An 83,946-nucleotide genomic window follows, 5' to 3' on the forward strand; every position below is an offset into this window, starting at 1 on the left:
GAAGGACCGGGGTCACGGAAGGGCCGGGGTCAGACCGAGTTCCGAGTTACTACGCTGTATAGTAACTCGGAACTCGGTCTGACCCCGCGTGGAGGGAACGGACCGCAAGACTTAATCGATGTCCGTGGGCCGTTGGGTGTCGAAGCGGCGGATGCCCAGATTGTGCAACCTACTGCGGCTGATCAGAATGTCCCCGTGTGGCCCACCTGTCCCCGTGTGGCCCATGTGATCAGAATGTCCCCGTGTGGCCCATCTGAGCCATGCCGAGGTGCGTCGATGGGAGAAAGGGTCATCCCCACTGCGGGCTATCAGAATGTCCCCGTGCCGCCCCTCGTACGGCCCTCGCCGGCCTTCACCGGCCGCGTGGCGTCTCCGTCAGCGCCTCGAGGATCGCCCGGCGTGCGGACGCTTGCTGCTCCTCTCGACTGATGGTCGCGGTGCCGTCGAAGAGCTGATGACCGTAGTGGCCGAACTGGGAGTGATTCCCCCCTTCGATCTCGATCCAGCGGGTGTGCGCCGGCAGGAGCCGTTTGTTGGCGAGCGTCTTCTCCGGCGGCGCGACGCCGTCGTTCGATGCGTAGACCTTGGTCACGGGAATGGCCAGTGATGACAGGTCGTCTTCCTTCGGATGTGTGGTGCCGAGCAGCACCATCGCCGCGAAGGCGGCCGGCTCGGACCGGACCGCCCGGCAAGCCAGGGCCCCACCCAGCGAATGGCCCGAGACGACCCAATGGTCAATCTCGCGGTGGGCGGCGATCAGCCCGCGGGCACGATCCACGGCGACCTGCTTGTCCGCCTCGCGGAAGGCGAACCGATAGGGAAGCCTGACAATGAAGACCGGATACCCGGCCTCGGCGATCGGGCGTAGCATCGGAGCGTAGGCCTGGGCGGTGACGCCGGAGCCGCACACGAAGATCAGGCCTGCCTTCGAGCTTGGTGCCGCCGGCACGAACTCCAACGTCTCGCCCCGGTCGGCGACGACGACCGCGGCATCGCTCCTCAGCATGCGCTCCGGGACCCCGCGAGTCCGGACAGAATTGGCGAGCCAGGTTGTGGAGACGACGGCCCAGAGCAGGAAGCCTCGTCGGATCCAGCGGCGGACGCTTCGCTTCCTGGCCCTGGGCTGATTCGCATCGGAGGTTTCCGGCTCCGTTTTCATCTCGATGGCTCGGCGACAGCATCACGAAACACCGACAGGCCCGACCGGGTCAAAGGCCGGGTTCCGTCGGGGTCATCAAGGTGAGTCGGGGTCAGTCGCCCCCCCGGCGTTCCCGCGTGGCTCGCCGGCGGTTGAACCTGCGCCGACAGACGGTCGGGATGGTCCCGGTCGTGCGGAGGACTGGGTAAACTCGAGGCATCCCCGAATCGAACCGCGGATCAGTTGCTGGACCCACGAGGGATGGTGACATCCGGGACCATCGATGAGTCTACCAGGATCCGTCACCCAAGTCCTCAAGATCGCCGCCGGGGCCGGGTCACCCCGCGAGCCCGCACATCCGCCGGTCGAGCCCTTCCTTGGAGCTCTCCTGGAAGATCGAGCAGGCCGAGAAGGCGGAATCCGCCTTCCTGGAAAGGGTTGCGGCGAAGTAAACCGGCTGGATAGACGATCCCCGCGAGTGAGCCGGGCCATCCTCGCGGAGCTGGGCCGGGGAAAGACCGCCATTGCGTTTTCGGTTCCGGGACGCGGGACGGACGAAGGACGCAGCTCGCAAGGGCCGCCTCAACGTGACTCATGACGAGTTCTTCTGCGTCCGCGAGGCCATGCCGCGAATCCGGACTTCTGGACACGGCTCGGCCTGCGCCGCGACGACGACACGCCGAAGCCGGCGTTCGATGCCTATCGCCGCCTGGTCGCGGAGCTGGGAGCGTAGCCTTCCGCACTTCGTGAGGGCCGCGGCGGCCGTGCTCTCCCGCGGCCCTCGCGAGCCGTGCCGGCCGGCCGGCCGGCGCCGGGCCCGGATCGCCTGCCATGAGGGTAGGAAAAACCTGATGCGGCGTTCGCGCATCTTGTCGGGACATTCTAGCTTTCTGCCAGTTCACGTGACGAGGACATTCCGCGCGCCGTTGGCCGCGGGCCGCCGTCGCGGAGGCGAGGTCACCTCGACGTCCCTGGGGGGACCGTCCTGGCTCAGGAGGCTCGACAACGATGGCTTGGGACACTCGCATGGGAGACGTCAGGGGGACGAGGCCGGGGCGTAGGGGATGGCGGGCGTCCGCAGCCCGGGCTCGGGCGCGGGACAGGGGCCGCCGGTTCCTCCTGGAGTCGCTGGAAGACCGCGCCGTCCCGGCGGTCCTGCCCGTCAGCAGCGGGGTCGCGGCGGACCTGATCGCCGCGATCAACACCGCCAACACCAACGGCGACCCGTCGAACACGATCAACCTGACCGGCACGTACACCCTGACGAGCGTGGACAACTACTGGTTCGGCCCGACGGGCCTGCCGGCGATCACCAGCAACCTGAGCATCGTCGGCAACTCGACGACGCCGACGACGATCCAGCGGAGCACGGACGTCAGCACGCCGAACTTCCGGCTCTTCTACGTCGCCGGCGGGCAGAGCGGGGTGGCCTACGGGACGCTGGCGCTCGCCAACCTGACGCTGGCGGGGGGCGTGGCCAAGGGGGGCAACGCGGGCTCGGGCGGCGGCGGCATGGGGGCCGGCGGCGCGATCTTCAACATGGGCACGGTGGCGCTCAACGGGGTCACCATCACGAATAGCCTGGCGTTCGGCGGCAGCAGCGGGTACACCAGCGGGTCCGGCGGCGGCGGCATCGGCTCGGACAACGACGGGGACAACGGCGGCGGGTTCGGCGGGCCGGCGCCCGGCGCGGTCGGCGGCAGCGGCTGGTCCGGGATGGGCGAGACGGGGGGCGGCGGCGGATTCAACGCCTCGGATAGCGCGGTCTCCAACAGCTACCAGGGCGGCAACGGTGCAGGCAGCGGCAACCTCGGCGGCGCCGCGGGCCAGGGCGGGACCTACGGCGACGGCGGCGGCGGCACGTCGTATCCGATGGATGGGGCGTACGGCGGCGACTTCGGGGAGGGCGGCCAGGGGTCCGGCGGCGACGCCGGCGGCGGCGGCGTGGGCGGCGGCGGCGGCGGCGGCGGCAACGGCGGCGGCGGCGGGTTCGGCGGCGGCGGCGGCGGCAACCCGACCTACGGCGGCGGGGGCCCCGGCGGCGAGGGCGGCTTCGGCGGCGGCGGCGGCGCCAGCAACCCCAGTAGCGGTGGGCTCCCGGGAGGCTGGGGGGCCGGCGCCAGCGGCAGCGAGGCCCTCGGCCATGGCGGCGGCGGCGGCGGCGCGGGCCTGGGCGGGGCGATCTTCAACTTCACCGGCAACCTCTCGATCGTCAATTCGACGATCGCCTCCAACCAGGCCGTCGGCGGCAACGCGACCTGGGCGGCTCAGCCCGGCGGTGCCTTCGGCGGCGGAGTCTTCAACCTCAACGGCGCCGTCACCCTGGTCAATGCGACCTTCGCCGGCAACACCGCGACCTCCGGCTTCCACTACGGCTCAGGCACCGGCCAGACCGCGGTGCTGGCGGACGGCCTCGACGTCTACAACCTCGCCTTCGGCCGGGAGTGGCGCGAGGGTGCCGAGTTCACGAAGGGCGGCCCTGTCACCGCGACCATCCGGTTGGCCAACTCGCTGCTGGCGAGCAGCGGGGAGGGCATCTCCGCGCTCGCCACGGGGGCGGACACCTCGCCCCACAGCACCGGGAGCGGCGGCTCGAACGCCGCGGTCGTCAACGCGGCCATCTACAACATCATGACGGCGTCCAACGTGGTACGCGGCGTCACCGGGATGATCACGACGGGCTTCGTGGACACCACCACCGTCCCGCCCCTCGACCCGGCCGGCCTGGCGAGCAACGGCGGGCCCACCCAGACGATCGCCCTGGAGTCCCAGCTCAACACGAGCCTCGCGCCGGGGACATCCCTCTTCGGCCTCGTCGTCCCCGATGTGGACCAGCGCGGGATCTCCAGGCCGGAGTCCACGGACCTGGGGGCCTTCCAGATCGTCTCGGCCCCCACCGCGACCCTCGACTCCACCTTCGACATCAACGCCGCGACGGGCTCCTCGAGCACCACCACGGTCGTCGTCACGTACACCGACCATTCCGGCAGCGGCATCGACACCTCGACCTTCGGCACCGGCAACATCACGGTCAGCAACGGGGCCACCGTCACCGGCTACTCCGCCGTCGGCAACGTGGTGACCTACACGATCACGGCCCCCGCTTCGGACTGGGCGAGCAGCACGCAGGGGACCTACACCGTCGCCCTGGTGGCCGGCAGCGTGATGGACAATGACGGCAACGGGATAGACGGGGTCGCGGACTTCGGCTCGTTCCAGGTCGACACGGTCGCCCCGACCGCCACGCTGACGTCAGCACCCACGGTGAACGCTTCGGATGCCTCGTCCAGCACGACCACCGTCACGATCACCTACTCGGACGCGACCTCGGGCATCGACACGTCCACCTTCGGCATCGGCAACATCACCGTCAGCGACGGCGCCACGGTGACGGGCTACTCGGCGGTCGGCAACGTGGTGACGTACACGATCACGGCACCTTCCTCCGACTGGGCGAGCAGCACGCAGGGCAGCTACACCATCGCGATCGTGGCCGGGTCGGTGAAGGACAACGCCGGCAACGGGATCACCGGGGATGCCAGCTTCGGTTCCTTCCTCGTCGACACGGTCGCCCCGACCGCCACGCTCGACTCGGCGCCGACGGTCAACGCGTCCTCGACCATCCTCAATACCACGACGGTCTCCGTCACGTACTCGGACGCGACCTCAGGCATCGATACTTCGACCTTTGGCATCGGCAACATCACGGTCGGCAACGGAGCGACGGTCACCGGCTACTCGGCGGTCGGTAACGTGGTGACCTACACCATCACGGCGCCCTCCGCGAACTGGGGCAGCAGCACGCAGGGCAGCTACACCATCGCGCTGGTCGCCGGCAGCGTGAAGGACCAGGCGGGCAACGGGATCACCGGGGATGCCAGCTTCGGGTCGTTCCTGGTGGACACGGTGCTCCCGTCGGCATCACTGACCTCGGCCCCTACGGTCAACGCGGCCGACGCCTCTGCCAGCACGACGACCGTCACCGTCACCTACTCCGACGCGACCTCCGGCATCGACACCTCGACGTTCGGCATCGGCAACATCACGGTGAGCGACGGGGCCACCGTCACCGGCTACTCCGCCGTCGGCAACGTCGTGACCTACACCATCACGGCGCCCGCCTCCGACTGGGCCGGCAGCACCCAGGGGACGTACACCGTCGCCCTGGTCGCCGGCTCGGTGAAGGACAATGCCGGCAACGGCATCGCCGGCGACGCCGATTTCGGCTCCTTCCTCGTGGACACCGTCGCACCCGCGGCGTCGCTCACCTCGGCGCCGACGGTCGACGCCTCGGCCGCCTCCGCCAGCACGACGACCGTCACCGTCACCTACTCCGACGCGACCTCCGGCATCGACACCTCGACGTTCGGCATCGGCAACATCACGGTGAGCGACGGGGCCACCGTCACCGGATATTCGGCGGTCGGCAGCACCGTGACGTACACGATCACGGCGCCTTCCTTGAACTGGGCGAGCAGCACGCAGGGCACGTACACCGTCGCGATCGTGGCCGGCTCGGTGAAGGACAACGCCGGCAACGGCATCGCCGGCGACGCCAGCTTCGGCTCCTTCCTCGTCGACACGGTCGCCCCGGCCGCCACGCTCGACTCGGCGCAGACGGTCAACGCCTCCGAGGGCTCGGCCAGCACGACGACCGTGACGATCACCTACTCGGATGCGACCTCGGGCATCGACACGTCCACCTTCAGCATCGGCAACATCACCGTTGGCAACGGGGCCACGGTCACCGGCTACTCGGCCGTCGGCAACGTGGTGACCTACACCATCACGGCGCCCTCCTCCGACTGGGCCAGCAGCACCCAGGGCTCCTACACGATCGCGATCGTCGCCGGCAGCGTGAAGGACAACGCCGGCAACGGCATCGCCGGCGATGCCAGCTTCGGCTCGTTCCTGGTCGACACCGTCGCCCCGGCCGCCACGCTCACCTCGGCGCCGACGGTCAACGCGGCCGACGCCTCCGCGAGCACCACGACGGTCTCCATCACCTACTCCGACGCGACCTCCGGCATCGACACCTCGACCTTCGGCACCGGCAACATCACGGTGAGCGACGGGGCGACCGTCACCGGCTACTCCGCGGTCGGCAACGCCGTGACGTACACGATCACGGCGCCTTCCTTGAACTGGGCCGGCAGCACCCAGGGGACTTACACCGTCGCCCTGGTCGCCGGCTCGGTGAAGGACAACGCCGGCAACGGCATCGCCGGCGACGCCAGCTTCGGCTCCTTCCTCGTCGACACGGTCGCCCCGACCGCCACGCTTGGCTCGGCACCGACCGTCAACGCGACGGCCGGCCTGGCCGGTACGACGACCGTGACGATTACCTATTCGGATGCGACCTCGGGCATCGACACCTCGACCTTCGGCCTGGGGAACATTACCGTCAGCAACGGGGCCACCGTCACCGGTTACTCCGCGATCGGCAACGCCGTGACGTACACGATCACGGCGCCTTCCTCGAACTGGGCCAGCAGCACGCAAGGGACGTACACCGTCGCGATCGTGGCCGGCTCGGTGAAGGACCTGGCGGGCAACGCCATCGCCGGCAACGCCGATCTCGGCTCGTTCCTCGTGGACACGGTCTTCCCCTCGGCGACGCTCACCTCGGCACCGGCCGTCAACGCCGCGAATGCCTCGGCCAGGACGACCACCGTCTCCATGACCTACTCGGATACGATCTCCGGCGTCGACACCTCGACGTTCGGCATCGGCAACATCACCGTCGACAACGGGGCGACGGTCACCGGCTACTCCGCGGTCGGCAACACCGTGACTTACACGATCACGGCGCCTTCCTCGAACTGGGGGAGCAGCACGCAGGGGACCTACATGATCGCCCTGGTCGCCGGCTCGGTGAAGGACATGGCGGGCAACGGGCTACCCGGCGACGCCCACTTCGCCTCGTTCCTGGTGGACACGGCCCTCCCCACGGCGACGCTCATCTCGGCGCCGACCGTCAACGCCGACACGATGCCGGTCAACACGACGACCGTCACCGTCACCTACTCCGACGCGACCTCCGGCATCGACACCTCGACCTTCGGCATCGGCAACATCACGGTGAGCGACGGCGCCACGGTGACCGGCTACTCGGCCGTCGGCAACGTGGTGACCTACACCATCACGGCGCCCGCCTCCGACTGGGCCAGCAGCACGCAGGGGACGTACACCGTCGCCCTGGTCGGCGGCTCGGTGAAGGACTACGCCGGCAACGGCATCGCCGGCGTGCCGAATTTCGGCGCGTTCCTCGTCGACACGGTCCTGCCCACCGCGACGGTCACGTCCGCCCCGCCGGTGTACGCCGCGGGCGCCTCGGGCAACACGACCACGGTGACGATCACCTACGCGGATTCGGTCTCCGGCGTCGACACCTCGACGTTCGGCACGGGTAACATCCGGGTCGGCAACATGGCCACGGTCACCGGCTACTCGGCCAGCGGGAATACCGTGACCTACACGATCACGGCACCCGCCTCGGACTGGGCGAGCAGCCCTCAGGGGACGTATTCCTTCTCGGTGATCGGCGGCTCGGTGAAGGACAACGCCGGCAACCTGATCGCGGGCGTGCCGCTCATCGGCTCCTTCACGGTGGACGTCTCCGTCCGCACCGGGACGACGACGACGCTGCTCGTCGAGCCCTCGTCGCCCTCGTTCGGCCAATCGGTCACGCTCAACGCGGCGATCGCCGGGGGCTCGCAGGCCCTCGAGCCCGGCGGTTCGGTCATCTTCTACGACGGCACGACGGCCCTGGCGACGGTCGTCGTGGGGCCCGACGGGACCGCCTCGTACGTGCTCTCCGACGGGCTGGGCGTCGGCACGCACTCGATCACGGCGAGCTACGGCGGCGATTCCCTCTTCGCCCCGTCCGCCTCCCCGGCCGTCTCCCTGACGGTCGCGCGGTCGTCGGCGAGCACCGGCGCGGTGACGTCGTCGGCCTCGCAGGTCTACTACGGCCAGTCGGTGATCCTGACGGCCACCTTCCAGGCCCCGTCGGACGGCACCACGCCGATGACCGGGACGGTGACCTTCTACGACGGCTCCACCTTCCTGGGCACGGCGCCGGTCACGACGCCGCTGGCCGGCGAGGTGGTGTCGGGTGCCACGGCCACCGGCCAGGCGAGCCTGGCGGCGACGCTGAGCGCCGGCGACCACGTCATCACGGCGGTGTACTCGGGCGACGCCAACTACGCGCCGGCCTCGTCGATGTCGACCACCAGCGTCGTGGTCGCCCCGGCGACGACGGCCTCGTCGCTGGCCGTCAACGTCTCGGGCAACTCCGCCACCCTGCTGGCGCAGGTCGTCGCGACCTCGCCGGGGACGCCGACCCTGACCGGGACGGTGCTCTTCTACGACAACGGGACGCTCGTCGGTTCCGCCCCCCTGGTGGACGGGACGGCCTCCCTGACCGTGGCCAACCTCGCCCCGGGGGCGCACCACTTCACGGCGGCCTTCCCCGGCGGCCAGAACGCGACGACGAGCGGCTCGACGGCGGTCGTCGCGGTGGTCTCCGGCGGCAATGTCGTCGGAGTGGCCCGCTACGGGTATCACTGGCGGCCGACGACGCTGGTCCTCACCCTCTCCGGCGACGTGGCCCCGGACGTCGCCTCGAACCCAGCCCGCTACATCCTGACCGGCCCGACCTTCGGCCGACGGCAGGGCAGGCGGATCGCCGTCGCCGCGGCGACCTACGACAGCCAGGCTCATACCGTCACCCTGAGCTTCCACCGGCGGCTCTTGCTGCACCGGACCTACATGCTCTCCGTCCCGGACATCGGCTATACCAGGAGCATCACCAGCAAGCTCCTGGCGGGCCAGAACCCGAAGCCGGCCCACGCCCGCTCCCGCTGATCGGGGCTGCCGTCACGGACGAGCCGATCTCTCCTGGCCGCGGCGCTCATCGCCGCGGCCTTTCGCACTTCGAAACGGGACCTCCGCCTCTCTCGCTTTCCCAGGGCCCGCCGACCTCGCCGACTGCGTTCCTTGCCCGTCTTCCGTCGTCCCCGCGAACGGACCTCCATTGTCCTGGAGCGGGGTGAATGGCCGTGGAATCGGGGCGACTTCGTCCGGATCGAATCATCACGGACGTCAAACGTGTCCTAGGGTTTGGCTGGATCCATGGAGGCAGGTGGGTCGGCGACGCGTCCGGCCGCCTGACGATGAGGCGGATCGTCAGTCGCGACATCGATGGGCATCCAGGAGGAACGGGACGATGGCAGGCGGCATGCGCCCTCGGGATGGGGCGTCGGGCCGGCGAGTGGCTCGCGGTCGGGCACGCCGGTTCTATCTCGAATCGCTCGAGGATCGCACGGCGCCGGCGGTGTGGAACATCGCCAGCGGCGTCGCCGCGGACCTGATCGCCGCCATCAACGACGCCAACACCAACGGGGACGCCAGCAACACGATCAACCTGGCGGGGACCTACACGCTGGCCGTCGCGGACCACGACGGGTTCGGCCCGACGGGGCTGCCGGCGATCACGAGCAACCTGGCGATCATCGGCTCCTCGACGGCGCCCGCGGCGATCGTCCGGAGCGCGGCCGCCGGGACGCCGGGGTTCCGTCTGCTCGAGGTCGGCGGCGGCTACCTGGGCGACTCGTACGGGACGCTCACGCTCCGCAACCTGACCCTGGCCAACGGCGTGGCCCAGGGCGAAGGCTCCGGGACGGGGGGCGGCGGCCTCGGCGCGGGGGGCGCGATCTTCAACATGGGCTCCCTGACGCTCGACGGCGCGACGATCACCGGCAACCGCGCCATCGGCGGATCGGGATCGGGCGCGACGGGAGGCAACTCGGGAGGCAGCTTGAGCGCGACCGGCTCCGAGTCGCTGGCGAGCTTCGGCGTCGGGGGCGATGGCAACGGCGGCGACGGCATGGGCGGGGCCCTCTTCAACTTCACGGGCAGCCTGACGGTGATCAACTCGACGATCGCCGGCAATGAGGCCCGCGGCGGATCCGCGGGCGCGGGGGGCTCGGCCGGAGAGGGGCACGGCGGGGGCATTTTGAACCTCAACGGCTCCGTGATCCTGGTCAACGCGACCCTCGGCGAGAACGACGCCGATACCGACGGGCTGGATCTCTCGAGCCTGGCCTACGGCCGCGAGTGGCGCACCGGCGACGGCCTCACTCCGGGCGGCCCCGTCACCGCGGCCGTCTCGATGGCCGGCAGCCTGCTGGCCAGCTCCGGGGCGGGCCGGTCGGCGCTCGTCTCGCGGGTCGACGGCTCGTCGTGGAGCACGGGGGCCGGCGGCGACGACGCGGCCACCATCGACGCGGCGATGGTCGGCGGCTCGACGCCGTCCAGCGCGGTCCGCGGCGTCTCGGGCTCGTTCGCCAGCGGCTCGGTGGAGACGGCCTCGATCCCGATCCTGGATCCCGCCGGCCTCGCGAGCCATGGCGGGCCGACGCAGACCATCGCCGTGACCGGATCGCGACTCGCCGGGATCGCGCCGGGCACGGCCGTCTTCGGGCTGAGCGTGCCGGCCATCGACCAGAGGGGGGCGACGCGTCCGGCCGCGGGGGGAGACGCCGGCGCCTTCCAGGTCACCGCGCCGCCGACCGCGGCCCTGACCTCGGCCCCGCCGGCCAACGCCGCCATGAGCGCGGCGAGCACGACGGTCGTCGTCGTCACCTATGCGGATCAGTCCGGCCTGGGGCTCGATCCGTCCACGTTCGGCATCGGCAACATCGCCGTGACCAACGGGGCGACCGTGACGGGCTTCTCGGTCGCGGGGACGACCGTGACCTACACGATCGCGGCGCCGACGGCCGGCGGCATCACCTGGGGCGATGCGCCGCAGGGGGCGTACGACGTCTCGATCGTGGCCGGCTCGGTGAGGGACCTGGCGGGCGGCTCGATCGCGGCGGGCGTGCTCGGCTCGTTCCTCGTCGACGTGGTCCCACCCACCGCGACGCTCAACAGCGCGCCGACCCTCAACGGCTCGTCCGGCGGGCTGAACACCGAGACCCTGATGGTGATCTTCACGGACCGGGGCGCCGGCATCGACCCGTCCAGCCTGGGGACGGGGAACCTGACCGTCAGCAACGGCGCGACGGTCACCGGCGTGTCGGCGAGCGGCGGCAACGTCTACTACATCGTCACCGCGCCGGCCTCGACGTGGGCGAGCAGCCCGCAGGGGCGCTATTACGTCTCGCTCGCGGCCGGCTCGGTGAAGGACCTGGCGGGGAACCCGATCGTCGGCGTCTCGTCCTTCGGGACGTTCATGGTGGACACGGTCGCGCCCACCGCGACGCTCACGGCCGCCCCCGCCGTCAACGCCGCGACGTCCGGGAAGACCACGACGGTCACGGTCACCTATTCCGACGCCGCGTCCGGCGTCTCGCCTCCCACGTTCAGCAAGTCCAATATCACGGTGAACAACGGCGCCACGGTGACGGGCTTCTCGCCCGCGGGCAACGTCGTCACCTACACCATCACGGCCCCCGCGTCGACCTGGGGCGCCAGCCCGCAGGGACCCTACATCATCTCCCTGGCGACGACGGTGAAGGACTTCGCCGGCAACGCCATCGCGGCCGTCGCCAGCCTGGGCTCCTTCACGGTGGATACGATCGCCCCCACCGCGACGCTCGCCTCCGCCCCGGCCGTCAACGCGGCGACCGCGGGCAAGACCACGACCGTGGCCGTCACGTACGACGGCGGCGGCTCCGGCCTGAGCGCGGGCAGCCTGGGCACGGGCAACATCACGGTCGGCAACGGCGCCACGGTCACCGGCTTCAGCGTCTCCGGCAACACGGTGACCTACACGGTCACGGCCCCGATGGCGACCTGGGCGGACAGTCCGCAGGGAGGGTACACGATCGCGGTCGTTGCGGCCGGCGTGAAGGACGGCGCGGGTAACCCGATTGCGGCCGTCGCCAGCCTGGGCACGTTCCTCGTGGACACGACCCCGCCCACGGCCGCGCTCTCGTCCGCGCCGACGATCAACGCCGCCGATGCCGGCCTCGCGACGACCACCGTGGCCGTCACGTATGACGGAGGGGCCTCGGGCCTGGACGCGACGACCTTCGGCGTCGGGAACGTCGCGATCGGCAACGGCGCGACCGTGACGGCGTATTCCGTGGCGGGCAGCGTGGTGACCTACACGGTCAACGCGCCCGCCGCCTCGTGGGCGGCCAGTCCGCAGGGTGATTACTCCGTCACGCTGGTCGCCGGCAGTGTCAAGGACGGCGCGGGCAATCCGATCGCCGGCCCGCTCCTCCTCGGCTCGTTCCAGGTCGCCTCCGCGACCGTCACGGCGAGCCTCGTCGCCGCGCCGACGGTCAATTCCGCCTCGGCCGCGGAGTCGACCACGACCGTGACGATCGCCTACGGGGGCGGGTCGTCGGGCCTTGACCCGGCCAGCCTGGGCACGGGCAACCTCAGCGTGAGCCGAGGCGCGACGGTCGCGGGATTCTCGGCATCGGGCGACGTGGTGACCTACACCATCGCCGCGCCGGGATCTACCTGGAGCAACTCGCCGCAGGGCTCGTACGCGATCTCGATCGTCGCCGGGAGCGTGAAGGCCATCGACGGCTCCGCGATCCCGGGGAACCCGAGCTTCGCATCCTTCCTGGTCGACACCGTCGCGCCCGCCGCCAGCCTCAGCTCGCTCCCGGCCGTGAACGCCACCGGGGCCGCCGACGGGACCACGACCCTCTCCGTCACCTACGCCGACGAGACCTCGGGCATCGACGCGGCGACATTCGGCATCGGCAACATCACGGTCAGCCGCGGCGCCACGGTGACCGGCTATTCCGCGTCGGGCAACGTGGTCACCTACACCATCGCCGCACCGGCATCCTCGTGGGCCGCGAGCCCGCAGGGCTCCTACGCCATCTCGCTCGTGGCCGGCGAGGTCAAGGACCTGGCCGGGGACTCGGTCGCCGCCGCCGGCCTCGGCTCGTTCATGGTCGACACCGTCGCGCCTTCCGCTTCACTGACCGCCGCGCCGACGGTCAACGCCGCGAGCGCGGCGAGCGGCACAACCACAATCGCCGTCACATACGATGATGCGACCTCGGGGCTAGACACGGCGACATTCGGCGCCGGCAACATCACGGTCAGCCACGGCGCGACGGTGACCGGATTCTCGGCGTCGGGCAACGTGGTCACCTACACCGTCGCCGCGCCGGCGGCCTCGTGGGCCGTGAGCCCGCAGGGCTCCTACGCCATCTCCCTTGTCGCCGGCTCGGTGAAGGACCTGGCGGGGAACTCGGTCGTCGCCGCCAGCCTCGGCTCGTTCTTCATCGACACCGTCGCGCCAACCGCCAGCCTCAGCCCGTCTCCGCCCGTGAACGCCACCGGGGCCGCCCACGGGACCACGACCCTCTCCGTCACCTACGCCGACGAGACCTCGGGCCTGGACGCCTCCTCCCTCGGCCTCGGCAACATCACGGTCAGCCGCGGCGCCACGGTGACCGGGTACTCGGCGTCGGGCGACGTCGTCACCTACACCATCACCGCCCCGGGGACGAACTGGGGAGCCAGCCCGCAAGGCTCCTACGCCATCGCGCTCGTCGCCGGCTCGGTGAAGGATCTCGCGGGGAACTCGGTCGCCGCCGCCAGCCTCGGCTCGTTCCTGGTCGACACCGTCGCGCCGTCCGCTTCGCTCATCGCCGCGCCGACGGTCAACGCCACGAGCGCAGCGAGCGGTACAACGACAATCACCGTCACATACGCCGATGCGATTGCCGGACTCGATCCGGCGACGTTCGGCGTCGGCAACATCACGGTCGACCACGGCGCCACGGTGACCGGATACTCGGCATCGGGCAACGTCGTCACCTACACCATCACCGCGCCGGCGACGAACTGGGGGACCAGCCCGCAGGACTCCTACGCCATCTCCCTTGTAGCCGGCACGGTGAAGGACCTGGCGGGCAACGCGGTCGCCGCCGCCAGCCTCGGCTCGTTCCTGGTCGACACCGCCCCGCCTTCCGCTGTCCTCTCCTCGTCACTCACGGTCAACGCCACGAGCGCGGCGAGCGGCACAACCACAATCGCCGTCACCTACGATGATGCGACCTCGGGGCTAGACACGGCGACATTCGGCGTCGGCAACATCACGGTCAGCCGCGGCGCCGCGGTGACGGGATACTCCGCGTCGGGCAACGTCGTCACCTACACCGTCGCCGCACCGGCGTCCTCGTGGGCCGCGAGCGCGCAGGGCTCCTACGCCATCTCGCTCGTCGCCGGCTCGGTGAAGGACCTGGCCGGGAACTCGGTCGCCGCCGCCGGCCTCGGATCGTTCCTGGTCGACACCGTCGCGCCTTCCGCTTCACTGACCGCCGCGCCGACGGTCAACGCCGCGAGCGCGGCGAGCGGCACAACCACTATCGCCGTCACATACGCCGACGCGACCTCGGGCCTGGACGCCTCCTCCTTCGGCCTCGGCAACATCACGGTCAACCGCGGCGCCGCGGTGACGGGATACTCCGCGTCGGGCAACGTCGTCACCTACACCGTCGCCGCGCCGGCGTCCTCGTGGGCCGCGAGCCCGCAGGGCTCCTACGCCATCGCGCTCGTCGCCGGCTCGGTGAAGGACCTGGCCGGGAACTCGGTCGCCGCCGCCGGCCTCGGCTCGTTCTTCATCGACACCGTCGCGCCAACCGCCAGCCTCAGCCCGTCTCCGCCCGTGAACGCCACCGGGGCCGCCCACGGGACCACGACCGTCGCCGTCAACTACGCCGACGCGACCTCGGGCCTGGACGCCTCCTCCCTCGGCCTCGGCAACATCACGGTCAGCCGCGGCGCCACGGTGACCGGGTACTCGGCGTCGGGCGACGTCGTCACCTACACCATCACCGCCCCGGGGACGAACTGGGGAGCCAGCCCGCAAGGCTCCTACGCCATCGCGCTCGTCGCCGGCTCGGTGAAGGATCTCGCGGGCAACGCGGTCGCCGCCGCCAGCCTCGGCTCGTTCCTGGTCGACACCGCCCCGCCTTCCGCTGTCCTCTCCTCGTCACTCACGGTCAACGCCACGAGCGCGGCGAGCGGCACAACCACAATCGCCGTCACCTACGATGATGCGATTGCCGGACTCGATCCGGCGACGTTCGGCGTCGGCAACATCACGGTCAGCCGCGGCGCCACGGTGACCGGATACTCGGCGTCGGGCAACGTCGTCACCTACACCATCACCGCCCCGGGGACGAACTGGGGAGCCAGCCCGCAAGGCTCCTACGCCATCGCGCTCGTCGCCGGCTCGGTGAAGGATCTCGCGGGCAACGCGGTCGCCGCCGCCAGCCTCGGCTCGTTCCTGGTCGACACCGCCCCGCCTTCCGCTGTCCTCTCCTCGTCACTCACGGTCAACGCCACGAGCGCGGCGAGCGGCACAACCACAATCGCCGTCACCTACGATGATGCGACCTCGGGGCTAGACACGGCGACATTCGGCGTCGGCAACATCACGGTCAGCCGCGGCGCCGCGGTGACGGGATACTCCGCGTCGGGCAACGTCGTCACCTACACCGTCGCCGCGCCGGCGTCCTCGTGGGCCGCGAGCGCGCAGGGCTCCTACGCGATCTCGCTCGTCGCCGGCTCGGTGAAGGACCTGGCCGGGAACTCGGTCGCCGCCGCCGGCCTCGGATCGTTCCTGGTCGACACCGTCGCGCCGTCCGCTTCGCTCATCGCCGCGCCGACGGTCAACGCGACCGCATCAACGAACACCACGGTCGTCACGATCACCTACACGGATGCGACCTCCGGCATCGATCCCTCGAGCCTGGGGCCCGCGAACCTCGCGGTCGGGAACGGGGCGACGGTCCTGGGCTATTCGGTCGCCGGCAACGCCGTCAGTTACACGATCAGGGCCTCCTCGACGACATGGGCGAGCAGTCCGCAAGGCGCTTACGCCATCGCGCTGATCGCCGGTTCGGTGAAGGACCTGGCCGGCAACGTGATGGCCGGGGTGTCGAGTCTCGGCTCTTTCGTGGTGGATGCCATCGCGCCCGCCGCGGTGCTGGTCTCCGCCGCGGGGGTGGGGATCGAGGCGGCGGGCACGAGCACGACGAAGGTGACGGTCCGCTATGCCGATGCCACCGCGGGCGTGGACCCGACGACGTTCGGGGCGGGCAACATCGCGGTCGGCCACGGCGCCACGGTGTCGGGCTATTCGGTCTCGGGGAATGTCGTCACGTACACGATCCACGCGCCGGGGGCCTCGTGGGCCGCCGGTCCCGAGGGCTCGTACGCGATCTCGATCGTGGCCGGCTCGGTGAAGGACCTGGCTGGGAATCCGATCGCCGGCGATCCGGCCCTCGGCTCGTTCGCGGTGGACCTCACGCGGTTGTCGGCGACGACGACGCTGGCGATCGCGCCGGGAGCCGCGACGTTCGGGCAATCGGTTCGGCTCACGGCGACGGTGTCGGCCGCATCCGGCGCGTCGCGGCCCGGGGGTACGGTGGTCTTCCGCGAGGGCGCCGTGACGCTCGCCCAGGCCGCGGTCGGCCCCGACGGCACGGCCTCGGCGACGCTCGCCTCGGGACTGGGAGTCGGCAGTCATGCGATCGTCGCGAGCTACGCGGGCGATCCCCTCTTCGCCCCGGCCGACTCCGCCGCGTCGACCCTGGTGGTGGGCAAGGCGGCCGCGACGTCGAGCGCCCTGACCTCCTCGGCGACGAGCGTCTACCAGGGCCAGGGCGTGACGCTCGCGGCGACCTTCCAGGCCGGCTCCGACGGCGCCACGCCGATGACGGGCACGGTCGCCTTCTACGACGGCGCGACGTACCTCGGCACCGCGGCGATCGGCCCGACGATCTCCGGGAGCACCGCGACGGCGCGGGCCAGCTTCGCGACCGCCCCCCTGGCCGCCGGCGCGCACGCCTTCCACGCCGTCTACTCGGGCGACGCGAGCTACGCGGCCGCCTCGGCCGACGCGGCCACCGTGACGGCGAATCCGGCGACGACCTCGGTCAGCCTGACGGTCGCCACCTCCGCCCAGTCCGCGACCCTGAGCGCCTCGGTCGCGGTCACGTCGCCGGGCCAGGTCGCCCTCGCGGGCATGGTCAACTTCTACGATAACGGCTCGCTGGTCGGCTCGGCCGGCCTGTCCGGCGGATCGGCGTCGCTCATGCTCGCCAACCTCGCCGCCGGCGCGCACGCCTTCGCCGCCGCCTATGCGGGGGCCACGGGCATCGCCGGCGGGAGCTCGGCGGCCGTGGGCGCCTCGATCGTCGCGCCGACGCCGAACGTCATCTCGATCGCGATCCAATCCGTCAAGCGCAAGCCGCCCGTGGTGGTGATCACCTTCGACCGGGCCGTCGACACGGCCGTCGCGGCGACCGCGGCCCGGTACGTCGTCATCGGTCCGATCGTCGGCAAGAAGCCGGGCAAGCCGATCCGCGTCCTCGCCGCGAGCTATGCCGCGTCCTCCCACGCGGTCACCCTGACCTTCAAGGCCAAGCTCACGGCCGCGAAGTCCTACCGGCTGACGATCGCGGACATCGGGTTCACGGCCGTGTTCAAGGGGAAGGGGATCGTGGGGAGGTGAGCGACAAGGTGAACTGGAGACAACGCGAGACTGCGGGTCGACCTTTCCCATCGTCACCGACAGCCTTCAGGCCGCCGGACGCATTCTTCGTTCTCCGATGATCCGCATGTCGACTTCGGAGCCCTTCTCCCATCCGAGGTCGCGCGAACTCTGACTCTCGAGAAATACGCGGAAGTTCTTCGCAATCCGATCGTTGCCCGGGGCCAGTTCCTGGGCGGCGCGGAAAGCGGACTTGACCACCTGGGGCGGGTAGCCCAACGAGGCCTGGCTGATGGCCATCCATTCCACCAGGTTCGCTTGCAGGTCATTCGGTGCTGACAGTCGGAGGGCTCGATTACAGAAGTCATAGCAGTCGCTGAATCGATTGTCTAGCAAGGCATGATGGGCCAGGTAAAGATACGGCCACACGAGACGAGATCCACCCTGGACCGCATATTCGAAATCCCTAATGGACCTATCCGTTTCGCGCCCATAGAGCAGGACTCCGCGGGCCAAGAGGAGAGCCTCGTTGGTCGGGAATTCCTCCAGGCCACGGTCGTAATAGATACGCGCCCGATGAGTAACGCCCAGTCGCTCGTAACAGAGTCCGGTGAGCCCGAAAGCCGTCGCAAGAGGTGAGGGTTGGCGACTGTCTTCGCCTGAAATCTCCAGGCGATCGATGACCTCCTGGCAAATCGGGATCAGCGTCTCGAGGACAGGCCGGGCTTCCTGTTCCGGTTGATCGCGAGTGGATTGGAAAAGGATATCAGCGGCCTTAAGCACGACTCGAGGAAAATGACCTGCCGGGGCCGCCACTATCTGCTGCGCCCGCTCCCTCGCGGTTTCCGCGTCCGCCAGGGAGAGGAAGTGCAACGCTTGGTAGGAATAATTCGCATTGTTTGGTGCTAACTCAGCGGCATGCTGTAAGAATTCGACCGCGATACGATATTCTCCAGCTCCCCCCCAGATCGATCCTCTCACATACGAGAGCATTTCCGGACTGATGTACGCGGCGCGATCGCGAAGTAGATCCAGCGCCCGGCGAAATTCCCTTCGATCCCTGGCCTCCAGTGCAGACCTGAGGTCGTCCTTGACTTCACCCGTCTGTGGCAGGACGGGCTCGATCGACGATGCGGTGAGCGTGTAGAAGTCCGCCGAGATGGCGTTAACGCAGGTGATCTCATCGAGTGAGAGTCGACTGCCAGGCTCATCCATCCGATCGCGTAATGCCTCGCCTTCGGGCGTTTCATCCGCTTCTAGGCGGATCAACTCGTGAAGCTCGGACAGGAGCCGCACGTATTCGAGGAAATCGGGATTGTCGAAGAAGAGCTTGTCACTCATGACTCACGTCTCGTCCGGCCGCCACTGCGTCCTCGTTGCGGCCAGTGCAGCCTGGAAATCCTCAATGTGGCCCGATCGGGACGGCGCGACGTTCGCAGCGTGGATATCGTGGCTCTTGATGATAACGACGAGATCATCGTTCAAGGCACCTTCGACGAAAGCTCCGGAACCTAGCCTGTAGCAGGTAAGGGCGTTCGAACCAGTGGCGCCGGGGATCCTCGCAACGAGCCGCTTGGGTATCAGATGGCCGAGGAGATACTTCCAGTGTTCGGCCACCGACATGCCCTTGCCGTTGGTGATGACATGGCCATTGTCGTCGAGGTCGACATCTGCGTTCCGGTCGGGCGGGAGCCGAATCTCGAGTTCCTTCGAATTCGACCCGACGATGGGTAAGCCGTCCTCTGCCCGTTTCATTGGGCGATAAATCGTAGGCATACAAAAGGTTCCATCCAGCGATCCTGAGCTGGTTACCCCCAAGGGAGTCACATTCAATTCTACGGATCCAAGACTCATACGAACAGTCGGAGCCTCGGGACTCGTCTCGGCGAGCATTCGCCTGCCCCCGCAGCATTGCGGACCGCCCCGCCGGGGTTTATGATGGGTCCTGATCCGATCGTCAGCGAGTGGGCGAAGGTATGCGATCACCGGGTCGGATCGGGATGCCCCGGCTCCCCGAGCGGGCATCTCCTGAAAGAAGGCCGGAGGCCGATCGCCCTGGAAGGGCACGGCCCGGGCCGCGATAGAGCCAGGCCTTCGTGAACGATCGCACCCACTCAGGACGCGGGCCGGTCGACGGCCGCCGCATCGGCGGGGGACTCGTCGGCGACCCTTACGATCTGGACCCAAAGAGAGCCCTATCATGGCGACGAATCTTGGCGAATTGCTCGGCGCGGAGTCGGAGAGCCTCCTGAAACATGTGTGCAAGACGATCCCGAAGGAGTCGCTGCATCTCCCCGGCCCCGACTTCGTGGATCGGATCTTCCTCCAGAGCGACCGGAACCCCCGGGTGCTGGTGAACCTCCAGCGGCTCTTCGGCACGGGCCGGCTGGCCAACACCGGTTATCTGTCCATCCTCCCCGTCGACCAGGGCATCGAGCACTCCGGCGGCGCCAGCTTCGCCAAGAACCCGGCCTACTTCGACCCGGAGAACATCGTCAAGCTCGCCATCGAGGGGGGCTGCAACGCGGTGGCCAGCACCTATGGCGTGCTCGGCGCCGTCTCCCGCAAGTACGCCCCCAAGATCCCGTTCCTGGTCAAGATCAACCATAACGAGCTGCTGACCTACCCCAACCAGGCCAACCAGATCCTCTTCGGCACCATCAAGGAAGCCGCGGACATGGGCGCGGCGGCCGTCGGCGCGACCATCTACTTCGGCTCCGAGCACAGCGGCCGCCAGATCGTCGAGGTCGCCGAGGCCTTCGCCTGCGCCCACGAGCACGGGCTCGCCACCGTCCTCTGGTGCTACCTCCGCAATAATGCCTTCAAGAAGGACGGCGTGGACTACCACGTCGCCGCCGACCTCACCGGCCAGGCCAACCACCTGGGCGTCACCATCCAGGCCGACATCATCAAGCAGAAGCTGCCGGAGAACAACGGCGGCTTCAAGGCCCTGAACATGGGCGGCTCCAGCTACGGCAAGCTCGACGAGCGGATGTACACGGAGCTCTCCACCGACAACCCGATCGACCTCTGCCGCTACCAGGTCGCCAACTGCTACATGGGCCGCGCGGGCCTCATCAACTCCGGCGGCGCCAGCGGCAAGAACGACTTCGGCGAGGCCGTCAAGACCGCCGTCATCAACAAGCGGGCCGGCGGCATGGGCCTGATCTCCGGCCGCAAGGCCTTCCAGCGCCCCATGGCCGAGGGCGCCAAGCTCCTCCACGCCATCCAGGACGTCTACCTGGACAACTCCATCACCATCGCCTGAGCCTCTGTCCCACAAGCTCCACCTGCCCCCCCTTCGGCAAAGGGGGGCAGCGAAATCCCGGCTCTCCCCCCATCAGGGGGGAGTCGGAGGGAGTTCCGTGGCCACGCCGCGGGACTCCTCGACCTCGCGCCGCGACCCGTCTGAACCGGGCCGTCGCGGCGCGGGCCGGCTGCCGTCTTGCCTCTCCCCGAGCCGGTCCCCGGGCCCCCTCGTTTTTCCATCAAGCGGGGCGATCCGGTCTGCCGATAAAACTGTTGTCGGTCGGAGGACCGAACCGGTCAGGGATGACCGCGTATGCAGGCCCCGCAAACGGTCGCGCCCACGGACGGGCAGGCGGCGCGCGGGCCACGGGGCCAGGGACGGCCCTTTGCTTTCTCCTCCCGCCCGCTCAGGACGGCCGGACGCCCACACCGATCAGCACGCGCTTGCCATCGTCGAGCGTCCGTTCATAGAAGAAGAGCTGATTCACGGGCGACCGGATCTCCTTCGAGAATTCCACGACCTTGCCCCGGCTGAATTCGCACCGTAACCGGATCTTGCCCGTCTCCTCGACCGCATCCTTCAGGGTCGTGCGAGCGGTGTAATCGCGGCCGACGTCGCAGGTGATCGACTCCCCGACCTTGAGCCGCTTGCTCTCCACCTCGATCAGGCGAAAGCCGTGATCCGGCATGGCCTTGCGGAGCTGAGTTCGAACACTTCCGAGCCGCGTGTCCATCTCCTTCGTCCCGGGCGTGGCCAGGATCGCCAGCACGGTCACCTGCCTGGCCCCATCTCCGCCGGCCTGCTCCTGGGCGAGGGCGAGGGCCGTGGTCGGGATGCCCGCGAGCGGCCCCGCGGCCACGACCACGATCAGGCCGCATACGGCCGAGAGCTTTGCCAGGGCGCTGGAATTCGGGCGCGGCATCGAGGGCTCACTCCGACATGACCACCACGGACCTGGAATCTTCGATGCGATTCAGGAAGTAGAACCAGGGATCCTCGTCATTGAGCGGATCGAACGACATCATGTCGACGACCCTCGGCTCCCGGTCGTCGGTCCAGATCAGGGCGACCTGCCCCTCCTCGATCTCGATCGGCGGATCGATGGAAGGCGATACCCCATTCGTCCCGGCCGACGAGGCGATCGCCGGTGCATCACTCGTCCGCGACGCGGCTTGCCACTCATGGACGAACGCCACCAGGAGCGCCGCCGCCACCGCAAGGATCGCCGCGCCGGCCATCATCCACCGGGGCCGACGCGCGGAGGCACCGGCGGACGTCGCGGGAGCGAGCCGCAGTCGGGAAGGCCGCGTCGTTTCCGCCATCGCGGGAGCATCGAGCCGGGCGTCGATCGCGGACCAGACGCGGCCCCACGCGTCGCCATCGGGCCGATCAGGGGCCGTGGCCCCCCAGAGCCGATCGAGCTTCGCGGCCTCGTCGGCCCGGCGGGCACAGGCCGGGCAGGATGCGAGGTGTTGCGCCACCGCCGGCTGGTTGGCCGCGGGGCCGGGACTGCTCAGGGAATGGATCACGTCATGGCATCGCATCGTTTCGATCATCCTCTCCGGGCCGCCGGGCGTCCCCGGCTCGGCATCGGCATGGTTCCTCGGCATCCGGCGGATCCGGCGATCAATCCGGATCGTGTTCGTGGCTCGATCGAGGGTCGTGCAGTCGTGCTTGAAAATGACCCGGTTCGTCGAGGCCCTTCAGCTTGTCCCAGTCGAGGGACTGCTGGAGCTTGGTCCGGGCGGCGTTGATCCGGCTCATCACGGTCCCGATCGCGATCCCCTGGGTCTCGGCGATGTCCTTGTAACTCATCCCGAGCTCGGCGAACAGGATGAACGTGGTGCGGATCTTGGGGCTGAGGGCATTGAGGGCCGCGTCGAGCGCCCGCCGGAGATCTTGCCGATGCAAGCCCCGGGCCGGATCCTCGTACTCGGCCGGCTCCGGCAGCCCCGTCTTGCCGTCGCCGAGCGACAGGCCGGGCCGTCGCTTCCGCTTCCGCCCGAGGTCCAGGGCCGCATTGGCGGCGATCCTCAGGAACCAGTACCGGAACCCGCTCCTCCCGTCGAAATCCCCGAGCGCCAGGAACGCCTTGATGAACGCATCCTGGACCGCGTCCAGGGCGTCCTGCTCGTTCCCCAGCAGCCGGTACGCCACCCGATAGGCGTCCATCCGAAACCGCTGGAAGAGTTCCTCACAGGCCGAGCGATCGCGCCCCCGCGCACGCTCGACCAGGATCTCATCGGGCGTCTGCACGCTGGGAGGAGCCTCTACCATACGTTCACCTAACCCCTCAGACGACCGCTACCGGGACCTTATTCGATTCCCGGGCCGTCTTGCTTGCCGTTCACTGCATCTTCCCCCTCGTTCATTCCTTCCATCCTTACCTTCGTTTTCCAGGTTCTCTGCCCTCACTGTGCCTTCGCGGCTGGCCCTCCCCTTCGGCCATCTTGGATTCGAGCTTGACCGTTTCCTGGCCTGGATGCAGAATGCGGCCCTCAAGTCCCTGAGGCCCCCGCCGAGACGCCACCTCACGATGTCCTGAGCCTTCGGCTTGACTTGGGTGAGAACCATCCCGGAAGCAACCAACCGCGTTCAGGCCGAATGACTGTCGGCCTGCGGTGCGGGCCGCGTCCGGGAAAGCGAGCTGACGCGACGAGGCAGCTAGGGCCCCTCGAAAAGAGATCGACGGGCTCGATGCAGATGATTGGCAGAGTTCAAGGAGGATCCTTGCCGTGACGCTTCGATGTCCATCCCCCATGGCCCTGGCGGGGACGCTGTTGACGCTGAGCTGCGGCCTCCTCGCGCCGACCGTCGCGAGCGCCGACTCGGTCAACCCCAACGCATCCTCATCCACCACGGCCACCTACCGCCTGATCAGCACGACCACCCTCCCCGCGCCCGCCGCGGACATCCAGGGCCCGCAGGTCGTCGCCATGGTCCTCCCGCCCGGGAGCATCGTCCCGCCGAAGAACGCCGACGGCACCGAGGGGAGCCCCCTGACCATCCTCCCCGACTCCACCGGCTTCGACCAGAACCAGCTCGTCGTCGCCCTCAAGGACGCGACCGCGGCCGACGGCACCCCCGAGCAGCTCTTCGGCCTGGTCTTCTTCGGCAAGGGCCTGGATCCCGGCGGCGTCCTCCATTTCAGCCTGAGCATCGCCAATGCCCTGGCCAGCAATCCCCCGGTCCTCCAGTCCATGACCCCGGGGATCATCATCACCGGCGATACCAGCAACGGCAACGGCAATGGCAACGGAGGCGGCTCGGGCTCGGGCTCGGGCGGCGGCACCAGCGGCGGCGACGGCACGAACGTCCCCGAGCCGCTGTCCATGGCGCTCTGGTCCTCCGTGCTGGTCGGGATCGCCGCGAGAAGGCGGCTCCAGCCCCGCCGCTGACCGGACGGGCGGACTCACCGCCTCCCGCCGACCTCAACCCTCGCCGCGCCCGCAAAGAAAGCACGCCGGGCGCGGCGAGATCGACCCTGACCGCCCTCCGTACCGCCTCACTCACCTCAGCGTCCCCGCTCGACGTGCCAAAGAAGCGACTCCCTGTCGCGCGAACGGCACCAAATCCCCTTCCGCCGGATCACCCAAACGAGACTGCGTGGGCGATATTGAATTCCCCACCACTTCATGAAATGATCGAACGGAGTCAGATCGCCAGGTCCGTCCCCTCGAGGGTCGCCCCCTCCCGTCCTCCGAACCGGGGAAGATCACCATGAGCGAATCTCCGACGCATTTCGTCGCGGTCTGCCCCAGTTGTCTCGCCAACCTTCGGATCCGCAGCGTCTACCACGGCACCCACGTGCGGTGCAAGCAGTGCCAGTTCAAGTTCCAGGCCATCGCGGCCGGCGATGTCGACGCGCCGTCGGCGCCATGGCCGGACGAGAGCCGTGACGACTACATGGTCGTCTCCTGCCCGGCCTGCGCCACGGCGTTGGAGGTCCGCCGCGGCCATTCCGGCCGCCACGTCCGTTGCAGCCATTGCCGGGAGAAGTTCCTCGTCGAGGACGTCGCGCACACGCCCGGCTCCTGGCCGCTGGAGGCGAACGGGGGAGATCCGCTGGACCGACTCTACAGCATCCTCAGCCCCGCCGACGATCCGCCCCCGGCGTTTGCCCCGCCGCCGGAGGGTGTCCGGTCGGATGGCTCGCCGCCCCAGCCCGCGGAGGAGCTGGCGGCGCTTCAGACGGAGCGGACGGCGCTGCTCGCCGACCTCGCCCGTCGCGACGAGGACCTTGCGCGGCTCCAGTCGGATCGCGACGAGGCGGAGGCTCGTTCGAGGCGATCGGGCGAGGAGTCCGCCGGCCTCCGGGCGCGGATCCTCGAGCTCGAGACCGAGGCCCAGGGGCTGCGAGCGCTCCTGGACGAGCACGAGTCCCGGGCCGCCGAGCACGACGAGCTCGCCGCCGACCACGCGACCCTCGGGCGCGAGCTCGACGCCGCCCGACTCCAGGTCGACGAGCTGGCCGGCAAGTCCGCCCGCGCCGAGGCGGAGCTGACGGCCGCCCGCGCCGAGGCCGCGAGGATGGAGTCTCTACTTGGGGATCTGCACGCACGGCTTGAGTCCGCGGACCGGGAGCGTTCGCGGCTCGAGGCGACGGCCCGCGATCGCGACGAGGACCTGCGAGCGGCCCGCGAGCAGGCCGAGCAGTTCGCCGAGGATCTCCGAACCCACGCCGAGCAGCTCGCCGCCGCCCGCTCGGGGCGAGCACGCCTGGAGGACGAGGTCGAGACCGCGAGGTCGAACCTCGAGGCCGCGGTGAACTCGCACACCGCGGCGCTGGCCCTGGCGATGGACGAGGCGCAGGCCCGCCACGCCCGGGGGCTCGCCGCCGCGATCGCCGAGGTCCGAGCCCATCTCACCGACGAGTTCCAGGCGGCCCTCGCCGCCGAGCGGGCCGCCCTGGAATCGAAGCGCGACGAGGCCGCTCGGCTCGAGGCCCGGCTCCTCGAATCGGCCCGCGTCCGGGCCAACCTGGAGTCCGATCTCGAGGCCGCCCAGGCGGAGCTCGACGCCCTCCGCCGCCAGCTCAGCGAGCACCAGTCGACCTCGCGCTCCATGTCGTCGATGCTCGAGGGCATGGGCATTCGACTGCACTGAACAGGCCGGCTCCGACCTGGAATCGAGGCCCTACGGAGCCACTCAAAGTCGTCGAGGACCTGGCCCGACGTGACCTGCCGCCGATTCTCGGACGGGGCTCAGGCCTTCCTCGCGAGGCCGTCATCGCTCACCGCCCGCTCCCTGGCTTCCACACCCCGAACGCCGGATACGGCCTGCGGCGGGCGGAAAGTAGCCCCCAGGACTGCTCGATCACCAGGCCGGACGCCTCGCTCTTCCAGGGGAGGTCGAACGACTCGAAGGCGACGCCGTGAAAGACGCGGGCGGTGGGGCTCGACGCGGCGGGAGGCCGGGCGACGCGGCCGGGGGCGAGGTACGCGGCCCAGAAGGCCGCCTGGGTTTCGGGCGTGAAGCCTTCCCGGCCGGCGTGGGGGAAGCCGGTCTCCTTGACGATCACCGGCTTGCCGGAGCGAGCGGCGAGCGAGATGGCCTCGCCGCGGACCCAGGCCGCCGCCTCGGCCGGGCCGAGCTCCTTGCGGTCGAAGGCCGGGTGGACGTTGGGCGCCAGGAAGTCGCCGTAGGAGGTCAGCTTCCACTCGCCCTTCGCGTAGGCGCCCAGCGGCTCGCTCGTCCCGATCGGGACGGCGCCCGGCAGCGTCTTCCGCAATCGTCGGGCGGCCAGGGCCAGGTCGTCAGGCTCGTAGCGGCCGAACGTCAGGCCCTCATTACCCACGATCACGCCCAGGGCCAGGTCCTTCTCGTAGAGGCGGGCGAGCTCCGCCACGCCGTCGAGCTCGGCCGCCGACTTCGGATCCCAGATCGCCAGCAGCACGGCACGGAACTTCAGCTCGACGGCCAGGCCGACGATCCGGGGCGTGCAACCCTCGTTGTAGCCATAAAGGACAAGGCCGTCGAAGGCCGGCCGGAGCGCCTCGAGGTCCGCCCGGATCGAGCTGGTCGCCAGCTTCTTCTGATTGGCCTCCTGCCGCGGGTCGAGCTCCGAGGGCGTGTAGCCGACCATCGAGGCCGCGGGCGTGCCGCCGAGGTAGGCGTAGAGCGGAGGCTCATCGGCGGCCGTGCGCGAGGACAGGGCCACCAGGAGGATCGGCAGCACCAATGCGACTCGACAACGCATGCTCATTGCCATCCTCGTTAGAGATATTCCTGGAACAGTTCCGGCCTCGGCCGGGGGATGACGACGCGGGAGACGAGGAGGCCGCGGTCGCGGACGGGCTTGATGCCGGCCTCGACGCCGGCGCGGACGTCGGCCACGCCGCCGGTCATCATCAGGAGCCCCTTGCCGCCCAGGGCCATCGCGACGTGGATCCGGAAGATCGTGACGTTCGCCGCCTTGGCCGCGGCGTCCGCGGCGGCCAGCACGCTCGTGCCGCTGAACGTCTCGATCACCCCGAGCGCGCCGATCTCCTCCGGGCGCAGCACCACCGACTGGCCGAGCGCGGGGAAGATGGACTCGTGGGCGTTGGCGATCACCATGTGATCGATGACCGCCTCGTCCGCCTTGTTCAGCCCGGCCCGGATCGCCGCCTGGACGTCGCTGACCGAGCCGCCGACGACCACGAGGTATTTCCCGGAGCAGATCGTCCTCGCGATCAGCAGCTCCACCGAGGCCGACTTGAGCATCTCGTCCTGGGCCTCGATCCCCAGGCCGATGCACGAGAACTCCGCGGCGCCGATCGAACGATGTGCTGACATGATTTTCGCCCCCGATCCGAGCTGAGAAGGTTCACGCCCGGGCCTCGATCCAGACCACGCCGTCGCGGACCTCCGCGACGCGGCCGTCGATCGAGGCGTGCACCGGCACGCCGAGCGCGGGTCTGCCGTCGCGCATCGGCGGCCGGCCGACGACGTCGCCGCGGGCCACCGGGTCACCCGGCCCGACCGAGGGGAGGCAGGGCTCGCCGATGTGCTGCTTGAGCGGGATGCCCACCCGGCTCGCCGCCAGCGTGCCGGCGCGGAGCGGGCCGACGTTCCGGAAGCCGGCCAGGCCGAGCTTCCGGATCAGGCGGGCCATCGGGGCCTTGCGGTTCTCCAGGTGCAGCTCGGCTCGCCTCGGGTTGAACGGCGGATCCTCCCAGCGGCGCTTCTCGGCCCCGAGCCGCCGCTTGTTCTGGACGCAGACGTTCCGCGGATCCAGCTCCTCCGGGCAGGAATAGAGGCTGCAGAGGTTGCACTCGCAGCAGAACGACGTGCCGATCACGTTGGCCTCGCCGACCAGGTTGAAGCCCAGGCTCCGCATCGCCTTGTGAGGCTCGATCGGGTGGCCGAGCAGCCACCGCGGGCAGAGCTCCGTGCAGAAGCTGCACTGGTCGCACGCCGAGCGGCCGATGCGGGCGATCTGCGTCCAGTCCTGGCGGCGACGGCGGACGACCACGTGATCCTCGGGGAGGACGACGACGCCCCCGGTGGTGCGGTCGACCAGGGCGTCATGATTGTCTTCCAGGCGCCCCATCATCACGCCGCCGACCACGTAGCAGGCATCCCGGACGGTGGGCCCGCCGGCCGCGGCCACGCACTGCGCCAGGGTTACGCCGACGGGCACGCGGAGCGTCACCGGCTCGGCCACGGCGCCCGCGATCGTCAGGAACTTCTCCACGACCGGCGTCTCGGCGGACCTCGCCACGTTGAGCGCGGTCTCCACGTTCATGACCACGGCGCCGACGTGGAGCGGGATGCCCCCCGGGGGGATCACGCGGCGGAGCACGTCATACACCAGGATGAACTCGTCCCCGGCCGGGTAGGCGTCGCGGAGCGGCGCGATCCGGACGCCGCCGGGGAGCCGCGGCTCCAGGTCCTCGATCAGGTCGTGATACTTCTCCTTGATGCCGATCCAGCCGGCCGACGCCCCGACCAGCCGCATCGCGGAGCACAGCCCGGCGAGCACGCGGTCGGGATGGGCGTGGAGGACCTCCTTGTCCTTGTGGAGCAGCGGCTCGCACTCCGCGGCGTTCAGGAGGACGGAGTCCGCCCTGCCCGCGAGCTTCACGTGGGTGGGGAAGCCGGCGCCCCCCGCGCCCACGACCCCGGCCTCGGCGATGGCGGTCAGATCGATCGTGGCGGTCGGCATGACGAATCGCCCCATCCCATCGGCGACACGGCCGGCCGGGCGAAGGCACCTCGCGGGACGAGGCGGCGCACCGGCTCGACCGGATCCGAGGGCGATTCTATCGCGCATGGGCCCCCGCCGCGACGGGGCAGGGCGGTCAGGCCGGCTCCGCCGACAATCCGAGCGCCTGGCGCTTCTCGACGAGGAACCGGACGTGGTGGGCCACATGCTCGGTCTCGAGCCCGACCATCTCTTCCAGGGTCACCAGCCCGCGCTCGTTGTGCACGCCGGCCCGCGACCAGGCCTCCTCGGGGAGCGACCTCAGGATGTCCCCCATCTGCCGCCGCATCGCCTCCATCAGCGCCAGCTCCGGCTCGAGCTTGCGGTCGTGATACCGCATGGCGGCGGTGAACCGCGTCTCGTCGTAGCCAATCAGGAGCGGCAGGTGCTCGGCGATCACCCGCTTCATCCGATGGCACCACGCCTGGTCGCTGTCCGTCAGGTGACAGACGACCTCCAGCGTGCTCCACCTCCCCGGCACGGGCCTCGCCTCGATCTGATCGCGGCTCATGTCGGCCACGAGCCGACGGACCTGGACGGGACCCGAGAGGAACGCCTCGATCTGATCGGCGTGCGCTGACATGGCGGGGCTCCTGGAGTTCGAAGACGGGGACGATGATTCGAGCGGAAAGACACCGTCGAGCTTCGCGGGTTCGCGGCGGCACGACCGATTGGACATGCCCCCGATCAGTCTACAGAATGGAGGACGTCGAAGGAGACAACTCGAGGCGAGTCGATGCACGACTACGACAAGAGCAGCAAGTGGCTGATCCAGCACCACGGCGGCGCCATCCTCCGGCTGGCCGGCGTGAGCGGCATCGTCCGATGGAAGGCCCTCCAGTCCGAGGTCGTCCAGCCCCGCGCCCTGCCCGACAGCCTCGTCGAGGCCCTGCTGGCCGGGGCGAGCGATCCCCGGCTCTTCGTCCTGGAGATGGCGACCTACCCCGAGCCGCGGGTCGTCGAGCAGGCCGTCCGCGACGCGGCGCTCGTCTACCTGGACCGCGGCGAGCTCCCCGAGGTCATCGTCGTGGTCCTCAGCCCGAAGGGCCGCTACCGGGTGCCCCGACAGGCGGAGATCCTCAGCGGCTGGGGCCGGACGATCTGGAATCTCCGCTGGCACGTCGTCGAGCTCTGGACGATCCCGGCCGAGGACCTGCTGGCGGCGCCCGAGATCGGCGCCGTCCCCTGGGCGTTGCTCGGACGGATCGACGGTCCGCCCGAGCCCTTCTTCCGCCGCTGCCGCGCGCGGATCGACCGCGAGGCGGCGGCGGCGGCGGAGCACGACAACCTGATGGCGGTCTCGCAGATCCTCGCCCGCCTGCGATATGATGACGAGGGGCTCTTCCAAATCCTGGGAGGACGACAGGCCATGCTCGAGCTACCGTTCCTGGACAAGTTCAAGGAAGAGTGGAAGCGAGAGGCCGCTCACGATGTCCTCGTCCGAGTGATCGTCAAGAACCTCGTCACGCGATTCAATTCCCGCGCGAAGGACCTCGAGCCCGAGCTGGCGGCCATTGCGGATGCCGAGCGGCTCGAGGCATTGCAGTCGCTCTCCGTGACCTGCGCCAGCCTGAAGGAGTTTCGCGGCCAGTTGCGGAACCCGGCCACGGATCATTCGTGAGTATCCCCCTGGTCGGGTGATGGCGTTCAACCGAGGTCGTTTGCCGTCCAGGAATCCCCGTCCATGATGAGGGACTTCTCCGGTTCCTGGGAGGAGAACAGGCCATGCTCGAGCTGCCGTTCCTGGACAAGTTCAAGGAAGAGTGGAAGCGAGAGGCCGCTCACAAGGCGACCCATGAGAACCAGGTCCGCAACATCGTGGATGTCCTGACGGCCCGGTTCGGCGCAAGGGCGTCCTCGCTCCGATCGAAGCTGGCCGCGATCGATGATGAGGAGACGCTGGGCCGGCTCGTGAAGGTGGCGGCTGTCTGCGAGAGCCTCAAGGACTTCCGAACCCATCTCCGTGACCAGGCCGACAAGATCGGGAAATCGTGATCGGGCACGGTCACCGGGCGGAATCCGCACCGGCATCCGCCTTCGGCTTCTTCCAGGCGACGACCTTCCAGCCCGGCTCAAGCGGCTGCTGCGACGGCCGATCGCGGATCTCGGCCGCCTCGGACGAGCGCCCCGCGACGGCCACGACCCTCAGGCCCCGGCGCCAGCCGCCCTCCCTGTGCCCCTGGACCATGAAGACGTCGTCACGCTCGACGCCGCCCTCCGAGCCGAGGTCGATCGTCACTCGCTGCGGGTCGAGCTGTGCGCTGCTGATCGTGCCGATCAACAGGTTGTCGCGCAGGTAAGCGGCCCACGGCTCCGAAAGGGTCGGCACTCCGTCGATGCGCTTCTCCTCGTCACCGAGGCGGAGGAAGAAACGGCCGCGGAGGTCGTCCCTCGGCTCGTCCCCCTCGATGACGGCCACGCAGAAATCGTCCATCCGATCGACCGGGACCAGGTAGGATCGCCCGCTCCAATCGACCGAGAAGAAGGTCCGCTCGATCCGCTTCGGGGCCGATCCCGCGGGCGACAACAGGAGGTGCTGGCCGACGCGTCGGGCCCAGCCCGAATCGCGGTCGAGGACCCCGACGCAGGCGGATCGGACCAGCGAGTATCGTCCGTCCTCCAGGATGTTCAGGTCGCCCCCGCCGCCGTGGCTTCCGCCATCGAGATAGCGGCCCGCGATCTCGCCGCAGGACTTCGGTGCGTCCGGGGCGGGCGCGGGAGGAAACCGGGGCGAAAAATCATGATCCGACCCGGGGATCAGGAGCCCGGCCAGGAATCCGACGATTCCGAAGATTGTTGCCCATTCCAGGGCCGTGAGCCTTCTCCATCGCCATCGCGGCTTCTCCGGATGAGGCGGAGGCATCTCATCTCGCTCGAGGCCGAACTTCTCGTCTGGGTTGGCTCGATGGGCGTTCACGGATCACTCCCCATGACGCGGGCCGGGCGAGGTGAGCCTCACTTTCCGCCTCGATCCCGGGTCAATTCTACGACCGGCCTCTGGGCCTGGCCAGGGTCCCCGCGCACCACCCGGGCCGGGCCTCCGGCGGTCGGGGCTGGACTCGGGCCGCGGGCCGGCGTTCAATCCTGGGGAGGGCCAAGCCGTCGAAGGGCCCGACACACCCCGCGAAAGGGACCGGTCAGGATGAATCTCACCGTCATCAGGAATCTCGTGGCGATCCTCGTCGCGGGGCTTTGCTGCCCACTCCCCACGCCCGCCTGGGGCCAGTCCGTCGCCGATCTCGACCGGATCACGGACGGGACCTCGCACAGCCACGTGAAATACCATCGCACGGCGATCCCTCGGGGGAAGGAGATCGTGCTGGCGGACCTGGAAGGCCCGGGCAAGGTGACGTACTGGTACATCACCGACGACAGCGGCGGGAAGATCGACCCGGGCCTCGTGCTGAAGGTCTACTGGGACGACGCCCCGGAGCCGAGCATCCACGTCCCGCTCGCGGACTTCTTCGGCGCCGTCGGCGGAAGGACCATCGACTACCAATCCGCTCCCATTCAGATCCAGCACCTCGCCTACATGTGCCATTTCCCGATGCCGTTCGCCCGCCGGGCGCGATTCGTGCTCGCGAACGATGGGAACGCGGACTACGACCGGGGCGTGGCCTTCGGCTTCGACTGGGAGAGCGACCCGAAGTACGCCGCCGAGAAGGGCCGCCTCCACGTCGCCTGGCGGCGGAGCAACCCGGTCCGGAACGACGCACCGTCGCTCGAGTCGGTCGTCGATGCGGACCGCGTCGGGGGCAAGAACACGTTCAACAGCCGGCATACCATCCTGGACGTGAAGGGGCACGGACACTACGTCGGCAACATCCTGCAGGTCCACTCCCTGAGCCCGCGATGGTGGGGCGAGGGCGTGACGTTCTTCCACCGGGACGGCCGGACCGAGGTCCATTCCCCCGGCACCGAGGACGAGTACGGCTCCTGCTGGGAGTTCGGCAAGACGTTCGCCTATCCCTACTGCGGCCTGCTCCTGGACGAGGGGGGCGATCACCGGATGTACCGCTGGTACGTGACCAACCCGGTCCGCTTTCGCGAGTCCCTCAAGGTCGAGATCCAGAGCATTCACGTCCCCGGCAACGCCCCCTTCCGGCCCGGGGCGGATGACTTCACCAGCGTGGCCTTCTGGTATCAGGAAGCCCCCCTCACGGCCGTCTCACTCCAGCCCTTCGCCGAGCGGACCGCCCCGAGCCGCGCCGTCGACTACGAGCCGCGCAAGGTCGGCACGGCCGCGACGGATGTACAACCCTGAATGGTCGCAAGGCCCGGAATATCGAGGGGCTCGAGAACCTGCGGGCCGTCTCGCAGATCCTGGCTCGCCTGCGATATGATGATGGGGGGCTCGTCCGCAGCAGAAGATCCCCGAACGTCCGCAAGAACCACCGCCGACGGCATGATCCATGCCCCAGGCGCGATCCCGGAGCGAATCGCCCGTGCACAACGCCGTCAAGGTCCTGATCAGCGAGGACGAGATCCGCGAGCGGGTCCACGCGCTGGGCCGGCAGATCGAGGCCGACTATCACGGCAAGCCGCTGACGATCGCGGCCGTGCTCACCGGCAGCCTGATCGTGCTGGCCGACCTCATCCGCCGGATCGGCGTGCCGCACCGGATCGCCCTGATCCAGGCGAGCAGCTACAAGGGGGCGACCACCACGGCCACGACCCTGGTCATCAACGAGTCGTTCGCCCCCGACGTCGCCGACCGAGACGTCCTGCTGCTCGACGACATCCTCGACACCGGCCAGACGCTCTCCGCCCTGATCCGCCACGTGAACGACCGCGGGGCGAGGTCCGTACGGACGGCGGTCCTGCTCCGCAAGATCGGCCGGCAGGAGGTCCCGCTCGAGCCGGACTACTGCGGCTTCACCATCCCCAACGCCTTCGTCGTCGGCTACGGCCTCGACTACGACGACGACTACCGGCACCTGCCGTACGTCGGCATCCTCGACGGGCCGGAAGCCACCCCGCATTGACATCGACATCGACTTCGACATCGACTTCGACCGTGAATGCCAACGCCAACGCCAACGCCAGCACCCCACCCACCCTCAGGCTCGCCCTGATCACGCGCCGGTATCCGCCGCTCATCGGCGGGGCGGAGAAGGTGCTCAGCTACCTGGCGGAGGCCCTGGCCCGCGAGGGGGCCGACGTCGTCGTGTTGACCGCGCGCGCGCCGGGCCTGGCGTCGCTGCCGCCCGAGGAGGAGCACGCCCTCGAGGGCCATCGCGGGGCCGGGCGGCTACGCGTGGTCCGGCTGGCCACCTCGCCGCTTCGGTTCCTGGGGACGTGGCTCTACATGCGGAACCTCGCGCGGTGGCTGGCCGAGCACCCGGTCGACCTCGCTTATGTCTCGATGCTCAAGCATGACGCCTACGTCGCCGTCGGCGAGGGCCGGCGACGCGGCTTCCCGGTCGTCGTCCGTCCCGAGGGGGCCGGCGCGACGGGGGACCTCGCCTGGCAGTCGTGGGGCCGGTTCGGGCGCCGGATCGGCGCCCGCTGCAAGCACGCCGATGCGATCGTCGCGATCTCCCGCGAGATCGACCGCGAGCTGCGGCTCGCCGGCTTCGACCCGGCGAAGATCCACCCGCTCCCCAACGGTGTCCCCATCCCCGCCGAGCCCTGGCAGAAGCGCGCCGACTGGAAGGCCGCCCCGAGGGCGGCCTATGTGGGCCGGCTCGCCCCGGAGAAGGGGCTCGACACGCTGGTCGCCGCCTGGCCGGCCGTCCGCGAGGTCCACCCGAGCGCCCGGCTGACCCTGGTCGGCGAGGGCCCGGAGCGCCCCGCCCTGGAGCGACAGGCCCGCGAGCTCGGCCTGGAGCTGGGCCCCGAGGGCGCGATCGACCTGCCCGGCGCCTCGGCCGACGTCGCCGCCGACCTGCGCCGCGCGGACCTGTTCGTCCTGCCGTCCCGCGAGGAAGGCATGAGCATCGCGCTGCTCGAGGCCATGGCCCTGGGCATCCCGCTGGTCGCCTCGTCGATCCCCGGCAATCGCCGCCTGATCGCCGACTTCAAGCACGGCCGCCTCGCGCCGCCCGACGACCCCGCCGCGCTCGCGCGGACGATCCTCGACCAGTGGGCGAACCTCGACCGCGCCTTCCACATGAGCCGCGCCGCTCGCTCACGCGCGCAGAATGAGTTCTCCATCGCCGCCGTCGCCCGCCGCCATCTCGCCCTCTTCCGCCAGCTCATCGACGGCCGGGGGCAGGGCGGGGCAGGGCCCTCGGCGGGCGCCACGGTCCCGGAAGGAAAGCCTCAGGGCTAGGAGTGGTCGAGCGTGTTGAAGGTGCTGCAACTGATCCCGACCCTGGACCGCTCCGGGGCGGAGAAGCAGATGGTCCTGCTGGCGAAGGGGCTGCCGCGCGATCGATTCTCCGTCGAGGTCGCGACCCTGACCCGGGGCGGCCCGCTCGCCGCCGAGCTCGAGGCCGCGGGCATCCCCGTGACGAACATCGGCAAGCGGTGGAAGGTCGACCCCCTCGCGCTCGGCCGGCTGACCCGGTTCCTCAAAGCGAAGCGGTTCGACGTGGTGCAGACCTGGATCTTCGCCGCCAACAGCTACGGGCGAATCGCCGCCCGGCGGGCGAACGTGCCGGCCGTGATCACCACCGAGATGGCCGTGGACCTCTGGAAGGGGAAGGTCGAGAAGGCCGTCGACCGTCGCCTGGCGACGTGGTGCCATCGTTTGGTCGGCAACTCCCGCGCGGTCGTCGACTACTATCGCGAGCTCGGCGTGCCGGAGGACCGGTTGGCGATGATCTACTCCGGGATCGATATCGAGGAGCCGGCGTCGTCCGACGGGGCCGCGACGAGGACGTCGCTCGGCCTGGCCCCGGACGCGCCCCTCGTCCTCTTCGCCGGCCGGCTCGCGGAGCAGAAGCGGGTGGACGACCTGCTCAAGGCGCTCGACCTGCTCCAGCACGTCCAGCCGGAGCTCCGGACCCTGATCGTCGGCGACGGGCCGCTGAGGAGTCGCCTGGAGGAAACCGCCCGCGCCTACGACCTCGCCGGCAAGGTCCTGTTCCTGGGCCATCGCGAGGACGTCCCCCGCCTGATGGCCGCCGCCGACGTCGTGACCCTGCCCAGCTCGTACGAGGGGCTCCCCAACGTCGTGCTCGAGGCGATGCTCCACCGCAAGCCCGTCGTCGCGACCGCCGCGCCCGGGACCACCGAGGTCGTCGCCGACGGCGAGACCGGCGTCCTCGTCCCCGTCGGCGACCCACCCCTGCTCGCCCGCGCCCTCCGCGACCTCATCCGCGACCCCGCCCGCCAACGCCGGCTCGGCGACGCCGGCCGCGCCCGGGTCGAATCCCACTTCGACGCACAAACCATGATCGATTCGTTCGCAAAACTATACGAAGAATTGAACTAACCACAGAGGCACAGAGGCACGGAGAAGACTGGTGTAGGCAAGAACCGAAGAAAGGGGATGAAAGCCCGGAAGTCGCGCGGGCAACAGTCGGCGGCGCCCGGAATCACATAAAATACGACCATGCCTATTTTTATTGATTCAATCGAATCGTTCTTCCTTCCAGCCTGACTTCCCCCCGCGCCCGTCTCTTCGTCCCTTGCCCATTCCCTCTTCTCTGTGCCTCTGTGTCTCTGTGGTTAGTTCATTTCTTCAGTTCGAACCATTCGCCCGGCTGGAGGATGACCGGGGTGGTGGAGGTCTCCGCCTTGACGCGGTCGGCCCAGGCCTGGGCGTCCTGGGTGATGGGGGGGAACGTGTTGTAGTGGATCGGGATGACGTGCTTCGGCTTGAGGAGCTTCACCGACCTGAGGGCGTCGTCCGGGCCCATGGTGTAGTAGTCGCCGATCGGGAGCAGGGCGAGGTCCAGGCCCTCCTCGCCGATCAGGGCCATGTCGCCGAACATGGCGGTGTCGGCGGCGTCGTAGATCTTGAGGCCGTCGGGCGTGGTGATGAGGAAGCCGGCGGGGTTGCCGCCGTTGGAGCCGTCCGGCAGCTCGGAGCCGTGGAAGGCCAGCGTCAGCTTGACCCGGAGCCCGGTCGGGAACGTGAAGCCGCCGCCGTGCTGGAGGCCGTGGACCTTGGTCAGATTCCGGGGCGGCTTCTGGAGCCAGCAACTGATCTCGTAGTTCGAGAGCACCGTGGCGCCCGTGCGGTTGGCGATCGCGACCGCGTCGCCGACGTGGTCGCCGTGCCCGTGCGAGATCAGCACGAGGTCCGCAGGCGCGTCCTCCGCCCTGATCGCCGCCTTCGGGTTGCCGGTCAGGAACGGGTCGATCAGGACGTTCTCGCCATTCGTCTCCAGCAGGAGCGCGGAATGTCCCAGCCAGCGGATCTTCGTGGACATGACTCGGGCTCGCCTCTCGGATCGCGATGCGGAGCGACACAACGCGGCCCCCGCCGCGCCGTCGCACTTGCCCGATCATCCCCGGCCCGCCCCCGCTTGGCAACCCGCCGTCCGATCGGAAACGGAATCGGTGAACCGTCGAATATCGATTGACAACCGTACACAAGAATGATAGATTCCCAACCGATGAGACAACGCTCCAGAGGGAAGGGTTGTCGGCTGACCTCCCGACCGATGGCGGGAGCTCACAGCGGAATGCGATACAATGAGTAATGGGGCCGGCCCGGCGTCCGGACGCTCGGGGTTCGGTCGCGGCCGGGGCGATGCCAGGGCACCGTGGCATCGCCCCGGCGAATTTTCCGAGTCCTTGGGACGGGCCTTCCGGGACGAGAGCCCGCGGGGGGGGCGAGGCGGGCCGATGCGGAACGTGCGAGATGTGACCGACCTGGACCTGGTCCGGAGGGTCGAGGCGGGCTGGGATGCGATCAACGTCGAGACCGCGCGCTCCCAGCGTGCCCTCGACCCGGCCCTGGGCGCGGACTGGATCGCCGTGGGTGGAGGGCATGCGGCGTTCCTGGGGATGGGCTCGTTCCTGTCTCAGGCCCAGGGGCTGGCGCTCGACGGGCCGGTCGGCGAGGACGAAATTGCACGGATGGAGCAGTTCTTCCTCGACCGCGGGACTCCCGTCCAGGTCGAGGTCGCGACCCTGGCGGATCCGTCGTTCCTGACCGCGCTCTGCCTCCGCGGCTACACGGTCGCCGATCAGAGCCATTCGCTCGTCTGCCCACTCGAAGCCGGTGGCGGGGATACCCGGGACGACGCCGAAACGGACACGGCTTCTCTACAGATCGTCCCCGCCGGGGTGGGCGACTGGGACACCCTCGTGGACGTGACGCTCCGCTGCTTCTTCGAGGATCCCGAGTCGGCGCCGCCGCTGCTCCGCGAGGGGATGCTCGCCATGGCCGCCCTCCCCGCCAACACGGGCTGGCTCGCGGTCGTGGACGGCGAGCCGGCCGGCGGCGGATCGCTCTGGATCCACGAGGGCCTCGCTCTCTTCTACACCGACGGCACCCTGGCTCCCTACCGAGGCCGCGGCATCCATTCGGCCCTCCTTCAAGCCCGGCTCGATCACGCCCGCGCCGCCGGCTGCGACCTCGCCGCCATCGTCACGCCCCCCGGCGGCGGCTCCCAGCGGACCGCCCAGCGCGCAGGCTTCGTGCTCAGCCACGCGCGGACGATGATGGTGAGACATGCCGACGCCAAGTCGGACGAAATGTAGCTCCTTCCTCGAAACGCGCCGCATGCGTTTCTCAAGCGTGGGTTGTCGAAATGTCGGCCCCAATCGAACGAGGACAGGACTCCAGCTATCGCTCGTGTTCCTTGTTGCTATTTGTTGCAACTCCCACGGAGCAGGACGCGCTGAGCGAAGCCGCACGAGAGTTGGGCCTCTCACTCGAGAAGATCAGAGATCAACGGCTGGGCGAATACCACTGGATGGGGCAGGTGGGGAATGAGACCGTGATCGCTGTCAGCCCGATCAAGGAGCGAGGTCGAGTCGTGATGGGAGCGATCGGACATCTTGGGTCCGCGGCCCGCGCGATTCGATTTCAGGAAGCCACAGGCGCACAGGGTATCGTTCAGGTCGGCATGGCCTTCGGCATCGATCCTCGGACGCAGAATCTCGGAGACGTCCTGGTGTCGACTTCGCTCATCCCGTATGACAACCGAACGGTCGTCGGTATGCAAAGTTCGTTCCGTCGTTTCCTCTGCGGCGAGGGGTACATCAGCCGATATCCGGAGGCCAATCGGCGCCCGGCACGCGGCAATCTGGTGACACTCCTCACGAAGGAACGGGAGCGGAAGCAGCATGACTTCAAGATTCATATCGGAGCGATCCTGTCGGGAGCAGCTCGCATTCAGAGTCGGCGCTTCCGGGATGAGTTGGTACAGGGTGTGCCCCCGGGTGATGACCCGATCGTCGGCGGAGAAATGGAGGCGGTCGGCCTCCTGGCGGCGTCGAAGCGAACTGACGACCCAGTCTGGTGTGTCGTCAAGGGCGTCTCCGACTTTGCAGACGAGCGTCGAGACGCGATGATAGAGAAGGGCCGCTTCCTTGCGTGCAGGAACGCGGCGACCTTTGTCCTCTCCGCGCTTCTGAACGACGCCAAGCCTGATGATCTTGTCCGAGGAGCAGGTGATGACCAGGCTCGATGACTTCTTTCGCCGGCCGGCCCAGCCTCTCACCGATCCGCGACTGCGTCACTGGAAGAAGCGGCTGGAACAGCGCGACACTCGAGCGACCGTCGAGGTCTCTCGGCCCGACCTCAGCCTGGGTCTCGGAGGAGACGCCGAGTTGCACGTCCATTTCGTCAAGGACGGTAGGGAGCTTCCCATCGAATCCACACCGTGGGACGACGAGCTCAATGCCGGACTCATCGACCTTGAGGTGCCGGCAGTCGATGCGGACCAGGAGGCAGATCGTTTCGCGCTCGGTTTGCGAGCCGCATTGCGGAAGCCATCGCGTGATTTCGGTGACGGCTATTTCAACTCGGTCCTGACCGACTTCCTGAAGAATGTCGACCGGAGCGAGTATCCGGCGATGTCCGAGGCGCTCGTTTATAGCTCCGCGAACGCTCCATCTCGAGATGGCCTGAGGGGGAGTGAGAGCTATCGCGTTTGCCGTGAGATGATCGCCGATGCCATCACCGGTCGAGCACACGAACTGAGGGACCGACTGCGCTATCCCGAGGATAAGGCCAGGAACATCCTCGACCATGCGCTGGCCCGCTATCTCGACGAACGATTCTCGCTCACGAGCCGGCGCCAGCTCGGGCTGCTTTGAGATTCGATGCAACTCACCTCGCCTCCAGCCGGAACGGCTCCAGCTCGGTCGGGCCGGAACGGACGGTCGCGGTCAGGCCGGTCTCGCCGTCGTACTCGCGGTACCTGGCGGCGAAGGGGAGCTTCGGGTTCTTGCCCTTCCTGGCGAGGAATTCGCTGCTGGGCTCAACGCGGACCTTGTACTTGCCGGGCGCGGCACCCTCGCGAGTCCTGAAGGTCTTGAGGGTGAAGTGGCCGTCCTGGTCGACGTCGCCCGCGGCGGGCAGGCCCCCCTCGGCCGGGATGAACTGGACCGAGCCGCCGGATAAGGGCTTGCCGTCGGCGAGCAGGACGCGGCCCGTCACCGGGTAGAGGGTCCCGGAGTAGGGGCCCTCGGCACCGCATCCGGCCAGGGCGAACAGGGGGAGCACCAGGGCCAGAGACGACCGGCGCGTCGTCATCACTTCGCCTCGGTCATGGTGAAGATGGCGTCGTCGGGGAGCGTCGCCACCCGCCGGCCCTCGGCGTCGAGCCGTTCGTGGGGGAGGTCCTTGATCGCGGCGGCGAGCTCGGGCTTGACGGTGAAGGCCAGGGCGCGGCCGGTGCCGCGGTCGCGGACGATGGTCCGCAAGGCCGCCACGGGGGCATCCTCCAGCTTCAGGTTCAGCCGCCCGGGGCTGACGCCGGTGGCGGCCATCAGGCCGTCGGCCATGCAGGTGTACTGGACCTCCTGCGGGCTCCGGTGGAGGACGTACAGGGCGAATTCGTGGCGAGGGCGGTTCAGCTCCTTGAGGGCCCGCTCGCCCATCCGGTAGCCGACGACGGCCCAGGGGCCGGTCCCGCCGTGGGCCTCGCGGACGCGGGCCAGGCAGGCGGCGACCGCCGGGCCGAGGGCGGCCTCCGGGCTGATCGCCAGCGTGGCCTTGAAGCGGGTCTCGGAATAGCTCCGGCCGTCGCGGTTGCCGACGACGCCGTCGATGTGCTGGGCATACAGGGTCCACGGCCCCTCCATCAGGTCGGGGCAGGGGACCTCGCCGCGGGAATCGGCCTTCAGCTCACGCGGGGCGTCCGCGCCGTGGAAGACCTTCACCGCGATCTCCGGGACGGGCTCGCCTTTCCAGGTGGCGCGGACCACCGGCGGGCCGCCGTCCCGCGAGACCAAAAGGAGACGGAGCTGGTCGCCGCCCAGGCCCAGGTCCGCCGCGCGGGCCGCGTCGATGGCCCTCGTCTGGGCGTAGGCCGCGAGCTGGATCACGAACGTCTTGCCCTGGTAGTCGATCACGCCGCGATCCGCATACGCGGAGAGGACCGCCGGGCGCGGGCCACCGAGCTTGACCTCCAGGCCGTCCGGGAGCCGGGTCACGTCCAGGGGCTTGCCGTCGGCCCAGGCCTTGGTGTGGGCGATCTCCGCCACCCGCTCGGCCTCGCCGGGCGCGGGGGTGTCGCCGAAGGTCATGCGGGCCGTCTCCTGGTCGCCGCCGCCGAGGTGGAACCAGAGCTCGTGGGCGTCGGCCGCGTGGGCGAGGGTGGCCGCGGCGACGACGGCGGCGAGTGAAATCAAACGATGTCGTCTCATGATGGATGAATTCCTCTCAGTATGCGTCGGCGCTGACGACCTCGCCCCCGGCCGAGGTCCCGAGGGCCCGCCAGGTCGCGAGGTTCACCGAGTTCTTGACGAACCGCACGCCGCCGTCGGCGAACAGGGTGTTCACGCCGCCGGGGTGCCGGCTGCGCGCGGCCCGCCATCCGTGATGCGGGCCGCGGAGGCAGTCGTAGGTCCCGCTGTTGGGGGTCAGGTAGTGGTTGTACATGGTGTGCCGGTAGTCCCCCTCCAGCCAGTTGGTCTGCCGGTCCCAGCGATAGCTGGTGGAGGCCGTGCACTCGGTCGTCGTCATCGGGATGTAACTGAAGGTGTCGGCGAACCCGCTGATCCCCGAGGGGATCTGGACGGCGATCTCCTGGGGATTGGGGGCCCCCGCGGCCGGCGGGATGTTCGAGTTGCTGCCGATGAGGCTCTCGCCCACGAGCGCCGTGTTGCTCGAGCCGTCGACGAGGCTCGCGAACGTCGTGCTCGAATTGAGGTAGATCGGGCCGTCCGGCTTGCCGTAGCTGCCGGCCAGGCCAAAGCCCCCGGGGAGGCCGTCGCCGCTGTTGACTGCGTAGCTGCACGGTTTCTGATTGGGCAGCGATTCCTCGCGGATGTCGCTCGGGCAGAGGTAGGTCCGGATCTGCACCTGGTACGCGGTCGTGTTCTGCGGCATGTCGTTGCCGTCGACGTCGTAGAGCGGCAGGTTGTAGTTCATCGCGTTGTAGCCGGTGCCGAGCTCCGTGTAGGGCATGATCTGCACGAAGGCCGAATAGCGGTAGTGCCCGGGCCACGTCGGCATCCCCGGCCCGGTCGCGCAGCAGACCCAGTAGTTCGTCATCGGTGCGATGATCCCCGACGACGGCAACGTGCCGAGCGCGCTGTAGTAGTTGTGCAGCGCGATCCCCACCTGCTTCAGGTTGTTGGTGCACTGCATCCGCCGCGCCGCCTCGCGCGCCGACTGCACGGCCGGCAGCAGGAGCGCGATCAGGACAGCGATGATCGCGATCACCACCAGCAGCTCGATCAGAGTGAATCCACGACGACGTCCCATGCGAGCCCTCCTCCGCGAAAGCCGTGGCGCTGTCTCCCGGCCCCTGGCCGGTAACACGATCCTACCAATCGTAATACCGAGGGGGAACCGGGGACCGCCGGTCGTCCCGAATCTCGTGGATCGGACGGGGGACGTCGATCTCGGGTGCGGACGTCAGGCGCGTCCCGAAGGCCGCCAGGCGGGGCGATGGGGGAAGGCGGCGCGGCGAAGGTCCCAGGCCCGGCGGAAGGCGTGGCCGACCTCGGCCGCCTGCTCCGGGCTCCACGTCGCGCCGACGGGGAGGAAGAGATGGCTCTCCTCTCGGCGCACGGGGATCCGCTCGACCAGGATCGCCCGCAGCAGCCAGACGGCCTCTTCCTCGTCGGCCGTCTGGGCTCCGATCCAGCCGACGTGGGGATGAGGTGACAACGGCAGGCCGGCCGCACGGACGGCGGATTCCAGGGCGGCGAGGGCCGCCCGGTAGGTGTCGGGCGCGGACGAGGCCTCGTCGGACGTCGCCGGCTCGAGGTCCTCGGCGGAGGCGAGGGATTGCTGGTCGGAGGACAGGTGGTCCTCCCAGTAATGGGACGCCTTCGCCAGGGCGACGACGACGTTCTTGATCTCCTTCTCCGGCCGGAAGGCCGGCCCGGCCGGGAGCTGGAGGATCGTCCCGCGGCGGCGGGCCGCCACGTTCTCGGCGTTGACGGCCAGTTGGAGCCAGGCGGCCTCCGCCAGGTCCCGGCACCGGATGCCGACCCAACCGGGGGCGTAGCCATCCTCGACCACGTACCCGCTCGTCAGGCCGATGGCCCGGTCGATCTCCGCAACCGCCGCGCGGTGTCGATCCGGATCGGCCGCGACCTCCGCCGCGGGCGGAGGGCCCAGGAACTTGCCCCGGTGCGGCGGGCCGCCCGCCAGGGCCAGGTCGCAGAAGGACGTCCAGATCCGGTCCCAGGCGACCTTGCCGTCGGGCCCGTAGATCAGCCCGGCCGAGCCCATGGAGACCGGCGGCACGTCGGAGTAGCAATGCTGATAGCGCGGCGGCAAGAGGGCGTTGATCTTCGCGTCGAGGGCCGCCAGTGCCGCCCCGTGATCTCCACGTCGCGTCGCGCTCATGGATCGGGTCTCATCGGTGCGCCCGTGAGGGCATCGGATCATGCCGGCAGGCCCGGTGGGCCGTCGACCAGTGTATCCGATGCCCCCGCGGCCCGCCTCCTCAGCGATGGAACGCGTGGAACGGCCGGCTCATGGCCGGGGCGTGACCGGCCCGCGCGGCCGGCTTGGCCTTCGCGGCGGCCCTGGCCGAGGCCGTGGCCGTGGCGGCGGGGGAGGTCGACACGGAGGCCGTCCCCTTGGTGCCCTGGGCGGCCGCCTTCGAGCCGGGCGAGAACGGGTAGTAGTCGAGGAGGAACCGGGGGGCGTGCATCTTCACGCGGACGTCGCCGAACTTGCCCAGGCCCCAGATGGTCTGGCCCAGGTACGCCTGGCCGTTCTTGCCGTCCAGCGTCTTGACCGTGCCGGACAGGACCGACCGATGGGCCACCCGATTCACGACCGTCAGCCGCTGGCCCTGGCCGTTGCCGTAGAGCAGGTCGTCGAGGAACCCGCCGCGGGCGAGCGTCAGGGTCACGAGCTGATTGGTCGGCGTGTAGTAGGCCAGGTTCGTCCCGCGGGCGAACATCGCCGCGTAGTTCGTCCCGGCCGTGGAGCCGTCGCCGGAGAGCTCGTAGCCGCCGATGTCCATCAGGCCGCCCGCGGTCCCCTTGAGGATCAGGTGGAAGAACGCGTTGGCCGGCAGCGGGGTGCCCGGCGCGATGGCCACGGTGAAGTTGGACGGGTCGTAGGTCACGGCGGCCGGCACCTGCGACTCGTCGCCCGTCCCGTACTTGCCGTCGGGTCCCATGCTCTGGAGCAGGTAATTGTTCGGATTCAGGGCCGTCGACGGGATCAAGGGCTTGCTGAAGGTCACGAAGACCTGGCTGATGTCGGCGGTCGTCCCGGTCCACTGGAAGGCGGTGACGGTCAACGGCGTCGTGTTCGGATCCAGGTCGACGATCGTCAGCGTCGCCGTCGAGGGCGTCCCCAGGACCGGCGCGCCCAGGGTCTCGTCACTGCGGACGTTGCTCAGGACCACGTTGACCAGCTCGTTGCCGCTGCCGTACGGGTTGGCCAGCACGGGGACGACGATGGTCTTCGAAGTCTCGCCGTCGGCGAAGCTCAGCGTGCCGGAGACCGGCGTGTAGTCGTAGCCCGGCAGCGCGTTGACGGCGACGGTCTGGTAGTCGACCTGGACCGCCCCCCGCGCGCCCAGCGTCCGGTTCACGGTGAGCGTCGCCGTGCCGGCGTTCTCATTCACGCTATAGGACGCGGACGAGAAGGCAAAGGTGCCGACCCGGTCGACCACCGTGACGCTCTGGCTGGACGTGTTCGAGGACGGGTCGGTGTCCGTCTCCGTGGCCGACGCCGTCACATTCACCACCAGGCTCCCGACGACGCCGGGCGTGACGGTGAAGCTCACCGTCGCGGAGGCCCCGGCGGCGAGCGTGCCGACGCTGGCGACGATGGACGTCCCCTGGAGGGCGACGGTCCCGGAGGGGCTCACGACCCCGGAGCCCGCGACATAGGACGCCCCCGTGGCGAGGGGGCTGATGATCGTCACGTGCGTGGCCGTGGAGGGGCCCTTGTTGGTCACCGTGAACGAGAAGGGGACGCTCTCGCCCACCTGCGTGATCCGCAAGACGGCCGGTAAGACGTTGTTGAAAGTCAGGTCGATGGCCGGCCTGGCCGCGGTCGTCGCGGTGGACGTGTCGTTGCTGGGGTCCGGATCGTGCACGGCGCCGCTCACGGTCGCCGTGCTCGTCAGCGTCGTGTTGCCGGCGGACACGTTCGGAGTCACGATGATGTTGAAGGTCGCCGAGTTCGCGCCGCCGGGCCCGTCCAGGCTCCCCACGTCGAAGGTCAGCTTGCCGTTGACCGGCACGATCCCCCCCGTGGCCGAGACGAACGTCACGTCCGCCGGCAGGACGTCCACGACCGACACGCCGGTGGCCGGCGAGAGGCCGTTGTTCGTCACCTTGAGGGTGTAGACGAGCTGGCTTTCCACCAGGGCGCTCGAGGCCGCCGTGAGGCTCACCGCCAGGTCCGCGGACGGGACGACGGTCGTGGACGTCGTCGCGGTGCCGTTGGACGGGGTCTGGTCCGCGGAATTGCCGGAGATGGTGGCGGTGTTGACGATGCCGGCCGCGGCCGCCGCGGCCTGGGGGATCACCGTGACCGTGATCGTCGGCAAGGTGGTCAGGCCGGTCGTCACGCCGAGCGTCCCGAGGTTCGTCGTCACCGTGTTGCCGGAGATCACGGGGGTCACCCCGGGGGTCGAGCTGACGGCCGACGTGATCACGACCGTGGAGGGGAGCGTGTCCACGACCACGGCGGCGATGTCCGCCGAGGGGCCGGCGTTGGAGATCGTGATCACGTAGACGGCCGGCTCGCCCACGTACACCGAGCCCGGCCCGGTCACCGTCACGCCGCGATCGCTGAGCGGGTTGACGGTCACGCTCGCGGTGGCCGTGTTGTTGGCCGGCGACGGATCGTTCTGGTCGGCGACGATCTTCGCCACGTCGGACGTGACCGTGGACGTCGAGACCGCGGCGGCCTTCACCTGCACCGTGAACACCGTCGACGCGTTCGCCGCCAGGCCGAAGGTCGGGAAGGTAATGACGCCGCTCGCGTTCGGCGTGGCGCCGCCGGTCGCCGAGACGAACGTCGAGCCCTTCGGGATGGTATCCGTGACGATCACGCCGGTGGCGGGCGACAGGTTGCCGTTGGCCGCCGTGATCGTGTAGGTGATGAGCTGGCCGGCCAGCGCGGTCGGCACGCCGGAGCTGAGGGCCGCGTCGGAGGTCACCGTGACGGACACGTCGGCGCTGGGGGTGATCGTCGTGGAGACGGACGCGGCGTTGTTCGAGGTGTCGGGGTCGAAGTCGCTCCCGTCGACCGTGACGCCGTCGACGATCGGCGAGGCCGTGGCGGCGGCCAGGGGGATGACGGTGAAGCTGAAAGTGGCCGAGGCGTTGGCCGCCAGGTTTCCCACGGCGAAGGTCAGCTTGCCGGCGACCGGCGTGACCCCGCCGGTGGCCGAGACGAACGTCACGTTCGCCGGCAGGGTATCGACGACCGACACGCCGGCGGCCGGGGACGGCCCGTTGTTGACCACCGTGATCGCGTAGGTGAGGTCCTGGCCCACGTAATAAGGGGCGGTCGAGGTGACCGCCAGCGAGCTGACGGCCAGGTCGGCGGAGGCCGCGACGGCCGTCGTGACGGTCACGGTGTCGTCGTTCGGGTTCGGGTCGAAGTCGGTCGTGGAGACGGTCGCGGTGTTGGAGACGGAGGGGACCGCGGCCAGCAGGACGTTGACCTGGAAGCTGAGCACGACCGAGCCGCCGGCGGCGATCGTCGGCAGCGTCGCGGTGATCGTCCGCCCGCTCACCGACGAGGTGACCCCGCCGACCGACGCGGTGAACGAGCCGGCGTAGGACAGCGAGGCCGGCAGGGCGTCCGTGAAGACGACCCCGTGGGCCGGGTCGGGGCCGGCGTTGGTGATCGTGAACGTGTACGTCATGGTCCCCCCCGCGTGCACGGGGGGCGAGGTCGTGCTCGCCGAGCCGGTGATCGAGAGGTCGGCGACCACCACCGTCTCGGCGTTGAGGGCGAACTCCGAGGTGTTGCCGTCGGGATCGGTGGCCGTCGCCGTGACGAACGACCCCCCGGGGACGTTCGCGCCCGGGAAGGTGAAGTCGAACGGCGCGTTGTGCGAGGCGTCGGTCGTCATCGTCCTGGTGCCGATGAGGTACTGGCCCTCGCCGTGGCCCGAGGGATCGGCGGTGGGGTTCCAGAAGAACTGGAGCACGTATTGCGTCGATGCGCCCGCGTTGAGCGAGCCAATGACCTCGAGGTTGCCGCCGGTGGAGACCGCGGAGCCGAGCACGGGGTAGTTCTGGTAGTCGTTGGGCCCGGGGACCGCGCCGATCTCGTCCGGGTGGTTGGGCGTGGGGCCGTTGCCGAAATTGATGCCCAGGCCGGTGTTGTCGTGGATCGAGTTGGACAGGATCGTGTTGTGGTGGACGTCGAAGACCAGCCGGATGCCGTCCCCCGGGTCCAGGGAATTGCCCCTGTTGTAGGCGATGACGTTGCCCGCGCCGGCCGCCGTGCCGCCGACGGTGACGTCGTCCGACCAGATGACGATCCCGGTCCCGACGTTCCCCAGGTTGGTGGCGCCGCCGGGGGTCGTGCCGATGTAGTTCCCCTGGACCACGGTGCCGTTGGCCGGGCCGACGGTGAACTCGATGCCGTTGCCGTTGTTGGCCGCGATGACGTTGCCCGCGCCGGTGGTCGTCCCGCCGATGGTGTTGTTGGTGGGGCCGGAGATCCGCATGCCCGTGCCGCCATTGGGGAGGGCCTTGATGCCGGTCACGTCGACGCCGATGTAGTTGCCCTGGATCACCTCGTAGCCCGAGCCGAGCACGAAGCTGTCGATGCCGGCGGCCGTATTCCCCGAGATGACGTTGCGGGCGGCGGCGGTCGTGCCGCCGACGGTGGCGTACGAGGCGTTCGTCCAGATCAGTCCTTTCGAGTTGCCGATGGCCTTGGTGCCGGTGATGTCGGTCCCGATGTAGTTCCCCACGACCAGCGAATGGTCGCCGGTCCCCATCGAGATCCCCTCGTTCCTGTTGCCGGAGATGACGTTGCGGGCCGCGGCCACGGTGCCGCCGATGGTGGTGAGGTCGGCGCCGTTCTGGAAGATGCCGTAGCCCGAATTGGGCACGGCGATCGTGCCCAGGGCATTGAGGCCGACGATGTTCCCCGCGATCAGCGTGCCGCTGGACGTCGTTTGCCCGGCGTTGATCTCGATGCCCTGGGTGCCGTTGCCGGAGACCACGTTGCCCGCGCCGGCCACCGTGCCGCCGATCGTCGTCCCGGTGGACGAGGTGACCACGATCCCGTAGCCCCTGTTCGGCACGGCGACGTTGGAGAAGTTCGCGACGCCGACGAAGTTGCCCTGGATGACGTTGTTCGACGCATTCGAGATCGCAATCCCCGCCTGCCCGTTGCCGGCAATCACGTTGCGGGCCGCGGCGGACGTGCCGCCGACGGTGTTGCTGTTCGTCGACAGGTTGATGCCATTGCCCACGTTGCCCAGGCCCGTCGAGCCGGAGGGGTCGGTGCCGATGAAATCCCCCTGGATGAGCAGCCCGCCGGAGGTCCCCAGGGCCGTGATCCCAGACCCGCCGCCCGACCCGCCACCGTTGGCCCCGATGACGTTGGCGGCGGCGGCGACCGTACCGCCGATGACCACACCCGAAGAGCCGTTGAGGAAGATCCCGGACCCGCCGTTGCCGATCGCCTTGTAGCTGGGTGTCAGGGTACTTAAACCTGTGAATGAAAGGAGCCAGGTCCCCCAGTTCGCCCCCGCCTGCGACGCCGACGCGTACTCATTGGCGGCCAGAAAAGAGCCGCCACTCGGATTCACAACGATGCTCCCGGTAGGGCCGGCGAGATAGGGCGGGGGCTCGGTCGAGACGTACGTCGCCGCCCCGGCCTGTGCCAGATAAGGCGCGGCCGTGGCGCCGGCGGGCATGCCGGGGATCTGGTTGGTCACGTACATGGACATGTTCTCCGTGGAGGACGACTCCACGTAAGTCAGTCCGATAGAGCCCATTTCCTGGATCGCGATCGCAGGCGAATAGGTGGCGACCCCGACCCCGCGGCTGATGTTGCCCGCCTGGGCCAGCGTGGGGAAGCTCTGGGCATTCGAGGCGTCTGTGGCGAACTCGTACCAGCGGACGTTCGCGTCGCCGGCCGCCGAGCCGATCGTGTGGGTCGCCACCAGCCGGTTGTTCAACCAGGCGACGCCCGCGATCCCCGTGTCACCGGTGTCAATCTTCGCCGTCGTCCCGGGCTGGCTGGCGTCGGCCGGGTCGGCATAGGCCGGCACCGTGATCACGCTGCTGCCGAACGTCGACGCGGCGATCAGCGGGTTCGCCCAAGTCATCACCCGGACCGTGCTGTAGCTCGAGGCCGGCACGGGGTCGCTCTCGACGAAGTACATCGGCTGGCCGGCCGTCGCCCCGTGCATCATCGCCGGCGCCAGGGAGTAGTCGCTCGGCCGGTTCACCGCGACCGTCGTCAGCGAGCCGGCCCCGATCGAGGACGCGGCGATCGAGAGGACCTCCGCCCCCATCCGGGTCGTGCCCGCCGGGTTGTACAGGTTGAAGGAGAAGACGATCGCGTCGGCGTTGTAGCCGAAGGTGGGGCTGGCCGCCCAGTTGCCGCCGCTCGACACGTCGATCCGGTACTTCGAGGAGAAGCTCGCCTCGTTGCCCGCGTCCGAGAACGCGACGTTCAGGAACGAGCCCGACGTGCCGGCCTGATGCTCCAGCGCGGACACCACGAACCGGCCGGCGAGCTCGTCATAGAAGACCTTCGGGGCGAACAGGTCGGGGGCGGTCGCGGCCGGGAAGAAATCGGAGAGCTTCATGGTCGTGGGGTTGGCCCCGCCTATGTCGCTGAACCGGAGCGCCCCGTTGACCACCTCGATGACATCATTAAAGTTCCCCACGGCGACGGACGTCCCCGGCGGGACGGACTTGGCGTCGTTGTATTGCAGGCCGGCAAAGCCTACGAGGGGTATCGTTGATACCGTCCGAGCGCCCGTGCTCACGCCGATCTGGTTCCCCTGGATCACCAGCCCGGTCGCGCCGGAGGAGATCGCCTGGATGCCGTTGCTCGTGTTCCCGGCGATGATGTTGCCCGCCCCGGTGGCGGTGCCGCCGATGGTGTTGTCCTTGCTGCCGGCGATCGAGATCCCCACTCCGTTGGCCTTCGCCGCGGTCCCGTCCGCGTTGGTGCCGATGTAGCAGCCCGTCACCAGGTTGCCGCCCCCCTGGTCCAGGAGGATCGCCGTCCCCGGGCAGCCGTTGATGGTCAGGGCCTTGATCGTCGAGCCCCCGGCGGTGACCGTCAGCGCCACGTCGCTGGTCTTCAGGGCCGAGGCGTCCAGCTCGATCAGGGGCTGCCCCGTGTAATTCCCCTGCGTCGACCCGTCGATGACCGTCGGGTGCGACACCGTCGGCAGCGGCGACCCCAGCGCGATCGTCTTGACCCCGGCGCCGCCGAGCTGGAACCAGACCTGGCTCGTCGGATCGGGATCGGTCTGCGCCTGTGTCAACGCCCATCGCAGCGAGCCGGAATTGAGGTCGTCGTTCGTATTCTGGACCGTGTAGACCGACAACAGCTCGCGGCTCTCCAGCCACTCCAACGCCACCCTTCGGCTGCGGCCACGTGCGGACATCGGACGACGGCGGACCCCACCCGTCTGACTCTCGAACATGTTCGCCTCGCTGGTACTGCCTCGAGTTGCCGCACCACCATTCGCAGCCGCCCGGAAGCCGAATGCATGCCGCCTATTACTGTCTCGATCTTGTGTGATTGCAGTTCTGATGATTTGGGCAATTCACACAAATTAGATCGTCCCAGGTCGTCGCAAACCAGACTCGCATGGGGCGATTGAATTTTCAATAGATGCAGCCCTCACCGCAAGCGTTTCGGCGGCAGTGAGTGAGTCGATGACGCGATTCGTCTCGACGAGTGGCGAGCCGGGGCGAGGATGCGGACGCTCGGTCCACCGCCGAGCCTCCGAGCAGCCGGATCCGTCCCGCGATCGGTATCCGGCGGTGCCTCCCGCCGCCTCGATCGCGGGGAAACCGCCGCCGATTCGGTGGAATGAGCCGCGTCCGCGCGAAAAATTCCCGGATCCCTGAAACTCGCCGGCCTTTTTTCGGGATTGTACTGGGATAGAGGCTGCGCGAGTCCGCGCGCTCGATTCCCGGTCCCTCCACGCGGAGGCATCCATCAATGGCCGCACAGGCTCAGATCTCCGCCAACCGGCCGTACGCTGCCCGGTCGATCGAAGCCAGGCGGAGGGAAGGGGGACGATTCCGGGGGGCGGGGAGGTCCAGGCCGCGCGGGCTGGAGCGGCTGTTCGCGATCTTCCTCGCCGAGGCCGATCCGGACGCTGGCGGGTACGAGAAGGACCTCCTGACCCGGGCGGCCGAGGTCTGCTGGAGGATCGAGCAGGCCGAGAAGGCGGATGCGGAGACGTCCGCCCGACCGGACTTCCGGCTCAGGCTGGAGGCGATGAGCCGCGACCTGACGGAGATCCTCGGTGAGCTCCGCAGCCTCCGCAAGGGCCGGCAGGCGGGCGAGGACGAGTCGCCGAGGCCGCCGCAAATCGACGAGATCGCGCCATCGAAGCCAATTTCAGAGCTCAATCTATCCCTTGTACCACAAGGAGTTGTGTCGACGTCGCGGGAACAGCCTCGCGACGACCGAACCCAATCCGCCGTGGCCCCCGTCGTCGCCCCGGCGGAGGCGGCGACGGGACGGGCCGATCCCGGTTCAGTCCCCCTCGATGAGGGCCTTGGGGTCGTCGACGACCAGGTAGTGGCCGTGGTCGGAGGAGACCAGGACGGCGGAGTCGTCCCAGTTGCTGTGGGCCTCGACCCACTTGACGATGGCCTGGACGGCGGCCTCGCCGCTGTAGAGGGCTCCGATGGCGTTGTCCAGGTTGTTGGCGTGGAGGCCGAAGTCCACGTCGCCGGCCTCGACGAAGAGGATGAACGGCCGGTCGGGGTCGGCGGACAGGACGTCGATCGCCGACTCGGCCATGTTGACCAGCGTCGGCTGGGCCAGGATCTCGGTCGGCGAGTAGGCCTCGGCCGCCACCGGGACCCCCTTGCTGTTCAGGCTCGGCGCCGGGTCGAACCGGCCGTCGGCGGTCCGGTAGGGAAGATGGTCCAGGCCCTTCGCGCCGAAGAGGCCGAAGAGGCGGGCCTTCTTGCGGACGGCCTCGGCGGCGGCGGCCTTCAGCACCGCCTCGCCGCTGGTATTCGGCTCGGTGTGGACGCAGACGTACTTGCCGCCGTTGCGGACGTCGATCGCCGCGCGGTCGGCGTCGGTGATGAAGAGCGGGCCCTCGACGCCGTTCTTGCCCTGCATCTTCAGGCTCGAGGTCGTGGTCACGATCCCGTAGCCGGTCCCCATGACCACGTCCAGGCCCGGGTAGAGCTTGCCGCCGCGCGCCTGCTGGATGATCCCCGGCAGGCCGAGCATGCTGCGGGCGAGGTCCTGGTAGTCGTCCCGCTCCACGTTCTGGGCGTACATCCCCGCCGGCGAGGCGTGATTGAAGGGGACGCTCGTCACGGTGCCGGCCTTCCAGCCCCGCTCCTGGAGCTCGTGGAAGAGGGTGGGGACCAGCCGGCTGTCGTCCGCCACGTTGAGGCCGCTGTTGTACGACTTGACGCCGCTGACGAGCTCCGCGGCGCTCTGCGAGGAATCGGTGTAGGCGTGGAGGATCCGCTTGACGTCCAGGACGCCGGCCTTGTCGGCGTCGTTGGAGTTCTGCCCCTTGAAGTAGCCCGGCGCCTTGGGGCCGAGCGGCCCGAGCGTCCAGGGGTTGGGGCCGGCGATCTGGGCGTCGTAGCCCCCCGGCAGGCTCCTCGCGGGGATCGAGACCATCTGCCGGTCCACGTCCTGCACGCTGAAGTCGTGGGTCGGGCTGGTGACGACGTATCCGTACTGCGCGGAGCCCTCCGCCGCGTAGTCCTGGAAGAAGAGGCCCGCGCCCTTCCCCTCGTCATAGACCTTGCCCGACTTGACGATCGCCGCGGCCCGCGTCGTCGGCCAGTCCAGCCCGTCGAACCAGACGATGAACAGGTGCTTGACGCCGCGGCCGGCGGCATCACTCAGCACCCGGCGGAGGTCGCTCTGATCGGCGTAGTCGGCCGAGGGGTTGAGGGTGTTCTCGGGGAGACGGCCGAAGGTCTCCTTGATCCGCTCGGGGTCGCGATAGCGGCTGTTCGAGCCCATCACCGAGGAGACGTCGATCTTGCGCCCGAACGTGTAGACCGGGACCATGCGATTGCTGTGGCTGTGATGGTTCGAAAAGACGTCGCCGGGGCCCTGGGAGCCGAAGTGGTAGGCCCGGGGGAGCTTCTCCGCGGCGGAGGCGACGTAGCGGGCCTGGAGCTCCTTGATGCGATCCTTCACGGCCGGCGCGGGGGGCTCCTGGGCGCCGGCCCCGGCCCCGGCCGCGAGGGCCGCCACCAGGGAGAGGGCGCCGAAGGCTGCGCGGGGGGCCGCCCCCGATCGATCCGAATGAGGTTGAGCAGGCATGGAATTCGCTTTCGTGGTCCTTCGGTTTCGGAGTCTCGTCACGCCCCGCGATCGCCGACATCGGCGGGAGCCCGCGCCGGGAGGGGGCGCGGGCGGGGCCCTCATCGTCGCGATCGGATGCGAGGATCGGTCGAAGCTTTCGTGAAGAATCGGGCGCCCGCGTCGCGGGGCGAGGGGGCCGGTGCGTCCCTCGATTGTAAGGCCGCCGGCCCCCGGGGGCCAAGCCGGTTTCCCCGGGCGGCCCCCCGCTGGCTTCGGCCGCGTCGGTTGCACAGAATGGAAGGAGCCCCATCGCGGGCCGATGGCCCCTCGACGATCGAGGGGATCCGCCCGGCGGCGGCGGCGGCGGTCGGGCAGGGCGTGGAGGCGGGCGGTGTATCGGGATGTGCTGGCGATCGTCCTGGCGGGGGGGAAGGGGACGCGGCTCGACCCGCTCACGAGGGACCGCGCCAAGCCGGCGGTCCCCTTCGGCGGCCTCTACCGGATCATCGACTTCACCCTATCCAACTGCATCAACGCGGAGCTCCGCAAGGTCCTGGTCCTCACCCAGTACAAGGCATCCTCGCTGAACCGGCACATCGACCAGGGGTGGAAGTTCCTCTGCCGCGAGCTGGGAGAGTACGTCGAGGTCATCCCGCCCCAGCAGCGGCTCGCCGACACGTGGTACATGGGGACCGCCGACGCGATCTACCAGAACGTCTACACCATCGAGAAGGCCGCCCCGCGCGACACGATCATCCTGGCCGGCGATCACATCTACAAGATGAACTATGCTCGGATGATCGACTACCATCGCGACAACCGGGCCGACCTGACCGTGGCCTGCCTGCCGGTCCCGCGGGAGCAGGCCTCGGAGTTCGGGGTCCTGGCCGCCGACGCCGCCGGGCGGATCTCCGAGTTCGTGGAGAAGCCCGCCGAGCCCCCGCCCATGGCCGGCAGCCCGGGCCTGTCGCTCGCCTCGATGGGCATCTACGTCTTCAACACCGGCGTCATGTACGAGCAGCTCTTCCAGGACGCCGCCCGCAAGGAGGCCAGCCGCCACGACTTCGGCCGCGACATCATCCCCTCCATGCTCGAGGCCGGGATGCGGATCTTCGCCTACCCGTTCCGCGACGAGAACCGCAAGACGGCCGCCTACTGGCGCGACGTCGGCACCCTGGACGCATACTACCAGACGAGCATGGACCTGATCTCCATCGACCCGATCCTCAACCTCTACGACCGCGACTGGCCGATCCACACGTTCCAGCGCCCGTTCCCGCCGCCCAAGTTCGTCCACACCGACCCGGATCGCCGGGGCGCGGCGTTCAACTCGGTCGTCTGCCAGGGGTGCATCATCTCCGGCGGCCAGGTGTACCGGAGCATCCTCTCCCCCAACGTCCGCGTCAACAGCTTCGCCCTGGTGGAGGACTCCATCCTCCTGGACAACGTCGACGTCGGCCGACACGCCCGGATCCGCCGCGCGATCGTCGACAAGGACGTGAAGGTCCCCGCCGGATTCGAGATCGGCTGGAACCGCGACCTCGACCTGGCCCGTGGCTTCACCCTCACCGCCGACGGCATCACCGTCGTCGCCAAGGGGGAAGAGCTGGAGCGGTTCGCGTGAGGGACGGAAACGGGGGCATCTTCCCAAGTCGCGGGGGCGGCTCTTGACACTCCTTGCACACAAGCAGAGCCTCCGGGTGGCCGTGGTGGAACACCACGGGACCGCCGTGGCCTGGCAGCAAAGCCCGTCCGGCGCAACGGCTTGCCTTACCGTGGTGTCGCTGCGCGTCCACCACGGCCACCCCGCCGCAGCAATGTGCCAACAGTCAAACGCCCCAGGCCCTCGCTCTCAGCATTTCGGGACAGTGCCGAAACGTGGCATCGAGTCCACCGCGGCGAAACCGGATCGCGAGATCGGGTCACCCTCCAGAAACCGGAGCCACCCATGAGAATCCTCGTCGTCGGTGCCGGGGCGACCGGCGGATACTTCGGTGGGAGGCTGCTCGAGGCCGGGCGGGACGTCACGTTCCTGGTGCGGCCACGACGTGCGGAGGCGCTGGCGGCGACGGGGCTGGCCATCCGGAGCGGCCGCGGGGACGCGACCATCGAGAATCCGCCGACCGTCCTGGCGGCCGACCTCGAGTCCCGCGGGCCGTTCGACCTGGTACTCCTGAGCTGCAAGGCATATGACCTGGACGGGGCCATCGCCTCGTTCGCGCCGGCCGTCGGGCCGGGTTCGATCGTCCTGCCGATGCTCAACGGGATGAGGCATCTGGAGACACTCGACGCCCGGTTCGGGACCGAGAGGGTCCTGGGCGGGGCCTGTTTCATCTCGGCCGCGCTCGACGACGCCGGGCGGATCATCCACCGCAGCGACGTCCACGGCCTGGTCTACGGGGCCCGCCTGGAGGAGCAGGCCGCGGCCGTTCAGGCGGCCTCGACCGCCTTCCAGGGGGCGAACTTCAACCCCCGGGCGAGCGACGACATCCTCCTCGACATGTGGGAGAAATGGGTCTTCCTCGCCGCCCTGGCGGGGACCACCTGCCTCGTCCGCGCCTCGGTCGGGGACCTCGCCGCGGCGGGCGGATCCGACCTGGCGGTCGCCCTCCTGGACGAGTGCAACGCCATCGCCGTCGCCGTCGGACGGCCGCCCCGGCAGAAGCACCTCGATTGGGCACGCGGGATCCTCACGGACCGGGGATCGACGATGACCGCTTCCATGCTCGGCGACGTCGAGCGCGGCGCCCCCACGGAGGCGGACCACATCCTCGGCGACCTGATCCGACGCGCCCCCCGTCCGGCCGACGGCTCCCCAAGCCTCCTCCGGACCGCCTACCTCGCCCTCGGGGCCTACGAGGCGAGAAGGCGGCGCGAGCATCCCTGAAGCCCGAAGGGCCGACTCCCGACTCGAGCCGACGGGGCCGAAACGGCGCGGGCTGGGGACGAAATCGGTCGAAAATTTCTTGACAAAACCTGAACGTGCGCACATATTCCCTGTCGCGTCCCATCTCGACCATTTTCGGACCGAGGAGAATGACGATGAAGCCGGCAAAGTCCTTCGCCTGCCTGTGCGTCGCCGTGACCGCCCTGGCCTCGATCGCGAGGGCCGACGATCCTCCGTTCCCCAAGCCGACCGCCGAGCACAAGATCCTGGCGGCGGACGAGGGGACGTGGGATGCCACGATCAAGTCGTACGAGGCCGGGCCGGAGTCGGCCCCGACGGTCACCAAGGGGGTCGAGGTCAACACGGTGATCACCGGGGGCCTCTGGATCGTCTCGACGTTCAAGGGGGATTTCGCCGGGCTGGCCTTCGAGGGCCGCGGCCAGTACGGCTACGATCCGATCAAGAAGAAGTACGTCGGGACCTGGATCGATAGCATGAGCACGTCCGTCATCGTCCTGGAGGGGACGTACGACGCCGGGACGAAGACGCTCAGCTTCACGGGCGACGGCGTCTGCCCGGTCGACAACACGAAGATGGTGATGCGGATGGTGACCACCGCGAAGGACGAGGGTACACGCCACTTCGTCATGTACGCGACCGGTACGATCACCGGCGGCAAGGAGGCGAAGATGATGGAGGTCGAATACACGAAGCGGAAGTGATGGCGATGACGCCGGGCAACTCGCCGTGCGGCCTCCCGGGCCACGGGACGCCGCACGGCGAACCTCCCGATGCAGGGATCGCCTCGGGGCCAATATTGGGGCGACCGGTGCGAATTCCGGTCAGCGGGGCGGTCGCGGAGCTCGCAACGCCCCCCGCCTGGAGGCTGCCGATGATCCCGCCGAAGACCCCCCGGATGGCCCTGCTGCTGGTCCCATGCACGCTCCTCCTGTCGGCCGGCTGCGCCGCGATCATGACGAACATGGTCCGCGCCACGCTCGTCGAGGAGCGGTCGTTCCCGATCGCGGGGCAGGGGAGCCCCGCGGTGATCGCGGAGACCTTCAACGGCGGCATCAAGGTCGCCGCGATCCCCGGCCGCGAGGTCAAGGTGAAGGTGACGCGGATCGGCTGCGGCAGGGACCAGGCGGCCGCCGAGGGGGACATCGCCAACGTCCAGGTGGCCTACGCCCAGGAAGGAGACACGGTCCGCGTCGTGGCCACGCGGGCCGGCTCGAAGCTCGCCTGGTCGTCGGCGGCGGAGATCGAGCTCCAGGTCCCGACGGACACCGCGCTGACGCTGACCTCGCGGAACGGCCGGATCCACGCGCTCGGCGTCCACTCGCCGATCGTCGCTCATACAACCAACGGGGAGATCGACGTGCGAGCCGCCCGCGGGAAGCTCGACCTGGAAACGAGCAACGGGCGGATCGACGCCGAGGGGACCGACGCGGTCGTCGCGGCGACGACCTCCAACGGCGAGGTCCGCTTCGTCGGCAACCTGGCGACGGGGGAGCATTCGCTGAAGACGTCCAACGGACGCGTGGTCCTGGCCGTCCCCAGCTCCGCTCCCCTGCACGTCTCCGCCCGCACGTCCAACGGCCGGGTCACGAGCGAGCTCGCCGGCCTGGAAGTTCAAGATGGCAAGCCGGGGACCAATCACCTGGTCGGGCGGCTGGCCGGCACCCCGAAGGCGAGCATCGGCTCCGGGCCGATCGCCGAGGCCGAGGCCGCGATCAACGTCCGACTCGAGACCAGCAACGGCGAGATCTCGCTCCAGGCCGTCCCGGCCGCCGAGGCCACCCGGCCGTAGGCGAAGCACGCCCCCTAACGCGAGCCCGGCCGCCACCATGACGGACCGCCTCGAGGCCCCCGTAGTTGGCCCTCGCGAGGACCGCCCGCGAGGCGAGGATCTGGCACCCCCGAAGTCAAGACTTCGCCGCGAGTTACGGGAGGAGACAAGGCCGGCCCGACCGGCGTCGCCAATAATGGAAGCCGGGAGGCGAAGTCCCCTGGGGCGGCGTGCGCGCCGGCCTCTGCATCTTGATCGGCCACTGAAGGGAGGACGAGGATGATCACCGACGCGAGGAGTTTCCGCCGTCTCCGCCGGGCGGCGTGCATCGGGGCGCTCGGCCTGGCCGCCGCGTTCCCAGTCACGGCCCGAGCCCAGATGATCGACGACATCGACCCGAATGCGAAACGGGAGAGGGAGGCCGTGGAGAAACTCCTCCGGCTCGAGTCGATGCTGGAGCAAGACAAGAATCGGCAAGAGGTAAACCGTCAGTTCCGGGAACTTCTACGGGAGGAAGCGGCCCGGAAGGCCGATGACGGCCGCCAGAAGGCCGAGAAGGACCTCGACGAGGCCGCCACGCGGGCCGGCGACGCGGCCGAGAAGCTCAGGGACCAGGCCGGCGAGGCGTCCCGGGACGTCGGCGACATCCTCGAGCGGCACCTCAAGGAGCTGGGCGACAAGCTGTCCAGCGACCTCGGGCCGATCGCCCGCGAGGTCATGGAGAAGCTCGATAGGGCCGCCGGCGACGTCAGCAAGGCGCTCGACAAGGATGGAGTCCTGTCGAAGGACCTTCGCGAGGCCCTGGAGCGGACCCGGGACGAGCTCCGCGAGAGCTTCAAGGAGGGGGGCACGCTCGAGACCCGCTCTCGCGAGGCCGCCGAGAAGGCGAGCCGCGACGTGAAGGAGGCCGTCGAGAAGGCCCGGCAGGAATTGCACGGCGCGGTCGGCGATCATCTCGACCAGGCCCGGGACGACGTCCGCCGCGGGTTCCGCACGCCGGCTCCCGAGCGCAGGAAGGGCGACGCGCCGACGGCCGAGGCTCCGGCGACTCCGGCCCCGCCGGCGCCACCGGCCACCCCCGAACAGGACGTCGAGCAGGCCCGCCGCGAGGTCATGAAGCTCCAGCAGCAGCTCAACGAGGCCACCCGACGCCTCCGCGATTCGATGCAGCGCCGGAACGCCCGCGAGATGCGGCTGCCGCGCGGCCCTCGCCGCGGCCCGGACGGACGGCCCCTCCCGCCCGTGCCGCCCCGGCCGCCGGCCCCCGACTCGCCCCCTGCCGCCCGCGAGCGCCGCGAGCTCCCCGCCCCGCCGGACGCCCCTGGCAAGCAGCAACGCCTCCGCGAGCTCGAGGGGCAGGTGGACCAGCTCCTCAAGGAACTGAAGGACCTCAAGAGCAAGAAGGAGAAAGCGGACGACAAGGACGAGGACGACTCGTCGATCTGAGCCGGCACGTCCCGCCGGGGCGGAGCCTGGGACGTCTCGCCCCGGCGGGTCGGATATTTCGAGCACTTTTCCTGGAAGATCTTCTTGCGGCGGCCGATGGTCCTGAGGTATCTTCTCGCATCGGCGCCGAGGCGCCACCTTTTCTTGCTACCCAAGTCGTGGCCACGGTACGAGACCCGGTTCCTCTCAGATCTGCTCGTTCGGGCAATCGAGGCGTGATGAGGTCGTCGTCATCCGGCATGCCGATTCGGTTCCTGGCGGGGGCGTTCTTGATCGCCCTGGCCCAGGGGCTGCTCGCGCCGGAGGCCGCCGCGGGCTGCAATCACGCCGTGGGGTCCGGGACGCACGACCGCTTCCTGGCCTCCGTCGCCCGCTTCGACGACCTGATCACGGGGGGAACGCTCGCGGACAGCCAGGACATGGCCCCGCGCAAGCCCGCCCCGTGCTCGGGCCCCGGATGCTCCGGTCACGTCCCGCCGCTTTCCGGGTCCACGACCGTCATCGCCCCCCCGACGCTCGATCACTGGGGCGTCCTCCAATCCCAGGCTCGCTCCTCTTCCGCTTCGCACCGGAGCGAATTTTCGGAAGCAGCCTGGCCTCTCCCCGCCATCCTCTCCTCGGGGATCTTCCATCCTCCTCGATTCCTCGCCTGAACGATTCGCCTCTCCCGATCGTAGGAAGCCTGTGCGTCCGGCCGCTGATGGCAGGACGCGCCTGAATGCGTGTGGGTCCGTCCTCCAGGGCCAGGCATGATCCTGGCGGTTGTGACGTCCCCCGACATGGCTCGCGATCGGCAGGCCCTGCAACCCCCATGCGTTCAAGGCAAGTTTCCCGCATTGCGTGACAGAGGAGCTCGTACTCATGCTTTCTCCCACCACCATCCTTCGCCCCACCGACGCCCCTCCCTCGATGGCGGAGGAGAGCCTCGCCCGCCTCGGCAGCCTGGGCGTCATCGCCGCGGGCATGATGGCCCTGCTGGTCTTCGCCCTCTGAGGCCGTTTCCAGGCGAGATCGGCGCATGGCGAATCTCTCGATTGATCCGGGGGCTGAGGTGTCAGTCCCCGGTTCTGCGTCCGGAGCCGCGTCCACGCTGACGCGGCAGCTCGGCCTGGCCACCACCACGGCCGTGATCGTGGCCGAGGTCATCGGCGTGGGCATCTTCCTGACCACCGCCGGGATGGTGAAGTCGCTGGGCTCGCCGTTCTGGATCCTGGCGGTCTGGCTCGCCACGGGCGCCGCCGCGATCGGTGGCGCCCTCTCGTTCGGCGGCCTGGCGGCCCGGATGCCCCAGGCGGGGGGGCTCTACGTCTACCTGAAGGAGACTTACGGGCCCCGGATGGCCTTCCTCTACGGCTGGCTGTCGATGCTGGTGACCGACCCGGGGATCACCGCCTCGGTGGCCGTGGGCCTGGCCAGCTCCATCGGCGACGTCGTGCCGCTCTCCGATCTCGAGCGCGCGGGGGTCGCCGTCGCCGCGATCCTCGCCCTCGCGACCGTGAACATCGTCGGCCTGCGGCTCGGCTCCCAGGTGGTGAAGGCCCTGGCGGCGATCAAGATCGTCCTGCTCGGCTTCCTGATCCTCTGGGGGCTGGGAGCCGGCCGCGGGGACTGGTCGCACTTCTCCCCCTTCGTGGAACAGCGGCCCGGCTCGAAGCCGCTGGTCGGTGCGCTCATCGGCGGGATGATCGCGGCGTTCTTCTCGCTGGGGGGCTGGTGGGACGTGAGCAAGATCGCCGGCGAGGTCCGCGACCCCAGGCGGACGCTCCCCCGCGCCATGATCCTGGGCGTGGGTATCGTCACGCTGGCGTACCTCGTGATCGGCATGATGTTCCTCTACCTTGTGCCGCCGGAGCGGATCGACGACCGCAAGATGTTCGTCTCCCAGGCGGGCGAGGTCCTCTTCGGCCGCGCCGGGGGCGTGGTCCTGTCGCTGATCGTGGTGATCGCGGTGCTCGGCAGCCTGGCCGCGCTCCTGATGGCCATGCCCCGCGTCTACTACGCGATGGCGAGCGACGGCCTCTTCTTCCGAGGCGTGGCCGCGATCCATCCCCGGTTCGGGACCCCCGCGCGGGCCACGAGCATCCAGGCGGCGCTGGCGTGCGTGCTGGCGGTGGGCGTGGGGGACTTCGACGCCCTGCTCGGCTACTTCGTCGTCCCCACGGTCCTCTTCCTGGGCCTGGCGGTCGCCGCCGTCTTCGTCCTCCGCCGCCGCGAGGGGGCCGAAGCCCTGGCGGTCCCCTGGTTCCCCCTGCCGCCGATCCTCTTCCTGGTGCCCACCACGGCGCTCATGGTACTCCTCGCCGGGGACAATCCCCGCCACACGGGGATCGGCCTGGGCGTGGTGCTGCTGGGGATCCCCGCGTACGAGATCTTCTTCGCCCGCCGGCGGCGGAAGGCCGCCGGACTCGACGACATTCTGAACTAATGCTCTGTCACAGCTTGATTTTCGGGCTGGCAGCAGGACAGGCAGGAATGCCTGTCCTCCGAAATCTCCGACACACCCGGCTTCAAACCCGGGGGGACAGACATTCCTGTCTGTCCTGCAAGCCGAATTCTGAGCGTCGACAGAGCTCTAGATCCACGGACGCTCATTCTTTCGTCGATAAAAGTCCTTCATCCCTTGCCGGGAGGTATTCCGATGCCCTGGATCCGCACGGTCTCGCCCGAGGACGACCCGCGGGTTGGCGACGCGATGGGCCGCCAGCGGGTGCTCTACCCCGCCGAGTACGCCGAGCCCGTGCACGAGCTCGACGAGGGCCTGCCCGGGATCGTCGCCTCGCACACGCTGATCCCCGAGGCCCTCTACCACGCGTTCGCCACCTTCGGGGCGCTGATGTCCCCCTCGCTGCCGCTGGCGCGCAGGCAGCACGAGATGATCGCCACGATGGTCTCGCTGACCAACGCGTGCCACTACTGAATCGTCTCGCACGCAGAGTTTCTGCGTCGGGTCACGCTGGACGAGGGCCTGGTCCGGGCCCTCGAGGAAGACTACCGGACGGCGCCCATCACCGAGGCCGAGAAGGTCATGGTGGAGTACGTCGTCAAGCTGACGAAGGACGCGACGAAGGTCTCGCCCGCCGACCACGAGCGGCTCGCCGCCGCCGGCTTCGACGACACGGCGAGGCTCCAGATCACCCTCATCGCGGCCTGGTTCAATTACATCAACCGCGTGGCCGATTCGCTGGGCATCGGCCGGGAATGACGCGCGAAGGAGGATACCGTCGCGGCCTCGGCCGACGTTCAGCTCGACGGGAACGTCGTCGCCGGGGTCCGCGTGTCCTCGAGCAACTGGTGGATGTGGGGCGCGAAGGACCGGGGCTCCAGGAGGAAGGCGTCGTGGCCCTTCTCCGAGTGCACGGTGATCCACATCACGGGGACGCCGGCCCGCTTGAGCAGGCGGACGAGCCTGGCCTGGTCGCGGGGCGGGAACGAGAGGTCGGAGTCGATGCTGAAGACCAGGAACTCCTGGTGCCGGCAGCGTGAGAAGAGGTCCTTGAAGCTGGTCGCGCCGGCCTCGTCCACGAGGTTGAACCACTGCCAGGCATCCAGGATCCGCAGGTAGCTATTGGCGTCGAACCGGCGGACGAACTTCTTGCCCTGGTGGAGCATGTAGGACTCGACGGGGTGGTTCATCTCGTACCAGCCGTACGGCGGCTTGGTGGAGACCAGCTCGGTCCGGGCCCGCTCGCGGAGCGTGTCCAGCGAGACGAACGTCTTGTGGGCGATCCGGCGGGCCAGCGCCAGCCCCAGGTCCGGCCGCGCGCCGTCGTAGTAGTCGCCGCCGCGGAAGTTCGGGTCGGCCTCGATCGCGTTCACCTGCTCGAAGTTGATGATCCGTTGATAGATCGAGGTCTCGACTCCGGTGCCGATCGGCAGGACGATCCGCACCCGGTCCGGGTAGCGGGCGGCCGTCAGCAGGCCGAGGAACCCGCCGATCGACGCGCCGACCACGGCGTGCAGCCTGGAGACGCCCAGGTGGTCCAGCAGCTTGATCTGCGAGTCGACGATGTCGCTCATCCGGAGGACCGGGAACGACGGCCCCCACGGCCTGCCCGTGGCCGGGTCGATCGACGCCGGGCCGGTCGAGCCGTAGCATCCCCCCAGGTAGTTGGCGCAGAGGACGCAGAAACGGTCCGTGTCGAGCGCCTTGCCGGGGCCGATGAAGCCGTCCCACCAGCCCTCGTGGTTCTCCTCGGTCCAGCGACCGTCCAGGCCGGGCACCTCCGGGTTGAAGCCGGCGGCGTGCTGGTTGCCGGTCATCGCGTGGTAGAGGAGGATCACATTCGATCGGTCGGCGTTCATCGTGCCGTACATCTCGTACGCCAGGGTGAACGCCGGCAACGGAGCTCCGACCCTCAGGACGAGGGGATGGGCCGGGTCGTTGTACTCGAAGAACCGCGTCCGCGTCTCGCCGATGGTATCGCTCATGAATCCGGGAAGCCTGGGGATCGGCCGATCGTTGAGGAGATCCGCCCCGCGTCGCGCCGCCGGATGGGTCCGGCGAGGCGCCGCGGGGCGGAGGGGGGCAGGGGGGTTGAGTGCGCCTGGCCTCGCGCCGCCTCAGGCCGAGGCCGAGGCCTTCAGCGCCTGGTCGAGGTCCGCGCGGATGTCGTCGATGTGCTCGATGCCGACGCTCAGGCGGACGAGCTCCGGCGTGATGCCCCCCTCGCGCTGCTGCTGCTCCTCGAGTTGCGAGTGGGTGGTGGTCGCCGGGTGGATGGCCAGGCTCTTGGCGTCGCCCACGTTGGCCAGGTGGGAGAAGAGCTTCAGCGAGTCGATGAACTTCGATCCCGCCGCCGCGCCCCCCTTGATGCCGAAGACGACCATGGAGCCCCCCTTGCCGCGGAGGTACTTCCGGTTGAGGTCGTACATCGGGTCGCCTTCCAGGCCGGGGTATCGCACCCACTCGACGCCCGCGTGGGTCTTGAGGAACTTCGCCACGGCCAGCGAGTTCTCGCAGTGGCGGTCCATCCGCAGCGGCAGGGTCTCGATCCCCTGGAGGAACATCCAGGCGTTATCGGGGGCGATGCACGCCCCGAGGTTCCGGAGCGGGACGGTCCGCATCCGCAGGATGAAGGCGAGCGGTCGGAGCACGTCGGGGAGGTCGATGCCCCAGCGGAGGCCGTGGTAGCTCTCGTCGGGGGTCGTGTAGAGCGGATGCTTGCCGGCCGCCCAGGCGAACTTGCCGCTGTCGACGACCACGCCGCCGATCCCCGTGCCGTGGCCGCCGAACCACTTGGTCAGCGAGTGCACCACGATGTCCGCCCCGTGATCGAGCGGCCGGGTCAGGTACGGCGTGGAGAAGGTGGAGTCGACGATCAGGGGGAGCCCGTGCTCGTGTGCGATCTTCGCGACCGCTTCCAGGTCCGTGACGTCGGAGGCGGGGTTGGAGACCGTCTCGCAGTAGAGGGCTCGGGTCTTGTCGTTGATCGCGGCGGCGAAGTTCTTCGGCTCGTTGGAATCCACGAACGTGGTCGTGATGCCGAGCGAGGGGAGGATGTCCTTGAACTGGGTGTACGTCCCGCCGTAGAGATTCCGGGCCGAGACGATGTTATCCCCCGCCTGGGCGACGTTGATGATCGAGTAGAAGATCCCGCTCGTGCCCGAGGCCACGGCGAGGCCGCCGAGCTCCGGGGCCCCTTCCAGGAGGGCGACTCGCTTCTCCAGCACATCCGTGGTCGGGTTCATGAGCCGGGTATAGATGTTCCCCAGCTCGCGAAGGGCGAACAGGTTGGCCGCATGCTCCGCGTTCTTGAAGACGTACGAGCTGGTCCGATAGACGGGCACGCCCCGGGAGAGCGTGGTGGGGTCCGGCTGGGTGCCGCCGTGGAGGCAGAGGGTCTCGAGCTTCATGATGCCGCCGTCAAGGTGAATGGAGGGAGAGTCGTCCTACCGCCGGCGGGCTCCGCCGGGCTTAGCCAGGACCTTGAATTAGAGCCAATCCGCCCGCCCGATGCCAGTGCGGATCCCTCCGCCCCGGGGGGGGACGCGGCGACGCCTCGATTCGGGTCGTTTTTTTCCCGGGACCACCGGGTTCGACTGAAATCGTCGCCCGTTCCGATCGATACATTGGTTATCACTCGCCCGGCGGCCGCACCCACGGTTCATCAGTTCACAATGAGCAAGAACCCGAGGAGCCGGAGGGCTCCCGATCCCTCGACGAATGAGGATGGAGTTCCTGTCGTGCCCAGATCGAGCCGTCCGCACACCGCAGGCCGCCGCCGGACGCGCGGCCTCGCGGGACTCCTCTTAGCCTCCGCCTTCATCCTGACCTCGATCGCGGGCATCGCCTCCGCCCAGGAGCCCACCGCGGCCACGGAGCCGGTCGCGCCGGAGTATTTCGCCGGCCGCGGCGAGGTCCCCGATGCGCCCCGCGTCGAGATGAGCTTCCTGGACGCGGCCCTCGAATCCCTCTTCGGCGACGTCTACGCACCGGGCCGATGGCGGCCCCTGTCGCTGGGCACGTTCTTCTCCGAGGGCTGGAACGAGGCATGGGCCGGCGGCCCGGCGGGCCGGAACGGGACGACGCCCCGCCACGGCTGGCTCGGCGCCTTCGACGGCGTCTTCTACCGACTCTGGTTCACGAACTTTACATATAATCACCATCTGAATACCTCGTACCGGGGCGATGGCTACTTCGGGGATTACGTGCTCTTCCTCCCCTTCAGCCGCCGCTTCGAAGTCGCCTTCGACGTCCCGTTCGTCGCCGCCAACGGGACGAGCAGCCCGTTCCAGGGCTATACCCGCAACTTCGGCGACTTCACGGTGATCCCGCGGTTCCTCCTGAGCGAGAGCGAGGCGACCACCCAGACCTTCGCCTTCTTCGTGCGAACTCCGACCGGTTCCGCCCTCAACGGCAACCACGTCATGTCGCTGAGCCCGCGGTATGAGTTCTGGACCAACCCCGGCGGCTCCTGGGTGGTCCGCGGCGGCGCCGGGCCGGTGATCCCGCTGAACCAGCACGAGAACCCCGGCGGCCCTCAGACGTCGTTCACCGGCGACCTCGCCGTCGGCCGGTACTTCCGGCCCCACGACGTCCCCTTCGGCGACCTGGTCTTCTACGTCGCCGGCAACTTCAACGTCCCGATGCAGGGCACGAGCAAGACCACCTACGCGGGCATTGGCCCCGGCACCCGATTCCATATTATGAACAACTATTTCTTTATGAATTTCTGGGAGTTCCCCGTCACCGCCGCGCACCCGGAGGACTTCAACATGCAGACGGCGATCCTCAAGGTCTTCTGACGGCACGCATCCCGGCCGCCCGGCACGACACGGCCGCTCTCATCTCAGGGACGAGAGGTACGCGAGCAGGTCGGCCGCCTCCTGGGCCGACAGGCCGGAGAGCTGCCCCTCGGGCATCAATGAGGCCCGCGAGGGGCGCAGCTCCTCGACGTCCGCGGCCTCGATCGAGATCTCCTTCCCCAGCGGATCTCGGAGCACCAGCCGACTCGCGTCACGACGGACCAGGATCCCCGTCAGGGCGTGCCCCTGACGCGTCGCGACCGAGTAGGCGGCATAGAGCGGCTCGATCCGCCGCGAGGGCTCCAGCAGGCTCTCCAGCAGGTCCCCGCGCGATCGGGCCTTGCCGATGGCCGACAGGTCCGGCCCGACCGCCGTGCCGCGATCCCCGACCCGGTGGCACTCCCCGCACTTCACCCCGGCGGACCAGAAGAGCGACGCCCCGCGCCCGACGTCCCCCTCCAGCGCCAGGATCGTCCTGGGGCGTGGATTCGGGCCCAACCGCGGCTTCCCGTCCGACGGCAGGAAGCCCTCGAAGAGATCCCGGATCGCCCCCTGCGGGAGCCTCGTCGCGGCGGCCAGGGCCTCGGCCCTGGCGGTCCCCTGGATCTCTCCCCGGCCGAGCTTCCGCGCCAGGACTTGCGCGGACCTCGGGCTGGAGGGTGACGCCTCGGGCACGACGACGGGCCCGGTCGCCTGCTTGCCGCTGAGCCCGGCGATCCAGCGCCCGATCAGCGCCAGCCCGGCCTCGTCGGGCCGCTCGGCGCCGAGGTGGGGCATCCGGTCGCGGCCGAACTTGGCCATCCGGAAGTAGAGGGTGCTGGAATACGGATCGCCCGGCCTGACGATCCGGGCATCCGGCAGTCCGAAATCGCCGCGGGTGGGCCGCACGTCCAGGGCATGCATCTCCGGGAGCGGCGTGGGATACTTCAACCGCAGGGGGACCGAGCTGCCGCCGTGGTCGCAATGGCAATGGCCGCAGTTGGCGTGGAGGTAAGCGAGGGCGCGGGCCTCGAGCGGCTCCCGCTCGTCGGCCGGGTCGGCGAGCCGCGGCTCCTTCCCCGCCGAGGCGGCATCGAAGGGCGGCAGGGGCTTCGTCTCCTCGTCGACCCGTCGGACGAATCCCGACTCGGTCATCGCCACGAGCTGGTTCCGGCCGTCCGGCCCCGGCCGGTTCAACTGCTCCGGCAGGAACGCGAGCGTGTAGTCCGTCTGGTTGTTGTGGCACGACATGCACTGGCCACGGCCCGGGAACGTCCAGGTCCGCCGCCGCCCGCCGTCGGGGACCTCCTTCTCGCCCCCCTCGGCGGGGACGAGGTCGGCATCGGTCTGGTCGTCGCGCCACGCATAGGAGTAGGCACGCCAGTCGCCGCCGTCGAAGTGGAGCATCTGCGTCTCCACCCGCCGGCCCGCCACCGAGATCGTCCGCGTCAGCACCGCGTCCTTCGGGAAGTGGAGGCGATAGGGATGCAGGCTGACCTGCCCCGCGCCGGGGATCGGCCGCGGGGTCGGGAAGAGGGTCGCGGGGGAGAGGCCCGGGAACGCCGCCCAGTGTTCCTCGGTCGCCCCGTCCTGCCACTGGCGGCTGTTCACGACGAAGGGGACCACGCCCTCCGCCGGCCGATGGTCCTTCACGGAGGCGAAGAGCCCGGTTTGCGAGAGCGCGGTCGGGAACAGCGCGTTCCGTGCCGACTCATGCTCACGCTCCAGCGCGTGGATCGTTCCTCCGTCGTAGTCGAGGATCAGGATCTCGCCGTCGCGTTCCTCGCCGAAGGCGACGATCCGGATCGACGGCCGGGCGATCTCCGGCATCTCTCGGACGCGATCCCCTTCGAACCGCGCGGCCCAGAGGCGGCGGGTCTCCCAGTCGCCGAAGACGTACGCGCCGACCAGCTCCGGGAACGCCTTGCCCCGGTAGACGACCCCGCCGGTGATGCTGCAGGCGACCGCGTGCGAGAGCTCGACGAGCGGCGGCTGGATCGGCGTCGGGCCGACCTGGTCCGACCGGATGAGCTGCGGGCCCTCGCGCGCCGACCATCCGTAATTGCCCCCTTTCTGGACGCGATGGATCATCTCCCAGAGTTCCCAACCCACGTCCCCCGCGAACAGCTCGCCGGTCCCGCGGTCGAAGCTCATCCGCCAGGGATTGCGGAAGCCATACGCCCAGACCTCGCCGCGGGCGCCCTCCATGGAGACGAAGGGGTTGTCCTTCGGGATGGCGTACGCCTTCCCCTCGTCCTTCCGATCCACGTCGATGCGAAGGATCGAGGAGAGCAGGTCCGAGATGTCCTGCCCGGTGTTGAGGGCATCCGGCGGGTTGGGGTTGGTCGCATCGCCCGTGGAGATGTAGAGCTTCCCGTCGGGGCCGAAGTGGAGGTCGCCGCCGTTGTGCCCCCCTTGCAGGAACGTGAGCAGGATCTCCTCGCTCGCCGGGTCGATCCGCGGCGGGTCTGTCGAGGTCACGCGGAACCGGGAGACCCGCGTGCCGTCCTTCAGGTTCGGATTCGCCGGGTCGGCCGCCCGCAGGGTGTAGCAGACGAAGCACTCGCGGTTCCGCGCGAAGTCGGGATGGAAGGCCAGCCCGTAGACCGCCTCGACCTCCTTCGCCCCCGCCAGTTGCGAGACCGTCCGGATCTCCGCGGGCAGGTCCAGGAACCGCTCCGCCTTCCCATCGGGCCGGGCCCGGAACGAATAGAGCCGCCCGGCCTGCTCGCCGACCACCATGCGATCGCTCCCCGGCATACGGACGATCAGCAGGGGATGATCGAACTTCAGGCTCGGGAATGCCCTCACCAGCCGGAACGGCGGCGGCGGCTCCGGCGAGCCCGTCACGCGCGAGGTCGTCCACGCGGGCCGCGCCGGCGCCTTCCCATCGTCCGCGGCCTGCAAGGCCGCCATCCCGGCCACCACCGCCGGCGCAAGCGTCACGAGAAACCGGCGCAGGCCGGCGAGGGGGGTGGACGGCACGGCGATCTCCCCAAATTCAGGACATGCACCGCGGGCAGGGAAATGCCTCACGGAGAGGATGCAAAGGGGCTCATTGTACCCCGCTCCGGCCCCGAGGCAACGCTTTCGCCGGATCCCCGGGACCACGCCGAACCGCCTGGCCAAGGGATCGAAATCGAAGATGGATGGCCGGTCGGGCCGGCCGCGCGCCTACTCTGGGGTGTAACATGATCCCTGGAGGATGTCGGCCGATGGCCATGGAAACCACCGCGATCGCACCGGGACCGCTCGATCGGATCTTCGCGCAGGGCGTCCTGACCGGATCGCCCGACGACCGGCTCCTGGATCGCTTCCTCGCCGACCGCGACGGAGACGCCTTCGCGGCGCTCGTCGCCCGCCACGGGCCGATGGTCCTGCGGGTCGCCCTGGGGACGTTGCGGAATCCCTCCGACGCAGAGGATACCTTCCAGGCCACCTTCCTGATCCTGGTCCAGCGTGCGAGTTCCCTCCGCGGCCGCCCCGACCTCGGCGGCTGGCTCTTCCGCGTCGCCCACCGCGTCGCACTCCGGGCCAATGCGGTCGCCGCCCGGCGGCAGAAACGGGAACAGGCAGTGGCCAGGACGACGGCCATGATCTCCGCGAACGAATCCGCGGAATCCGATGACCTCGCGCAAGCGGTCCATGCCGCGATCGCCGCCCTGCCCGAGGCCCTCCGCTCGGCCGTCCTCCTCTGCGACCTCCGCGGCATCCCCCAGCGCAACGCCGCGATCGCCCTGAAGACCAGCGAACGCACCCTGCGCCGACGCCTCGTCAGGGCCCGCGACCGCTTGAAGCCCCAGTTCGAACGTCAGGGCCTGGCCTTCGACGCGGCCATCCTCGCCATTCGCTCCGGCGGCGCCGCGACCGTCGTACCGCACTCCTGGTCGGACGCCGTCGTCCGCGCGGCCCCAGGACATGCCGCGGCCTCCGCCTCGGCCAGTGTCCTGGTCGGCGCGGTCCGAAGGGGCGAAATCTACCGATTGCTTACATGCTCTGTCATTAGTTTCATGACTGTCGTCCTGGCGATGGTGGCAGGCTTCGGCGCGATGGCAGTCCCTCCGATGAAGGTCCCCGCGACCGGCCAGGCCGCGGTGCATAACGCCCCGAAGAAGCTCGAACAGGAGGCGGTATCCATCACCGTCTCCGGCAAGGCGACCGACGCGGAGGGCAAGCCGGTCGCCGGCGCGACGGTCCACCTCGTTTCGGCGAACTTCGACGGAGCACCGATCGGGACCGCGACCACCGATGCCGACGGCTCCTATCGCTTCGCCGACGCCCCCCTCCCGTTGTGGCACAATCACAACACCCTGCCTCAGGGAACCTTCGAGGTCTTCGCGACGGCCCCCGGCCATGGTTTCGCATGGCAGGGGATCAAGCTGTATGTGCCCCGGCCCCGCCCGCCCGAGCTCAACGACGTGATCGAGGGCTACAACTTCTTCGAGAGGGATCCCCTCGTCATGGACCTGACGCTCCCTCGGCGAGGCTTCCTCGCGGGCCGGGTGGTCGATGAGAGGAGACGTCCGATCGTCGGCGCGTCGATCCGGATCCTGTGCTGCGATTATCTCGACTACGCGGGCAAGGAGACGCACACGAGCACTCGCATGTTTGGGGCGATCAACGCCGCGCCAGCGGCGATGACGACGACCCGGACCGACCAGGAGGGCCGCTTCCACCTGGATGGTCTCCCTGCCGAATGCGGTTTCTACCTCCGGATCGAGAATCCCAGCAGTGCCCCGCGGACGCTCCACGCCGCCACGACCGAGCGGCCCGCGGCCGCCTTCGACTACCCTCATGACTCGATCCAGGACAGGACTGAACGACCAACCGTCCACACCGGCCCAATCCTCATCGTCCTGGACAGGGCCCGTCGAGTTGCCGTCAAGACGGTCATCGTCGGGACGAAGGATCCCGCGGCCGGGATCGAGGTCATGGCGTGGCAGGGTGACGTCGGATCGTCCGCTTCCGGAGTTTCGGACGCCGACGGCCGCCTCGAACTACGGCTCCCTCCCGGCGAGTACGACATCCTGGCTCACCGCAAGACCGGCGAATCGCGCGGAATCTATATCAGGTCGAAGCTAAGCGTCGCCGCCGAGCCCTCCGAGCAGGACTTCGAGCTTTCGATCGACCTCGGCTGCGTGGTGAACCTTGAGGTCATCGACGCCGACACCCGCCAGGGACTGCCGGGCGTCACCTTCTGGTCCACGACGAATCCCGCCGGCAATAATCCGCGTTCCGTCACGAGTACCCATGATTTTATGGACAATCCGGTCAACCCCGTCTCCGACGCCAGGGGCCGCCTCCGTGCCGTGATGCCCCCCGGCGAAACGACCTTCTCCGTCATGCACTCCCCACCACCGCCCGGCTATCAGCCTTCTCGCGAACAGCAACGCGTCACCCTCCGCGCGGGCAAGGCCGCGACCGTCCGTTTCGAGCTGCGGAGGGCCGGGCCGTGAGCGAACGTCATGGCCTCCCGACGAAGTCCTCCTCACGAATGATCTCGCCCAGTTCCGCCAACAACCGTATCATGAATCCAGGCGGAACGATTCCTATCCACACCCATCCGCTGGGCATGAGGACGTCGCGATGAACGCCTGGAACGAGCAGGGACACGCCCTGGAAGCTCAACTCGGCGGAGCGGATTGTCGCTCGCCGCAGTCAGGCGAACTGACTCCTCCGCTCGGTTCCGCGAGTCGTGACGCCTTGATCGAGAGCCTGACACCGGAGAAACGGGCCCTGTTCGATAGCATCTCGAAACTGCGAAGGAAAATCGGCCCGATCTCCTTCGACATCGTGAACGCCCTACGGGAGATTCGGGAGGATGGCTGACCGGCTGGTCATCGACGCGAGCGTCGCGGCCAAATGGTTCCTCGACGACGAGCTCGACGTCGACCTGGCGGAGGAGATCCTCCTCCGATTCCTCCAGGGCAGCCTGGATCTTCACGCCCCTCGGATCTTTCGTTACGAGGTCCGCGCTCTACTCGCCAAGGCTTGCGGCTCAAGGAAGGCATCCGGAGAGCGCCGACTATCGAAGGAGGATGGCGAGGAAGCCGTGAAGAAGCTCTTCAAGTTGGACATCCCCCTGAGTGATGAGACCGAAGACGGCGCGGCCTCGACGCTCGATATGTGCGTCTCCTTCTCGAAGACTTTCAAGGATATGTCTTATCTTCGCCTGGCAATCGACCTGGATTGTCGCTTCTGCACGAGCGACAGGAGAGTTCGAGAATCTGTTCCCGCGACGTTTCCTACCGATCGCGTGGTCCTCCTCTCCGAGCTTCGAGTTCGTTGACACCTTGCTCACGCTGGGCGCAAACTCCGAACACTCGTGAGGTCGGCCATCCCATTGCGAAGATATGGCCTGCCGACATGAACCCGCCAGACACCATCTCGTCCATCGCCTCTGGTCGAAACCGTGAACGACTCCGGCCGCCTCACGAAGGTCTCGCCCATTTCCATAAACAACCGTAGCATGAATCCAGTCGGAACGGTCCCGACCTCCACCCGTCTTCCCGCCATGAGGACGTCACCATGAACGTCTGGAACGACCCGTGACTTGCCCCGGGAGATTACGTCGACGGAGCGGATCATCCGATCGTCCGGAACCCAGCCCGATCGAAGGGCATGTTCGCCAGGTTCCAGAGCCGGGCTATGGGCGGGACGAAACCGGGATAGTCGTGGAACATGGGGCCATTCCACCGCAAGGCGCTGGATCGGATGGACCTAGGATACAACCCCTTGCCCCAGCAAGATCGCCTTGAACTTTGACTTGCAATCGGGCGACCTTATCGCGCCGTCCCTGATTCTCTGGAGCAGGCTGGTGGGGACGGGTGTCCGCCGTCGGAGCTTGCCGGCGCCTTCCAGGGAAGTCAGGTTGGCCAGCGAGAGTTCCTTGATGTCTTCATAATACAGGCAGGAGCGATTCGTCAGAAGCGAGAACTCGTCTACCTCCACAATGCAAGACTCATCCATGCCGACGCCGACCGCGAAGCTCGTGAAACTCACGATCAGTATCCGATTCGGATCCTTCTCGGAATCGCTGAGAACGACCCAGGTGTGACGGTCGGCGACACCGACGAGCCTGAACGTATCTCCGCCCTTCACGATCCGGCTCCCGCCTCAACCCCGTCATCGCCCGGTAAGGCGAAGATCGAATCGATGGCTTCCTGCTCGGCAAGCCTCTCCTCAATGGCCGAGATCTTATCCTTGGCGCCCTGGTCGACCAGGGCATCCGCCCAGGGGATCGGCCTTGACGTATCGGGCTCGAAGTTCCGAGCCCACTCCGAAAACTCGTGAGTGTACGCAGACAGACCGGCCGTGGAGATGGCACGGAAGCGATTGCTGACTTCCTCGAGCTTGTCGATCTCGCGATTCGAAAGCTCTCCCAGCCCCGGCTCCGCCAGTAGCACCACCTTCTTGCCGACCGATAGGATGCACCGGTTCCAATCCGCCGGTGACTCCTCCGTGCCCTTGATGAGATTGTAGGTATGACTCAGCACCGGCCCAAAATTCATGGCAACGGCGCGATCACCCGTCAGGGTGCGCCCCTTGCTGGCCAAAAGTTCCCGGTCCGCGATGTAGAGCAACTTGAGCAGCCGCATCCGATCCATCACCTTCGCCTCCAGGGTGAGGAGATGCGCCGCGGCCTGCGTCGTCTTGAGCGAGTCGAACCGGAATTTCATGTCGGCCTCATCTCCGGAACGGATGTGGGCTCCTTGCTGCTGTCCCCATTTTTCATTGTACGTCCTCGCCCTGGACTGCCTCAAGGGGCATCGTGAACAAAAGGTCAGATTCAACGCCCTTCCCCGTTGATCCCCGCCCCGATCGCCCCGATACTCGCAATTCGAGCCGGATCTGCCTCGAGTCGTGCACGGATCCGGGTTGATCAATGTTCGCAAAATATGGACAACTCTCATGGTGCGTCAACTTGCCTGGGTGACCGTATTGCTGCTGATGCCGAGCGCGGCGTTTGCCGGGGTGAATGCCCGGGACTTCGGGGCGAAGGGGGACGGGAAGGCGGACGACACCGCGGCGGTGCAGAAGGCGCTGGCGGCCGCGGCGGCGGATCGGGGGGGCGTGGTCGAGCTGCCCAAGGGGATGTATCGCATCGACGGCTCGCTCGACGTGCCCCCGGGGGTCTGCCTGGCCGGGGAGTGGCAGGCGCCGCACCACGCGAACACGGAGCACGGGACGGTCCTGCTCGCGACCGGTAGCGCCGGCAAGGAGGACGGGCCGCCGCTGATCATGCTCCACCAGAGCTCGGCCGTGAAGGGGATCACCGTCTTCTATCCCGACCAGGATCCCACCGCCGTGAAGCCGTACCCGTGGGCCATCCAGGGCGAGGGGATGCACGGGACCGTCGAGGACGTCACCCTGGTCAACCCCTACAAGGGGATCGACTTCGGCACCCATCGCAATGAGCTCCATTTCATTCGCAACGTCTTCGGCTGTCCGCTCAAGCTGGGCATCTTCGTGGACGGCACGACGGACATCGGCCGGATCGAGAACGTCCACTTCAACCCCCACTCCTGGCAGCGCTGCAGCCTCGGCGGCAAGGTCCGGACCGAGGCCGGCTGGAAGGCATTGTGGGCGTATCTGGAGGCGAACCTGGAGGGCTTCCGGATCGGCCAGACCGACTGGGAATACATGAGCGGCTGCTTCGTGATCCTGGCCAAGACGGGCCTCCACTTCGTGAGGACCGAGCGCGGCGTGCCGAACGTCGTGCTGACCCAGTGCGGCTCCGACATCGGGCCGATCGGCATCCAGGTGGACGCGACCCAGCCGCACGCCGGGCTCGCCTTCACCAACTGCCAGGTCATGGCCACGGTGAAGGTCGGGCCGGAGAACGAGGGGCCGGTCAAGTTCAGCAACTGCGGCTTCTGGCCGATCCCCAAGACCGGCAGCCAGGCCATCCTCGAAGGCAAGGGCACGACGATCTTCCAGGCCTGCCACTTCGCGGGCTGGGCGGCCGACGGCTCCGACGCCCCCTGCATCGACGTCGAGGCCGGCGCGGCGCTCATCCAGACTTGCGACTTCTTCAAGTCCGACCGGCCCCAGCTCAAGGTCGGCCCGAAGGCCCGGGGCGTCTCGATCAGCGGCTGCCGCCTCCAGGGGGGCGAGCGCTTCCTGATCGCCGAACCGGCCCGCAGCCGGGTGCAGTCGGGGCTGAACCTGACGGACTGAAGGAACGACGGGCCCTCCCCGCGATCCGAATCAGGAGTTCCCGCGGGGGGGGCGTCGGAATCCTTCGGCGATGGCCTGCTCGAGCCGGCGGACCTCGTCGTCGGTCAGGTACGAGAAGTGGGCCGATCGTTTCGCAGAAGAGAGAACGCCGTTGTTCTGGATGCAGAGCCGCAGGAACAGGTTGAGCTCGCGATCGGGCATGTCGACGATCTCCTGCATGGCCGGCTTCGTGCGATCGTAGCTCGCGAGGAAGTCGAGCTCCTCGACCATGTCCGTCTCGATCGACTGCTCGACGAACTGGAAGAGCGCCTCGGCCTGGGCCGTCATGTCCGGGTAGCGATACAGGGGGCCCAGGTCGTTCTGGACGGTCATGCGGCCCTGGTCGTCGAGAGAATAGTCCGCAAGGTCCACGATCGGACGCGAGAAGGCCTCGAGCGAGGCGTCATAGTCGGCCGGTTGGCGGAGCATGGCGGCCGACACCGGTACGATCACGCCGGCCGGCGTGAATCCCCGGCGGGATAGAATGTTGTGGATCAGCAGGCGATGGATTCGGCCGTTGCCATCTTCGAAGGGGTGGACGAAGACGAACCCATAAGCGATTGCCGCCGCTTCCAGGACCGGATGCAGCTTGCCCGACTCCATCCGCCCGTGAGCTTCGATGAGCCCCGCCATCAGGTCCGGGACCTGCTCGGGCCTCGGGCAGACGTAATGGACCCGCTCGCGACCGAACCCCAACGACTCTCCGACGTAATTCTGATTCGTTCGATAGTCGGTCTCCTTGAAGCGTGGCTCGACGATCTGATTCTGGAGATCGATCAACTGAGGCTTGACGCAGAAGTCCTCGGTCGATGCGGCTTGAAGGAGGGTGACGAACCGCTCGATCCTCGAGGCATTCGGGCGGATCCGCTCGATCTCGAAGGACGATTTCGTTTCCTTCGTGTAGAGATATCCGAGCGCCCTCCGGAGGAGGTCCGGCGGATACGACGCGGCGAGCTGGGCCGCCCTCGAGGTGAGGTCCTTCGCCCGCATCGCCTCGAGTCGCGGGGTCCGACGGATGGTCGGGCAGAAGCGGACATCGCCCAGCAAGTTGTCCCGGACCTTCTGACGTCGAACCGGAACCGCGATTGAACTCGTGTACTGCTCCTCCGGATCCACGAGATCGACGAAACCACTGCCGATGGAATGCTCGACATCGAGTTGTTCACCCGTGAGCATCTCGTAGAAATACCAGATGCGTCTGGCGTACTTCCCGGTGGGCCTGGATCGGACGTATCGTGTGATTTCCTCCCGGCTGATGGCCGGCAGCAACGACGCAAGCAGGGCGAGGTTCGTACCGTCGTACTTGAGCGCGAACTCGAGGTGGTCCACGGACGAATCGCCCGGCCAGTAGGTGGCCGGGTAGACGTCCAGGACCGTCATGCCGGCTCTTTCCGTCCGCCGAACGGTCCCGGACGCCACGATCGACCGATGCCAGTTGGGAGCGCCCGAGTTGCCGAATCGTTCCAGCAGGGCCGCGTAACCGGCGGGTCGCATCTCATCCCTGCTGACCCCCGACATCCTCACTCCTTCGTGACCGCATGACACCAACCACGCACTGTAAACAGGTGGTCAGATCTCGAATCAGGTCTCCATCACCAAAAACATGACTCTCGAGGTATCATGCGCGGAAAAATCGGCGAGAGGCCCGAAATCCTTGTCTCCAGGACCCGATTTCCCAAAAATCGTCGCCGAGATCAACGCGGAGGAGCGTCCTTCCGTCCGCCCGCGTCGAAGGTCGCGGCCACATCCACGGCGAAGCCCGCCAGGAGGATCGAGGCCGCCGACTCGCCCCGACGATAGACGCCCGACTCGTGGTACGAGTCGCCGCGGAGCGAGAGCACGGTGATCGTCTCATCCATCGGATTGACGATCCAGTATTCCGGGACGCCCCCCTCGGCGTAGTCGTGCCGCTTGTCGACGAGGTCGCGCTCCGGCTTCTCGGGGCTGACCACCTCCAGCGCGAGGTCGGCCCCAAGCCAGAAGCGGTCCTGCCGGCGTGGGTCGGCTTCCGAGAGGAGGAGAAGGAGATCCGGTTCGCGGTATTTTCCCGGGCGTACCCGCAGGCGCAGCGGCGCGAACTGGACCTTGCCACCAAGCGGCATCGCGACACCGAGGAAGGCGAGAAAGAGAAATTGCAAGATACTCTGATGCTTGTCCGTCGGCATGGGAAGCGCCTCCAGCATCCCGTCCGTGTACTCGACCAGCCGAGTGCGATGATCGGTCAGGACGAGGTACTCCTGCTCGCTCCATGTCCCTTGCGGCGGGAGCAGATCCTCGAGCATGTCTTTCCAGTCCTGCCCGGTGGGCTGAGCGGTCATGGGTGCTGCTGGTGCTGCTGCGGTCGACATGGCCATGCCTCCTCTTCAAACCACTTGACCCCCGCATTATAGTCGGAGGGCCGCGATCAGGCCACGCTCGCGGCAGCGGCTCGCCCCCTGAGTCCGGAGTCCCGATGAAGATCGCGACCTACAACGTCAACGGCATGGGGGCTCGCCTGCCCTTGCTCCTGGAATGGCTCGCACAGTCGACTCCGGACGTCGCCTGCTTGCAGGAACTCAAGGCGCCCGACGATCGGTTCCCGGCCGACGCCCTCCGCGAGGTCGGCTATCAGGCCGTCTGGCACGGCCAGAAGAGCTGGAACGGCGTCGCGATCCTGGCCCGGGACGAGGAGCCCCGCGAGACCCGCCGCGGCCTGCCCGGAGATCCCGACGACTCGCACAGCCGCTACATCGAGGCCGTCGTCCGCGGGGTCACCATCGGCTGCCTCTACCTCCCCAACGGCAATCCCGCGCCGGGGCCGAAGTTCGACTACAAGCTCGGCTGGTTCCGGCGGCTCAACGAGCACGCGGCCGGCCTGCTCGCGGCCGGCGGGCCGGTGGTCCTCGCCGGGGATTTCAACGTCATCCCGACCGAGCATGACGCCTACAAGCCCGAGCGGTGGGTCCACGATGCGCTCTACCTGCCGGAGACCCGCGCGGCCTATCACGCGCTCCTCGCCCAGGGCTGGACCGACTCGCTCCGCGCCCTCCATCCCGAAGCGAAGATCTACACCTACTGGGACTATTTCCGAAGCGCCTTCACGCGAAACGCGGGCATCCGGATCGATCACCTCCTGGTCAGCCCGGCCCTCGCACCCGGCCTGAAGGCGGCCGGCGTGGACCGCGACATCCGGGCGCGAGAGAAGACGAGCGACCACGCCCCGACGTGGATCGAGGTCGAATCGGCTTAGCCCGCTCCCGGGCCGCGCGGCGGGTGCCTATCACGCCACCGCGATCAGCCGTCGCAGCGACTGGAAGGCCGCCTGGACGTCGCGCGGGTCGTGGCCCCGACCCAGGCGTTCCTTCAGGCTGCTCAGCATCGCCGCGTCGACCATGCCGACCGACCGAATCAGCGGCTCGTACCCGTTCTGGAGCGCGTAGCTCGTGTGGATGCTCCAGGCCTCGGCGGGGTTGGCCGAGGCGGCGCGGAACTGGCGATGGAATTCGACTTCGAGGCTGTAGAGACGCTCGAGGACGGGCACGGTGATGGGCTCCGAGTTGTGTCCGGAGAATAGGGGACCCACTCAGGATACCCGGGGAAGGCGATCGGGGCGCCGGCCTCTTCGACTCGCTTCCGGATCGGACGCGGCACGATCCGCACGGCCGACAGAGTTCCCCCGGGCCGGCGAGGGAGCTTGACCCGAATGACCGGCTCGGCGTAACGTCGTCGATCGATCGATCGGCCGCGCCGTCCCTCCCCCGGCGCGAGGCATGCCGAGACTCGGCTCACGTCGCCACAACAGAATCCGGAGGGATCATGTCCACACTCGTCCAGATCACGCCGCGAGGCGAAGCGGTCCCTCCGATCCGGCGGCATCCGCTCGAACCGCTCTCGGGGGAAGAGGTCGGCGCCGCGGTCGAGATCCTCCGTCGCGCGGGGAAGGTCTCGCCCACCAGCCGGTTCGTCTCGATCTCGCTCCGGGAGCCGGACAAGGCCCTGGTGCACGAGGGGAAGTCGATGGACGAGGCCCCCCGCGAAGCCTCGGTGGTCCTCTTCGACAACGCGGCGAACGCCTGCTACGAGGCCCTGGTCTCGCTGCGGGACGGCACGCCGCTGTCCTGGGTGCACGTCCCCGGCGTGCAGCCGACGATGACGATCGACGAGCAGGTGGAGTGCGAGCAGGCCGTGCTGAACAGCCCCGAATTCCGGGCGAAGCTGAAGGAGCACGCGGGCATCGACGACACGAGCCTGGTGATGGTCGACATCTGGAGCGCGGGGAACTACGGCGACCCGGAGGACAGCTCGCGACGGCTCGCGCGGCCGCTCTGCTTCCTCCGCTCCGACCCGACCGACAACGGCTATGCGCGGCCGATCGAGGGCCTGCGCCCGGTGGTGGACCTGAACACGATGGAGGTCGTCCGGGTGGAGGACCATGGGCCCTGGCCCGTCCCCCCCGAGGCGTCCAACTACGCGGCGTCGAGGGCGGGGCGCTTCCGCGACGACATCAGGGCCCTGGAGATCTCCCAGCCCGACGGGCCGAGCTTCCGGGTGGACGGCTACCAGGTCTCGTGGCAGAAGTGGAAGTTCGTGATCGGCTTCAACGCCCGCGAAGGGCTGACGCTCCATCACCTCCGCTACGACGACGAGGGCCGCGAGCGATCCGTGCTCTATCGCGCCTCGCTCACGGAGATGGTCGTCCCCTACGGCGACCCCCGGCCGACGCAGCGGCGGAAGAACGCCTTCGACGTGGGCGAGTACGGCATGGGCATGTGCGCCAACAGCCTGGTCCTGGGCTGCGACTGCCTGGGCCTGATCCGCTATTTCGACGCCCACCTCTGCGACAGCCGCGGCGAGCCGTTCGTCCTGAAGAACGCCGTCTGCATGCACGAGGAGGACTTCGGCATCCTCTGGAAGCACACCGACCGCCGCCTGCCGGACGACCCGGAAGTCCGCCGATCCCGGCGGCTGGTCGTCTCGTCGGTCTCGACGGTCGAGAACTACGAGTACGGCTTCTTCTGGTATCTCTACCAGGACGGCACGATCCAGTTCGAGGTCAAGCTCACGGGGATCCTCTCGCTGGGCGCGGCGAGGCCCGGCGAGGCCCCGCCGCACGGGGCGCTCGTCGCACCTCAGGTCTATGCGCCCAATCATCAGCACTTCTTCAACATGAGACTGGATTTCGACCTCGACGGCGTCGCCAACACGGTCCAGCGCGTGGACGTGACGGCCGACCCGATCGACGACGACAACCCGTTCGAGAACGCCTTCCGCGCGGTGGCCACGCCGCTCGCCACCGAGAAGGCCGCGCGGGGGAACCTGTGCCTGGAGACGGCACGCACGTGGAAGGTCGTGAATCCGGGCGCCCTCAACCACGTCGGCCAGCCCGTCGGCTACCGCTTCCTGCCCGGGGACAACTCCGTGCCGTACGCCTCGCCGAGGGCCTGGTGGCGGAAGCGGGCGGGCTTCGTCGAGAACCACGTCTGGGTCACGCCGTACCGGCCGTCGGAAAAGTACGGCGCCGGCGACTACCCCAACCAGTCCCGCGGCGGCGACGGCCTGGGCGCCTGGACCGAGGCCGACCGGCCGATCGACGACACCGACGTGGTGCTCTGGTACACCTTCGGCCACACCCACATCCCGCGCCCGGAGGATTACCCCGTCATGCCCACGGCCTACATCGGCTTCACCCTCAAGCCCGCCGGCTTCTTCGCGAGGAACCCGGCCGTCGACGTGCCGCCGTCGCCGAGGAAGGCGGGCGGGAGCTGCTGCCATTGACGCGCGGAAGCCCCGCGGCGGACCCGTGAGTCGCTCGTCAGACTACCGAGGTCTACGAAAGACGAAGCGAGCTGCGGACGAACACCGGTCGACACAGGGGAGTTTCACCACGGAATGCAGGAAACGACACGGAAAGGGCATGAGAGCGAAGGAGGACTCTTCCCTTCCTCCTCGGCGCGGTCGAGCGGGCCTGTGCACGATGCATGTCCAACCCACGCTGGTCTCACGATGTGTCCGTCCAATCCTCGACGGCCAGGCCGGGGATGTGGAGAAGGTCGGCATCCCTGGACACGACGACGCATTCGGGAAGCGTCCGAGCGATGGCGGCGATGAGGACGTCCATCGAGCCGATGGTCGTCCCCGAGCGCTTCAGCATGGCCATGATGCGGCCGAACTCGCGGGATGCCTCCCGCGTCAGTGGCCAGCACTTCAGCCCCGCCAGCGCTCGCTCAAGACGCTCGGCGTTCTCGTCCCGCGTCTCGCTGTTCTCGACGCCGAAGAACAGCTCGGCGACCACCGGTTCGCAAGTCCCGATGACCGCGCCGCGGCCGCGCACCTCGCGGACCCGGAGATCGACGCCGTGCCGCCGATTGATCCAGTCCCCGACAGCGTTGGTGTCGAGCAGGTAGCGCCTCATCGGAACAGTCCCTCGACGTCCCGAGATGATCTCTCGGCGGCGTGACGGTCGCACCGCTTCAGCCAGGCTTCAGACTCGGCCTCCTGCGGCTCGTTGCAGAGCAGCGGCCGGAGTGAGTCGGCCCACTCCAGCCAGGCCGCGATGCCTTCCTCGCTGTTGTCCCAGCCGGGCTCTGAATCGCCGGGCCGATCCGGGATCGGGATCTGGAGTTCGGTCCCCTCGGGCAGGTCGATTGGTCCCTCGGTCTCGATTCGGCCGTTCCGGACGATGCCCCTGATGGTGCTCATGATCATGCTCCTTGCGTGGGCTTTCCTTTCAGTGTACCAAGCCCCAATCCTTGGAGACGCCGTCGAAACAGGACATCTTCTCCTCGGATTCAGCCTCCCATGGAAGATTGCGAGCCGTCGCGAACGTCGCTATGTTGCGGGACCGCGGACTCTCCAGGAGACCAAGTCCCTACCGGGTACCGATGCCGTGAACCATCCCAGAATCGGTAAGCTCGAAGAACGGAAGGCCGGCGGATGGGGCCTGACTCTTTCGCTTCCCGCATTCCAACCATTCTACGAGCGCTGGACCGACGAAGGGCGAGAGAGGCCCGATACGCGGGGAGAAGATAGGAGGGCCGGCCGATTCCGGGTCGTCATGTCGAGGGTGATCGCGGACGGCCCCGGACGCCATGGCGTCCAGCCCCCGTCGGACGCCCAGGTCGCGGCCGTCGAGTACCTGCGCGACAACCAGGAGCAGGTGGCCGAAGTCGTCAAGCGGGCCCTCGTCGAGGAGGCGCCAAGGGTGTTCCACTGGGATTGCCTGACAGGCCTGCTCGCGGACGAGATGAGGGAGAAGCTGGCCTTCCCGGACGGGATGATGCAGGTTGTCGAACTCCAGACCGTGGTGATCGGCGGCCGGGACGATGGCGGCCGGGCGAAGATCGGCTTCTCGTTCCATTCGCAGATTC

Annotated in this window: 61 protein-coding genes; 32 read left to right on the plus strand and 29 right to left on the minus strand. The window is 68.8% G+C overall.

Annotated features, from left to right (window positions below; all coding sequences use genetic code 11):
- Positions 1–352: 352 nt before the first annotated feature.
- Positions 353–1,159 (minus strand): alpha/beta hydrolase, encoded by an 807-nt coding sequence (locus tag G6O54_RS19560; protein WP_165227348.1) that lies wholly within the window; start codon positions 1,157–1,159, stop codon positions 353–355.
- Positions 1,160–2,164: 1,005 nt separating this feature from the next.
- Between G6O54_RS19560 and G6O54_RS38550 the strand changes: the two genes are divergently transcribed.
- Both G6O54_RS38550 and G6O54_RS19570 read left to right on the plus strand, forming a co-directional pair.
- The gene (locus tag G6O54_RS38550) at positions 2,165–9,007 is read left to right on the plus strand and encodes an Ig-like domain repeat protein (RefSeq protein ID WP_165227349.1); all 6,843 of its coding nucleotides are present in this window, start codon (positions 2,165–2,167) and stop codon (positions 9,005–9,007) included.
- A 361-nt stretch (positions 9,008–9,368) separates the two neighbouring features.
- Positions 9,369–17,645, plus strand: a complete 8,277-nt coding sequence (locus G6O54_RS19570; protein WP_165227350.1) for an Ig-like domain-containing protein — start codon at positions 9,369–9,371, stop codon at positions 17,643–17,645.
- A gap of 66 nt (positions 17,646–17,711) precedes the next feature.
- Here the strand turns inward: G6O54_RS19570 and G6O54_RS19575 are convergent, their stop codons facing one another.
- Positions 17,712–18,965 carry a tetratricopeptide repeat protein gene (locus tag G6O54_RS19575; protein WP_165227351.1) on the minus strand — a complete coding sequence of 418 codons (1,254 nt, stop codon included), beginning with the start codon at positions 18,963–18,965 and terminating at the stop codon, positions 17,712–17,714.
- 3 nt (positions 18,966–18,968) lie between these two features.
- On the minus strand, positions 18,969–19,379 hold the full coding sequence (locus G6O54_RS19580) for a hypothetical protein (RefSeq protein ID WP_165227352.1): 411 nt from the start codon (positions 19,377–19,379) through the stop codon (positions 18,969–18,971).
- A 445-nt stretch (positions 19,380–19,824) separates the two neighbouring features.
- Here G6O54_RS19580 and G6O54_RS19585 point away from each other — a divergent pair, with 445 nt between their 5' ends.
- Complete coding sequence (locus tag G6O54_RS19585) at positions 19,825–20,892, plus strand: class I fructose-bisphosphate aldolase (RefSeq protein WP_165227353.1); 1,068 nt, start codon at positions 19,825–19,827, stop codon at positions 20,890–20,892.
- Between the two features lie 388 nt (positions 20,893–21,280).
- Here G6O54_RS19585 and G6O54_RS19590 read toward each other — a convergent pair whose 3' ends face one another.
- From G6O54_RS19590 to G6O54_RS19600, 3 genes are read right to left on the minus strand one after another with little or no spacing between them, the layout of a single operon-like run.
- Positions 21,281–21,796 (minus strand): hypothetical protein, encoded by a 516-nt coding sequence (locus G6O54_RS19590; protein ID WP_165227354.1) that lies wholly within the window; start codon positions 21,794–21,796, stop codon positions 21,281–21,283.
- 7 nt (positions 21,797–21,803) lie between these two features.
- Positions 21,804–22,484 carry a cupin domain-containing protein gene (locus tag G6O54_RS19595; protein ID WP_165227355.1) on the minus strand — a complete coding sequence of 227 codons (681 nt, stop codon included), beginning with the start codon at positions 22,482–22,484 and terminating at the stop codon, positions 21,804–21,806.
- Between the two features lie 16 nt (positions 22,485–22,500).
- Positions 22,501–23,130 carry an RNA polymerase sigma factor gene (locus tag G6O54_RS19600; RefSeq protein WP_250846986.1) on the minus strand — a complete coding sequence of 210 codons (630 nt, stop codon included), beginning with the start codon at positions 23,128–23,130 and terminating at the stop codon, positions 22,501–22,503.
- A 479-nt stretch (positions 23,131–23,609) separates the two neighbouring features.
- Here G6O54_RS19600 and G6O54_RS19605 point away from each other — a divergent pair, with 479 nt between their 5' ends.
- Complete coding sequence (locus G6O54_RS19605; RefSeq protein WP_165227357.1) at positions 23,610–24,272, plus strand: hypothetical protein; 663 nt, start codon at positions 23,610–23,612, stop codon at positions 24,270–24,272.
- Positions 24,273–24,594: 322 nt separating this feature from the next.
- The gene (locus tag G6O54_RS19610; protein WP_165227358.1) at positions 24,595–25,980 is read left to right on the plus strand and encodes a hypothetical protein; all 1,386 of its coding nucleotides are present in this window, start codon (positions 24,595–24,597) and stop codon (positions 25,978–25,980) included.
- Between the two features lie 127 nt (positions 25,981–26,107).
- Here the strand turns inward: G6O54_RS19610 and G6O54_RS19615 are convergent, their stop codons facing one another.
- The 4 genes from G6O54_RS19615 to G6O54_RS19630 all read right to left on the minus strand — a co-directional run bounded on the left by G6O54_RS19615 (position 26,108) and on the right by G6O54_RS19630 (position 29,645).
- Positions 26,108–27,073, minus strand: coding sequence for a glycoside hydrolase family 17 protein (locus G6O54_RS19615; RefSeq protein ID WP_165227359.1), 966 nt, complete (start codon positions 27,071–27,073; stop codon positions 26,108–26,110).
- A 17-nt stretch (positions 27,074–27,090) separates the two neighbouring features.
- On the minus strand, positions 27,091–27,651 hold the full coding sequence (locus G6O54_RS19620) for a BMC domain-containing protein (RefSeq protein WP_165227360.1): 561 nt from the start codon (positions 27,649–27,651) through the stop codon (positions 27,091–27,093).
- A 31-nt stretch (positions 27,652–27,682) separates the two neighbouring features.
- Complete coding sequence (locus tag G6O54_RS19625; RefSeq protein ID WP_165227361.1) at positions 27,683–29,023, minus strand: 4Fe-4S dicluster domain-containing protein; 1,341 nt, start codon at positions 29,021–29,023, stop codon at positions 27,683–27,685.
- 136 nt (positions 29,024–29,159) lie between these two features.
- Positions 29,160–29,645, minus strand: a complete 486-nt coding sequence (locus tag G6O54_RS19630; RefSeq protein WP_165227362.1) for a DinB family protein — start codon at positions 29,643–29,645, stop codon at positions 29,160–29,162.
- A gap of 153 nt (positions 29,646–29,798) precedes the next feature.
- Here G6O54_RS19630 and G6O54_RS19635 point away from each other — a divergent pair, with 153 nt between their 5' ends.
- Entirely contained in the window at positions 29,799–30,683 is an 885-nt protein-coding gene (locus G6O54_RS19635; RefSeq protein WP_165227363.1) for a hypothetical protein, read from the plus strand.
- A 104-nt stretch (positions 30,684–30,787) separates the two neighbouring features.
- Positions 30,788–31,057 carry a hypothetical protein gene (locus G6O54_RS19640; RefSeq protein WP_165227364.1) on the plus strand — a complete coding sequence of 90 codons (270 nt, stop codon included), beginning with the start codon at positions 30,788–30,790 and terminating at the stop codon, positions 31,055–31,057.
- A gap of 10 nt (positions 31,058–31,067) precedes the next feature.
- Here the strand turns inward: G6O54_RS19640 and G6O54_RS19645 are convergent, their stop codons facing one another.
- Complete coding sequence (locus tag G6O54_RS19645) at positions 31,068–31,979, minus strand: hypothetical protein (protein ID WP_165227365.1); 912 nt, start codon at positions 31,977–31,979, stop codon at positions 31,068–31,070.
- A gap of 225 nt (positions 31,980–32,204) precedes the next feature.
- On the opposite strand from G6O54_RS19645, the gene G6O54_RS19650 reads away from it, so the two are divergent.
- From G6O54_RS19650 to G6O54_RS19665, 4 genes are all read left to right on the plus strand, one after another.
- Complete coding sequence (locus G6O54_RS19650; protein ID WP_165227366.1) at positions 32,205–33,326, plus strand: glycoside hydrolase family 172 protein; 1,122 nt, start codon at positions 32,205–32,207, stop codon at positions 33,324–33,326.
- A 181-nt stretch (positions 33,327–33,507) separates the two neighbouring features.
- The gene (gene hpt, locus G6O54_RS19655; RefSeq protein ID WP_250846987.1) at positions 33,508–34,047 is read left to right on the plus strand and encodes a hypoxanthine phosphoribosyltransferase; all 540 of its coding nucleotides are present in this window, start codon (positions 33,508–33,510) and stop codon (positions 34,045–34,047) included.
- Positions 34,048–34,079: 32 nt separating this feature from the next.
- Positions 34,080–35,336 (plus strand): glycosyltransferase, encoded by a 1,257-nt coding sequence (locus G6O54_RS19660; RefSeq protein ID WP_165227368.1) that lies wholly within the window; start codon positions 34,080–34,082, stop codon positions 35,334–35,336.
- A gap of 12 nt (positions 35,337–35,348) precedes the next feature.
- Positions 35,349–36,443 carry a glycosyltransferase gene (locus G6O54_RS19665; protein ID WP_165227369.1) on the plus strand — a complete coding sequence of 365 codons (1,095 nt, stop codon included), beginning with the start codon at positions 35,349–35,351 and terminating at the stop codon, positions 36,441–36,443.
- 241 nt (positions 36,444–36,684) lie between these two features.
- On the opposite strand, the gene G6O54_RS19670 is transcribed toward G6O54_RS19665, so the two are convergent.
- A complete protein-coding gene (locus G6O54_RS19670; protein ID WP_165227370.1) occupies positions 36,685–37,386 on the minus strand; it encodes a metal-dependent hydrolase in 702 nt (233 codons plus the stop codon).
- A gap of 418 nt (positions 37,387–37,804) precedes the next feature.
- On the opposite strand from G6O54_RS19670, the gene G6O54_RS19675 reads away from it, so the two are divergent.
- The 3 genes from G6O54_RS19675 to G6O54_RS19685 all read left to right on the plus strand — a co-directional run bounded on the left by G6O54_RS19675 (position 37,805) and on the right by G6O54_RS19685 (position 40,228).
- Positions 37,805–38,665 carry a GNAT family N-acetyltransferase gene (locus G6O54_RS19675; protein WP_165227371.1) on the plus strand — a complete coding sequence of 287 codons (861 nt, stop codon included), beginning with the start codon at positions 37,805–37,807 and terminating at the stop codon, positions 38,663–38,665.
- Between the two features lie 50 nt (positions 38,666–38,715).
- Positions 38,716–39,600, plus strand: coding sequence for a 5'-methylthioadenosine/S-adenosylhomocysteine nucleosidase family protein (locus tag G6O54_RS19680; protein ID WP_165227372.1), 885 nt, complete (start codon positions 38,716–38,718; stop codon positions 39,598–39,600).
- 139 nt (positions 39,601–39,739) lie between these two features.
- A complete protein-coding gene (locus G6O54_RS19685; protein WP_165227373.1) occupies positions 39,740–40,228 on the plus strand; it encodes a hypothetical protein in 489 nt (162 codons plus the stop codon).
- 13 nt (positions 40,229–40,241) lie between these two features.
- Here G6O54_RS19685 and G6O54_RS19690 read toward each other — a convergent pair whose 3' ends face one another.
- The 7 genes from G6O54_RS19690 to G6O54_RS19720 form a co-directional block, all read right to left on the minus strand.
- The gene (locus G6O54_RS19690) at positions 40,242–40,667 is read right to left on the minus strand and encodes a carboxypeptidase-like regulatory domain-containing protein (protein ID WP_165227374.1); all 426 of its coding nucleotides are present in this window, start codon (positions 40,665–40,667) and stop codon (positions 40,242–40,244) included.
- The gene (locus G6O54_RS19695) at positions 40,667–41,782 is read right to left on the minus strand and encodes a formylmethanofuran dehydrogenase subunit E family protein (RefSeq protein WP_165227375.1); all 1,116 of its coding nucleotides are present in this window, start codon (positions 41,780–41,782) and stop codon (positions 40,667–40,669) included. Before G6O54_RS19695 ends, G6O54_RS19690 begins: the two co-directional genes overlap by 1 nt.
- 16 nt (positions 41,783–41,798) lie before the next feature.
- On the minus strand, positions 41,799–42,845 hold the full coding sequence (locus tag G6O54_RS19700; RefSeq protein ID WP_165227376.1) for a DUF1559 family PulG-like putative transporter: 1,047 nt from the start codon (positions 42,843–42,845) through the stop codon (positions 41,799–41,801).
- 153 nt (positions 42,846–42,998) lie between these two features.
- Positions 42,999–43,940 carry a hypothetical protein gene (locus G6O54_RS19705; RefSeq protein ID WP_165227377.1) on the minus strand — a complete coding sequence of 314 codons (942 nt, stop codon included), beginning with the start codon at positions 43,938–43,940 and terminating at the stop codon, positions 42,999–43,001.
- A 100-nt stretch (positions 43,941–44,040) separates the two neighbouring features.
- The gene (locus G6O54_RS19710) at positions 44,041–51,138 is read right to left on the minus strand and encodes a beta strand repeat-containing protein (protein ID WP_165227378.1); all 7,098 of its coding nucleotides are present in this window, start codon (positions 51,136–51,138) and stop codon (positions 44,041–44,043) included.
- 610 nt (positions 51,139–51,748) lie between these two features.
- Positions 51,749–52,150, minus strand: a complete 402-nt coding sequence (locus tag G6O54_RS19715) for a hypothetical protein (RefSeq protein ID WP_165227379.1) — start codon at positions 52,148–52,150, stop codon at positions 51,749–51,751.
- Positions 52,151–52,277: 127 nt separating this feature from the next.
- A complete protein-coding gene (locus G6O54_RS19720) occupies positions 52,278–54,053 on the minus strand; it encodes an alkaline phosphatase (RefSeq protein ID WP_205678927.1) in 1,776 nt (591 codons plus the stop codon).
- A 373-nt stretch (positions 54,054–54,426) separates the two neighbouring features.
- Here G6O54_RS19720 and glgC point away from each other — a divergent pair, with 373 nt between their 5' ends.
- The 10 genes from glgC to G6O54_RS19765 all read left to right on the plus strand — a co-directional run bounded on the left by glgC (position 54,427) and on the right by G6O54_RS19765 (position 63,359).
- Positions 54,427–55,659, plus strand: a complete 1,233-nt coding sequence (glgC, locus tag G6O54_RS19725) for a glucose-1-phosphate adenylyltransferase (RefSeq protein WP_165227380.1) — start codon at positions 54,427–54,429, stop codon at positions 55,657–55,659.
- A 324-nt stretch (positions 55,660–55,983) separates the two neighbouring features.
- Complete coding sequence (locus tag G6O54_RS19730) at positions 55,984–56,922, plus strand: ketopantoate reductase family protein (RefSeq protein ID WP_165227381.1); 939 nt, start codon at positions 55,984–55,986, stop codon at positions 56,920–56,922.
- A 155-nt stretch (positions 56,923–57,077) separates the two neighbouring features.
- Complete coding sequence (locus G6O54_RS19735; protein WP_250846988.1) at positions 57,078–57,644, plus strand: DUF1579 domain-containing protein; 567 nt, start codon at positions 57,078–57,080, stop codon at positions 57,642–57,644.
- Positions 57,645–57,814: 170 nt separating this feature from the next.
- Complete coding sequence (locus G6O54_RS19740; protein ID WP_165227383.1) at positions 57,815–58,732, plus strand: DUF4097 family beta strand repeat-containing protein; 918 nt, start codon at positions 57,815–57,817, stop codon at positions 58,730–58,732.
- Between the two features lie 258 nt (positions 58,733–58,990).
- Complete coding sequence (locus G6O54_RS19745; protein WP_165227384.1) at positions 58,991–60,157, plus strand: hypothetical protein; 1,167 nt, start codon at positions 58,991–58,993, stop codon at positions 60,155–60,157.
- Positions 60,158–60,375: 218 nt separating this feature from the next.
- Entirely contained in the window at positions 60,376–60,810 is a 435-nt protein-coding gene (locus G6O54_RS19750; protein WP_165227385.1) for a hypothetical protein, read from the plus strand.
- Positions 60,811–61,018: 208 nt separating this feature from the next.
- Complete coding sequence (locus G6O54_RS38395) at positions 61,019–61,150, plus strand: hypothetical protein (protein WP_256368994.1); 132 nt, start codon at positions 61,019–61,021, stop codon at positions 61,148–61,150.
- A gap of 25 nt (positions 61,151–61,175) precedes the next feature.
- Positions 61,176–62,582 (plus strand): APC family permease, encoded by a 1,407-nt coding sequence (locus tag G6O54_RS19755; RefSeq protein ID WP_165227386.1) that lies wholly within the window; start codon positions 61,176–61,178, stop codon positions 62,580–62,582.
- Between the two features lie 213 nt (positions 62,583–62,795).
- Positions 62,796–63,074 carry a carboxymuconolactone decarboxylase family protein gene (locus G6O54_RS19760; protein ID WP_165227387.1) on the plus strand — a complete coding sequence of 93 codons (279 nt, stop codon included), beginning with the start codon at positions 62,796–62,798 and terminating at the stop codon, positions 63,072–63,074.
- Between the two features lie 108 nt (positions 63,075–63,182).
- Positions 63,183–63,359 (plus strand): carboxymuconolactone decarboxylase family protein, encoded by a 177-nt coding sequence (locus tag G6O54_RS19765; RefSeq protein WP_165227388.1) that lies wholly within the window; start codon positions 63,183–63,185, stop codon positions 63,357–63,359.
- 38 nt (positions 63,360–63,397) lie between these two features.
- Here G6O54_RS19765 and metX read toward each other — a convergent pair whose 3' ends face one another.
- The gene (gene metX, locus G6O54_RS19770; protein ID WP_165227389.1) at positions 63,398–64,585 is read right to left on the minus strand and encodes a homoserine O-acetyltransferase MetX; all 1,188 of its coding nucleotides are present in this window, start codon (positions 64,583–64,585) and stop codon (positions 63,398–63,400) included.
- Positions 64,586–64,717: 132 nt separating this feature from the next.
- Positions 64,718–66,010, minus strand: a complete 1,293-nt coding sequence (locus G6O54_RS19775) for an O-acetylhomoserine aminocarboxypropyltransferase/cysteine synthase family protein (RefSeq protein WP_165227390.1) — start codon at positions 66,008–66,010, stop codon at positions 64,718–64,720.
- A 330-nt stretch (positions 66,011–66,340) separates the two neighbouring features.
- On the opposite strand from G6O54_RS19775, the gene G6O54_RS19780 reads away from it, so the two are divergent.
- Positions 66,341–67,402 carry a hypothetical protein gene (locus tag G6O54_RS19780; protein WP_165227391.1) on the plus strand — a complete coding sequence of 354 codons (1,062 nt, stop codon included), beginning with the start codon at positions 66,341–66,343 and terminating at the stop codon, positions 67,400–67,402.
- 39 nt (positions 67,403–67,441) lie between these two features.
- Here G6O54_RS19780 and G6O54_RS19785 read toward each other — a convergent pair whose 3' ends face one another.
- The gene (locus G6O54_RS19785; protein ID WP_165227392.1) at positions 67,442–70,366 is read right to left on the minus strand and encodes a PQQ-dependent sugar dehydrogenase; all 2,925 of its coding nucleotides are present in this window, start codon (positions 70,364–70,366) and stop codon (positions 67,442–67,444) included.
- Between the two features lie 230 nt (positions 70,367–70,596).
- On the opposite strand from G6O54_RS19785, the gene G6O54_RS19790 reads away from it, so the two are divergent.
- From G6O54_RS19790 to G6O54_RS19800, 3 genes are all read left to right on the plus strand, one after another.
- Positions 70,597–72,837 (plus strand): sigma-70 family RNA polymerase sigma factor, encoded by a 2,241-nt coding sequence (locus tag G6O54_RS19790; protein WP_165227393.1) that lies wholly within the window; start codon positions 70,597–70,599, stop codon positions 72,835–72,837.
- Between the two features lie 130 nt (positions 72,838–72,967).
- Positions 72,968–73,210 (plus strand): hypothetical protein, encoded by a 243-nt coding sequence (locus tag G6O54_RS19795; protein ID WP_165227394.1) that lies wholly within the window; start codon positions 72,968–72,970, stop codon positions 73,208–73,210.
- Entirely contained in the window at positions 73,203–73,670 is a 468-nt protein-coding gene (locus G6O54_RS19800) for a type II toxin-antitoxin system VapC family toxin (protein ID WP_165227395.1), read from the plus strand. Before G6O54_RS19795 ends, G6O54_RS19800 begins: the two co-directional genes overlap by 8 nt.
- 431 nt (positions 73,671–74,101) lie before the next feature.
- On the opposite strand, the gene G6O54_RS19805 is transcribed toward G6O54_RS19800, so the two are convergent.
- Entirely contained in the window at positions 74,102–74,482 is a 381-nt protein-coding gene (locus G6O54_RS19805; protein ID WP_165227396.1) for a hypothetical protein, read from the minus strand.
- Positions 74,479–75,060 carry a Panacea domain-containing protein gene (locus tag G6O54_RS19810; protein ID WP_165227397.1) on the minus strand — a complete coding sequence of 194 codons (582 nt, stop codon included), beginning with the start codon at positions 75,058–75,060 and terminating at the stop codon, positions 74,479–74,481. The genes G6O54_RS19805 and G6O54_RS19810 overlap by 4 nt, the downstream gene beginning before the upstream one ends.
- 232 nt (positions 75,061–75,292) lie before the next feature.
- On the opposite strand from G6O54_RS19810, the gene G6O54_RS19815 reads away from it, so the two are divergent.
- Positions 75,293–76,561, plus strand: a complete 1,269-nt coding sequence (locus G6O54_RS19815; RefSeq protein WP_165227398.1) for a glycosyl hydrolase family 28-related protein — start codon at positions 75,293–75,295, stop codon at positions 76,559–76,561.
- Between the two features lie 30 nt (positions 76,562–76,591).
- On the opposite strand, the gene G6O54_RS19820 is transcribed toward G6O54_RS19815, so the two are convergent.
- On the minus strand, positions 76,592–78,118 hold the full coding sequence (locus G6O54_RS19820; RefSeq protein ID WP_165227399.1) for a Fic family protein: 1,527 nt from the start codon (positions 78,116–78,118) through the stop codon (positions 76,592–76,594).
- Between the two features lie 176 nt (positions 78,119–78,294).
- A complete protein-coding gene (locus G6O54_RS19825; RefSeq protein WP_205678929.1) occupies positions 78,295–78,948 on the minus strand; it encodes a Uma2 family endonuclease in 654 nt (217 codons plus the stop codon).
- A 104-nt stretch (positions 78,949–79,052) separates the two neighbouring features.
- Between G6O54_RS19825 and xth the strand changes: the two genes are divergently transcribed.
- Positions 79,053–79,829, plus strand: coding sequence for an exodeoxyribonuclease III (xth, locus tag G6O54_RS19830; protein WP_165227400.1), 777 nt, complete (start codon positions 79,053–79,055; stop codon positions 79,827–79,829).
- Positions 79,830–79,859: 30 nt separating this feature from the next.
- Here the strand turns inward: xth and G6O54_RS19835 are convergent, their stop codons facing one another.
- Positions 79,860–80,120 (minus strand): hypothetical protein, encoded by a 261-nt coding sequence (locus tag G6O54_RS19835; RefSeq protein ID WP_165227347.1) that lies wholly within the window; start codon positions 80,118–80,120, stop codon positions 79,860–79,862.
- Between the two features lie 275 nt (positions 80,121–80,395).
- Between G6O54_RS19835 and G6O54_RS19840 the strand changes: the two genes are divergently transcribed.
- Complete coding sequence (locus G6O54_RS19840) at positions 80,396–82,354, plus strand: primary-amine oxidase (RefSeq protein WP_165227401.1); 1,959 nt, start codon at positions 80,396–80,398, stop codon at positions 82,352–82,354.
- 223 nt (positions 82,355–82,577) lie between these two features.
- Here G6O54_RS19840 and G6O54_RS19845 read toward each other — a convergent pair whose 3' ends face one another.
- Both G6O54_RS19845 and G6O54_RS19850 read right to left on the minus strand, forming a co-directional pair.
- Complete coding sequence (locus tag G6O54_RS19845; RefSeq protein ID WP_165227402.1) at positions 82,578–82,991, minus strand: type II toxin-antitoxin system VapC family toxin; 414 nt, start codon at positions 82,989–82,991, stop codon at positions 82,578–82,580.
- Positions 82,988–83,278, minus strand: coding sequence for a hypothetical protein (locus G6O54_RS19850; RefSeq protein WP_165227403.1), 291 nt, complete (start codon positions 83,276–83,278; stop codon positions 82,988–82,990). The genes G6O54_RS19845 and G6O54_RS19850 overlap by 4 nt, the downstream gene beginning before the upstream one ends.
- Here G6O54_RS19850 and G6O54_RS19855 point away from each other — a divergent pair.
- Positions 83,268–83,946: hypothetical protein (locus G6O54_RS19855; protein WP_165227404.1), on the plus strand; the 679-nt coding region annotated here is incomplete at its 3' end. The genes G6O54_RS19850 and G6O54_RS19855 overlap by 11 nt on opposite strands.

The organism is Aquisphaera insulae, from assembly GCF_011064615.1.
GTDB classification, from domain to species: domain Bacteria; phylum Planctomycetota; class Planctomycetia; order Isosphaerales; family Isosphaeraceae; genus Aquisphaera; species Aquisphaera insulae.

Bases quoted from the DNA above. Each gene is read 5' to 3' on its own strand.
- G6O54_RS19570 (WP_165227350.1), top strand. From the start codon at position 9,369: ATGGCAGGCGGCATGCGCCCTCGGGATGGGGCGTCGGGCCGGCGAGTG.
- G6O54_RS19560 (WP_165227348.1), bottom strand. From the start codon at position 1,159: ATGAAAACGGAGCCGGAAACCTCCGATGCGAATCAGCCCAGGGCCAGG.
- metX (WP_165227389.1), bottom strand. From the start codon at position 64,585: ATGAGCGATACCATCGGCGAGACGCGGACGCGGTTCTTCGAGTACAAC.
- G6O54_RS38550 (WP_165227349.1), top strand. From the start codon at position 2,165: ATGGGAGACGTCAGGGGGACGAGGCCGGGGCGTAGGGGATGGCGGGCG.
- G6O54_RS19590 (WP_165227354.1), bottom strand. From the start codon at position 21,796: ATGCCGCGCCCGAATTCCAGCGCCCTGGCAAAGCTCTCGGCCGTATGC.
- G6O54_RS19735 (WP_250846988.1), top strand. From the start codon at position 57,078: ATGAAGCCGGCAAAGTCCTTCGCCTGCCTGTGCGTCGCCGTGACCGCC.
- G6O54_RS19845 (WP_165227402.1), bottom strand. From the start codon at position 82,991: ATGAGGCGCTACCTGCTCGACACCAACGCTGTCGGGGACTGGATCAAT.
- G6O54_RS19750 (WP_165227385.1), top strand. From the start codon at position 60,376: ATGAGGTCGTCGTCATCCGGCATGCCGATTCGGTTCCTGGCGGGGGCG.
- xth (WP_165227400.1), top strand. From the start codon at position 79,053: ATGAAGATCGCGACCTACAACGTCAACGGCATGGGGGCTCGCCTGCCC.
- G6O54_RS19825 (WP_205678929.1), bottom strand. From the start codon at position 78,948: ATGTCGACCGCAGCAGCACCAGCAGCACCCATGACCGCTCAGCCCACC.
- G6O54_RS19745 (WP_165227384.1), top strand. From the start codon at position 58,991: ATGATCACCGACGCGAGGAGTTTCCGCCGTCTCCGCCGGGCGGCGTGC.
- G6O54_RS19615 (WP_165227359.1), bottom strand. From the start codon at position 27,073: ATGCGTTGTCGAGTCGCATTGGTGCTGCCGATCCTCCTGGTGGCCCTG.
- G6O54_RS19575 (WP_165227351.1), bottom strand. From the start codon at position 18,965: ATGAGTGACAAGCTCTTCTTCGACAATCCCGATTTCCTCGAATACGTG.
- G6O54_RS19820 (WP_165227399.1), bottom strand. From the start codon at position 78,118: ATGTCGGGGGTCAGCAGGGATGAGATGCGACCCGCCGGTTACGCGGCC.
- G6O54_RS19585 (WP_165227353.1), top strand. From the start codon at position 19,825: ATGGCGACGAATCTTGGCGAATTGCTCGGCGCGGAGTCGGAGAGCCTC.
- G6O54_RS19790 (WP_165227393.1), top strand. From the start codon at position 70,597: ATGGCCATGGAAACCACCGCGATCGCACCGGGACCGCTCGATCGGATC.
- G6O54_RS19580 (WP_165227352.1), bottom strand. From the start codon at position 19,379: ATGAAACGGGCAGAGGACGGCTTACCCATCGTCGGGTCGAATTCGAAG.
- G6O54_RS19755 (WP_165227386.1), top strand. From the start codon at position 61,176: ATGGCGAATCTCTCGATTGATCCGGGGGCTGAGGTGTCAGTCCCCGGT.
- G6O54_RS19690 (WP_165227374.1), bottom strand. From the start codon at position 40,667: ATGACGACGCGCCGGTCGTCTCTGGCCCTGGTGCTCCCCCTGTTCGCC.
- G6O54_RS19650 (WP_165227366.1), top strand. From the start codon at position 32,205: ATGAATCTCACCGTCATCAGGAATCTCGTGGCGATCCTCGTCGCGGGG.
- G6O54_RS19795 (WP_165227394.1), top strand. From the start codon at position 72,968: ATGAACGCCTGGAACGAGCAGGGACACGCCCTGGAAGCTCAACTCGGC.
- G6O54_RS19740 (WP_165227383.1), top strand. From the start codon at position 57,815: ATGATCCCGCCGAAGACCCCCCGGATGGCCCTGCTGCTGGTCCCATGC.
- G6O54_RS19810 (WP_165227397.1), bottom strand. From the start codon at position 75,060: ATGAAATTCCGGTTCGACTCGCTCAAGACGACGCAGGCCGCGGCGCAT.
- G6O54_RS19815 (WP_165227398.1), top strand. From the start codon at position 75,293: ATGGTGCGTCAACTTGCCTGGGTGACCGTATTGCTGCTGATGCCGAGC.
- G6O54_RS19705 (WP_165227377.1), bottom strand. From the start codon at position 43,940: ATGAGCGCGACGCGACGTGGAGATCACGGGGCGGCACTGGCGGCCCTC.
- G6O54_RS19850 (WP_165227403.1), bottom strand. From the start codon at position 83,278: ATGAGCACCATCAGGGGCATCGTCCGGAACGGCCGAATCGAGACCGAG.
- G6O54_RS19695 (WP_165227375.1), bottom strand. From the start codon at position 41,782: ATGAGACGACATCGTTTGATTTCACTCGCCGCCGTCGTCGCCGCGGCC.
- G6O54_RS19765 (WP_165227388.1), top strand. From the start codon at position 63,183: ATGGTGGAGTACGTCGTCAAGCTGACGAAGGACGCGACGAAGGTCTCG.
- G6O54_RS19760 (WP_165227387.1), top strand. From the start codon at position 62,796: ATGCCCTGGATCCGCACGGTCTCGCCCGAGGACGACCCGCGGGTTGGC.
- G6O54_RS19670 (WP_165227370.1), bottom strand. From the start codon at position 37,386: ATGTCCACGAAGATCCGCTGGCTGGGACATTCCGCGCTCCTGCTGGAG.
- G6O54_RS19700 (WP_165227376.1), bottom strand. From the start codon at position 42,845: ATGGGACGTCGTCGTGGATTCACTCTGATCGAGCTGCTGGTGGTGATC.
- G6O54_RS19625 (WP_165227361.1), bottom strand. From the start codon at position 29,023: ATGCCGACCGCCACGATCGATCTGACCGCCATCGCCGAGGCCGGGGTC.
- G6O54_RS38395 (WP_256368994.1), top strand. From the start codon at position 61,019: ATGCTTTCTCCCACCACCATCCTTCGCCCCACCGACGCCCCTCCCTCG.
- G6O54_RS19610 (WP_165227358.1), top strand. From the start codon at position 24,595: ATGAGCGAATCTCCGACGCATTTCGTCGCGGTCTGCCCCAGTTGTCTC.
- G6O54_RS19675 (WP_165227371.1), top strand. From the start codon at position 37,805: ATGCGGAACGTGCGAGATGTGACCGACCTGGACCTGGTCCGGAGGGTC.
- G6O54_RS19595 (WP_165227355.1), bottom strand. From the start codon at position 22,484: ATGCCGAGGAACCATGCCGATGCCGAGCCGGGGACGCCCGGCGGCCCG.
- G6O54_RS19840 (WP_165227401.1), top strand. From the start codon at position 80,396: ATGTCCACACTCGTCCAGATCACGCCGCGAGGCGAAGCGGTCCCTCCG.
- G6O54_RS19635 (WP_165227363.1), top strand. From the start codon at position 29,799: ATGCACGACTACGACAAGAGCAGCAAGTGGCTGATCCAGCACCACGGC.
- G6O54_RS19720 (WP_205678927.1), bottom strand. From the start codon at position 54,053: ATGCCTGCTCAACCTCATTCGGATCGATCGGGGGCGGCCCCCCGCGCA.
- G6O54_RS19800 (WP_165227395.1), top strand. From the start codon at position 73,203: ATGGCTGACCGGCTGGTCATCGACGCGAGCGTCGCGGCCAAATGGTTC.
- G6O54_RS19640 (WP_165227364.1), top strand. From the start codon at position 30,788: ATGCTCGAGCTGCCGTTCCTGGACAAGTTCAAGGAAGAGTGGAAGCGA.
- G6O54_RS19620 (WP_165227360.1), bottom strand. From the start codon at position 27,651: ATGTCAGCACATCGTTCGATCGGCGCCGCGGAGTTCTCGTGCATCGGC.
- G6O54_RS19630 (WP_165227362.1), bottom strand. From the start codon at position 29,645: ATGTCAGCGCACGCCGATCAGATCGAGGCGTTCCTCTCGGGTCCCGTC.
- G6O54_RS19680 (WP_165227372.1), top strand. From the start codon at position 38,716: ATGTCGGCCCCAATCGAACGAGGACAGGACTCCAGCTATCGCTCGTGT.
- G6O54_RS19775 (WP_165227390.1), bottom strand. From the start codon at position 66,010: ATGAAGCTCGAGACCCTCTGCCTCCACGGCGGCACCCAGCCGGACCCC.
- G6O54_RS19730 (WP_165227381.1), top strand. From the start codon at position 55,984: ATGAGAATCCTCGTCGTCGGTGCCGGGGCGACCGGCGGATACTTCGGT.